Here is a 112,892-nt window from a genome sequence, read left to right as displayed (position 1 = left end):
CGTAGAGGCGGCGGGCATCGGGGAAGTCGAAGCGGAAGAGGGCGAGCAGCACGAGGCCGCACGCCGCGAGCACGCCGGCGAAGACCGCCGGCCGCGGCCAGGGGATGCGGCCGCGGGCGTTCGCCGGCACGAGACGCGGCAAGAGGTGGATCACCGCGCCGTAGTGCATGGTCTGGGCGAAGACCGCGGCGGCAAAGAGATCGACCGCACGAGATCCGCCGGCCAGCGCCGGAGCGACGTAGACGCCGAGATGGTTCTCGATGCCGCCGGCCCCGAGCGGCGACAGATCCGGTAGCCACAGGCCGAGCCGATCGGCGAGGTCGGCGGGGAGCCCCGTGACGATCAGCGCCGGAACGAACACGAAGGGCAGCGCCCAGAGCGCGAGGCGGCGGGTGCGTTCGGCCTTCGGCGTCACGTCGAGGACGAGCGCCAGCGGCGTTCCGTTGTGGGCGACGGCGAAGAGGAGGAGCGTCGTCGCCGGAGCGAGGACGGCGCCGGCGGCGAGCGCGAGGCCGATCGCGGCGACGCCCGCGCGGCGACGCCGCAACAGGCCGAGGCAGGCGAAGACCAGACCGGCGCCGCACAGCAACTCGGCACCCGCCGCGACCGGCGGCGCGAGGAGACCGGCCCAGCCGGCGATCCGGGCGAGGAGCGCGCCGGCGAGAAGCAACACCAGCGCCGGGCCGATCCGGGCGAGGCGGCCGGAGAAGCGCAGGTCGACGAAACGCAGCTCGGCGAGGACGTGCGGCAGGCCGAAGGCGGCGAGCGTCACGGTGTAGACGGCGACGGGGGCGGCGACCGAGGCGGCGAAGCTCGCGGCGATGGTCGCGACGATCGCGAAGCGGCCGAGCGGGGAGAGAGTTCCTGCGCGCATCACCCCTCCCCTCGACCGGCCGCGCCGAGGCGCGTCGCCAGCTCGGCGACGAAGGCGCGGCGGTCGAGACCGGCGGGGATCGGCTCGCCGATCACCACGCGGATGGTGCCGGGGAACTTCAGCCAGGTGTCGGGCGGCCAGCAGCGGCCGGAATCGAGCATGACCGGCACGCAGGGCACGTCGAGGAGCTCGTAGAGCGCGCCGACGCCGGGCTGGATGCGGTCGCGGCCTTCCGCCTGACGGGTGCCCGATGGAAAGATCAGCAGGCTGCGGCCGGCGGCGACGGTGCTCCGGGCCGCCTCGAAGGCGGACTTGAGGGCGGCGATGTCGCCACCGCGGTCGATCGCGATGTGGCCGGCGCGCCGGGCGACGAGGCCGCCGAGCGGCCAGGAGAAGATCTCGCTCTTGGCGAAGGCGGCGGGGTCGTCGAGGATCAGCGGCAGGAACAGCGTCTCCCAGGCCGACTCGTGGCGCGATGCGACGAGATGGGCACCCTTCGGCAGGTGCTTCGCCCCCTCGACCCGCCAGTCGATGCCGACGATCACCCGCAGGAGCCAACCGAAGAGGCGGAAGAAAGCGACGAGGAAGGGGCGCGACGGCCGTCGATCCGGGATCAGCAGCAGCGGCGCGAAGGGCAGGAAGACGATCACCGCGCCGACCGCGGCGACGTGGAAGAGAACCGAGCGGACGACGACGGCGGGAGCCATTTCCGCTTCCTTTCACGGGCATCGCCGGCCGGTCGATCGCGGCGCGCGTACGATCCCTGATCGACGACCTGTGTCCTTTGCAGAGTCGTTCGCTTGGCTTAAGACAGATTCGACGGATCTGGAACTGCCTGCGGGGTGTTGTCATGGCCGAAACCGCCGAACGGGACGAAGATCTACGGCGTCGGCTGCTCGCCATCGTCGCGGAAGAAGGCATGGTCGGCGATCGTGTCATCGACGACGACCAGCGTCTCGACGATCTCGGCATCGCCTCGGCCGACTTCGTCATGATCCTCATGGCGATCGAAGAGAAGTTCGGCGTCTACGTGCCGGTCGACGAGAAGCTGACGGAGGCGAAGACGGTGGGCGAGCTCATCGACGTCGTCACCGGCCACATCGAGGCGCATCGTCGGCAGGAGGCGTCGTGAAGCCCGTCGCGATCACCGGTCTCGGGGCCGTCTCGGCCTGCGGCATCGGCGTCGAGCCCCTGTGGACCGCCGCCCGCGACGGCCGGAGCGCCGTGGTCGACGTCGCCTTTCCGCGCATCCATCGCCAGCAGGTCAAGCGCGCCGCCCGCATCGCCGAGGCAGACTTCGCCGCGCTCGCCACCGACGCCAAGCCACGTTTCCAGGACCGCACCGCCATCCTGGCGCTGGCGGCGGCGCGCGAGGCGATCGCGCAGGCCGGCCTCGGCGCTGGCGACTTCGGCGCGCGCTGCGGCGTCGTGGTGGGCTCGGGCTTCGGCGGCGCCGAGACGCTCGAGCGCAACTACGTCCGCTTCGTCGAGGCGCCGGCCGAGCGCTCCGACCCGATGGCGATCCCCAAGATCATGACGAGTTCGCCGGCCTCGTGGATCGGCATGGAATGGAAGGCGACCGGGCCGACCTTCTGCATCTCCACCGCCTGCGCCTCGGCGACCCAGTCGATCGCGCTCGCCGCCGATCTGATCCGCGCCGGCGTGGTCGATCGCTGCATCGCCGGTGGGGCGGAATCGCTGCTGGTCGACGGCGTCTTCGCGTCCTGGGAGGCGATGCACGTCATGACGACGGGCGTCTGCCGCCCGTTCTCGCGCGAACGCACCGGCATGGTGCTGGGCGAGGGCGCCGGCATCGTCGTGCTGGAGGCGCCCGAGGCGGCGCGGGCGCGCGGTGCGACCGTGCTCGCCGAACTGGTCGGCCAGGCCAACACGTCGGACGCCGCCGATCTTCTCAGGCCGGATCCCGCGGGCGCCACCGCCTGCGTGCGCGGCGCCGTGATGTCCAGCGGGCTCGATCCCGAGCGGATCGGCTACTGCAACGCCCACGGCACCGGCACGATCGCCAACGACGTCACCGAGACCCAGGCGCTGCGCGAGGTGTTCGGGGCGGCCTTCGACGGGCTTCTGGTCTCCTCCACCAAGCCGATCCACGGCCATGCGCTGGGTGCCGGCGGGGCGCTCGAGCTGATCGTCACGGTCGAGGCGCTCCGGGCGCAGATCGCGCCGCCGACGATCGACTTCCTCGGCATCGATCCCAAGATCGGCTTCGAGCCGGTGCCGCACGTCGCCCGGGCCTTCTCGGCCGACGCGGCGATGTCCAATTCCTTCGCCTTCGGCGGCATCAACGCCGCGCTGGTGGTGGCGCTGCCCGGCCGGGCGTGAGCGGCGATCACTCTCGGTGCGTCGCGGCCTCGGCGTCCGGCCGCCCGTGTTCCTCGACGGCGACGATGCGACCGTCGGCGAAGCGCACCAGCCGATCGCACCACGGCACCCAGGCGAGGTCGTGGGTGGTGACGACCACCGTCTTGCCGCGCGCCTTCAGCTCCGGCAGCAGCTCGCGGAAGAAGAACTCGCGCTTGCCGGGGTCCTGATCGGCGACGAACTCGTCGAGCACGACGATGTCGCGGTTCTCCAGCATCACCACCGCCAGCGCCAGCCGCCGCCGCTGACCCGACGACAGTTCGAGCCGGGTGAAGGCGCCGTCGTCGTAGTCGGTGACGCCGTCGAGACCGAGGCGGCGCAGGATCTCGCGGGTGTGTTCGGGATCGACGTGGGCGAGGCCGAACAGGCGATAGAACAGGTGGAAGACGGTGAAGATCGCCGAGAAGCGGTCGCGATGGGCGGCGCGGTCGGCCTCCTCCACCGGCACGCCGTCGACCAGGATGCGGCCGCCGTCGATGTCGATCAGACCGGTCAGGACGTTGAGGAAGGTGGTCTTGCCCGAGCCGTTGTCGCCGACCACCAGGACGATCTCGCCGCGCTTCAGCTCGAAGTCGATCGGACCGAGGGCGAAGCCGGTCTCGCCGTCGGCGCCCCAGCGGGCGGTGACGCCCTCGAGCGTCAACGTGTCGAACGGCGCGGGCATCGGCCGGTCGTCGGGGACCGGCGTGGCGCAGGCGCGCAGTTCGGCGTCGAGCTCGTCGATGCGGCGGAAGGAGACCATCGCCCTGAGGAGGCCGGGGATCTGGCTGACCACCGCCTCGAAGGGGCCGAGCGAGAACAGGATCACCGTCAGCAGGCGAAAGACCACCGTGCCGTCGCCCTCACCGAGCCAGGGCACGAGGAAGACGACGCCGCCGACCAGCACGAACTTCAGCGACTGCACCACCACTTCGCCGGCGGCGTAGCGCCGTTCCATGCGGATGGTGGTGTCGCGCGCGGCGCCGACGGTGTCCTCGACCTCGCCGGCGAGGTCGGCGCGACGGGGGCGATGCAGCTTCAGCTCGCGGAAGCCGGCAATGACGTCGTTGACGCGTTCGAAATAACGGATCTCCAGAGCGCGGATGTCGCGCGCCAGCCCCGAGATCGCCCGGCGCTGGAGATAGTAGCCGAGGATGCCGCCGGCCATCACCACCACGGTGAAGACGGCGACCGGCACCGACATCAGGAAGATCTGCGGCAGCGCCACGGCGAGGAAGACCACCGCCGGGAGGAACTCGAGCAGCGTCCGGCTGATCTGGGTGACCACCTGAACGTCGGTGGTCATGATGTGGTAGAGGCTGCCGTGCTCGCGGCTCTGGACGAAGATCGGCGGCGTCTCGAGCAGGTGCCGGGTGAGCCTGAGGCGCAGCGCCGCCGCCATGCGCGCCACCATGGTCTGCGCCATCACCGGATAGACGAGGTGGAGCACCGCATAGGCGGCGAGCGTCGCCAGGAAGACCGGCAGCCAGAACGAGAAGAAGTTCGGCTTGCCGACGTCCGAGGCGGCGGCATTGGTGACGATCAGCAGCGCGTCGCGGGTGAGGCCGGTGACGACGGCGAGGCCGATCACCGGCAGGGGCATGCCCTTCGGCGCGTTCCTCCACAGGAAGGAGAACATCTTCCCCAGCATCGCCACCTCGCGGCCTGCCCCAACGCGATCCCGCACCCGCACTGCTTATCGCCTCGGACGTGCCGAGGCGAGCCCTACGCCCGTCGATCAGCCGAAGACCAGACGTTCGCGACAGAAGCCCGTCTCGCCCTCGGTCACGGCATAGACGTCGACGTGGCGGATGGTCGGAATGAAGTGTCCGCGTTCGGCCTCGACCCAGACGTAGACCGGCCGGCGCGGCTTGCCGTCGATCTCGACGAGGATGCGCGGCTTGCCGTCGGGGCCACGGTCGAGGCGGCCCTTGCGCGACGACAGCGCGGCGACGTGGACGCTCCACACCCCGGCCGTCTCCGGCGTCGCCACCAGGCCGAAGGCGAAATGCCGCTCGAAGAAACTGAGTTCGCGGCGATGGCCGGCGGTGGCGAAGCGGCGCCAGAAGGTCTCGACCGGTTCGTCCGGGTCGAGCCGGCCGTCGGGCAGGCGGCGGGCGGCATAGACGATGGCGTTTGCGTCGATCGCGTGCTGGACGAAGAACAGCATGCCCTCGTCGGTCGGCACCGCCTGCGGCCGGCCGATCGGCAGGGCGGGAAACCGCGCGAACTCGGAGCGGATGTCGGGCAGGAAGATCGACTGCGCCGCCGCGGCGCGCGGCATTGCGGCCGTCGCCAGCACCGCCGATCCGAGGCCGAGGAGGTCGCGTCGGCTCGGCTCGCGCCGCCGCGCGGCTTGCTTCGATCCGGCGGCCGGCCGATCCGACGAGAAACCCATGGCGTCCGCGTTCCCTCTCGCTCGTCCTCGAGGGCGGTCACTGTCGGACCGAACCGCGGCGGACTCAAGTCCGGACGAGCCGCAGGGCAATTTCGACGGCAAATCGACCTCTAGGCCCATTTCCCGACTTCTTTCGCGCCCGACGGGTGGTTAGCATGCCCCCTCCCGCAGGCCCGCCGGTGCCGCGGCCCGTTTCGGGCCGAGACGCGGGCGGCGCGGGCGCCGCGCGGGACGAGACGCGGCGAAGTGAGACGGCGCGCGAGGGCCGTGCCGGAACGACGAAGAAGACGCCGGTCGACCGGTTCCGCCCACGACGGGCGAACGGGCCGACGAACGATGCCGAGGCCAAACATGTCACGGAAGATCCGCACTGCGATCGTCGGTCTGGGAAACTGCGCCAGCTCGCTCGTCCAGGGTGTCGCCTATTGCCGGGCGCTCGGCGACGACGCGATCGGGGTGCCCTTCCCCGTCCTCGCCGGCCGCAGGCCCGGCGACGTCGAGATCGTCGCCGCCTTCGACGTCGATGCCCGCAAGGTCGGTCGCGACCTGTCCGAGGCGATCTTCCAGGAACCGAACTGCACCAAGATCTTCCATCGCGACGTGCCGCCGGCGGGCTTCACCGTCCAGCGCGGCCCCGATCTCGACGGCGTCTCCGCCTTCATGCGCAACCAGATGCCGTCGCGCAGCTTCGTCCTGTCGGACGCCCCGGCGCTCGACAGGGCGACGATCGTCTCCACCCTGCGCGAGCGCGGCGTCGACGTGCTGATCAACTTCCTGCCGGTCGGTTCGCAGGCGGCGGTCGAGTTCTGGGCGACCTGCGCCATCGAGGCGGGCTGCGCCATGGTCAACGGCATCCCGGTGCTGATCGCCTCCGACCCGAAGTGGTCGGCGAAGTTCCGCGCCGCCGGCCTGCCGGTGCTCGGCGACGACTTCAAGGCGCAGATGGGCGCCACCATCGTCCACCGCACGCTGTCGCATCTCTTCGACATGCGCGGCGTCAAGATGGACCGGACCTATCAGCTGAACGTCGGCGGCAACACCGACTTCCTCAACATGATGGATCACGACCGGTTGCAGACCAAGCGTATGTCGAAGACCGAGGCGGTGCAGACCGCCATGCACGAGCGGCTCGACGATCAGCAGATCCGCATCGGCCCATCCGACTACGTGCCGTGGCTGAACGACAACAAGATCGCCTATGTCCGGCTCGAAGGCCGGCTCTTCGGCGGCGTGCCGATGGAGATCGAGGCGCGCGTCTCGGTCGAGGATTCGCCCAATGCCGCGGCGATGGCGCTGATCGCCATCCGTCTCGCCGACATCGCCCGCGAGCGTGGTCTTTCCGGCGACGTCGGCACCATCGCCTCGTTCCTGTTCAAGCATCCGCCGGTGCAGGTCGACGACGAGATCGGGCTCGCCAACATGCTCGACTTCGCCGACGGGCAGGACGGCGCTTGAGCGGCGGCGGCGAAACGACGCGGCGCGGGCCGGCGGTGATCACCGGCGGCTCGAGCGGCATCGGCCTCGCGGTCGCGCTCCGCCTCGCCCGTCGCGGTCATCCGGTGGCGCTCGTCGCCCGTCGCGAGGGCCTGCTCGACGAAGCCGCCGCGACCATCCGCGCCGCCGTTCCGGACGCCGTCGTCACCACCCATCCGCTCGACGTCGCCGATGCGACCATGCTCGCCACGGCGGTCGAGGGCGTCGCCGCCGAACACGGGCCGATCGCCTGGCTCGTCGCCGCCGCCGGCATCGTCGAGCCGGGGCTCTTCGTCGATCTGCCGCTCGAGGCCCATCGCCGGCAGATGGAGACCAACCATTTCGGCACGCTCGCCGCCATTCGGGCGGTGCTGCCGTCGATGCGGGCCGCCGGGAACGGGCGGATCGTCCTCGTCTCCTCCGGCGCCGGGCTCTTCGGCATCTGGGGCTATTCGGCCTATGCGCCGTCGAAATTCGCCGTGCGCGGCCTCGCCGAGGTGCTGCGGCTGGAGCTCGGTGCGATCGGCATCTCCGTCACCCTCGCCCTGCCGCCCGACACCGACACGCCGCAGCTCGCCGCCGAGCGGGCGAGCCGGCCGGCGGCGACCGAGGCGATCGCGGCCGGCGGCGGCGTCCGTTCCGCCGACGAGGTCGCCGCGGCGATCCTCGCCGGCGCCGATCGCGGCCGTTTCCTGGTCGCGCCGGGGGTGGCGCTCGGACTGCTCGCCCGTTTCCATTCGCCGATCGCGCCCGTCCTGCGGCAGTGGCAGCGCTTCGTGGTGCGCGCCGTCGAAAGGCGGCGGCGATGACGGGCACGCATCATCTGGCGCTGGTGGTCGTCGCCTTTCTCGTCTTCGCGCTCGTCGTGCTGGCGGCGCTGTCGGTCGTGCCGGCGACGGCCAAAGCCTCGCGCGGGCTGTGGCCGGTGATGATCTCCGAGATCGTCATCGTCGCCGTCGCGCTCCTGCTCGTGGTGCCGGGCGGCGTGTCGACCTGCCTCGGTATCGCGGCTCTGGCGGCGCGCTGCGGCTTCGAGGCGGCGACGGTCACCGTCGCGGGCGACGAAGCACGACCGCGGGCGCTCGCCTTCGGCGCGGCGCTGGCGGTCGCGGCCGTCCTCGCCGGCCTCTCCGGGGTCGGCGGCGTGATCGCGGGTGTCGTGCTGGCGATCGGCGCCGGCGTCGCGACGGGACGACTCGGCAGACCGGAAGGCCTCCGCGACGGGATCGTGCTCGCCTGCTTCCCCGCCCTGCCGCTGGTGCTCTTCGCCGCCGCGGCGACCGGGCCCGACGGCGGAGCGCGGCTGCTCCTCGCCTTCCTGCTGGTCGAGACCATGGACAGTGCCGCGGTGCTCGGCGGCCGGCTCTTCGGGCGGCACCCGGCCTTCCCGCGGCTCAGCCCGCGCAAGACGGTCGAGGGGCTGGCGGCCGGGGCGCTCGGCGTGGCGATCGCGGCGCTGGTGCTCGGCGTCGGCGTGCTCGGCTGGCCGGCGACGCGGATCGTCGTGGTGGCGCTCGCGGTGGCGGCGGCGACGGTGGCGGGCGATCTCGTCGCCTCCTGGGTCAAGCGGCGTGCCGGGGTGAAGGACTATCCGGCGATCCACCCGGTGCAGGGCGGGGTGCTCGACGTGGTCGATGCCTGGATCGTCGCGACGCCGGTGCTGGCGCTGGTCTCGCGCCTCGTGTGAGCCTCAGAGCGCGCCGAGGAGGCGGGCCGCGACATCGACCACCGCGATCGAGGCGATCGCCGCGGCGAGGTCGTCGGCCATCACGCCGAGGCCGCCGCGCAGCCCGTCCTGCACGGCGCGGATCGGCTGCGGCTTGACGATGTCGAAGAAGCGGAAGGCGACGAAGCCGGCGAGCCACCACGGCGGCGACGCAGGGATCGCGACGCAGACCAGCGCCATCGCCCAGGTCTCGTCGAAGACGATGCAGCCGGGGTCCTCGACGCCGAGGGCGCGGCCGGTGACGTCGGCCGCGCGCACGCCGACGACGAAACTCGCAGCGAAGATCGCCAGAAGCACCGGCCAGGGCAGCCCGACGAGGAACAGCGCCGGCAGCAGGCCGCCGGCCGCCCCGACCGTACCCGGCCAGCCGCGGGCGAGCCCGAGGCCGCCCGACAGCGACAGGGCATGCGCCGGGTGGGACCAGACGAAACGGAGCGTCGGTGCGAAAGCGGGACGACTGTCGGCCATGGGCACGATCAGATATGATTCGCCGCCCGGACACGAGTCCCGCGCGCCGCCTCGGCGGCATGCGCCGGCCGGGACGAGATGCGAACGGGGCGGGGAGGCGGCGGTCGGATGCTGCGGACTTTCGGTCGTCATCTCGTGCGGCGCAGCCTCGGGTCCATCGCCGCCACGCTCGCGCTGGTGATGGTGGTGTTTCTCGCCGAGCGGATGACCGGCTTCGTCGAGATGCTGATCGAACGCCGCGCGCCGCTCGGCAACCTGCCGCTGGTGCTCGCCCTGACCGCGCCGGAGATCATCGTCACCGCCATGCCGATCGCCGTGCTGATCGGCGCCCATCGCGCGCTGATGGAGGCCCGCGACGGCGGCGAGACCGTGGTCATGGCCGGCGCCGGGGTCGGGCCGTTCCGGATGATTTCCAGCCTCTTCGCGCTCGGTGCCGTCGCCGTCTTCGCCGCGATCGTCGCCGCCGGCTTCCTCGATCCGATGGGGCGGGCGGCGCGCGACCGGCTGTTCCTCGAGGCGGCGCACCGCATGGCGATGGACGCGGTCGAGGTCGGCCTGCCGCCCGACCGGATCGAGACGCTGCGGGGCTACACCTTCGTTTCACCCGCCTGGGGCTCGACCGGACGACGGCCGCTGCTGGTCTTTCCGCCGCGCGATGGCGACGGCGAGCGCGTCGTCGCGGCGGCCGACTACGATCTCCGGCCGATCGAGGAGACGCGCCGCTTCGCGCTGCGCCTCGACGACGTCACGGTGCTGGATCTGAAGCTGCCGCCGGCCGGAACGACGCCGCAGGCCGGATCGATCGGCGGTTCGGGCTATCGGCTCGGCACGGTGACGCGCGAGATCGATCTCGACGAGCCGCTGCGCGATCCCGTCCTCGCAGACCAGCCGCAGTACCGCACGCTGGTCGCGCGAGCGACCGGGACGGGCGGCGGGCGGCCCGACAACGGCCTGCGCGAGGCGGAGATCGTCGCCCGCGCCTTCCTGTCGCTGGTGGCGGTGCTGACCGCGGCGATCGCCGCCTCCTTCGCCGACGGGCGGCGGCGCTTCTTCGCGCTGCCGGCGGCGGGCGCGGCGATGGTGGTGTTCGACACCGGGCTGGTGCGCGTCGTCCGAGCCTTCCAGACCGCTTCGGCCGACGACAACCTGATGATCGGCGCGGCGGCGGTCGGCGCCCTCGCAGTCGTCCTCGCCGTCGCCGCCCTCCTGCGGCAGGGGGCGCTGGTGGCGCCGCGGGGAGGGCGATCGTGAGCCAGCGCGACGGTCTCTTCGACGTGCCGGCGCGGCGACGCTTCCGCCTCGGCCTCGGTCTGCCGGGCATCATCGCGCGGCAGGACTTCGTCGGGCTCGTCGTCTTCGTCGCGACGGTGCAGACGATCCTGCTGCTCGTCGCCATCTCGATCGATCTCGCCCGCTATTTCGATCAGGTGGCGGCCAAGGCGCCGGCCGACCTCGTCGGGCGGATCGGGCTCTTCGCCTGGTATCTCGGCCTCCGGATCGTCGACATGGTGACGCGGCTCCTGCCGATCGCCGTCTTCGTCGGCGTGCTCGCCTTCGAACTGTGGTCGATCGTGACGCAGCGGCGGGCGATCCACTGGGTCTCCGGCCGCCATCCGCTGCGTGTCCTCATGCCCGCCGCCGCCGTCGGCCTCGTCTTCGGCGCGCTGCAGTACCAGCTCCACGTCGACTGGCGGCCGCACGCGGTGCTGCGGCAGGCGGCCGATCGGCTCGGCGCCTACGGCGAGCGCTACGTGCGCGACACGATCCGCAAGGATGCCTGGATCATCACCGGCGACCGGCTTGTCCATGCCCATGTCCGCTTCGGACCGCCGGCCGAACTGATCGACGTCGACCTCTTCCGCCTCGACCGCGACGCCGGGGTACGCGAGATCCTGCGGGCGGCGCGGGCCGAGCCGACGGGCCTGCGCAATCTCTGGCGCTTCGACCGGGCGACGCGCTGGACGCGCGATCCCGAACGGCCGTCGGTGATGCGGATCTCGGCCGGCCCCGACCAGGAACTGGTGCCGATCCCGCTCGATCCGCGCGCCGTCACCTATCTCGGCCTGCCGGCGAAATACATTCCCGACGACGACCTGCGCGCCATGGTCGCCTCCGGCTCGACCATGCTGATCGGCCCCGATCATCGCGTCTGGCCCGAGGTCCGGCGCGCCGATGCGCTACTGCCGCTGGCGATGGCGCTCCTGGCGGCGAGCGTGTCGCTGCTGGCGGGGGCCTCGCGGCCGAGGCTCGGCCTGCTGATCGGCTGCGTCATGTCGGGCTACGTCGTCCACGTCGCCACCCGCGTCTTCGTCGTCGCCGGCGAGATGGGCAATCTCGATCCGGTCGCCGCCGCCTGGACGCCGGTCTCGGCGACCTTCGCCGCGGTCGTCGTCATCGCCGCGATCGGCGCACGGCGGGGCTGGCACGCCTGACCGCGACGGAAGGTCGATGGACTTCGGCCGGGGCCTCGTCCACTCTCCCGCCGTCATCGCAGCAGGGACGCGCATGAGCGGCGACCTCACCGACCCCACCTCCGTGGCGAACACCCCGACGGACCACGCGACGCGCGGCCGCCTCGCCGGGCTCGCGGCGCTCTCGGTTCTCGCGGTGCCGGCGATCGTCGCCCCGGCGATCGTCTGGGCGCGGATCGCCTGGCATGCCCGCCATCCGGGCGCCGACGCGACGCTCTATCCGACCATCAGCCGGGCGATCTCCGACCCGGCGATCGGCGAGCCCTTCGCCTTCTGGGTGACGCTCGCCGCGCTCCTGCTGTGGCCGGCGACCCACGGCATCCTGTGGATGCTCGCCGCCGAGCTGCCCGATCGGGCAGCGCTCGGGCCGGCGCGCCACCGACTGGCGCGGGGGCTCTTCGTCGCCATGTCGGTGTCCATGACCGCGACCTGCGTCGGCATGGTCGGGCTCGCCCGCTGGCGTCTCGGTGCGACGGCGGAGGACCACCGCATGCACATGATCGGGTCCTATGTCTTCTTCGCCGGACAGGCGACGACGATCTTCCTCTGCGCGGTCCATCACGCACTGGTCGGGCCGGCGCGGCGGGCGATCGGCGACGCCGGCTTCTTCACGGCACGGGCGCGGGCGCGGGGCGGCTTCGCCGTCGTCGCGGCGGCGGCGTTCTACGGCGTCGTCTTCCACGTCAAGGACGGCGACTTCGGCGCGGCGACGGGCTTTGTGATCTCGGCCTACGTCGAGCTCGAGACGGCGCTGATCATCGTCTTCCTCGCCTATCTCGCCTGCTATTTCGTCGATCTCCGACGCTTCCTCGCCCGCCGCCTCGGCGGCGCCTGAGGGCGATCACGCCGGATCATCGTCCCTGCGGGCGCGGGGCCCGAGCGGGTCTTCCGCGTCGGCGCGCGCCAGCATGGCCCAGGCACGGCGGGCCCGCTGCAGCGCCGTGACGTGGGTGAGGCCGGCGTAGATCCACAGACCGGCGACCAGCGCCGCCTGCTCCTGACCGAAGGCGCGGAACAGCGTGCCGGCGAGAATGGTCAGGCCGCAGAGGAAGAAGATCCGCTCCTGCCGTTCGAAGAGATCGGGCCAGCGGTCGTTGTCGATCGGGATCTCGACCGCGGTGCGGGCCTTGGCGTAGCTCGTCAGGAACGCGCCGGAGAGCCCGAGAATCGCCGCCCACCACGCGCCGGAGACCGCGCCGAGCGCCGCCATGACGGCGAGTTCCTGATAGCGGTCGACGACGGCGTCGAGCCAGCCGCCGCGGCGCGAGCGCAGGCCGGAGAGCCGTGCCACGGCGCCGTCGAGCGCGTCGAAGGCGAAGGCGAGCAGCAGCACCAGACCGAACACGGCGAGCGAACGGTGGAGGGGCAACAGGGCGACGTCGACGACGACCAGGACGAGGCCGGCGATCGTCACCTGATTGGGGGTCCAGCCGGCGTCGGCGATCGGCCGGGCGATGCGTTCCCACAAGGGGTCGATATGGGTCTTGAACAGGCCGTCGATCATCGCCCTTCCCTCTTCCAGCCGTCGATGCCGGCCTGACGTGCCGCCGACCAGCGGACGAGCCACCGGCCGGCGGCGTCGAATTCCCGCCGGCGCAGGGCGAGCAGGCCACGTTCGCGCGGGTCGGGGCGGTATTCGACCGCCGCGGCGCGGCTCGCGGCGCGGATGGCGGCGGCCGGATCCGGGTTCCAGCCGAGCGCCGGGGCGGCGAGGGCGGCGAGGCCGCGCAGGCCGGCGAAGCGTGGTTCGGCGCAGATCACGGTGCGTCCGGTCGCATCCGCCAGCGCCTGGGCGAAGACCGGGCTCTGGCCGACGCCGCCGACCAGCGGCAGCGGCGCGTCGCGGCGCACGCCCTTCTCGCGGCCGACGACGTCGAGCGCCCAGGCGAGATTGAGCACGGTGCCGTCGATCACGGCGCGGATCAGCGTCGGCCGGTCGTGGCCGAAGCGCAGGCCGAGGAAGGTGCCGCGCAGACGGTCGTCGTCGATCGGGCAGCGCTCGCCGGCGAGCCAGGGCAGGAACAGCGGATCGTCGTCGCCGCGCGGGCCGGCCTCGGCGAGCAGGGCGCCGATGTCCTCGTCCTTCTCGGCGGTCGGGCCGCCGAGCATGTCGCTCAGCCAGTGGAACGCGCCGCCGCAGGTCTCCTGCGTGGCGATCAGCAGCGGACGGAAGCCGAGCGGCGAAGTGATCGTCGCGTAGGAATGGCGGATGCTCACCCGCCGGTCGGGGAAGAAGCCGCCGACCCAGGAACTGGTGCCGGCGCAGACGTGCAGCTCGCCCGGCTCGACCGCGCCGGCGCCGAGCGCGGTGGCGGCGACGTCGCCGCAGCCGCCGATCACGGCTAAGCCGGCGGGAAGTCCCAGTTCGGCACTCGCCCGCGGCGTCAGGCCGCCGACGACGGCGCTGCCGTCGACGATCTCGGGCAGGCGGCCGACCGGCACGCCGACCATGCGGCAGAGCGTCGGCGACCAGCCCTCGCGGCCGGGACGGGTGTCCATCAGCCAGGTGAGATTGGCGGCATCCGCCGTCGTCGCCATGCGGCCGGTGGCGCGGTGGACGAGCCAGTCGCGGACGTCGAGCAACTTGTCGGTCGCCGCCCAGACCTCGGGCTCCTCGTTCCGCAGCCACAACATCTTGGAGGGCGGGTCCATGCCGTTCTTCGACGGGCCGCCGTTGGCGATGCGGAGCCAGGTCACGGCGCGCGGGATGTTGTAGCCGAAGAGCCGCGGGAAGCCGCGCACCAGCGTGCGGGTGACGTCGACGGCGCGCTTGTCGAGCCAGATGATCGCCGGCCGCAGCGGTTTGCCGGCCCGGTCGACGGCGACGACGCCGCACATCTGCGCCGCGAAGGCGAGGGCGCCGACGCGGTCGACGGCGTCCGGGTGCAGCGTGCGCAGCGTGGCGACGGCGCGCACCAGCGCCGACCACCAGTCGGCCGGGTTCTGCTCGGCCCGCATCGGCGCAGGGCGCGAAAGCGGATAGTCCTCGACGGTGACGGCGAGGAGCGCCAGATCGCGATCGAGGATGCCGACCTTGACGCCGCCGGTGCCGAAGTCCGCCGCCAGCACGCAGCCCGACGCAGCCGTGGCCTGTCGGCGATCCGCGCTCTCCGTCGTGTCTCCGGCGTCGCTCGGTTCCATGTCGCTCCCGTGCGGTCGAGGTCGAGGGCCGTCAGCCGAGCGGAGCGGCGAGGACGGCGATGGTGCGGTCGATGTCGGTCTGCGAATGGTCGGCCGACAGGAAGAAGCGGATGCGCGGGGCATCCTGCGGCACGCCGACCTGGATCACCGGCGGGGCGTAGATGCCGTGTGCGAGCAGAGAGGCGGCCCTCGCGAGCGTGGTGGGGAAGTCGGGGAAGACGATCGGCACGATGCCGCGGCCCATGGCGGCTCCGGTCTCGAGCCCGGCGGCGCGGGCGGCGGCGAGGAAGGCCTCGCTGACGGCGGCGAGGCGGGCGACGCGCTCGGGTTCGGCGCGCAGCACCGTCAGCGCGGCATGGGCGGAGGCGGTCACCGCCGGCGACAGGCCGACCGAATAGACGAAGCCCGGCAGGGTGAAGCGCAGCCACTCGATCGCCTGCCCATGGGCGCAGACGAAGCCGCCCGAGGCGGCCAGCGTCTTCGACAGGGTGCCGACGATCAGATCGACGCGGCGAGGATCGATGCCGTAATGCTCGCAGATGCCGCGGCCGGTGGCGCCGAGGACGCCGATCGAATGGGCCTCGTCGATCATCAGCCAGACGCCGTGGCGGTCGCGCAGCTCGACGAGGCGCGGCAGGTCGACCCAGTCGCCGTCCATGCTGTAGAGGCTCTCGACGGCGATCAGGCAGTTGCGGTGTCCGCTCCGCTCGCGGGTCAGGATCTCGTCGAGGTGGTCGAGATCGTTGTGGCGGAAGGTCCTGACCGTCGAACGCGTCGCCCGCGCCGCCATCATGATCGAGTTGTGGGCATATTCGTCGACGACGAGGAGATCGTCGCCGGCGAGCAGATGCGGGATCAGCGACAGGTTGGCGAGATAGCCCGAGACCAGCGTCAGCGCCGCGTCGGTGCCGACGAAGTCGGCGAGGTCGGCCTCGAAGGCGCGGTGGAAGAGGCGCTCGCCGCCGACCAGACGCGAACCGTTGACGCCGGTGCCCGCCGTCTCGATCGCCGCGACCGCGGCGGCGCGCACGGCGGGGTGCGCCGACAGGCCGAGATAGTCGTAGTTGCCGAAGGAGACGAAGTCGCCGCCGCGCGCCGCGACCGCCGCTTCGAGCGCGTCGACCCGGGCGAACCACGGATTGGCGTCGCCGAGCCCCTCGAGAAGAGCCTGGCCGGCGAGCCGGGACCTCCGCTTGACGAAGGATTCGAAGGGCGAGAGCGACGACATGATCACCCGAGAGGCTGACGAGAGGGCGGCCCGATCGTACGACGGCTTCGATCGCGAGCGGATGCTCCTTTCGGCGATGCCGGTCCGAGCACGCGCCACCGCGCGACGTCCCGACCGGCGCGCACAGTAGCGCTTTTGCAGCCTCCGGTCATCCCCGCGGGAGGTCCCGGACCGGTCGTCCCGACTTAGCCGTCATGCGGATTGTCCCCGACTTCCCTTCACGCTGCGTCGGGAACGTGATAGGCGGCAGAGAGGGCGAGAGCACGCGATGCCCGGCCCCGGCCGGACTTCCGCGATCGAGGGGCGGCCGCCGGCGGAGACCGGCTCCGAGAGGTGTGTTCATGTCGGACAATGCTGTCGAGCCGTCCGTCGCGGAGACGGGCAAGCGGTGGCCGGAGCTCGAAGCCCGGATCATCGGCTTCATCCAGACCGAAATCCAGGACAAGACCGCCGTACTGACCCGCGCGACCCGTCGCGACGAGGTCGTCATCGACTCGATCGACATCGTCAACGTCGTCTTCGCGGTCGAGGAGGCCTTCGACGTCGAGGTCAATCTCGCGGCGGATTCGAACTTCGACACGGTCGGCGAGCTCGTCGACACCCTGATCGCCTTCATCCCGGAAGGAAAGCGCGGCGCATGACGACGGATCGCGTGCTCGACGTCACCGGTCGCGGCATCGTCTCGGCCCTCGGCCAGACGGTCGAGACCTTCACGCAAGCGATCTTCGAAGGCCGCTCGGCGATCGGACCGATCGCCGATCTCGGCTTCGGCGTGCGTTTCCCCAACGGCGCACCGATTCGCGACTTCGTGCCGAGCGACCATTTCGACGACCGCTCGCTGGCGACGCTCGACCGCTTCGCGCAGTTCGCCACCGTCGCCGCCCGCGCCGCCTGGCGCGAAGCCGGCATCGGCACCGGCGACGTCGAACCCGACCGCATCGCCGTCGTCATCGGCACCGCCAACTCCGGCATCGACGTGCTCGACGAGGGCTTCCGCCGGCTGTTCAAGGCCAACGGCCGCATTCATCCGCTGACCATTCCGCAGACCATGGGCAGCGCCCCGGCGAGCCGCATCGCCCGCGAGATCGGCGCCCGCGGGCCGGTCTTCGGCGTCACCAGCGCCTGCGCCTCGGCGGCGCATGCGATGATGGTCGGCGCCTCGCTGATCCGCGGCGGGCTCGCCGACGTCGCCGTCGTCGGCGGCACGGACTCCTGCTATTCGGAAGGCTATCTCAAGGCCTGGGACGCGCTGCGCGTCGTCTCTTCCGACACCTGCCGGCCGTTCTCGACCGGACGGCGCGGCCTGATCGTCGGCGAGGGCTCGGGCATGCTGGTGATCGAACGGGCGGGACGCGCCGCGGCGCGCGGCGCGCGGCCTATCGCCCGCTTCCTCGGCGGCGGCATCAGCTCGGACGCCGGCGACATCGTCGCCCCCGATCCGACCGGCATGGCGCTCGCCATCCGCAAGGCGATCCTCGACGCCGGCATCGCGCCGGAGACGGTCGACTACATCAACGCCCACGGCACCGGCACCGCCGCCAACGACCGCTGCGAGGCCGCCGCCGTCCTCGACGTGTTCGGGGACCGCGGCCGCCGCCTGCCGATGTCGTCGACCAAGTCGATGGTCGGCCACGCCATGGGCGCGTCGGGGGCGCTCGAGGCGATCGCGACGATCGCCGCGCTGGAACATGCGATCATTCCGCCGACGATGAACTTCCTCGGCGCCGATCCCGACATCGACGTCGATCCGGTGGCCGACGCGGCGCGGCCGGCGGCAATCGGCGTCGCGCTGTCGGATTCCTTCGCCTTCGGCGGCCTCAACGTGTCGCTCGCCTTCGCCCGCGCCGATCTCTGAATCAGGACCGGGCCGCTCGCGCCATCGCCTGCTCGTAGACCGCGACGAGGCGAGGGCCGACGGCGCCGACGTCGAACGCCTCGACATGGGCGAGGCCCCAGGCCCGCAGCGCCGCGCGGCGGGCGGGATCGGCGAGGAGATCGCCCACCTTGGCCGCCAGCGCATCCGCGTCGCCGGGCGGCACCAGCAGGCTCGCCCCCTCCCCGGTCATGACCCCGGCATAACCTGGATTGGCGGCGGCGACGACCGGCGTGCCGGCGGCCAGCGCCTCGATCAGCACCAGACCGAAACTCTCGCCGAAGGGCGCCGGGGCGACCATCAGGTCGGCCTCGGCGACGAGCCGCCGGACGGTCGCGTCGTCGGGGGTCGGCACGATCGTCACCCGGCCGGGGCCGCGCGCGGCGAGCGCTTCGACCGCCGGCGCCAGTTCGCCACCGCCGGCGACCACCAGTTCGGGCGCGGAGCCCGCCGCCGCGCCGCGCGCGACGATCGTCGGCCAGGCGGCGATCAGCGCGTCGAGCCCCTTGCGCGCCTCGAAGCGGCCGAGAAACAGCAGCCGCGGCGGCGCCGAAGGATCGCGTGGGGCGACGTTGCGGCCGGCGTCGCGCCAGGGTGCGAGATCGATGGTCGGCGGCAGGATCGCGGTCGCACGGTCCGGCCGGCCGAGGCCCGGCAGGGCGGCGGCGGTCGACGAGGCGGCGACGACCGCGTCGGCACGGGCCGCCATGGCTCGGGCGATCGGCGTCAGCACCATGCGCAGCAGATGGTCGCCGGGCGGCAGCGTCGCGTGGAAGGTCGCGACCGTCGGCCGGCGGAAGGCCCGCCAGAGGCGGAGCGGCAAGAGCGGCACGAAAGGCGTGTGGAGATGGACGACGTCGATCGCGGCGACGTCGAGCGCCGCGGCGGTCGCGGCGATCTCGCGGCCCTCGACCCAGGTCACTTCGAACCGCGTGCCCGACAGCGAGACGCCGACCGAACGGCCGATCGGCCGGATCGGCGGGTCGTCGCTCTCGACGTCGGGGCGCGGCGAGACGATCGTCACGTCGTGGCCGCTCGCGCGCAGCCAGCGCGTCAGATCGCGGACATGCGACTGGACGCCGCCGCGGCGCGACATGGCATAGGGCGTGACCTGGAGAATGCGCATGGGGCCGACCGTTCCCGCCGGCGCGGGACCGGCTCATCCTTATAGGTCTTCCGCCTCGGTCCGACCACCGGCCGGCGCTCGGACGCCGTCGACCGGACCGAGGTGGCGGTCGAGGAGCCGGCGCATGCGGGTCTGCCAGCCGAGCGGGATGGTGTTGAGGCAGAGGGTGCGCGGCGACCACAAGGGCAACAGCGCCAGGCGCAGGCGGATCCAGAAGGCCATCGCCGGGCTCTCCTCGACATGGGCGAGCGAGAGATGCACGGCGCCGAAGGTGCGCACCGTGTCGGTCGGTCGGTCGCGTTCCTCGAAACTGTTGACCAGCGTCTGCCAGAACAGGCAGCGGTCGTCGTCGCGGAAACGGGTGGCGACGGCGTGGGCGAGCTCGTCCCCCATCTCGGCCCAGACCCGCTCGCAGGTCGATCGCCGCATGACGTGGAACGAGTGTTCCGGCAGGTGCACCCGGTCGAAGCCGCGGTCGAACAGCATCAGGGCGGTGCGGGCGGCGATGCGGGTGTGGCCGCGGTGGGTGGCGCGGTCGATCCGGGCGCGCCAGCGCGCGACGTGACGGCCGCGCAGGCTCAGCCGCCCGTCGGCGACGAAATGCGCCCGTGGCGTCGGGCGCCAGAAGAAGAAGTCGTCGTTGGCGTAGACGAAGATCTCCGACAGGCCCTCGATGCGATGGACGAAGGGCTCGATCGACGGGCTGGCGAAGGTCGGCAGGATCGCCTCGGGCAGGATGGCGGGATGCTCGACCACGCGGATCGTCGGGTCGCAGAGGTCGACCGGCGGCCTCTGACCGGGCGCGACGACGATCCAGATCGTGCGGATCCACGGCGCGAAGCGGCGGGCGGAGCGGACCGACCAGGCGATCTCGCCCATCTGGGCGTAGCGGGCGTCGTCGCCGGAAAGCTCGTCGTCGATCCGCGCCGCCTCGCGGCCGAGCCACGTGCGTTTCAGCGCGTGAAAGGCGGGATCGGCGCCGTCGACCCAGAGGTAGACGAGATCGATCGGCTCGGAGGTGGGGCAAGAGGGGTCGAACGCGCTCATGGGGCACTCGCGGCGGGCGCCGAAGATCGGCCGCCCGACACTGCCCGAGGCGCGCGCGCCGGACAAGAAGGGGTTCCCCGGCGCCGTCGTCGCGGACGGCGCCGGGGGAGGTCTCAGGCGTGCGCCGGAGCAGGAACCGGCGCCGGGGCCGGGACCTTGGCGCGGTCGGCGGCGATCATCATGTAGAACGCCGGCACGACGAAGAGCGTGAACAGCGTTCCGATCGCGAGGCCGGTGGCGATGACCAGACCCATGGCGAAGCGCGACATGGCGCCGGCGCCGGTGGCGGTGATCAGCGGCACGACGCCGAGCACCATCGCCGCCGTGGTCATCAGGATCGGCCGCAGGCGGATCGTCGCGGCGGCGACGATGGCGTCGTGCTTGGAGAGGCCGTGTTCCTGCTGCTCGTTGGCGAATTCCACCATCAGGATGCCGTGCTTCGAAATCAGGCCGATCAGCGTGATCAGACCGACCTGGGTGTAGATGTTGAGGCTGGCGCCACCGATCCCGATGAAGATGAAGATCAGCGCGCCGGCGATCGACATCGGCACCGAGACGAGGATGACGATCGGATCGCGGAAGCTCTCGAACTGCGCCGCCAGCGCCAGGAAGATGATCAGGATGGCGAAGAGGAAGGTCGTGACCATCCCGTTCGATTCCTGCACGAACTGGCGCGACGGGCCGGCGAAGTCGAGCGTGTAGCCCTGCGGCAGCACGCGGGCGGCGACCTCGCGCATCGTCGCCAGCGCCTCGCCGGTGGTGACGCCGGGATAGGCGACGCCGGAGATGGTGGCGGCGTTGATCTGCTGGAAGTGGTTGAGCGACTGCGGCACCACCTCGTCGATGACGCTCGCCACCGTGCGCAGCGGCACCATCGAGCCGTCGGCCACCCGGATCTGGGTGTCGAGGATCTGGTCGGCGGTCAGCCGGTAGCGCTGCATGATCTGCGGGATCACCTTGTAGGAGCGGCCGGCGAGCGAGAACCAGTTGACGTGGCCACCGCCGACCAGCGAGCCGAGGGCACCGCCGACGTCGGAGAGCTGGAGCCCGAGCTGGGCGGTCTTGTCGCGGTCGATGTGGACGCTCGCCTGCTTCTTGTCGATCTTCAGATCGTTGTCGAGGAAGATGAAGCGGCCGGAGGCGACCGCCTCCCGCAGAAACTGGGTGGAGACCTCGCCGAGACGGTCGAAGCCGTCGGGCGTGCCGATCACCGCCTGGATCGGCAGACCGTTGGCGCCGGGCAGCGAGGGCGGGTTGAAGGCGACGACCTTGAGGCCGGCGTTGGAATCGTAGAGCGCCTGGTCGCGCGCCTGGATCACGGCGCTGCCGTCCTTGCGCTTGTCCCAGGGCTTCAGCACGTGGCCGAACAGGGTCTGGCCGGTCAGGTCGATCTCGAAGACGGTCTCGGTCTCGGGGCGCGCGAGGAGCCCGTCGACGATCGGCTTGGAGAACATCTGGCGCTGCTCGAGCGTCGCGTTGGACGAGGTCGTGGCGATGCCGAGCAGGAAGCCCTGGTCCTCTTCCGGCGCGAGCTCGCTCTTCGAACCGACGTAGAGGAAGCCGATCGAGGTCAGCACCAGCGCGGCGAAGACGGCGACGACCGGGAGGTTGTCGATCGTACCGGAGAGCATGCGGCGATAGCGTTCGGTCACCCGGGTCATCACTGCGTCGATGATGTCGACCGCCTTGCGGTCGAAGCGGCCGAGCCGGTGGTGCGGCACCAGGATCTTGGAGCCGAGCATCGGCGTCAGCGTCAGGGCGACGATCGCCGAGATGGTGACGGCGCCGACCAGGGTGAAGGCGAATTCGACGAAGAGCGCGCCGGTGAGGCCGCCCTGGAAGCCGATCGGCACGTAGACCGCGATCAGCACCACGGTCATGACGATGATCGGCGCGGCGAGTTCGCGTGCCGCCGCGAAGGCGGCATCGAGCGGCGAGACGCCCTCGGCGAGATGGCGCTCGATGTTCTCGACCACGATGATGGCGTCGTCGACCACCAGACCGATCGCCAGCACCAGCGCCAGCAGGGTCAGGAGGTTGATGGAGAAGCCGAAGATCAGCATCATCGTGAAGGTGCCGATCAGCGACAGCGGGATCGCCACCACCGGGATCAGCACCGATCGCCACGAGCCGAGGAAGAGGAAGACGACCAGCGTCACGATGCCGAGCGCCTCGATCAGCGTCGTCACCACCTCGTGGATCGAGGCGTTCACGAACTCGGTCGAGTCGTAGAGGATCTCCGCCTCGAGGCCGGTCGGCAGCTGGGCGCGGACCGAGGGAAAGACGTCGCGGACGCCGGCGATGACGTCGAGCAGGTTGGCGGTCGGGGCGACCTGGATGCCGATGGCGATCGCCTGCTTGCCGCCGAAGGCCATGGCGGTGTCGTAGTCGTCGGCACCGAGCGAGACCTCGGCGACGTCCTTCAGGCGCACCACCGCGTCGCCGGACTGTTTCACCGCCAGTTCGCGGAACTCGGCGACCGAATGCAGCGACGTCGAGGCGGTCAGGTCGACCTGGATCATCTGGCCCTTGGTCGAGCCGACGCTGGCGATGTAGTCGTTGGCGGTCAGCGCCTTGGAGACGTCCGAGGCGGTCAGACGGTGGGCGGCGAGCCGGTCGGGATCGAGCCAGGCGCGCAGCGCGAACTTCTTGCCGCCGAGGATCTCGGCGGTCTGCACGCCCTCGACCGACTGCAGGCGCGGCTGGACGACGCGCACCAGATAGTCGGTGACCTGATTGGGCGCGAGCACGTCGGAGCGGAAGCCGATGTACATGGCGTCGATGGTCTGGCCGACCTTCAGCGTCAGGATCGGCTGCTGGCTGCCGTTGGGCAGCTGGTTCAGCACCGAGTTGACCTTGGCGTTGATCTCGGTCAGCGCCTTGCCGCTGTCCCAGTTGAGACGCAGGTTGACGGTGATGGTCGAGACGCCCGACACCGAGGTCGAGGTCATCGTGTCGATGCCGTTGGCCTGGGCGATGGCGCCTTCGAGCGGCGTCGTGACGAAGCCGGCGACGACGTCCGGATCGGCGCCCGGATAGACCGTCGTCACGGTGACGACGGCGTTCTGGGTGCGCGGATACTGCAGCACCGGCAACGAGAAGACGGCGCGCAGGCCGATCACGAGGATCAGCAGGCTGACCACCGTCGCCAGGACCGGCCGACGGATGAAGATGTCGGTGAAACGCATCGCGGACGTCCCTTCCTCACTTGTCGGCCGGGGTCGGCGCGGGATCCGTGGTCGGAACGACGGAATTCTCGATCTTCACCGACACGCCCTTGCGCAGCTTGGTCTGGCCGGCGGTGACGATGGTCTTGCCGGCCTCGAGGCCGTCGAGCACGGCGACGATGTCGCCGCGGGTCTCGCCGAGCTTGACGAAGACCGGCTCGACCTTGGCGGCGTCGCCCTTGCCCTCGACCACGTAGACGCTGTCGCCGTAGGGATTGGCGACGATCGCGGCGACCGGCACGGTGACGCGGTCGACCGGCGCACCGATGTCGATCGAGACGCGGGCGAACATGCCCGGCACCAGCCGCTCTTCCGGGTTGGCCAGCGTGGCGCGGACCTGGACGTTGCGGGTGGCGGTGTCGACCTTCGGGTTGATCGCGGTGATCTCGCCGACGAAGGTCTCGCTCGGCCAGGTGTCGACGCGGGCGGCGATCTTCTGCCCGACCGCCAGCTGCGACAGCGCCTGCTGCGGCAGGGTGAAGTCGACGTGGATCGGGTCGAGCGCCTGCAGCGTGACGATCGCCGTGCCGGCGGGCAGGAACTGGCCGAGGTCGGCGTTGCGGATGCCGAGCCGGCCGGCGAAGGGCGCGACGAGCGTCTTCTTGGCGAGCGCGGCGCGCTGGGCCTCGGCCTGGGCGCGGGCGTTCTTCAGGTTGGCGGCGTCGGAATCGACGGCGGCCTGGGCGACCGCCTTGATCTTCAGCTGCTCGGTGTCGCGATCGAGGTTGATCTGCGCCAGCCGGGCGGTCGCCTCGAGCGCCTCGAGCCGCGCCGCGTCGTCTTCCGACTTGAGCCGCAGCAGGACGCGACCGGCCTCGACCTTCTCACCGGAGGTGAAGGTGACCGTGTCGACGATGCCGGAGACCTCGAGGGCGAGGTCGGAGCCGTCCTTGGCCTTGAGCGTGCCGATCGCCGTCAGGCGTTCGACCCAGGGTTCGGTGCGGGCCTCGGCGGTGGCGACCGTCTGGCGCGGGTTGGCCATCGCGGCCATGGCCTGGGCGATCATCTTGCTCTTGAAGAGATCGAAGCCGACGAGGCCGGCGGCCACCAGACCGACGGCGAGCAGCATGAGGGTCATGCGCTTCCACATCACGACATCTCCGTCGTTTCTCGGGTTCATCCGACGGCGCCGTCACGGCCGGCCGTCGTCGTGTTCGATGCCGAGCGCGGTCAGCGCCCGTCCTTGTTCTCGGCGGCCGCGGCGACCTCGGTCGTCGCCGGTTCCTCGACGCGGTTCCACCAGCCGCCGCCGAGCGCCTGCATCAGCGCCGCGGTGTCGGCATGACGCTGGGCCTGTGCCTTGACGCGGGCGATGCGGGCGTTCTGGTGCGACTGATCGGCGGCGAGGACCGACGTCCAGGTGGTGGCGCCGGCCTTGTACTGGCTGCGGGCGATCTCGAGACTGCGGCGTGCCACGGACTCGGCCTCGGTCTGGGCCGCCAGCGACTTGGCGTCGGCCTGGATGGCCCGCAGCGCGTCGGCGACGTTCTGGAACGCCTTCAGCACCGTCGAGCGATACTGCGCGGCGGCCTGATCGCGGGATGCGATGGTCGATTCGCGGGCATGGGCCAGCGCACCGCCGCGGAAGATCGGCTGCGCCACGCCGGCGGCGAGGCTCCAGGCCGCCGTCTGCGGGCCGAAGAGTTCGTTCGGCGACAGCGCCTGCGAGCCCCAGGCGGCCGACAGCGTCAGCTTCGGCAGCATGGCGGCGGTCGCGACGCCGACCTGAGCGTTGGCGCGATGCAGCGTCTCTTCCGCCGCGAGCACGTCGGGACGCTGGCGGACCAGCGACGACGGCAGGCTGAGCGGCAGGCGATCGGGCAGGCGCAACGCGTCGAGCGCGACGCTCTCGCCACGATCCTCCGACGGCAGACGCCCGAGATAGACCATCAGCAGGTTGCGGTTCTGCCCGAGCTGCTTCTCCAGCGCCGGCAGCGCGACCTTCGTCTGGGCGAGGTTCGATTCCTGCAACAGCACGTCGGTCTGGGCGACGGCGCCGAGGGCGAACTGCTGCCTGAGGAGACCGAGCTGCTCCATCTCGGAGCGGATGATGTCCTTGGTCGCGGCGATCTGGGCACGCAGCGAGGCATCGGTGATGACGGTGGCGACGACGTTGGCCGACAGCGCCAGCCGGGTCGCCTCGAGCTCGAGGCCCTGCTGGCGGGCGGTGGCCTCGAGCCCCTCGATCTTGCGACGCTCGCCGCCGAAGACGTCGAGGTCGTAGGAGACCGAGACCGAGGTCCCCGTCAGATCGAAGAGCGAACCGTGGCCGCGCTGGCCGTTCTGGGCCGGCGAGGCGCCGATACGCTGCTGGTTGCCGGAGAACGAGGCCTGCGGCAGCAGCGAGCCGGCCTCGGAGGCGACGTTCTCGCGCGCCGCCTTCAGCGCCGCCTGGCCGGCGGCGATGTCGGGGTGGTTGCGCAGCGCCTCGGCGACCAGCGCGTCGAGCGTCTTGGAGCGGTAGAGCTTCCACCACTCGCCGGGAATGTCGCGGCCGACCTCGAAGCGCTGGGCATTGCCCGCGGCACCCGGCGCACCGGTGGTGCCGGCCGGCGTCGCTTCGCGGGTGTAGCCGCCCTGCGGCGCGGGCGGCGCCTCGAAATCGGGGCCGACGGTGCAGCCGGCGAGCGAAACCGAGAGCCCGGCGACGAGGAGCGCCGAAAGGGCGGGGCCGCGGCCGGCGGAACGGAGGGAGCACCACGTCGAAAGAAGGGTCATGTGGATCTCGACAAAAATTGAACTGAGACGTACAGTTCAGTTTCGATCCCAACATGATGGGCATCGCTTCCGCCGTCAAGCCCGGATATGAGGACGGAGGGACGGAAACGAAGAATCGGGGAGAGGACGATGGACAGCGGAAACGCCACCTGCGAGGAGACGGCGGCGGCCACGCTCAGGCCGAAGGCGCGCCGCGTGCTCGAGGCGGCGTTGGAGCTGTTTCTCGAACGGGGCTACGATCAGGTCTCCACCGAGATGATCGCGCAGGCGGCGGGTGTCTCGAAGGCCACGGTCTATGCCTATTTCCCCAGCAAGGAAGAGCTCTTCTCCGAGGTCGTGCTCGGCCGTTGTTCCGAACTGACCATGCGGATCGCCATCCCCGAAACGATTCCGGAGGACTTCGAACGCTCGCTGGTCGAGGTCGGCTGCTCGCTGCTCGAGGTCTTCGCCGACGAGCTCGGCGTTCGCCTCTATCGCCTGCTGGTCGGCGAGGTGCACCGCTTCCCCAAGCTCGCGCTGTCGTTCGAGGCCGCCGGTCCCTCCGACATCGAGAGCCGCATGGCGGACTATTTCCGCCGGGCGACGGAGGCCGGCACGATCGCCACCACCGACATCGCGATGGCGACCGATCTCTATCTGTCGCTGATCCTGGGGAGCCTGCCCTTCGATCTGGCGCTCGGCCTGCCGTCGTGGGACGACGCGCGCAACCGCGCCCGCATCGAGGCGGCGGTCGCGCTGTTCCTCCGCGGCGTCGGAGCGTTGGCGCCGGCGGCACGCCCGGCGCGCTGATCGCCCTCAGCAGTCGACCACGTTGACGGCGAGGCCGCCGCGCGAGGTCTCCTTGTACTTCGACTGCATGTCGGCGCCGGTCTCGCGCATGGTGACGATCACCTCGTCGAGCGAGACGAAATGGGTGCCGTCGCCGGCGAGCGCCAGCGTCGCCGCGGCGATCGCCTTGATCGCGCCGAAGGCGTTGCGCTCGATGCAGGGGATCTGCACCAGCCCGGCGATCGGGTCGCAGGTCATGCCGAGATGATGCTCCATGGCGATCTCGGCGGCGTTCTCGACCTGCGCGTTGGTGCCGCCGAGGGCCGCGGCGAGCCCCGCCGCCGCCATCGCCGCGGCGACGCCGATCTCGCCCTGACAGCCGACCTCGGCCCCCGAGATCGAGGCGTTGCGCTTGAACAACCAGCCGATCGCCGCCGCGACATGGAGGAAGCGCCTGAGTCCGTCGGGACCCACTTCCGGGCGGAAGTCGCGGGCATAGCGCAGCACCGCCGGCACCACGCCGGCCGCGCCGTTGGTCGGCGCGGTGACGACCCGGCCGCCGGCGGCGTTCTCCTCGTTGACCGCCATCGCCCAGGCGCCGACCAGATCGAGCGCCGAATGGGGCGGCAGCGCCGTGGCCGCGGCATTGCCGAGGCGGCCGGCGAGCGCACGGGCGCGCCGCTTGACCTTCAGACCGCCGGGCAGTTCGCCCTCGGTCGCGAGGCCACGGTCGATACAGTCGAACATGGCGGCGAGCACCCGGTCGACATGGGCCTCGACCTCCGCCTCGGAGCGCTGGGCACAATCGTTTTCCCGCGACATCGTCGCGAGATCGAGCCCGGCGGCCCGCGCCCGCTCCAGCATCTCGTCGGCGTCGTCGAAGGGATGGGGCACCGCGGGACCGTCCGCCTCGCCCGCCACACCGTCGTCGCCGTGACGGCGGACGAAACCGCCGCCGGTCGACAGCCAGATCTCCTCGGCGACGACGTTGCCCACCGCGTCACGGGCGGCGAACTTCAGCGCGTTGGGGTGGCCCGGCGACGGCGTCTCGTAGTCGAAGACGATGTCGCGGTCGGGGCGGAAGGGGATGTCCCGCGCGGCGCCGAGGGCGAGAAGGCCCTCCTCTCCAGCGCGGCGGACGATCGCCTCGGCACGGTCGGGATCGACGGTCGCCGGCCATTCGCCGGCGAGGCCGAGGATCACGGCGCGGTCGGTCGCGTGTCCCTTGCCGGTGAAGGCGAGCGAGCCGTAGAGCGTCGTCGTCAGCGAGGCGACGCGGGCGATCTCGCCGCGCTCCGCAAGGGCTGCGACGAAACTCGCGGCCGCCCGCATCGGTCCCACGGTGTGGGACGACGACGGGCCGATGCCGATCTCGAAGATCTCGAAGATACCGATCATCGCGGCAGGATACGCTCGACGAGGGCGATCCACCACGACGCGCCGAGGGCGAGCGCGGCGTCGTTGAAATCGTAGAGCGGATTGTGCAGCGAGGCGCTGTGCTCGGCATCGCCGACGCCGAGGAAGCCGTAGGCGCCGGGCTTTTCCTGCAGCATGAAGCCGAAGTCCTCGGCCGCCATCGACGGCGCGCAGTCGGCGTTCACGGCCGCCTCGCCGAGCACGGCGCGGGCGGCGGCGGCGGCCTCCGCCGCTTCTGCGGGCGTGTTGATGGTCGCGGGGTAGCGGCGCTCGTAGCGCAGTTCGGCACGGGCGCCGTGAGCGGCGGCGATGCCTTCGCAGAGCTCGCGCATCGCCGTCTCGATCCGGTCCTGGACCTCGGGCGACATCGACCGCGTGGTGCCGCGCAGGATCACGCCGTCGGGCACGACGTTCCAGGTGTCGCCACCGTGGAACTGGGTGACGGAGACGACGGCACGCTCGAGCGGGCTCAGGCGACGGGCGACCACGGTCTGAAGGGCCGTGACGATCTCGGCGCCGACGACGATCGGGTCGATGCCGGTCTCCGGCATGGCGCCGTGGCAGCCCTTGCCGTGGACCTCGATCTCGAACGTGTCGAAGGCCGCCATCATCGTCGCGCCGTTGACGCCGAAGGTGCCGAGCGGCATCGCCGGCCAGTTGTGCAGACCGAAGATCCGATCACAGGGGAACTTGTCGAAGAGCCCGTCGGCGATCATGCGGCGACCGCCGCCTTCGTTTTCCTCCGCCGGCTGGAAGATCACCCGCAGCGTGCCGGCAAAGCTCCGCGTCGCCGCGAGATGGCGGGCGGCGCCGAGCAGCATGGTGGTGTGGCCGTCGTGACCGCAGGCGTGCATGCGGCCGGGATGGCGCGAGGCATGGGGAAGCCCGGTCTTCTCGGTGACGTGCAGCGCGTCCATGTCGGCGCGCAGGCCGACGGTCGGGCCGGTGCCGACCACGAGCGTGCCGACGACGCCGGTGCCGCCGAGACCGCGATGGACTTCAAAACCGTCCTCGGCGAGGCGCGCCGCGACGAAGTCCGCGGTGCGGAACTCCTCGAAGGCGGTCTCGGGATGGGCGTGGAGATCGTGCCGCCAGGACCGCATGGTGGCGAGGAGGGCGTCGTCGAGTTTCACCATGCCGGTCTTTCCCGTTCGAGAGGGCGTCTTCGGCCGTCGCGAGCAGCGGGCCGATTGCTCATCTTTCGAGCGTGCCACGAGGAAGGCATGCCCGGCATGCCCATGGATCTGTCCTTCGGTTGCATTTCGTGCAACAGTCGGCGACCTCACCACCGCGACGGGAGCGCGGCGCCGCCATGGACGACCAACGCATCGCCTATCTCTTCGAAACCGTCCGTGCCGGCAGCATCCGCGCCGCGGCGGAGCGGATGCGGGTCAACGCCTCGACGATCAGCCGACAGATCGCCCTGGTCGAGAAGGACTTCGGCACCCCGATGCTGGAGCGCCTGTCGCGCGGCATTCGGCCGACCGAGGCGGGGCGCATGCTGGTCGACTGGTGGGCGACGCAGCAGGCGGCCCGCGCCGACGTCGAGGAACGGATCCGCGAGCTGCGCACCTCCAGCCGCGGCACGGTGCGGCTGGTGATCGGCGAGGGCTTCGTCGGCGATCTGCTGTCGGGGCCGTTGCAGGACTTCTGCCGCATCCATCCCGGCATCGCCATGTCGATCGAGGTGATGGCGACGGCCGACATCGTCCGGGCGATCACCGAGGACGAGGCGCAGGTCGGGCTGGTCTTCAACCCGCCCTTCGACGAGCGGCTGCATTCGACGGCGCGGATCCGGTCGTCGATCCGCCTGCTGGTCAACCGCGCCCATCCCTTCGCCGGCTCGGATCGCCATCCGACGCTGGCCGAGCTCACCCGCGAGCGGGTCGGCTTCCTGACGCCGGCCTTCGGCGTGCAGCGGGTGATCGACGCGGCGCTGCGGCGGGCGGAGGTCGCGATCGATCCGATCATGCGGACCAATTCCTTCACCCTGCTGCGCCGCTTCGTCGCCTCCGATCTCGGCGTGGCGCTGATGCCGGCCTTCGTCGCGGTGCCGGAGATCGAGGACGGGAGCGTGGTGGCGCTGCCGATCGACGACGCGACGCTCGAGACCGCCGAGATCCACATCGTCACCCGCCACGGCCGCCAGTTGCCGGCGGCGGCGATGAAGTTCCTGTCGCATCTGCGCAGCCGGCTGCGCGCCTTCGGCGGCGCACCGGGCGAGACGCCGGTCTGATCAGCCCGCCGCCACCGCGCGGAGGTCGGCGATCAGCGCGTCGACCCGCGTCGGCTCGGCGTCCCAGGCGAACATGAAACGCGCGCCGCCGCCGATGAACGTGTAGAAGCGCCAGCCGCGTTCGCGGAGCGCATCGAGCGTCGTCTCCGGCGCCGACAGGAAGACGGCATTGGCCTCGACCGGGAAGAGCGGGCGGATGGTCTCGAGATCGGCGATGCCGTCGGCGAGACGGCGGGCGCAGGCGTTGGCGTGCGTCGCGTTGCCGAGCCAGGCGCCGGTCTCGATGATCCCGGCCCAGGGGGCGGCGAGGAAGCGCATCTTCGAGGCGAGCTGACCAGCCTGCTTGCAGCGGTAGTCGAAGTCGCGGGCGAGCGCACGATCGAAGAACAGGATCGCCTCGCCGAGCGCCAGCCCGTTCTTCGCGCCGCCGAAGCACAGGACGTCGACGCCGGCCTTCCAGGTGATGTCGGCGGGCGAACAGCCGAGGCTGGCACAGGCATTGGCGAAGCGGGCGCCGTCCATGTGCAGGCGCAGACCGAGCTCGCGGCAGACCGCCGAGATCGCCCGGATCTCTTCGACCGTATAGACGAGGCCGGTCTCGGTCGGCTGGGTGATGGTCACCGCCGCGGGCTTCGGGAAGTGGATGTCGCGGCGACTGGTGGCGAGTGCTCGCACCGCCTCGGGCGTCAGCTTGCCGCCGTCGGTCTCGACCACCAGCAGCTTCGAGCCGTTGGAGAAGAACTCCGGCGCGCCGCATTCGTCGGTCTCGACATGGGCGGTCGAGGTGCAGATGACGCTGTGGAAGGACTGGCAGAGCGCGGCGAGCGCCAGTGAATTCGCCGCCGTGCCGTTGAAGACGAAGAAGACCTCCGCCTCGGTCTCGAACAGGCCGCGCAGGGCGTCCGACGCCTTGGCCGTCCACGGGTCTTCGCCATAGGCGAAGGCGTGGCCGGTGTTGGCGGTGATCATCGCGGCGACGGCCTCGGGGCAGGCCCCGGCATAGTTGTCGCTGGCGAATTGCTGCGGTTCCCGCACCATGATGGTCGCTCCGGGTCGTTCCGTGTCGATGAAAGGGTGTTTGGCTCAGGCGTGGATCACCACGAGCAGCGCGCGGGCCGACGTGGCCCCGACCTGGGCGATGCGATGGGGGACGTCCGCCGGATAGCGGGCGATCTCGCCGGCCTCGACGCGGCGGACGTCGCCGCCGCTCGTCACCTCGAGCACGCCGTCGAAGACGGTGACGTGTTCGAAGGCGCCGCGCTGGTGCGGCGGGCTGTCGAGCTGGCCGCCGGGGTCGAAGGTCAGGTCGTACCACTCGGTCGTGCCGGCATAGTGCGGCGGCGACAGGATGCGCAGGGCGCAGAGCCCGTCGCGCGTCCGCATCTCCGGCACGCCCTCGTGCGGGATCACCTCGATACGGCTCGCCAGAGCCCCGACGCCCGCGCCGGAGGTCAGAGCGCCGATGTCGACGTCGAGCGCGCGGGTGATGCCCCAGAGCACCGCAAAGGTCGGATTGGCGAGTTCGCGCTCGATCTGCGAGAGCATCGACTTCGACACGCCCGAGGTCGCCGCCAACTGGTCGAGCGTCATGCCGCGCGCCAGCCGGGTGGTGCGGATGATCGTGCCGATGGCGGGGACTTCGCTGGACATGGGGATGCTCCGTTTCGTGGCGAGTTCAATATATCGAACTCATCCGCTTTGCAAGACACCGGAGAACCCGTAGAGCGGCGGCCTTGCGGAGACCTCTTCCGGCCATCGGCGCCGAAATCGGAGCAGATACCGCCCTGACACGAGGCCGCGCGCGATGATCATCCGCACGTTGCGGGGCCCTTCGGCCATGGAAATTCCAATATACGAAACCTCACGAGGAGGCCGTAGCCGCGCCGACCACGCGCACCGTCCGGCAGTCGCTGCCCAAGCGTTGCGCACGATGCAACATTGGGCGTTCGCGCCTCGTGTGCCGCGTTCCGCCGGGTCCGGTTAGCGTTCATGGATCGGACACAAGGGGAGCCGCACATGGCGACGATCGGCATCGTGGGTTTGGGCAACATGGGGCGCGGCATGGCGCTGACCCTGCAGCGCAAGGGCCATCGCGTCCTCGGCACCGACGCCTCGCCGGCGGCGCGCGCGGCACTCGCAGCGGAAGGCATCGAGACCCACGACGGGCTCGCGCCGCTGACCGCCGCAGCCGACGTGCTGGTCCTATCGCTGCCGACGGCGGAAATCGTCGAAGCGGTGGTCGCCGGCCCCGACGGCATCCTCGCCCATGCCCGCGCCGGGCTCACGATCGTCGACACGACGTCCTCGCATCCCGATACCTCGCGACGCATGGCCGCCCGTCTGGCGGAGGCCGGCATCGACTTCGTCGACGCGCCCGTCAGCGGCGGGCCGAAGGGCGCGATCACCGGCACCATGACCATGGTGCTGGGCGGCGACGACGTGGTGGTGGCCAGGGTCGAGCCGATCCTCGCCGACATGAGCGCCAAGCGCGTCCACATCGGCCCGGTCGGCGCCGGTCACGTCTGCAAGATCGTCAACAACCTGCTCTGCGCCGCCCATCTCCTGACCGGTGCCGAGGCGATGCGGATCGCCCGCGAGGCCGGCGTCGATCCGGCGCGGCTGCTGGAAGGCCTCAACGGCGGTTCCGGCCGTTCGGGCGTGACGCTGGTCAACTTCCCGACCTGGATCCTCAACGGCGCCTTCGATTCCGGCTTCACCATGAAGCTGATGCGCAAGGACGTCCGCCTCGCCGCCCAGCTCGTCGGCGAACTCGGGCTCGACCTGCCGATGACGGCGGAAACCGCACGGCTGTGGGCCGAGAGCGCCGAGACGATCGCCGACGGCGAGGACTTCAACCGCATCGTGGACCTGCGGCAGAGCCGCTGAATTCGGAAGGCCGATCGATGACCCTCTTCATGGACCCCCGCCTCGCCGAAGTGCTGGCACCGCTCTGGCCGAAGGACGCGCCGATCGGCTCTCTCGTCGGCGGCCGCATCATGGTCGGCACCGGGGAGCCGGTGACCGTCGCCGATCCGGCGACCGGCCGCACCCTGCTCGCCTATCCCGATGCCGGGTCGGAGGTGGTGGCCGCCGCCGCCGAGGCGGCGCGCACCGCGCAGATCGAATGGGCGAAGCTGACCGGCTTCGCCCGCGGCCGCGTTCTCCAGGCGGTCGCTCGCGCCATCCTCGCCGAGGTCGAGCCGTTGGCGCGGCTGGAATCGCTCTCGGCCGGCAAGCCGCTGCGCGACGCCCGCGTCGAGGTGACCAAGGTCGCCGAGATGTTCGAGTACTACGCCGGCTGGGCCGACAAGTTCCACGGCGACGTCATTCCGGTGCCGACCTCGCACCTCAACTACACCCGGCACGAGCCGATGGGCGTCGTCCTGCAGATCACGCCGTGGAATGCCCCGGTCTTCACCTGCGGCTGGCAGCTGGCTCCCGCTCTTTCGATGGGCAACGGCGTGCTGCTGAAGCCGTCGGAGCTGACGCCGCTCTCCTCGATCGTCGTCGGCCTCCTCGCCGAGAAGGCGGGCCTACCGAGCGGCCTCGTCAACGTGCTCGCCGGCTTCGGCCACACCACCGGCCAGGCGGCGATCGCAAACCCCGTCGTCGCCAAGGTCGTCTTCGTCGGCTCGGTGCCGACGGGGCGGCGCATCGCCGCAGCCGCGGCCGAGCGTCTTCTCCCTTGCGTGCTCGAACTGGGCGGGAAATCCGCCAACATCGTGTTCGAGGACGCCGATCTGGCGCGCGCCGCGATCGGTGCCCAGGCGGCGATCTTCTCCGGCGCCGGGCAGAGTTGCGTCGCCGGCTCGCGTCTTCTGGTGCAGCGCTCGGTATATGACCGTTTCGTCCGGATGGTGGCGGACGGCGCGGCCAAGCTGAAGGTGGGCCGCCCCGACGCGACGGACACGGAGATCGGGCCGATCAACAACGCCAAGCAGTACGACCACGTCCTTTCGATGGTGCGCGAAGGCATCGCCGCCGGCGCCCGCGTCGCCGCCGGTTCCGACGGCACGCCGGCGGACGAGGGCTATTTCGTGCGCCCGACCGTGCTCGCCGACGTCGACAACGCGATGTCGGTGGCGCGCACCGAGATCTTCGGACCGGTGGTCGTCGCCATTCCCTTCGACACGGAAGAGGAGGCGATCGCCATCGCCAACGACACCGAGTTCGGTCTCGCCGGTGCGGTGTGGACGCGCGACGTCGGTCGCGGCCACCGGGTCGCGGCGGCCGTCCGGGCCGGCACCTTCTGGGTCAACTCCTACAAGACCATCAACGTCGCCTCGCCCTTCGGCGGCTACGGCTCGAGCGGCTACGGTCGGTCGAGCGGCGTCGAGGCGCTGCACGAATACACCCGCGTGAAGAGCGTCTGGGTGGAAACCGCCGCCGAACCGGCGGTCGCCTTCGGCTATGCGCCGGGCGTCAGGGATTGAGAAGAACAGGCAATCGTCAGTCGAAGATCGGGGGATCGAACATGAGCAGCATCACCACGGCGGAGCCGGCAGAACCGGCAGGCCCGTCCCGGGCGGCACTGATGACGAAGATCTTCGTCATCGCCGCCGTCATCGTCCTCGCCGCCGAGACGATCGGCAACGTCGCCATTCCGCTCGGCGGCCCCTACAAGGTGGTGCTGATGCCGCTCCTGTGGGCGCTGCTGATCGGCCTCGCCTTCGGCATCGCCGCACAGCGCATGCCCAAGGGCTTCGCCCTCGACGCCGGCCAGCAGCACCTCGCCGCCGCCGTGCTGCAGCCGGCGCTGCTGCTCTTCATCGCCAAGCTCGGCCTGTTGGTCGGCGGTTCGCTGCCGAAGATCCTCGCCTCCGGCTGGGCGCTCGCCTTCCAGGAGTTCGGCCACTTCTTCGGCACGATGGTGTTCGGCCTGCCGATCGCGCTGCTGCTCGGCATCAAGCGCGAGGCGATCGGCGCCACCTTCTCGGTCGGCCGTGAGCCGAGCCTCGCCATCATCGGCGAGAAGTTCGGCATGGACGGACCGGAAGGCCGCGGCGTTCTCGCCGAGTACATGACCGGCACGATCTTCGGCGCGATCTTCATCGCCATCTTCGCCGGCTTCGTCACCAGTCTCGGCATCTTCGATCCGCTGGCACTGGCCATGGGCGCGGGCGTCGGCTCGGGCTCGCTGATGGCCGCCGCCTCGGGCGCCATCGCCGCGCAGCAGACGCCGGAAGTGGCCAAGGAGGTCGCCGCCTTCGCCGCCGCCTCCAACCTGATCACCACCACCATCGGCACCTATTTCACGCTGTTCCTGTCGCTGCCCTTCACGATCTGGGCCTACGGCGTGCTGGAGCCGATCCTCGGCCGCTTCTCCAAGGTCGACACCTCGAAGGCGGAGGCTCCGGCCGCGGCGTCGAGTGCTCACGTCGACACGAAGTTCTCGCCGCTGGTGCTGCTGGTGGTGTGGATGATCGCCGGCGCCATCGCGCTGATCGGCAACACCATCACCTACAAGACGGCGCTGTCCTTCGACGTGCTGATCGGCCTCTTGCTGATCCTCGCGCCGGTGGTCGTCGGCTACGCGATCTACGTCGGCACCCGCGGTCTCGTGCCCGCGGTCGTCTGGGTGTCGCTGGTCGCCATGGCCATGACCCATCCGGCGATGCCCTTCGCCGCCCAGGTCACCGCCTTCACCTCGAAGATCAACTTCGTGGCGCTGGCGACGCCGCTGCTGGCCTTCGCCGGCCTGTCGATCGCCAAGGACCTGCCGGCCTTCCGCGCGCTCGGCTGGCGCATCGTCGTGGTGTCGCTGATGGCCAATGCCGGCACCTTCATCGGCGCCGTGCTGATCGCCCAGTTCCTCATGCACAAGCCGGTCTGACGAGACCGCGCTCGGCGCGAAGACCGAACGGCCCGCAGGAGATCGTCCTGCGGGCCGTTTCGCGTTTCGGGTCGTGCGTCGGGCGCCGTCGTCGAGGGCATCGCCACGGCGACCGAGGTCTCGACCATCGGCATCGCCTACACGATCGCCGTCGCGCCGGTGATCTATCGCGACGGCCTGACCTGGCGCTCGGTGATCACCTTCGTGCCGTGGCTCTCGATCGGCTTCCCGTGAGCCGGGCCGGGATCGGCCGACGATCCGACATCGTGGTTCGACCGGGACGGCCCGGGGGCACGCCCCGGGTCCTTCGCCGTTTCGGTGCGACCGGCGCCGGCGTGCGGCGAAGACCCCGCCCCGGATCGTCGCCCGCTCGCCTCGACTTCGCGACATCTTGCCGCGCTTTTGTGATCGTACGCATACAAAACTATTATTGTATGGTTCAAGCATCGATGCGGCCGACCGCCGTGCAGGACGATGTCTGGAGATCACGATGCGCAGAGACGGCGTCGAGGAACGCGGGGGCATGCCCCTTCGCCTGGAAGAGACCAAGATCTATCCCGCGGCGGTCCGCGGGACCTTCCGGCGGTTGAAGTGGATGCTCCTGACGATCGCTCTCGCGATCTACTACCTCTTGCCTCTGTTGCGCTGGGACCGCGGGCCCGGCCGGCCCGATCAGGCCGTCCTCTTCGACTTCGCCGCCCAGCGCTTCCATGTCTTCGGCATCGAGATCTGGCCGCAGGAAGTCTATTACATCACCGGCCTGCTGATCCTGGCCGCCTTCGCGCTGTTCCTCACCACGGCGCTGGTCGGGCGTGCGTGGTGCGGATATCTGTGCCCGCAGACCATCTGGACCGACCTGTTCCGCGCCGTCGAGCGGTTCTTCCAGGGCGAACGGCGCGAGCAGATGCGCCGAGACGAAGGCCCCTGGACCTTCGATCGGCTGTGGCGCAAGGCCGCCACCCATGTCCTGTGGTTGGTGATCGGCGTCGGCACCGGTGGCGCCTTCGTGCTCTATTTCACGGATGCCCCGACGCTCCTCGCCTCGCTCTTCACCCCGGAGGCTCCGGCGCTGGCGTGGATCTGGATCGGCATCCTGACCGCGACCACCTACCTGCTGGCGGGGTTCTCGCGCGAACAGGTCTGCCTCTACATGTGCCCGTGGCCGCGGATCCAGGCGGCGCTCACCGACGAATGGGCGCTCAACGTCACCTATCGGTGGGATCGCGGCGAGCCGCGCGGCAGCCTCAAGGCGACGGAGACGGCGCGCGCCGCCGGCCGACCGGGCGGCGACTGCATCGACTGCGGCCGTTGCGTCGCGGTCTGTCCGACCGGCGTCGACATCCGCCATGGGCTGCAGATGGGCTGCATCCAGTGCGGCCTGTGCATCGACGCCTGCGACGAGGTGATGATCCGGATCGGTCGCGAACCCGGTCTCGTCGCCTACGATTCCGACATCAACGTCGAGCGCCGCAGACGGGGCGAAGCTCCCCTCTACCGGCCGATCCGGCCGCGCACGGTGATCTACGCGGCGCTCATCCTGGGCATCGGCACGGCCCTCGCATGGACCTTCGCCACGCGCCCGAACGAGATGGTGTCGGTACGGCACGATCGCAATCCGATCGCCGTCGCCAACTCGGACGGCTCGATCCGCAACGCCTACACGCTGCGGATCTCGAACATGGCGCCGCACGAACGCGTCTTCGAGGTCTCGGCGGCACCGCTGCCGGCGGGCGCGCGGCTCGAGGCGGACGGCGTCGCACGTACGTCCGTCGACGTCCTGGCCGTCGCCGTCGGTCCCGATCGAACCCGCGAGATACGCGTGCGCGTCACCGTGCCCGCCGACGAGACGGCCGCCCCGCGTCGGCCGCTGGTCTTCACTGTGCGCAGCGCCGGCGCGCGCGATCTCGTCGCCGAGGACGTCTTCGCACGGCCCTGAGGCCCGATCAGACGATCGCCGGCGCCTCGGTCGGGGGGCGGGCGATCGTCTGCGCGACGAGGCGCAGTGCTTCGCCCAGGCGCTCCCGCTCGCCCACGCCGCCGAGCGACAGGCGCACCGTATCGGGGGCGCCGCGCCCGGCGACACAGAACGCGTCGGAGGCCGCCACGCCCAGACCCTGGTTGCGCACGATGCCGGCAAGGCGATGGCGCTCCCAACCGTTCGGAAGCGGCAGCCAGAGGTGGAGGCCGCAGGGGTGCGCCGACGCACCGGGCAGAATGCGCGCGGCCAGAGACTGGCGCAGTTGCGCCTCTCGCCGCACGCCGTCGAGGATGTCGCGCGCCAGGCCGATGCCGATCCAATGGGTCGCCAGAGCGGTCATCAGGGGCGCCGGCATGCGGCACACCGCGGTGAGCGCCGTCACCACGGGGTCGACGTCGACGCCGTCCGGGGCGACGACATAGGCGGTCTGCAGGCCCGGCGTCAGGGTCTTCGACAGCGTCGCCACGTACCAGGTGCGTTCGGGAAGGCGCGCCGCCATCGGCGCCGGAGCCGATCCGAGGGCGAGGAGCGCATAGGGGTCGTCCTCGACGAGCGTGAGATCGAGCCGCCGCGCGACGGCGGCGATCGCCTCCCGTCGCCCTTCCGACATGGTCGCGGTCGTCGGGTTCTGGATGGTCGGGGTGAGACAGACGACCCGTGCTCCCGACGCCCGCGCCGCCGCCTCGAGTGCGTCGGCACGCAGGCCGTCGTCGTCGGATGCGACCGGCAGCAGCCGCAGGCGGCAATGCCGCGCCGCGGCGATCAGGCCCGGATAGGCCAGAGGCTCGCACAGCAGGACGCCGTCGGCCGGAACCAACGTCGACAGGAGCGCCACCAGCGCGGTCTGCGCGCCCGCGCTGACGACGATCCTCTCGGACTCGACACCCGGCAGGAGCGGGCGCAGCCAAGCGGCGCCGGCGGAGCGCTCGGCGCGCGAGCCGGGACCCAGATGGTAGCTCATCAGGTGATTGGAATCGGTACGCGCCAGGATCTCGTCGATGCCGGTGCGAATGGCGTCGCCGAGCCGGATGCCGAGAGGTGGCGGCGGGATGTTCATGCCGAGATCGATCGGCGGCCCCGCCGTCTCCGGCGTCTGCGAGACGAAGGACCCGCGCCCGGTGACGGCATCGAGCAGACCGCGGCGGCGGGCCTCGGTATAGGCACGGGTGATGGTGGTGAAGTCGACGCCGAGCACCTCGGCGAGCCGACGCTGCGGCGGCAGACGATCGCCCGGACGGAGCGCGCCTCGTTCGACGCTCGCCTCGATCTGCCGAACCACCTGCAGGTAGAGAGGATCACCGTTCGGATCGAGCGGATGCACCCAATCGAGCGCTTCAGTCGCCCGCGCCATTCGACAACCCTCGAAATCATACATGCATTCGACACATTGTATGTTCCGAATGATCGCCTGTCGAGGGTGCCGGATCGCCGCAGATCGGCTTCGCCGAGCCCCCCCGGGGGGGGCGTCACGGCGGGCAGGGGCTCACGACGCGGCGGGCCACCGTCGGTGGAGCGGTCGCCGCCGTTCGATCGCCGCCGCGGCGCGCAGCACCGTCGCCTCGCCGCCCACCCGGCCGATGATCTGCACGCCGACCGGCAGCCCGTCGACGAAGCCGATCGGCACCGACGCGGCCGGCTGACCCGTCATGTTCCAGGGATGGGTATAGGGACACCAGTCCCACGCCTCGGCCGGGAAGCCCTCCGGCGTATCGCGGCCGATGGCATAGGGCGGCACCGGCATCACCGGGCCGACGAGCAGGTCGAAACGCTCGAAGAACAGTTTCGACGCGGCGGCAAGCGCCATGCGGTTCTCCATGGCGCGGAAATAGTCGGGGAGCGACACCCGCCGGCCGGCTTCCGCCACGCTGCGGATCAACGGATCGACGAGATCGCGCAAGGGCTCGGGCGCGGCGTCGGCCGTCGCCATGCAGGCGGTCTCCCAGAACACCCGGAAGGGCACGAAGGGATCGACCGGCCAGACCGGATCTTCCGCCTCGACCCGCGCCCCGGCATCGGCGAGGAGCGGCCCGGCCTCGGCGACGAGCGCGTCGACGCGGGCGTCGACGAGCGGTGCGGCGCAGCCCAGACGCGGCGACACGGCGATGCGGAGATCGCCGAGATCGGGATCGCCGAGATCGCCCGGGGCCGCGAAGGCGATCGGCCAGGCGAAGGGATCGCGCGGTTCCGGTCGGCTCATCGCCTCGAGCATCAGGGCCGCGTCGGCGACGGTGCGAGTCATCGGGCCGACCACCGACATCGGCATGTCGATGTCGGGCGGAAAGGCCGGGACCCGGCCGAAGCCGGGCTTCAGTCCGAAGGTGTTGGTGGAAGAGGCCGGAATGCGGATCGAGCCGGCGCCGTCGGAGCCGACGGCGAGCGGGCCGATGCCGCAGACGAGCGCCGCCGCCGCGCCGCCCGACGAACCGCCGGGGGTGCGGCCGACGTCCCAGGGATTGGTGGTCTCGCCGGTGAGCGGGCTGCGGGTCACCACCTTGCAGCCGGATTCGGGCGTCGTCGTCTTGGCGAGGAAGACGACGCCGGCCTCGCGCAGTCGGGCGACGCAGGGGGTGTCCTCGGCGCTCGGACCGACGTCGGCGAGGGTCAGCGAGCCGCGTCGCCGCGGCCAGCCCTTCACGTGGGAGAGGTCCTTGACCGTCGCCGGCACCCCGTCGAGGGGCGACAGCGGCCGCCCCGCCCGCCACCGCACCTCCGACGCCTGGGCTCCAGCGAGCGTCGCCGCCCGATCGACGTGGGCGATCGCGTTGATGCGCGGATCGATCGCGTCGATGCGGTCGAGGAGTGTCGCGGCGACCTCCACCGGTGAGAGCGACAGCCGGCGGAAGGCCGCCGCGAGCTCGCCCGCGCCGAGGCGGGCGATCTCGTCGGAAGGGTGGCCTGCGGGAACGGAGGCGGGTTCGGACATCGCGGGCTCTCAGTAGAGGTCGAAATACTCGGCGAGCTCGGCGGCGGGGATCTCGTCGCGCAGGCGGGCGGTCTCCTGCCGCTTCATGGCGAGATAGACCTTCACGAATTCCTCGCCGAGCATGTCGCGCAGCGCCATGTCGGCCTCGAAGGCGTCGAGCGCGTCGTCGATCTCGGTCGGCAGCTTGGCGTAGCGGCTGTCGTCCTCCTTCGGACCGGAGCCCGCCGGCATCAGCTCGCGTCCCTGCATCACGCCGAGCAGACCCGAACCGATGATGCTGGCGGCGGTGAGATAGGGGTTGGACAGGGCGGCCGGCGTGCGCACCTCCATGTGAGTCGCCTGATCGTGGCTCGCCTTGATGCGGCAGCTGGCGGTGCGGTCCTGGATGCCCCAGGAGATGTTGGAGGGCGCATAGGTGTGCGGCCGAATGCGGCGATAGCAGTTCGGCGTCGGGCTCCACACTGCCATGGCGGCACGGGCATGGTCGAGCACGCCCTGGATGAAGCTCTTGAAGGTCTGCGACATGCCGTCCGGATCGGCCGGATCGAAGAAGATGTTGTCGCCGGTGTTCTGGTCGAGCAGCGAGACGTGGAAGTGCGAGCAGCTGCCCGACAGGCCCTTGTAGGGCTTGGTCATGAAGGTGGCGAGGAGACCGCGCTTGGCGAGGAACTCCTTGACGGTGTTCTTGAAGACGAAGGCGCGGTCGGCGGCGGCGATGCCGTCGAGGGCCGAGTAGTTGATCTCGACCTGTCCCGGCCCGTGCTCGACGTTCCAGGTGATGATGTCGATGCCCTGGGCATCGAGCACCTCGATCAGTTCCTCGATCGCCGGTTCCTGATGGGTGCGGGCGGTGGCGAAGATCGGCTGGCCGCCGAAGATCGGCTTCCGCGTCGCCGCGTCGACGACGTAGAACTCGTACTCGTGACCCATCTTGACGGTGTAGCCGAGCGAGGCGGCGAGCGAGAGCATCTTCTTCAGGAGGATGCGCGGCGCGGCGAGCTGCGGGCGGCCGTCGTACCACATGGTGTCGCAGATCACCCGGCCGGTCTTCTCCAGCCACGGCACCGGCGTCAGCGTGTCCTGATCGACCACCATGACGCAGTCCTGGTAGTTCATCTCCTCGTTGTAGCCGGAGTTCTTGACCGGCACCGAGCCGCTGTCGAGGGCGACGGTGCCGCCGTAGAGGTTGAGGCCGGTGCGCATGTAGCCGGCGACGTGCTCGATCGGGATGGTCTTGCCGCGGCTCATGCCGGCCATGTCGGCCATCTCGAAGCGCAGTTGATCGAACCCGGCCGCCTTCACCTTCTCGACGAAGGCGGCGGCCTCCTCGCGGCTCGAAAGCGTCAGGCGCGGGGCGTGGGCCGTCTGCGGGGTCTCTTCGATCAGGGCCTTCATGGGGATCTCCGATTGTCTGCGGGTGCGCGCGGTCTCGCGCGGGAAAGGGGAGCGACGAGGTCAGGCGGCCGGGGTCGCGAGGACCGCGGCGAGGTTGTCGTCGATGCGGCGGGCGGCCTCGCGGAAGGCCGGCAGCTTCGGCCCGACCCGGGCCTCGAGCCGCATGGCCTCCTCACGGCCGAGCGCCGCCTCGAGGCTCTCGGCATAGGCGGGGATGACCTGCCATTCGGGCACCGTCGCCGGGGTGATCTCGACGTGGTACTGGAAGCCCCAGGCGTGCCGCCCCCAACGGATCGCCTGGGTCGGACAGGCGGCGTTGGCCGCGAGCACCACGGCGCCCTCGGGCAGGCGGGTGATCTCGGCGCCGTGCCACTGGAAGGTCTCGATCGTATCGGGGAAGCCGGCGAGCAGGCGGTCGGCGAGGCCGGCCTCGGTCAGCCGCACCTCGGTGAAGCCGACTTCCGGCGCCGCCATCGGGCCGACCTTGCCGCCGAGCGCCTCGGCGAGGAGCTGATGGCCGAGGCAGATGCCGAGATAGGGCCGGCCGAGGTCGCGCACCCAGGTGGCGATCGCCCTCTTCTCGTCGACGAGCCAGGGCAGCTCCGCCTCCTGCCAGACGTCCATCGGCCCGCCCATGACGACCATCAGATCGAAGTCGGCGAGGTCGGGGATCGGCTCGCCGGCGTCGAGTTCGACCGGAACCCAGTCGTGTCCCTTCTCGGCCCAGAACTCGCGGAAGATCCCGGGGTGTTCGACGGGGACGTGTTGGAAGACGAGAATGCGCATCGGACTGTCTCCGTGATTGTCTTCGCCTTCAGGCGAGGCGGCGGCCGTCGACCGTGTCGAAGGCGAGGAAGGGGGCGCCGGTCGGGGTGAGGCCGACGGCCTCGCCGAGGTGCAGGGCGCGGGCGACGCCGGCCGCGACGACGATGCGCAGATCGGCCTCGGCGTTGCGCACCGTCAGAGTGGACTCGAGCCCGAGCGGCTCGACGTCGACCACTTCGCCGCGGATCGGCGCCATCGCCGGATCGCCGAGCACCAGATGCTCCGGGCGGATCCCCGCCTCGAAGGCGCCGGTGCCCTCGGGCAGGGAGGTCGCGAAGGTGCCGGCCATCGGCAGTACCGCCCCGGCGAGGCGCACGCCGCCGTCGACCGTCTCGGCGGCGACCAGATTGATCTCCGGCGCGCCGACGAAGCGGGCGACCTCGCGATCGACCGGATCGTCGTAGAGCACCTGCGGTGCGGCGATCTGGACGACGCGGCCGGCGCGCAGCATCACCACGGTGTCGGCCACCGCCATCGCCTCGGCGAAGTCGGGCGTGGTCATCAGGAAGGTGCGCCCGAGCTCGCGTTGCAGCCGCTTCAGCTCGGCGCGCAGCTCGATGCGCAGCATGGCGTCGAGGCTGGAGAGCGGTTCGTCGAGCAGGAAGATCGCCGGATCGCGCACCAGCGCACGACCCAGGGCGACGCGCTGACGCTCGCCGCCCGACATGGTCTTGGGGAGACGCCCCATGACATGGGCGATGCGCAGCGTCGCGGCGATCGCCTCGACCCGTTCGCGGATCGTCTCCGCACCGAGCCGGCGGATCTTCAGCGGACTGGCGATGTTGTCGAAGCCGGTCTTGTCGGGATAGAGCGCCAGATTGTCGAAGATCATGGCGACGTCGCGGTCGCAGGGCTCGAGCGCGCCGACGTCGCGGTCGCGGATGGCGACGAGGCCGGCGTCGGGCCGATCGAGACCGGCGACGAGCCGCAGCGTCGTCGTCTTGCCGGCACCCGCCGGGCCGAGGATCACGGTGAGCGAGCCCTCGGGCACGACGAAGCCGACGTCGTCGAGGGCGCGGGTCTGGCGGAAGGTCTTGCCGAGCCCTTCGATGCGCAGGGCCGGCGGCGGCGGGGTGGATCCTGACGTGACGGACGTGTGGGTCATCTTCGTTCCTAGATCCGTCAGGCGGTGAGCCGGCGACTGGTCTCGCCGCTGAACAGGACGAGAGCGGTGGGATCGATCACGAGACCGACCTCGGCGTTCTCCGGCGGGCATCCCAGCGTCGGCACCAGCGCCTTAAGCCGCACGCCGAAGACCTCGACGGTGACGACCGCCTGCGGCCCGCGCGGCTCGACCAGAACCGCCCGGCCGGCCAGCGCCGACGACGCGCCCGACACGAGCCGGATCGCCTCCGGCCGTACGCCGAGAACCACTTCCGAGGCGACGTCGCGGCCGTGGGCGCCGGGCACGTCGCCGATCGGCAGCCGGAAGCCGCCGCGGGCGAAGATCGGCGCCTCGTCCGGCCCCTCGATGCGGCCGCGCAGCAGGTTCATCGGCGGCGAGCCGAGGAAGCCGGCGACGAAGACGTGGTCGGGGCGATCGTAGATCTCGGCGGTCGGGGCGACCTGCCGGATCTTGCCGGCGCTCATCACCGCGATGTGGTCGGCGAGCGACAGCGCCTCGATCTGGTCGTGGGTGACGTAGACGATGGTGAGGCCGATCTCCTTCTGCAGCCGGCGCAACTCGCGTCGCATCGCCTGCCGGGCGGCGGCCTCGAGGTTGGAGAGCGGCTCGTCGAGCAGCAACAGCGCCGGCCGCGTCACCAGCGTGCGGCCGATGGCGACGCGTTGCAGCTCCGAGCCGCCGAGATCGCGCGCCTTGGCCTTCAACCGGTCGCCCATGCCGAGCATCTCGGCGACCTCGCCGACGGCGCGGTCGATCTCGGCCCGGTCGCGGCCGCGCACCTTCAGGCCGAAGGCGAGATTCTCGCCGACGGTCATGTGGGTGAAGACGGCGTAGTCCTGGAAGACGAGGCCGATGTTGCGCTTGCCCGGCGGCACGCCGACGACCGAGCGGCCGTCGATCAGGATGTCGCCGTCGGTCGGCTCCTCGAGCCCGACGATCATGTTGAGCGTCGTCGACTTGCCGCAGCCCGAGGGGCCGAGCAGCGCCACCGTCTCGCCGGCCGCGACGCGGAGATCGACGCCGTCGACCGCCGCCACCGAGCCGTCGGAGAATTCCTTCTTGAGGCCGACCAGTTCGAGTTTGGGTCTCGTCATCTCTTCACCGCTCCGAAGGTCATGCCGCGGGCGAGGTGGCCCTGGATGAGGAAGCCGGCGACCACCAGCGGCAGCATGGCGAGGACCGCGAGCGCCGCCTGGACGCCGTAGAGCGTGCCCGCCGTCGCCGTCACGTATTTGGCGAGCTGGACCGGGATGGTGATGACGTCGGTGTAGGAGAGCACCAGCGCGAACATGAATTCCGACCAGTTGAGGATGAAGATGAACATCGTCGTGGCGAAGAGACCGCCGCGGATGAGCGGGATCGTCACGGTCAGATGGGCCATCAGCCGCGAGCGGCCGTCGATCATCGCAGCCTCCTCGATCTCGCGCGGCAGTTCGTCGACGAAGCTCTTCAGCATCCAGGTCGAGAACGGCAGCGTCACCGCGACGTAGATGGCGATGAGCCCGCCGTAGGTGTCGATCGTGCCGACCGAGGAGAAGATGATGACGAAGGGCACCGCGATCGCCGCCGGCGGGAACATGCGGCCGGAGAGGATGATCAGCGCCGTCGACTGACCGCCGCCGCCGTAGCGCGAGATGCCGATCGCCGAGAGGAGGCCGATCGCCACGGAGAGCACGGTCGCGATCACCGAGGCGAGGATCGAGCCGCCGACCGCCGCGGTCGCCGCCTGGCTGACGCCGCCGACGCCGTAGACGCGCAGCGCTTCCGGATCGAACAGGGTCTGGAAGTTCACCAGGGTCGGATGGCTGGAGAACCAGATCGCCGGCGCGGCGTTCCAGTCGGTCGGGGGCTTCAGGGCCGTCGAGACGATCCAGAACACCGGGAAGAGCGTCACCACCAGCGATGCGACGAGCACCAGCGCGAGCGGCCAGCCGAGCGGACGGGCGTTCATCGGCGGGTCTCCAGCAGTTGGTCGCGCACCGGCATCAGCAGCAGGTGGATGAGCAGGAGCGTGCCGACCAGCACGAGGAAGGCCGCCGCGGCGCCGTAGGCGAGCTGGAAGTCGGCGAAGGCGAGCTTGTAGATGTAGAGGCTGATGGTCTCGGTCGCCGTGCCCGGCCCGCCGCGCGTCAGCATGAAGACCTCGTCGAAGAGCTTGATGATCTCCATCGAGCGGATGACGAAGGCGACGATGATCACCGGCTTCAGCATCGGCAGGACGACGCGCCAGAAGATCTGCCGCGGGCTCGCCCCGAGGATCATCGCGGCACGCACCGGGTTTTCCGGGACGGCGTTGAGGCCGGAGAGCAGGATCAGGAAGAACAGCGGCGTCCAGTGCCACACCTCGGTGACGATCACCGCGATGGTGGCGAGCGGCGCCGAGCGGAACCATTCGAGCATCGCCGCCTCGCCGAAGAGCAGCGCGATGATCTGGTTCACCGGCCCGTTCGACTGGAACAGCATCCAGAACGTGTAGCCGACCACCACGGGCAGGATCATCATCGGCGTCAGGAAGGCCGAGAACAGCACCGCCTTGCCGCGGAACTCGCGCATGAACAGCACCGCCAGCGCCAGGCCGAAGGTGAATTCCAGCGACAGGCAGACGACCGAGATCAGCAGCGTGCGTACCACCGCCTCGAGGAAGCGGGTGTCCCACACCAGGAGCTCGGCGTAATTGTCGAAGCCGACGAAATTCGCCTGGACGAGCGAGCCGCGCGTCGGCGACCAGTCGGTGAAGCTCATGTAGAAGGCGACGAGCAGCGGCACCACCAGCACCAGGAGCGAGATCACCTGCCCCGGCAGCGCGAGGATGCGGGCGACCGAGTTCGGGCGGGCGGCCGTCTTCGCGGTGGCGACGGCGGCGGTCGCGGCGGCCGGATCGGGTTCCCGGGCGGGCCCGGGATCGGGATTGAGGCTCATGTCGGCTCCTGCGGATGGCGGATCTGCCGCATCACCGCACCGGCGGAGAGGTCCGGCGCGGCAATGCGGGAATGCGAGGGGGAGCGCCGGCCGTCGGCCGGCGCCCTCGGGCCTCGGGGGATCAACCCCACTTGTCGGCGCCGCTCGCCTTGCGGATCGGGTCGGCGAGGTTCTTGGTCAGCGCCAGCCAGGACTTCTTGACCTTGTCCTTGCCGATGCGACGGGTGATCCGGTCGAAGGCGCGCGAGGCGTCGTCGAGCGCCTGCTTCGGCTTCTTCTCGCCGGTCATGCAGGCATGGATCTCCTTGTCGAGGGCGTCCTGGTATTCGAAGCCGCCCGGCAGGCAGAAGTCCGGCACCGTGTTGACCATGTTGTCGTAGAGCGTCTGCAGATACTCCTTGGAGTAGGTGTCGATCAGACGCTGGGTCGGCGCCAACATGTGGTTGGTGCGATAGGGGTCCGAATAGCCGCCGAGATAGGGGATGGCGTCGGCCGAGATGGTCGGCGAGGTCATCCACTGGGCATAGGCGTAGGCGAGTTCCGGATTGGCCGAATACTTGGACACGGCATAGCCGTAGCCCCAGCAGAACAGGCCGGCGTGGAGCAGCGTGCCGTCCTTCAGCTTGTCGGCCGGCATCACCGTCGCGGCGATCTTGCCGGAGGTGGCGGGACCGGTCGACGGCGCCTTGGAATACTTGTAGCCCGACGGCCAGACGATGTTCATGAAGCCTTCGCCGCGGCCGAAGGCGTTGTAGTTCGACGACCACGTGAAGCTGAACGCATCCGGGTGGAGATACTTGTTGATCTTCAGCATGTCGTCGAGGACGGCGAGACCCTCGTCGGAGTTGAAGGTCGGGTTCAGCTCCTGGTCGAAATAGAGGCGGCCCTTGGAGATCAGGCGCTGCATGAACATCCACTTGACGTAGTAGCGCGAGCGATACTCCAGAGCGCCGAAGAACTTGTTCGCCGGGTCGTGCATGAACTCGGCGAGATCGTAGTACTCGCTCCAGGTCTTCGGCACGGCGAGCGCCCGGCCGTACTTGTCGGCGAAGGCCTTGGCCTTGGCCGGGTCCTTGATGTGGTCGTCGCGGCACAGGAGCGTGATCTGGTCGCCGTCGCACAGCAGACCGGCGACGCGGCCGTTGTAGAGCTGGGCGTGGTGGCTGGCCGGGAAGGTGACGCCCCATTCCTTGTCGAAGAGCTCGGGGTCGTACTTCTGGGTCCAGTCGGTCAGATCGTAGATGACGCCGGAGTCGATCCAGTCGGGATAGGACATGGCGGTCGGCATCATGATGTCGTAGCGGCCGGTCTTGGCGACGGCCTCCTGCATGCCCTTGGTGTGAACCACCTCGTCGGGCTCCTCGATGAACTCGAGGGTGATGCCCAGCTCGTTCTTCCACTTCTCGACATAGGGCGTCATGTTGCCGATCGAACCGGTCGGGATCAGCAGCGTCAGCGTCTTCTTGGTCGCCTTGGCGGCGGCCTGTTTGGCGAGCGCCCAGGCGCGCTCCTCCGGTCCGGTGATCGCCGCATAGGCCTTGGTCGCGCCCAGCGGTGATTCCACGATCGTCGTCGCCACCACGGCGGAGACGCCGAACAGCGACATCGACCGCAGGAAGTTTCGGCGGTTGAGCTCACCGGATTCGAACCGGCCGCAAAGATCAAGGATCTCGGTCTTGTTCCGTCTCATGGCATCCCTCTGGATGGCCCGGAGGCCTCTAGTGTCGCGTCGGCGCAAGTCGGCCAGATGTTCTGACCAACAACGAAGGGTGTCGAGACAGTAATGCCTCGAGTATGGAATGAATTTCTTTTGACGATGGATCGTTGCATTGCCGAGTTCGTCAATGCTATCGTCGATAGGATGCTACGAATGGATTGGCGAGGACGTCAGGTCCATTTTGTTTTTTTCGAGGGTACCAATTTCGGCACCGCAGCGACTTGGGAAATCTGGCATATCAGAGGTTGAAGTGATGTCGCGTACATCGATCACCAGTGCTCTGATCTCGCTCGAGATCGACAAGGGCGGCTCGACACCGATCCATCGCCAGATCGCCGACCGCCTGCGCGAGGCGATCGGCGCCGGGCGCATCCCCCAGGGCATCCGCCTGCCCTCGACGCGGGTCTTCGCCGAAGAGCTCGGCGTCTCCCGCAACACCGTGCTCCAGGTGTTCGAGGCGCTGTCGCAGGAAGGCGTGCTGCAGAGCCGGGTGGGGGCCGGGACCTTCGTGGCGGGCAGCTTCGCCGACGCGACGGCGGCGCCGGAAGTGGTGCCGGATGCGCGCGGCCGTGTCGCCGGCGGCTATCCCTTCCGCTCGCTGTCGCGCCGCGGCCGCAACCTCGTCCAGTCGTCGACCGGCGAGTTCTCCGAGCGCCCGACCACCTTCATGCCGGACCTGCCGGACCTTCGCGAATTCCCCATCCGCACCTGGCTGCGTCTGCTCAACGAGACCTCGGGCCGCCTCACCGGCGAGATCCTGGCCGACTCCTCGAGCGCCGGCTACGAGCCGCTGCGCCGCGCCATCGCCCAGTATCTGGCGACCTCGCGCGGCATGACCTGCGACTACCGTCAGGTCATCATCACCACCGGCTCGCAGCAGAGCCTCGACCTCGTCTGTCGCCTGCTGCTCGATCCCGGCGATCTCGTCTGGCTGGAGGAGCCGGGCTACGTCGGCGCCCGTGCGGTGATCGCCGCCAACGGCGCCGTCTGCCGCGCCGTGCCGGTCGACGACGACGGCATCCGCATCGACGAGGCGATCGCCCGCCTGCCGGTGCCGCGGCTGATCTTCACCTCGCCGTCGCGCCACTATCCGCTCGGTGCGACACTGTCGATGGAGCGGCGCGAGGCGATGGTCGGGGTGGCGCGCAACGGCGGCTCTTGGATCGTCGAAGACGACTACGACCACGAGTTCCGCTACGCCGGCAACGCGCTGCCCTCGCTCTTCGCCCTCGACGGCGAGCATCGCACCATCCACATGGGCACCTTCTCGAAGATCCTGCTGCCGTCCTTCCGCCTCGGCTACGTCGTGGTTCCGGCAGACTTCGCCGAGGCCTTCGCCCGCGCCCGCGCGGTGGTCGACCGCCACGCCTCGCTGATCGAACAGATGGTCCTGTCGGAATTCATGCACCGCGGTCTGCTCGCCGCGCACATCCGCCGCATGCGCGGGCTCTATCGCAGCCGTCAGACGCAGCTGGTCGAAGGGTTGCGGACGATCTTCGGCCCCGAGGTCCACTTCGCGGCCACCGACACCGGCACCCACGTCCTGCTGCCCTTCGCCGACGGCGCCGACGATCGCCGCGCGGCACGGCAACTGGCGTTGGGGGGTGTCGTGGTGCGGCCACTGTCGCCCTATTACGCCGGCCAGCGACGGCGACAGGGCCTGCTCTTCGGCTTCTCCGCCTTCACCGGCCACGAGATCGCCGAGGGACTGACCCGGCTGGCGCGGCTGGCGCCGGAGATCGCGCCGGACATCGTCTGCACGCGGGTGCCGTCATGAGCCGGCCCGATGCCGATCGTGCGGCGGCAAAGCAGCAGTTCGAGCCCCGTCGCCGCCCCTCCTCGGACGGCGACGGGGCGTCTCGTCGTGCCGGCTCAGGCGACGAAGGCGCGTTCGATCGCGTAGTCGCCGGGGGCCGAGGCGGTCCCCTCGCGGAAGCCGAGCGCCTCCACCGTCGCCCGCGTCGAGGCGAGGAAGGCCGGCGATCCGCAGATCATCACGCGATCCTCCGCCGGCGAGAGGGCGGGGAGACCCAGCCAAGCCGCCAGCCGACCGTCCTCGATCAGGGTCGGAACGCGGCCCTGCAGCGCATGCGGTTCGCGCGTCACGGACGGCACGAAGCGGAAGGCCGCGCGGGCGATCTCGCCGATCAGCGGATCGTCGACGAGCGCGTCGGCGAGGTTCTGCGCGAAGGCGAGCTCGGCGACATGCCGGCAGCCCTGCACCATGATCACCTCGTCGAAACGCTCGTAGACCTCCGGGTCACGCACCAGGCTGGCGAAGGGCGCCGCGCCGGTACCGGTCGACAGGAGATAGAGCCGCTTCGCCGGCGTCAGGGCGTGTGCCACCAGCGTTCCCGTCGGCTTGCGGCCGAGCAGGACGCGGTCGCCGGGCTCGATCTTCTGCAGACGCGAGGTCAGCGGCCCGTCGGGCACCTTGATCGAGTAGAACTCGAGCGTGTCGGCCCAGGCGGGGCTGGCGACCGAATAGGCGCGCATCAGCGGGCCGGTCTCGAGCTCCAGGCCGATCATCACGAACTCGCCCGAGGCGAAGCGGAAGCCCGGCGGCCGGGTGACGACGAAGGAGAACAGCGCGTCGGTGTAGTGGGTCACCGACAGAACGGTCTCCACCGTCGCCGCCGCGGCGACGCGGCGGGACGACTTGTCCACCATGTTCATGGGGAAACTCCTCGGTCAGCCGATCTTGAAGGCGAGGACGTCCTCCGGCATCTCGACGCCGGGCAGGTTGCGCGGGTCGGCGACCGGCGCGTCGATGCGGAAGCCGACCGGAACGATACCGGCCCAGGCGGGGAAGGCGTAGTCGGCCTCGTCGTCCTCGGGCTGGCCGGTGCGCACCTTGGCCGAGGCCTCGGTGATCGGCAGCGACATCACCGTCGTGGCCTTCAGCTCCTGCTCGGTGACGGGGCGCAGACGATCCCACTGGCCGGGCACGAAGCCGTTGACCATGCGCGCGAGCTGGTGACGCTTCTCCTCCGGGTCGGTGATCATGGTGGCGGTGCCGAAGATCATCACCGAACGGTGGTTGATGTTGTAGTTGTAGGCCGAACGCGCCAGCACCAGACCGTCGATGATCGACACGGTGACGCAGACTTCGTGTTCCTTGGTGGCGCGGATCATCCGGCTGGCCGAGGAGCCGTGCCAGAAGATGCGGTCGCCGTCGCGCCACTGCAGCGTCGGGGTGACGATCGGCTTGCCTTCGTGGATGTAGCCGACGTTGCACAGCGGCATGGCGTCGAGGATGCCGTGGACGGTCTCGGCATCGTATTTCGCCAGCCAATGGTAACGCTTGACGCGGGTGCGGTCGCTCGGGGCCTGGGTCATGGTCGACGTCTCCTGGGATGTCGGGTCTCGATGCCCCTCGATGCCGTGGAAGCCGCCGACGGCATAGGTCCGCCACGTGGCCTTCGGATGGGACCACCCGGCGGAGATCTTTCGGGGAGGGTGCGGCCATGATGCCCATCCCGCTCGACCGCGCGGCCGACGTGTCGCTCCAGGAGCAGATCTACCGCTACATCCGCGACCGGGTGATCGACGGCACGCTGGCCACCGGTACGAAGGTGCCGTCGACGCGCGAACTGGCGATCGATCTCGGCGTGTCGCGCAACACCACCGTGCTCGCCTACGACTGGCTGGCGGCGGAGGGCTACATCGAGACGCGCTCGGGCGCCGGCACCTTCGTCGCCCGCGTGGTGCCGGACCACATGGCCGCGCCGGTGCCGCCGCCGCCCGTTCCCGCCGCCGTGCCGGACGAGGCCACGGCCGGGCCCGTCGTCGCCCCGTCGCTCAGCACCGCCGAGGCCGCCCGCCCGATCTTCGACTTCTGGTACGGCCGCCCCGATCCGCGGCTGTTCCCGGCCAACGTCTGGCGCTCGCTCGCGGTGGAGGTGCTCGGCGCCTGCGCCAGGGGGCTCACCGACTACGGCCCGATCGGCGGCGATCCCCGCCTGCAGAAGGCGATCGCCGACCACCTCGCCGGCGCCCGCGGCATCACCGCGGCGCCGGAGCAGGTGATCGTCACCACCGGCGCGCAGGAGGCGCTCAATCTGGTGGCGCGGCTGTTCCTCGGCGACGACAGTGCCGTGGTGGTGGAGGAGCCGGGCTATGCCGCCGCCGCCCAGGTCTTCGAGGCGCACGGCGCCTGCGTCCATTCCGGCACGCTCGATCGCGACGGGCTCGACCCGACCGGCCTGCGCGGCATCCGCCCGCGCCTCGTCTACGTCACGCCGTCGCATCAGTTCCCCACCGGCGCCGTGATGAGCCTCGCCCGCCGGCGGGCGCTGGTCGATCACTGCAACCGGCACGGCGGCCTCGTCGTCGAGGACGACTACGACGGCGAGATCGTCTTCGACCGGCCGCCGATCGCCGCCCTCGCGGCGCTCGACCGGCTGGAGCGGACGATCTACATCGGCTCCTTCTCCAAGACGCTCGGCAGCGGCCTGCGACTCGGCTACGTCGTGGTGCCGCGCCGCTTCGTCGCCGCCGCCCAGGCGACCAAGAGCCTGATGAGCTACGGTCAGTCCTGGCTCGATCAGCAGATCCTCGCCGAGTTCCTGGCGAGCGGGCGCTATCGCCGCCATCTGCGCCGTCTGCGCGTCGCCTATCGCGCCCGACGCGATGCGGCCGTCGCAGGGCTGCGCAGCGTCTTCGGCGCCGATCTCCGCATCTCGGGCGGCGAGGGGGGCCTGCATCTCTTCTGCACCCTGCCCCGCCCCGGTCCGGACGCCGCGACCCTGGCGGCGGCGGCGCGCAGCGTCGGCGTCGGGCTGCATCCGGCGTCGATGTGCGGCGTGCGCTCGTCCGACGCCGATCTGCCGCGCTCGCTGGTGGTCGGTTACGCCACGCTGACACCGGAGGAGATCGGCGAGGCCTTCGCCCGCGTCGGCCGGGTGCTGCGCGGGCTGACGAGCGCCTGAGGGCAGTGGTCCCATCCGGATCGGCGGAGCGGACCCATGGCGGACGGGTTGTGGGCCTTACAACCCGCGCTCACCGCCTCTCGCGGCACCACGTCGGCACGCAGTGCGAGAGGCCAGACCCGGGAGCCCCGCATGACCCTCGCCCGCCCGATCACGCCCGCGCCGCGCGTCGACTTCGCCGTCGGTGCCCGTCCGCTCGGCGAAGCCGATGCCGCCGTCCTCGCCGCCATCGAGGCCGAACGCACCCGCCAGTGCGACGCGATCGAACTGATCGCCTCGGAGAACTTCGTCAGCCGCGCCGTGCTCGAGGCCCAGGGCTCGGTCATGACCAACAAATACGCCGAGGGCTATCCGGGCCGGCGCTACTACGGCGGCTGCGCCAACGTCGACGTGGTCGAACGCCTGGCGATCGAACGGGCGAAGGCGTTGTTCGGCTGCGCCCATGCCAACGTCCAGCCCCATTCCGGCAGTCAGGCCAATCAGGCGGTCTATCTCGCCCTGCTCTCGCCCGGCGACTGCATCCTCGGGCTGGATCTCAAGGCCGGCGGCCATCTGACCCACGGCGCCGCCGTCAACATCTCCGGCCGCTGGTTCGACATCGCCGCCTACGGCGTCGATCCGCAGACCCATCGGATCGACATGGACGAGGTCGCGGCGGTCGCCCGGGCGCGGCGGCCGAAACTGATCGTCGCCGGCGGCTCGGCCTATTCGCGTGTGCCCGACTTCGCCGCCTTCCGCCGCATCGCCGACGAGGTCGGGGCACGGCTGATGGTCGACATGGCGCATTTCGCCGGTCTGGTCGCCGGCGGCGCCCATCCCTCGCCCTTCCCGCACGCCGACGTCGTCACCTCGACGACCCACAAGACGCTGCGCGGCCCGCGCGGCGGCCTCATCCTCACCGACGACGCGGCGCTCGCCCGCAAGATCGATTCGGCGATCTTCCCCGGCCTCCAGGGCGGGCCGCTGATGCATGTGATCGCCGCCAAGGCGGTGGCCTTCGGCGAGGCGCTCGAGCCGTCCTTCGCCGACTACGCCCGCGCCGTCGTCGCCAACGCGCGTGCGCTGAGCGACCGGCTGGTCGAAGGCGGTCTTGAGATCGTCTCCGGCGGCACCGACAACCATCTCGCCGTCGTCGACCTGCGCCCGTGGGGTCTGACCGGCAACGTCGCGGAGAAGGCGCTGGAGAGCGTCGGCATCACGCTCAACAAGAACACCGTGCCGAACGATCCCGAGAAGCCGACGGTGACCTCGGGCATCCGCGTCGGCTCCGCCGCGGGCACCTCGCGCGGCTTCGGCGTGGCGGAATTCCGCGAGATCGGCGGTCTGGTGCTCGAGGTTCTGGAGGCGACACGCTCGGGAGGCTCGACGGCCGATCCGATCGAGCGGGTCCGCGACCTGAGCCGGCGCTTCCCCCTGCCCTACTGACGCGACACGGGAGGCCGAACCGCCCCGGTCTCCCGTTCGCACGGCACGCCGACGCACCCGTGCGACGGGGACGTGTCGGGACCATTCGGCATGGGAGAGAGAAACTCGGAAAGCCCATCCTCGTCGAGGGCTTCTGGCGGTGAGAGAGGGATTCGAACCCTCGATACGCTTTCACGTATACACGCGTTCCAGGCGTGCGCCTTCAACCACTCGGCCACCTCACCGCATTCCCAAGAGGGAAGCGGGGCCTTCATATGCGATCGAAGGCCGGCTGGCAAGACGCTCCGAAGTGCCGCCGAAACCGACGCGACGACCGGTGCGATCAGCGCGCGGCGCCGGCGCGGACCGCGGTCGTCGCCGTCTGGACGGAGGCTTCGGCGGCGAGCAGGGCCGGGACCTCGCTCTCGCGGACGGCGCGACCGAACAGCCAGCCCTGGAACTGGTCGCAGCCCTCGCGACGCAGGCGCTCGCACTGCAGGACCGTCTCGACGCCCTCGGCGACGGTGGTGATGCCGAGCGACGAACACAGGCTGGTGACGGCGCGCACGATCGCGGTCGAATCGGCGCTGTCGCCGATGTCCTGCACGAAGGACTTGTCGATCTTGACCTTGTCGAAGGCGAAACGCCGCAGGTAGCCGAGGCTCGAATAGCCGGTGCCGAAGTCGTCCATGGCGATGCGGACGCCGATCTCGCGCAACTGGGCGAGGGTGGCGAGGGTGGCGTCGGTGTCGGCGAGGAGCACGCCCTCGGTGATCTCGAGTTCGAGCCGATCGGACCGGAGCCCCGACCGGCCGAGCGCGCCGAGCACGTCGAGCGTCAGCGCGCGGCGGCGGAACTGGATCGGCGAGATGTTGACCGCGACCCGGAGCCGCGACGGCCAGGTCGCCGCCACCCGCGTCGCCTCGCGCAGGGCCCAGGCACCGATCTCGCCGATCTGGCCGGTCTCCTCGGCGAGTTCGACGAAGTCGAGCGGCGAGATCAGGCCGCGCTCGGGGTGCTGCCAGCGCAGCAGGGCCTCGAAACCCTCGATGCGGCCACTCACGGCACCGACCAGCGGCTGGTAGTGGAGCTCGAACTCGCCCCGCTCGATCGCCGAGGCGAGATCGCTCTCCAGCGCCCGGCGTTCGCGCATGCAGGCATCCATGCCGGATTCGTAGAAGCAGGGCGCGCCGCGGCCCTCGCTCTTGGCGCGACCGAGTGCCAGATCGGCGTGGGACAGCAGCGCGTCGACCTCGGCGCCGTCCTCGGGCGCGACCGCGATGCCGATGTTGGCGCGCAGGACGATGCGGTTGCCGTCGATCTCGTAGGGGCGGGCGATCGCCTCGTCGATCCGGCGGGCGAGGTCGCCGACCTCGCGGGGATCGGAGAGACCGGTCCGCAACACCGCGAATTCGTCGCCGCCCAGCCGGCCGACGATCACGTCCTCGGCGACGCAGTCGACGATCCGTTCGGCCACCAGCACCAGCAGGCGGTCGCCGACGTCGTGGCCGTAGGCGTCGTTGACGGTCTTGAAGTGGTCGATGTCGATGTGCAGCAGCGCGACGCGGCGGTCGGGACTGCGCTCGATCAGCGCGGTGGCGAGGCGGGCGGAGAACTCGGTGCGGTTGGGCAGGCCGGTGGTGGCGTCGAAGCGCGAGAGGTGCTCGATCTCCTCCTCCGCCCGCCGACGCGCGGTGATGTCCTCGTGGGTCACCGCGGCGCCGCCGTCGGCGGTCGGCGAGGCGGTGATCACGACGATCCGGCCGTCGACGTATTCGTAGACCTCCTGGCGCGACCGGCCCTCGGCGACGGCGACGCGATAGAGCGGTTCCTCCATCTCGCGGGCGCAGGCGCCCATCGCCCGGCAACGCTGCATCAGCGGCTGCAGCGGCGCGCCGACCACGAGCTCGCCGGGACGGAAGCCGTACATCGACATGAAGGCGTCGTTCCACACCACCAGGCGCTCGTCGGCATCGACGAGATAGAAGCCCTGCGGCATGGTGGCGATCGCCGTCTGCAGCCGGTCGTACTGGCGCGAGATCTGGGTCCGGCTGTCCTCCTCGAGGCGCCGGCGGGCCGAGCCGAGCTCGGAGGCCAGCCGCGCGAAGGCCCGCGCCAACACGCCGAACTCGTCGTCGCGATGCAGCAGGCCGCCCGGAAGGGGGCGCTCGAGGTCGTCGTGGCCGTGGACCTGAGCGACGTGGCGGGTGACGCGATCGAGCGGCACGGCGATGCGCCGTCCCATGTCGCCGGCCACCCCGAGTACCAGGAGGAAGAGCACCAGTGACGTACCGGCGACCACCGTATAGGCCTCGCCGGTGCTGGTCACCACGTCCTGTCGGGCGGTCTCGTCGAGCCTGCGGGCCGTCGATTCGAGCGCTCGCACCGCCCGGAAATAGTCGTCGTCGATGGTGCCGAGCTCGTGGCGCAACGACATCTGGTCGTCGCGCAGGGCGATGCGGGCGCGCTGGAGCGCGATCATGCCGCGAGGGCCGACGACCAGGTCCTCGATGTCGTCCTGGACGGCGGCGAGTTCGGTGTTGTCCGACCCCAGGCCGATCTCGTTCATAACCGGTGCGAGATCGCGGATGTCGGCGTCGAGACGGGTGAGCCTGTCGCGTCGGCGACGTTCGAAGTCGTCGAGGGCGATGCGCGTGGACAGGGCGCCGACGTAGTCGCTCCACGTGCCGAAGCCGCTGAATTCGGCGAGATCGCCGCGCAGGCGCGACAGGGCGGCGAAGCCCGGCAGCAGGCGAAGCGCCCCTTTCGGATCGATGGCGCGGCCTTCGCCGTCGCGCAGCGCACCGGTCGCCCGGGTCTCGAGTGCCGCGACCAACTCGTTCGCCCGCGTCAGGTCGACGACGACGCCGTCGCCGGCGATGTCGACCTGATTCTGCAGGGCCGAATCGCGGCGGCAGGCGGCGAGGACCGAAGAGGCGATCCGATTGAAGCGCTGTTCGGCGGCGGCGATGCGTTCCAGGTCGCGCGCAGCGCCGACCATCGCCGCGCGATCGGTCAGCGAACGGGTGATCCGCTCGGCGGCGGCCTCGAAGGTCCGCAACTCGCCCTCGGCGGCGTCGACCCCCAGGCACTGCTCGGCGGCGGTCCGCACCGAAGCGCGGACCCGGCGGCCGGCATGGGTGATCTCGAGCACGTCGGAGAGCAGCGGCGCGGTGACTTCGGATGTGCGATGCAGCGTCGTCGCGATGATGTCGACGTAGCGCAGGCCGAGGCCGCCGCTGGCCAGCAGCATCACACCCATGAAGGCCATCGCGAAGGTCAGGCGGGTACCGAGCCGGTGCCGGAAGGGCACGCCCTCGGCCGCCCCGCGTCCACTCGCCCTCACCATCTCGCGATACTCGCGCATCACTCGTCACCAGACCGTCATACGAGGAGCGCGACGCTCGCCGGGAGCGAGCGCCGAAAGTCCCCCGATCGTCGGACCGGCCCATGCCGATCGACGACCCTTCGTCGGCCGCTAACATGCTTGTAATCGTATTAACAAGTGATTGCTGACCAATGCTGTGAGGGCACTTCAGAATGACGCCCCGTCATCAGGAGAATTGGACAGAGTCTACTTGTGGCGTCCTGTCGCACCCCCGGCATAATCAGACGAAAGCCGTAGAGGCCGGGTGGCGGCGGATGCCGCGCGACCGAAGCGGTCGGCCGGGAATACCCTCTTGAAAGACGCCGCCGCTTCGCCGATATCGACGATCGACGGGCGCGTCGCCCTTTTCCATCGAAGACACGACGAAGACGAACGGTATCAAGATGACCGAGACCAGCGTTCACCCGACGGAATCTCATGCCTTCAAGGCCGAAGTCTCGCGACTCCTGCATCTGATGGTGCATTCGGTCTATTCCAACCGTGACATTTTTCTGCGCGAGCTGATCTCCAACGCGGCCGATGCCTGCGAAAAGCTGCGTTATCTCGCCATCGAGACGCCGGCGCTTCTCGCCGAGGACGGCGAGCTGGCGATTTCGCTCGCCGTCGACCCGGAGGCCGGCACGCTGACGGTCGCCGACAACGGCATCGGCATGGGCCGCGACGAACTGGCGGAGAACCTCGGCACCATAGCCAAGTCCGGCACCCGCGCCTTCCTCGAGGCGGCCGGCGAGGCGGGCTCGAAGTCGTCCAACCTGATCGGCCAGTTCGGCGTCGGCTTCTATTCGGCCTTCATGGTGGCCGGCCGCGTCGTCGTCACCTCGCGTCGTGCCGGCTCGTCCGAGGCCTGGACCTGGACGTCGAATGGCATCGACGGCTTCGAGCTGACGCCCGCCGACGAGGCCGACGCCCCGGCGCGCGGCACGGTGATCCGGCTCGAACTGTCCGACGAAGGCCGTCCCTACGCCGACCGTGCGACGATCGAACGCATCGTCGAGACCTATTCGGCGCATGTTCCGGTGCCGATCCGCTTCCTCGAGCCGGGCAAGGACGCGGCGGCGCTGTCGGACGGCTCGGCGCTGTGGGCGAAGCCGAAGTCGGAGATCACGCCCGAGGCCTACAGGGAGTTCTACGGCAACGTCTCCGGCCAGTGGGACGAGCCGGCGCTGACGCTGCACTATCGCGCCGAGGGTCGGCACGAATATTCGGTGCTGATGTTCGTGCCGTCGATGAAGCCGTTCGATCTGTTCGACCCGGCGCGCAAGGGCCACGTCAAGCTCTACGTCCGCCGCGTCTTCATCGCCGACGACGTCGATCTGTTGCCGCACTGGCTGCGCTTCGCCCGCGGCGTGGTCGACAGCGAGGATCTGCCGCTCAACCTGTCGCGCGAGATGCTGCAGCACAATCCGGTGCTGGAGGCGATCCGCAAGAACGTCACGACGCGGCTGCTCTCCGAACTCGCCAAGACGGCGGAGAACGACGCCGACACCTTCGCCAAGATCTGGGACGCCTTCGGCGCGGTGATGAAGGAAGGTCTCTACGAGGACGCCGACCGGCGCGACGAGCTGTTCAAGATCGCCCGCTTCAAGACCACGACCTCGGGCGAGGGTACGCGGACACTCGCCGACTATGTCGCGAGCCTCAAGGAGAACCAGACCAAGATCTTCTACGTGCTGGCCGACGACGCGGCGCGCGCCGAGGCGAGCCCGCATCTGGAAGGCTTCCGCGCCCGCGGCATCGAGGTGCTGCTCCTGACCGATCCGGTCGACGCCTTCTGGGTGCGCACCGCGCTCGGCTTCGACGGCAAGCCGTTCCAGTCGATCACGCAAGGCTCGGCCGATCTCGACGCCATCCCGCTGGCGGAAGAGGCCGAGAAGCCGACCGAGGCGGAAGCCGACGGCGTCGCGGCGCTGGTGGTGCGGCTGAAGGAGGTTCTCGCCGAGGCGGTCTCCGACGTCCGCACCTCGACCCGCCTCGCCTCGAGCCCGGTCTGCCTCGTCGCCTCCGAGCACGGGCCGGATCGCCAGTTCGAGAAGATCATGGCGCGCCATCAGGGCGCCTCGCCCTTCGACAAGCCGGTGCTCGAGGTCAATCCGCACCACGCCCTGGTCGCGGCGATCGCCGCCAAGGTCGGCTCCGACGACGCGCTGGTCGAAGATGCCGCCCATCTGCTCTTCGGTCAGGCGCGCATCGCCGACGGCGACGTGCCGGCCGATCCGGCCGACTGGGGCCGTCGTCTGGCGCGCGTGATGGAGAAGGCGCTCGGCGCCTGAGGTGGTCGATGCGGCGGGGCCTCGCGTCCCGCCGTCCGGCCGGTCGTCGTCAGGCGCCCGGCGCGCGGTGGCCGTCGATGGCGCCGAAGGCTTCGCCGATGCGGCCGACCTGCGGGGCGAGGCCCTTCAGCCGGTCGGCGACGCGGTCCTTCAGCAGGACGGCGATCTCGGGATAGTTCTCGAGCATGCGGCGGAACAGCGCCCGGCGGATCGACAGCAGCCGCGTCGGCCCGACGGCGAAGCCGGAGAGCACGCGGCGGGTCTCGACGATCATCGCCATCTCGCCGATCAGGCTGCCGGCGCCGACGCGCTCGACCATGCGCGGCGGGCGGACGCTCTCGTCGATCAGGTCGACACGCCCCTCGAGCACCAGGATGCCGCCCTCGGCCGGATCGCCGGCGGAGAACACCCGGTCGCGGTCGATGTGCTCGCGCGGTTCGGCGGAGAAGGCGAGAAGCTTCATGGCTTCCGGCCCGATGCCCTGGAAGAAGGGCACCGAGGCGAGCAGGCGAATGTCGCGGTCGAGAGCCATGGCTTTGTCGACGACCTCCCGGTCGGTCAGGGTACGAGCTTGTAGCCGCCGGCTTCGGTGACGAGCAGCTCGGCGTTGGAGGGATCGCGCTCGATCTTCTGGCGCAGGCGGTAGATGTGGGTCTCGAGCGTGTGGGTGGTGACACCCGAATTGTAGCCCCAGACCTCGTGCAGCAGCACGTCGCGCGAGATCGCCTTGTCGCCGGCGCGATAGAGGAACTTGAGGATCGCCGTCTCCTTCTCGGTCAGGCGCACCTTGGAGCCGCGCTCGTCGACGAGAAGTTTGGAGGCGGGACGGAAGGTGTAGCGGTCGATGGTGAAGACCGCGTCCTCGGTCTGCTCGTGCTGCCTGAGATGCGCGCGGATGCGGGCGAGCAGCACGGCGAACTTGAAGGGCTTGGTGACGTAGTCGTTGGCGCCCGCCTCGAGGCCGAGGATGGTGTCGCTCTCGCCGTCGTGGCCGGTCAGCATGATGATCGGCGCCTTGAAGCCGCCCTTGCGCAGGAGCTTCACCGCCTCGCGGCCGTCCATCTCGGGCAGGCCGACGTCCATGATCAGCAGATCGACCGAATCGTTGCGCGCCGCCTGGATCGCCCGCGTGGCGCCTTCGACGGAGGTGGTCTCGAATTCCTCGTAGAGCGAAAGCTGTTCGACGAGCGCTTCGCGCAGGTCGGTGTCGTCGTCGCAGATCAGGATCCTTCGGGCCGTCATGGTCGGTCTTCTCTCGATCGCGCGCGTCGGCGCGCGACGCAGGTTTGAGCAGGAGATCACCCTTCGCGAAAGGGCGCAAGTCGGGCGCGGGCCGGGAGATCCGGGCTCAGAGGACGAGACGCGCGCGGCGGATCTCGTAGAGCATGACCGCCGTCGCCACAGCCAGATTGAGGCTGTCGGCGCGACCGGCCATCGGGATCTTGACGATGCCGTCGCAAGTCCCGACGTGGGCCTCCGGCAATCCCGACTGCTCGTTGCCCATCATGAGCACGCAGGTCTCCGGCCAATCGACCGAGCGGTAGTCCACCGCTCCCTCGAGATGGGTACCATAGGTCGGAATGTCCACCCCGCGCTTCCAGACGGCGAACTCTTCCAGGCTCGCGGCATAGAGCGGCACGTGGAAGAGCGAGCCCATGGTGGCGCGGACCGCCTCGAGCGCGAAGGGATCGGTCGTATCGCCCAGAAGGATCACGCCCTTCGCCCCGACCGAATCGACGGTGCGGATGATCGTGCCGAGATTGCCCGGGTCCTTGATGCCCTCGAGCGCCACCAGGACGCCCTCCGGCTTCGCCAGGTCCTCGAGCCGGCCGATCTTCTGGACGAAGGCGGCGACGACCATCTGCGGGTTGTCGCGGCGGCAGATCTTGGTCAGCACCTCGTCGGAGGTCTCGAGCACCAGCGCGCCGGCGGCCTTGGCGGCGGCGACGGCCTTCGCGACCAGCGGCTGGGACTTCACCCGGCTCGCATGGACCAGCGTGCGAATCGGCCAGCCCTCTTCCAGCGCATCGGTGACGAGCTTCAACCCTTCCGCGAGGAAGAGGCCGCTCTCGGCGCGCTCCTTCTTCATGTGGAGAGCGCGCAGCTCCTTCACCACCGGATTGGTCAGGCTGGTCACCTCCTTGACCGCGCCGGCGGAGGCGGCGGGCGCCTCCGGCGGGCGGGCGGGGCGGTTGTGGCCGGGGCGGCGATAGAGATCGCGCGAGGCATCGCGCGGCGGGTCGCGGCGGGTCATTCGGGGGCCTCCGGCGTCCAGCGCACGAAGAGCGAGGTGGCGAGCCGGCGGCGAACCGCGTTGCCCGGCGCTTCCGCCTCACGGATGAAGAGTTCGCCCGAGGCGAGGTGACCGCCACGGCCGGCGAAGGCCTCCGCCGCCAGTTCGTGGAACGAGGCGTAGGACGAGCGCATGGCATAGACGGTGAGGACGAGCGCCAGCGCGTCGTCGGAGAGGAGCCGGCGGCAGGAGCGCAGCATCTCCGGCAGGTGCTCGAACAGCTGCCAGACCTCGCCGTCGGGACCGCGGCCGTATTTCGGCGGGTCGAGCAGGATCACGTCGTAGCGGGCGCCGCGGCGGACGTCGCGGGCGACGAACTTGCCGGCGTCGTCGCAGATCCAGCGGATCGGCAGATGGTCGAGGCCGCTCTCGCCCTGGTTTTCACGCGCCCAGGCGATCGACTTCTTCGAGGCATCGACATGGGTCACCTCGGCGCCGGCGGAGGCCGCCACGAGGCTGGCGAGGCCGGTGTAGCCGAAGAGGTTCAGCACCTTGGGCTTGCGCCCCTGCGCCACGGCGCGGGCAATCGCGTCGCGCATCCAACCCCAGTGCGCCACCTGTTCGGGGAAGACGCCGGTGTGGCGGAAGGAGGTGAAGCGGCAGGAGAACTTCGCCGCCTCGAAGCGCATCGGCCAGGTCTCGGGCATGCGGCGAGCGAAACGCCAGCGGCCGGGGCCCTCTTCCTCGACGTCGCCGGTGAATTGGGCGTCGGCCGCCTCCCAGGTCGCCTCGGGCAGGCGCGGCGACCAGATCGCCTGTTCCTCGGGCCGCACGATGGTGACGTGGCCGTAGCGCTCGAGCTTGCGGCCGAAGCCGCTGTCGAGGAGGCGATAGTCGTCCCAGCCGTCGGTCTCGAGCATGCGGGCGGCGAGCGCGTCGCCGGTCGGGCGGCGGGTGGTGAAGATCTCGGGATCGACCGGCGGACGCGGCGCAGCCACGGGCTCGGCGCGCTCGCGCGCGGCGTCGGGGCGCGCGGCCTTCTCGGGGCGCTCGGGGCGGCGATCGGCCTTGGATCGGTCGATCGGCGGGCGATCCGCCGACGGGCGGGGGCCGCCATCTTTCGGGGGCTTGCGGGAACGGTCCATCTGCGATGTGTTGTCCGAAGCCTCGGCCCCGGTCAACCGCCGGGGTGGAGAAAATCGACCAGAACCGGGGTTCGCGCGTGCATCCGCCGCGCAACCGCCGCAATCCGACACGATCAACCGTCCCATGATCTCGCTGCCCGCCTCCATCCCGCCCGCGCTGCGCGCCCGTCTCGAGCGCATCCTCAAGTTCGCGATGACCGGCGGCATCGGCTTCGTCGTCGACGTCGGCGTGCTGACGATCCTCAACGCCGGGCTCGGCGTCGACCCCTACGTGGCGCGCGTCTTCGCCATCGCCGTCGCCATGATCACCACCTGGCTGATCAACCGGCGCTACACGTTCGAGGTCCACGACAAGGCGACCACCGCCCGCGAGCTCGCCGCCGAAGGCGGTCGCTACGGACTGGTCGCCGTCGGCGCGGCGCTCTTCAACTACGCGACCTATGCCGCGACGCTGTGGACGCTGACGACGCTCGGCCTCGGGCCGGAGCACATCCTGCCGCCGATCGCCGCCGTGGTCGGCTCGGGCCTGGCGATGTTCGTGTCGTGGTTCGGCTACTCCCGCTTCGCCTTCCGCCACGCCGACCCGCTGCCGCCGATCCGCGAAGGGTGAGAGCCGCGCCCTCCCCCGCTTGACGCCGCACCCGCCCCCCTCGAGGATGATCGCCGAATCGGGGATGGGCGAATGAAGGTCGCGGCACTCTTCGCCGGCATCGGAGGGCTCGAGAGCGGCCTTGCGGCGGCCGGCCACGAAGCGCAGGTCTTCTGCGAGGTCTGGCGTCCCGCCGCCCTCGTGCTGGCCGACCGTTTCCCCGACCGCGACGTGCTGCCCGACGTCCGCTCGGTCGAGAGCCTGCCGGCCCATGAACTCCTCACCGCCGGCTTTCCCTGTCAGGACCTGTCGCAGGCCGGCCGCACGCTGGGCCTCGCGGGCGCCAAGTCGAGCCTCGTCGATCACGTCTTCCGCCTGATGGACGTGGCGCGGCCCGAACACGTGCTGCTCGAGAACGTCTCCTTCATGCTGCGGCTCGACGGCGGCTCGGCGATGACGCGCCTCGTCGAGGCCTTCGAGGCGCGCGGCTGGCGCTGGGCCTATCGCACCGTCGACACGCTCGCCTTCCTGCCGCAGCGCCGCCGCCGCGTCTTCATGCTGGCGAGCCGGACGCTCGATCCGGCCGAGGTGCTCTTCGCCGACGAGGCCGCGCCGGTCGAGGTGGAGACGCGGATCGACACCCATGCCCACGGCTTCTACTGGACCGAAGGCATCCGCGGCCTCGGCTGGGGGCCGGACTGCGTGCCGACGCTGAAGAACGGCTCGTCGGTCGGCATCCCCTCGCCACCGGCGATCCTGATGCCCGACGGCGGCGTCGTCACGCCGGACATCCGCGACGCAGAACGGCTGCAGGGCTTTCCGGAAGGATGGACGCGGGCGGCGGAAGCGGCCGGTCTGTCGCGCTTCCGCTGGTCGCTGGTCGGCAATGCCGTGTCGGTGCCGGTGGCGCGCTGGATCGGCGAACGCCTCGCCGCGCCCGGAAGCCACGATACGGCCCGCGACCACGATCTTTCCGACGGCGCGCGCTGGCCGGATGCCGCGCGCTTCGACGGCACGCGGCGCCACGGCGTGGCGATCGGAGCGCATCCGGTCGCCGGCCGGCACGAGGGGCTCACCGCCTTCCTCCGCCACCCCGGCAAGCCCTTGTCGATCCGCGCGACCGCGGGCTTCCTCGACCGGCTGGGGCGGACGAAGCTGCGCCTGCCGCAGGGTTTCCGCGAATGCATCGCCGATCACCTCGCCCGCCTGACGGCGGTGGCGCCGCGGGCGGCGGAGTGAGGGCCATGACGGAGGTGTCGGCGAAGCCGGGACGTCCCCTCCCCCAGTCGCCGGAGCGCGCGCGCCTGCTCGCGCGCGTGAAACAGAAGAAGACGAAGCCGGAGGAGGCGATCGCGCGTGATTTGCGCGATCTCGGCATCGCCTATCGCCGCAACGTGAAGGGGCTCCCCGGTTCGCCCGACTTCGCCAACCGGCGGCGCGGCTTCGCGATCTTCGTCAACGGCTGCTTCTGGCACGCCCACACCGGCTGTCGGCGCGCCACCACGCCGAAGAACAACCGCGCCTTCTGGGTCGCCAAGTTCGCCGCCAACCGGGCGCGCGACGCTGCGGCGATCCGGGCGCTCCGACGGGCGGGGCTGCGGGTCGTGGTGATCTGGGAATGCGAGGTCGCGGAGGCGCGCGCCCGGCTCGCCCGGATCTTCGCCTGCGAGGGCGTCGACGGCGAGATCGCGCAGGAAGCGCAGGAAACCGCCATTGCGTGATTTCGTTGGCTTTCCGTCCCCGTTTCGTGCATAAGACCCGCGCAACCGACCCTGCTGGACGACATCCCGGCGGGGCCATGTCTGTTACTCGTCACCCGAAAGGATGATCACCCGATGTCGATCACGGCAGAACGCAAGCTCGAAGTCGTCAAGCAGTACGCGACCCACGAAGGCGACACCGGTTCGCCGGAAGTCCAGGTCGCGGTGCTCTCCGAGCGCATCGCCAACCTGACCGAGCACTTCAAGACCCACGCCAAGGACAACCATTCCCGTCGTGGCCTCCTGAAGATGGTCTCCTCGCGCCGCTCGCTCCTGGACTATCTCAAGGCCAAGGACGTCGCGCGCTACAAGTCCCTCATCGAGCGTCTCGGCCTGCGCCGCTGACGCCGGCGCGGGGGACGGCCCGGCCGACCCTCGCGATCGAGCGACGAATTTCCGGAGCGGCGCTCGCGCCGCTCGGTGGAAGATCTTCGGAGCGGCGTCAACGCCGCTCCGATCATTCCGGCGGATTTCCGCCGAGGTGTCTCCGGCCGCCCGAGTACGGGTTGGCGGCCCGAGGCTCGCGGACCATGGCAGGATCGCCGGGGGCTCGTCCCGCAATCGCCCGAGCCCCCCGCCGTCTTGCTCATGGTCCAAACGGACGAGGCCTCGCCCCGTCCGCCCCGAAACAGCCGACGCCCTTGCCCCCTCGTGGCGAGCACGGAGCGTCGCGACGCGGCATCGCGATACGCGCGAGGCCGCAAGGACCGAAGAGACATGTTCAACGTTCATCGCGAAGTCATCGATTGGGCCGGCCGCATGCTGGTGCTGGAGACCGGCAAGGTGGCGCGTCAGGCCGACGCCGCCGTCTTCGCCTCCTACGGCGAGACCACCGTGCTGGCGACCGTCGTCGCCGCCAAGGAGCCGAAGCCCGGTCAGGACTTCTTCCCGCTCACCGTCAACTACCAGGAAAAGGCCTTCGCGGCCGGCAAGATCCCGGGTGGCTACTTCAAACGCGAAGGCCGTCCGTCGGAGGCCGAGACGCTGACCTCGCGCCTGATCGACCGCCCGATCCGCCCGCTCTTCGTCGACGGCTTCAAGTGCGACACCCAGGTGATCGTCACCGTTCTCAGCCATGACCTCGAGAACGCCCCGGACGTCCTGGCGATGGTCGCGGCCTCGGCCGCTCTGACCCTCTCCGGCGTGCCCTTCATGGGCCCGATCGCCGCCGCCCGCGTCGGCTACATCGACGGCGAGTACGTGCTGAACCCGCAGATCGACGAGGAAGTCGAGAACAAGCTCGACCTCGTCGTCGCCGGCACCAACGACGCCGTGATGATGGTCGAATCGGAAGCCAAGGAGCTCTCCGAAGAGGTCATGCTCGGCGCCGTCATGTTCGGCCACGCCGGCTTCCAGCCGGTGATCGACGCGATCATCCGCCTCGCCGAGAAGGCCGCCAAGGAGCCGCGCGACTTCACGCCTCCGGATCTCTCCGAGATCGAGAAGGCCGTGCTCGAGATCGCCGAGGCCGACCTGCGCGAAGCCTACAAGATCACCGTCAAGCAGGAGCGCTACAAGGCCGTCGACGCCGCCAAGGCGAAGGTCATGGCCGCGCTGTTCCCGGCGGACGGTGAAGCCAAGTTCGACAAGGAGAAGGTCGCCGCGACCTTCAAGGAAGTCCAGGCCAAGATCGTGCGCTGGAACATCCTCGACACCGGCACCCGCATCGACGGCCGCGACCTGTCGACCGTCCGTCCGATCGTGGCGGAAGTCGGCGTCCTGCCGCGCACCCACGGCTCGGCGATCTTCACCCGCGGCGAGACCCAGGCGCTGGTCGTCGCCACGCTCGGCACCGGCGAGGACGAGCAGTTCGTCGACGCCCTGACCGGGACCTACAAGGAGAATTTCCTTCTCCACTACAACTTCCCCCCCTACTCGGTCGGCGAGACCGGCCGCATGGGTTCGCCCGGCCGTCGCGAGATCGGCCACGGCAAGCTCGCCTGGCGCGCCATCCATCCGGTCCTGCCGGTGAAGCACGACTTCCCCTACACGATCCGCGTCGTGTCGGAGATCACCGAGTCGAACGGCTCGTCGTCGATGGCCACCGTCTGCGGTTCGTCGCTCGCCCTGATGGACGCCGGCGTGCCGCTGAAGCAGCCGACCGCCGGTATCGCCATGGGTCTGATCAAGGAAGGCGAGCGCTTCGCCGTCCTGTCGGACATCCTCGGTGACGAGGATCACCTCGGCGACATGGACTTCAAGGTGGCCGGTACCGCCGACGGCGTGACCTCGCTGCAGATGGACATCAAGATCGCCGGCATCACCGAGGAGATCATGAAGGTCGCCCTCGCCCAGGCCAAGGACGGTCGCATCCACATCCTCAACGAGATGTCGAAGGCGATCACCGCGGCCCGTCCGGAGCTCGGCGAGCATGCCCCGCGCATCGAGACGCTGAAGATCCCCACCGACAAGATCCGTGAAGTGATCGGTTCGGGCGGCAAGGTCATCCGCGAGATCGTCGAGAAGACCGGCGCCAAGGTCGACATCCAGGACGACGGCACCGTCAAGGTCTCGTCCGCCGACCAGAAGAAGATCAAGGCCGCCATCAACTGGATCAAGTCCATCGCCGCCGAGCCGGAGGTGAACGCGATCTACGAAGGCACGGTCGTGAAGTGCATGGAATTCGGCGCCTTCGTGAACTTCTTCGGTTCGCGCGACGGCCTGGTGCACATCTCGCAGCTCGCGCCGCAGAAGGTCGCCAAGGTCACCGACGTGGTCAAGGAAGGCCAGAAGGTGTGGGTCAAGCTCCTCGGCTTCGACGAGCGCGGCAAGGTCCGTCTGTCGATGAAGATCGTCGACCAGGCGACCGGCCAGGAGATCAAGAAGGAAGAGGGCGAGAAGGCCGAAGGCTGATCGCTCCCCCTCCCTCGACGTTTCGAAGGGCGCCCCTCGGGGCGCCCTTCTTCGTTTCGGCAGCCCGAACGCGCCTTACGGCAAGCTGAAGAGCCCGGTCTGGTCGAAATCGGGCGCTCGAGGCACAAGGACGGGACCCCGAAACGAGGACCCCGACATGACTCCCCTGCGCTACGATCCCCTCACCCAGGCCCTGCATTGGATCATCGCCGTCGCCGTGGTGACGGCCTATGCCATCGGTCTCGTCCGCGAAGATCTGCCCAAGGGCGACTTCCGCAACTGGCTGCTCACCCTGCACATGTCGATCGGCCTCCTGGTCGCCGGCCTGTCGGTCGTGCGGATCGGCTGGCGTGCCGGCCGCGCCGCGCCGGCGCCGATCGCCGGATCGCCGCTCCTGCAGCTCGCCGCGCGCGCCGGCCATCTGGCACTCTATGTCGCGCTGCTCGCGGTTCCCGTGGTCGGCCTCCTCGCCGCCTGGATCAAGGGCCGAACGGTCGGCTTCTTCGGTCTGCCGCTGCCGTCGCCCTTCGCCGTCGACAAGCCCTTCGCCGAACAGCTCGAGCATCTGCACGGCTTCGTCGCCCATGCCATGCTGCTGCTCGCCGGCGCCCACGCGGCGATCGCGATCGTCCACCAGTTCCTGCTCAAGGACGGCACGCTCGCCCGCATGCTGCCCTTCCTCGATCCGGCGCCGAAGAACCAGCCGGCGAAGTGACGAGACGGGGGTCGGCGACCGGAAACGATCGCCGACCCCTCGACCGAATCCATTGCCGACCGGCCGCGTTTCCGCGATGGTCGGGACATGATCGAAACCGACACCCTCCCCCCGTTCCGCCTTCTCGTCCTCGGCTGGGGCTATTCCGCCCGCCACGGCGTCGCCTGCCTCGGCCACGACGTCGCATCGCTCGTCACCACCGCCCGCGAAGCCGAGAAGGTCGCGCGGCTGCGTGCCGAGGGCCTCGAGGTGATCGATCTCGCAGCATCCGACGCCGATGCCCGACTCGCGGAGGCCGCGGCGAGCGCCACCCACGTGCTCGCCTCGGCCGGGCCGAGCGAGGCGGGCGACCCGTTCCTGGCGCGCGTCGCCGACGGGCTCGCCGCAGGCGCGGCGGCGGGGACGCTCCGCTGGATCGGCTATCTCTCGACCGTCGGCGTCTACGGCAACACCGACGGCGGCTTCGTCGACGAGGCGACGGTGCCGGTACCGGCCTCCGAACGCACGCGCTGGCGCGTGGCGACGGAGAGCGCCTGGGCCGATCTCGGGCACCGGCTCGGCGTGGCGGTCGGCATCCTGCGGCTCGCCGGCATCTACGGGCCGGGGCGCAACGCCTTCGTCAATCTCGAGCGCGGCACGGCACGGCGAATCATCAAGCCGGGGCAGATGTTCAACCGCATCCATGTCGAGGACATCGGCCGGGCGATCGCCGCGGCGGCGCGGACGCGGCTCGACGGCGTCCTCAACGTCTCCGACGACGAACCGGCGCCGCCGCAGCTGCCGATCGAATTCGCCGCCCGGCTGATGGGCATCGAACCGCCGCCGGAAATCCCCTTCGAGACCGCCGAGTTCACGCCGATGGCGCGGACCTTCTGGGGCGAGAGCAAGCGGGTCGGCAACGCGCGCCTGCGCGGCCTCCTCGGCGATCTCGCGCATCCGACATACCGCGAGGGCCTCGCGTCGCTGTGGACCTCGGGCACGTGGCGCGGCAGTGCCCTCGACCAGGAAGACGCCAGCCCGCGCTTCCGCCGCTGAACCGGCTCAGCCCGCCGACCGATGGGCGGCGGCGCGACGGTGCGCCACCACGCGGCGGCGCCACCAGCCGGCGAGGCGGCCCTTGAGGGTGAAGGCGACGAAGAGATCGGCGAGCGGCCGATCCTCGGGCGCGAAGCCCGCCTTGTAGGCCTCGTCGCCGACGGTGAAGTCGAAGAGCGTCACGCCGTCGGCGCGCGCCGCGGCGATCAGATCCTCGATCATCACGAGACCGGGCGACCAGTTCTTCCACGCCGGATCGAAGGCGGTGGCGAGCAGTTGGAAGCTCTCGGCCGTGCGGGTGCCGAAGCCGGCGGCCAGCAACTGCCCGTCGAGGCGCAGCGTGGCGAGGCGGGCGATCGGGCTCGACGCGACGAGATGCCGCCAGAAGGTCTCGACCTCGGCGGGATCGCGGTCGCGGTTGGCCTCGGCGAAACGGGTGCGGCGCAGAGCGAGGAGCGCCTCGAACCCTGCGAGATCCTCCGCGGCGGCGGTGCAGCGGAAGACCAGTTCGCCCTTGTTCGCGAGCTTGCGACGCTTGCGCGCCAGCGAGCGACCGAGCGTGCCGTCGATCGTCCAGTCGGGCGCGAGCCGCACGACGTGGCCGGCGTTGAGCGAGGGGGTGACGATACCGATGCCGTGGCGGGGGTCGGCGAAGCCACCGAGGTCGCGCGGCAGCTTGTCGAAGACGACGAGATCGCAGGGCGGCAGCACCGCGACGACGCGGCGCCAGATCGCCGCGAGTGCCACCGGGTCGGCGGCGACGTCGGGCGCGAGAACGGCCGCGTTGTAGTCGGAGGCGCCGCGATCCCAGAAGCGCAGGATGCGGACGGAGGAGAAGACCTCGAGCGACAAGGGCAGGCGCGCCACGACCCGTCCGTCGCGACCGTCGCGCACTCCGACCCCGAAGAGCCGGGCATCGGGCGCCGCACCGAAGGTCGCCGCCCAGGCGGCGAGCCATTCGGGATGCTGGAAGGGGGTCGCCGCGACCGCCTCGGGGGCGTGGTCGAGCAGGGCGAGCGCCGCCGTGGCCCCTTCCACGATCGTCGCCTGCCAGTCGCCGTCGCTTCGATCGCCGTCCATCATCGCCTCGTCGCGCCGCCGGCATCGGCCGGAACCCCTCTTGGATGCACCGGAATGCCGTGAAGTCAATCAAGGATTAACCTCGTTTCTGTTTCATGGACACCGATCGCGACGCCGTCGCGACCGGTCGACGCGTGCCGCCTCGCCGAGGACGGCTCGACCCCGACCACCGACGGCGCCCACCCGCAAAGGCGAGACCATGGCTTCTCCGACCGCCGGCCCCATTCCCGCGACCACGGAGCCCGCCGGGGCCCGGACGTCTTCGACGTCGGCCGCCGCGCTGGGCTCGCACGTCCTGTCGCGGCTGAAGACGATCGTGAAGATCGCCGCCGTGGTCTTCCTCGTCGCCATCGCCGGTTGGGCGATCTGGCCGGCCAAGTACAAGGCGACGGCGCTCGTCGCCATCGACCCGCAGTCGCCGCGGATCTCGGGCGAGAAGGATCCGTCCTCGTCCAACGCCAACGAGGCGACCGTCGTCTCCTTCGCGGAAGTGGCGACCTCCGACAGCTTCCTGATCCCGCTCGCCCAGAAGCAGAACCTGATCGACGATCCGGAATATGCCGATGCTTCCGATCGCGGTCCGGCGGCGGTGGCGGCGGAGCTGCGTCGGAACCTCAAGGTGACGCGACGCGGCCTCTCCTACCTGATCGACATCTCCTTCTCCTCGAAGGACGCCGACAAGGCGGCGCGGATCGCCAACGCCATCGCCGCCGAGATCGTCGAGCGCCAGCAGTCGCTCCGGCGCGGCGCCAACTCCGGCATCTCCGACGCGCTGCGCTCGCGCCTCGCCGACCTGCGCGCCACCGTGCTCGCCTCCGAGAAGGCGGTCGCCGACTATCGTCAGGCGAACAACCTGCTCGACGTCTCGCCGGACGGCCGCGTCGGGCTGAAGCGGCTCAACTCGCTGACCGAGCAGGTCGGCCCGATCCGCGCCCGGCTCGAGGACGCCCGTGCCCGCTACGACAAGCTGCGCAAGGTCAAGGCGACGGAGGACATCGATCCGCAGATCTTCCGCTCCGACCGGCTGACCGAGCTGCAGACGCGGCTGGCCGAGGAGAAGCGGCTGTCGGCCGCCGCCGCCCTGACCTACGGCCCGCGCCACCCCAGCCTCGAGGCGGCCCAGGCGCGCATCGCCTCGATCGAGACGGCGATCAAGGCCGAACGCAACCGCATCGTCGAGCAGGCCAAGGCCGAGGTTGACGTGCTGACCGAGCAGAACGCCGCCTACGAGGCGGAGATCGCCAAGCGCACCCGCGAACAGCTGACGACCGACCAGAAGGAGGTCGTGCTGCAGGACCTGATGCGACAGGCCCAGGCCGATCGCCAGCTCTACGAACAGTTCCTCGGCCGCCAGAAGACCGCCCAGGAACAGGGCGACATCGGCCAGGCCGAAGCGGCCGTCGTCTCGACCGCCGCACCGCCGAGCACCACCAGTCGCCCGCCGCTGCCGATCATGGCGATCGCCGGCCTCGTCGGCGGTCTCGGCGCCGGCGTGCTGTGGGTGCTGTTCGGCGAACGCGCCCCGGCCACCCGCCGCGTGGAACCGGAGGCACCGCCGCCCGCCCCGGCCATCGAGACCGTCGAGACGCCGTCGCCCCCGCCGCCGGCTCCCGCCGCGCCCGCACCGGTCGTCGCGGTCGAAGCGGCGCCGATACCGCCCGTGCGCCCCGTCGAGGCTGTCGTTGCGCCGGTCGTCGAGACCGTGGCCGCGCCCGTCGCGCCGAAGCCCGTGCCGGTCGCCCCGGTGACCGAGCCGACGGTCGAGACGCGACCCGCCGTCGAGATGCCGGTCGCCGTCGCGACGCCCGTCGCACCCGAACCCGAACCCACGACACCCGTCGCCGTCGCTGCCGTCTCCCCGGCCCCCGCCGCAGAGGCCCCCGCGACCGCGGAACGCCGGTCGGCGCGGCGGGCCAGTGCCGTCGCGGGCGAGGCGGCCGATGCCGCGGCCCCCTCGGCGCGGCGCCACGATCCGACGCAGCGGCGTCGGCGCATGCTGCGTCTGCTTGAGGCGCGTGACGTGCCGCTCGTCGCCGACGTCCGGCGCGAGGATCTGGCGAGCGACGGCGAAGGCCTCGCCGCCTTCGCCACGACGCTCGCCGGCCATCTCGCCCGTTCGCCCGGCCTCGTGGTGTCGGTCGCCGGCACCGGCGACGCCGCACTCTGCGGCGATCTCGCCGACGCGCTCGCCGACGCGGTCGAGGCCGAGGGTCACACCGTGGCGGTGATCGAGGGCGAAGCCGCGCTCGCCGAACCGAGCGACGACGATCTGGTGATCGAGATCCTCGACGGCGATCACGACCCGCAGGAGGGCGAACATCCCTTCGTGCTGGTCGCGGTGGAGGCGACGCGGGCGGGCGAGGAGCGGCTCGAGCCGTTGCTGGCACTATGGAACGCCGACGCCGAGCGCGTCGTCGTCGCCGCCTTCGTCGGCGATCGTGCCTGAACGATCGACGAAGGCGCAATCCGTCAGGGGCTGGGGCGCGGCCGACCGGGGGTCGGGGCGCGGCAGGTCTGCGGGTTCGCCGGTCCGGTCAGCGCGGCGATCAACCAGTCGTTCCAGCGGCCGGTGACCTCGTCCATCAGGGCGAAGTCGTTGGTGAGCTGCCAGTAGCTCCACGAGAAGCCGCGCGCCTCGGCGGCGCGGGCCACGCGATACGTCCAGCAGAAGCGCGAACGGGCGTCGCCGCGCTCGTAGGCGCCGAATTCGCCGATCAGCACCGGCCGCTTCTCCACCTTGGCCCAGGCGCGGATGGTGTCGAAGTCGCGCTCCAGCCGGGCGATCTCGTCCGCGGTGCCCCATTCGACGCCGGTCGCGTCCTTCAGGTTCGTCCAGGGCGCGCCCTGGTGGGTGAAGGCGAAGGGCTCGTAATAGTGAACGCCGACGATCAGGTTGCGATCGTCGGGCGGCAACGACAGCTTGTCGAGCGCGGTGAAGTGGTTGGAGGACGACGGCCCGATCACCACCCGCCGCGTCGGGTTCTTCGCCCGGACGATCCTGAGCGCCATGTCGGCGAGCCGGTTCCAGGTGACGGCATCGACGGCGCCGTCGGGCTCGTTGAGGATCTCGAAGACGACGCGGTCGTCGTAGTCGGCGAGCCGCGCGCCGAGCGTCGTCCAGGTCGCCGCCAGTCGCCGCTCGCACAGCAGGCTGTCCTTGGCGCAGGCGAAGGATTCGTGGACGTCGACGATCACCTGCAGCCGGGCGGCGAGCGCCGTGTCGATCAGGCTCCGCAGCACGCCGATCCAGCGGTCGGTCGGGTGCCCGTTCGCGTCGAGATCGGCGAAGGGGCGGGTGGCGAAGCGGACGTGATCGAAACCCAGCGCCTTCAGCCGCGGAAAGGTCGCGAGGTCGAAGCGGGTGCCGTCGCCGGCGGTGAAGATGCCGTCGGACTGGAACAGGTTGACGCCGCGCCCGAGATCCTCGGCGGCGGCGGCCGGCGTGACGGCGAGGAGGATGAAGAGGGCGGCACGGCGCCCGATCGCGGCAAGGGTCTCGGCACGCGGCATGGCGGCGGCTCCGTCGGATCGATCCCGCGATCCGACACGTTCAGCCGCTGCGCGTCAACAGCAGTCTGACCGCGGTGAAGTTGGTGTCGAGATAGCGCAGGCCGAGACGGCGCGGCTCGAGCATCGCCCGCCAGGCCCATTCCAGGCCGACCTTCTGCAGGAAGAGCGGCGCCCGCGAGCGCTTGCCGGCGAGGAAGTCGAACAGGCCGCCGGCGGTCTTGATCACGCCGACCGAGGTCAGCCGGTCGAGATTGCGCAGCACGAAGTGCTGTTCGCGTGGCACGCCCATGCCGACCCACAGGATGTCCGGGGCGGCGGCATTGATCGCCTCGACCACCGCGGTCTCCTCGGCCTCGGAGAAATAGCCGTCGCGGCCGGAGATCTCCGGTACGTCGGGATAGAGCCGACGCAGATTGGCGACCGCGGTCGCGTTGACCTCGGCGGTGGCGCCGAGCAGGAAGGAGCGGATGCCGGCCTGCGGCGCGATCGTCATGACGTCGTGGATGAGATCGGTCGTCGCGACGCGCTCGGGCAGCGGCGTGGCGCAGAACAGGCGCGAGGCGAAGACCATCGGCATGCCGTCGGCATGGATGACGTCGGCGGCGAGGAACAGCGCGCGGACGTCAGGCTCGCGATCGCACAGCGCCAGCACCTGGCCGTTGGCGGAGGTGACGAAGGGCGGGCGGCCGCCACGGCCGCGGCGCGCGAGGGCGAGATCGCAGAGGCGTCGCGCGGCGGTCGCGCGATCGGTGACGGCGATCGGCAACCCGCCGATCGTCGCGATCGCACGTGCCTGGTCGACGACCGGTGTTCCGTTGGCAGACGACGACAAATGGTGCTCCCGTGAACGCTGCCGCGCAGTCGGCGAACGTTCTATCTACGACCGTGTCCTATAGTCGCATTTCGTTTCGATTTCGTCTCGCCGCGCAATGATCGAGCAACTTTTCGATCGATACGATTTGTTGGTTTTTTTCATCGCATGCTTCCGTGCGCTCGTCGACATCGCGTTGAACGGGTTGCGATCTTGCGTTATCGATCGGGATGCGCGAAGGCGAAGGGACGAGTCGGTCGGACGACGTGTCGGACGACGGGGCCGTCGCTCGGGGGAGCGGAATCGGCGTGCGCGTACTCTTCGTCCAGACACAGGTGGAGAACGCCGGCGCCCAGGAGATCTCACGTCTCGTCGGGGCGGGCCTGGCCGCGCGCGGCCATGTCGTCCACCACCTCTTCTTCTACAGCCGCACCAGCGGGCCGGGCGACCTCGACAGTGTCGAGACCTGCGCGCCGGCGCGGCCCGACGGGCTCGTCGCCACGCTGCGGCTGATCTGCGCGGCACGTCGGCGGATCGCCCGCTTCGCCCCGGACGTGATCCTGACCTTCCAGCACTGGGGCAATGCGCTCGGCGCACCGATCGCCCGGACGGTGACGCGCGCGCCGATCATCGCCAATCAGGTGTCGCCGCCGGAGCTCGTCGGCTTCGCGGCGCGTGAACTCGACCGGCTGTGGGGGCTCTTCGGCCTCTACCGGACGATCACCACCAATTCGGAAGCGACGCAGACCTATTTCCAGCACTATGCCGAGGCCTATCGCAGGCGTCTTGTTCCGGTTCCCTACGGCTGCGAGAGCAAGTCGAGCGATCTCGACCGGGCGGGCGCGCGGGCGGCACTGGGGCTTCCCGGCGACGCGCCGATCCTCGGCTGCGCGGCACGACTGCATCCCTCCAAGCGGCTCGACGCGGCGATCGCGGCCCTGCCGCATCTGCCGGGGCACCATCTCGCGATCGCCGGTCAGGGCGCGGCGGAGGGCATGCTGCGCGCGATCGCGGCCGGTCTCGGCGTCGCCGACCGCGTGCATTTCCTCGGCGAGCTGAAGCCGAGCGACATCGGCACCTTCCTCGCCGCGCTCGATGTCTTCGTCTTCCCCTCGGCGGTGGAGACCTTCGGACTGGCGGTGCTCGAGGCGGCGGTCGCCGGTGTGCCGGTGGTCGCCTCGCAGCTGCCGGTGCTGCGCGAGGTGCTGGTCCACGACGGCGAGGCCGCCGCGCTCTTCGTCGACGTCGAGAACCCCAAGGTCTTCGCCGAGGCGATCACCCGCGTGCTGACCGACGGGGCGCTCGCCGCCAAGCTCGCCGCGGCGGGCACCGCGCTCCGGCGGCGCCACTCGCTCTCCGGCATGATCGACGCCTATGCGGCGTTGATCGAGGACACGACCCGAGAGGGAGCGCCGCGATGAACGTCCTGCTGGTCGTCGAGACCGGGCGGACGCGGCGCTGGATGGCCGATCTGGCGGCCGATCTCGCCGCGTGCGGCCTCACCGTCCGCGCCCGCGTCACTGATACCCCGCCGGCGGCGACGATCGTCGCGCTGGCGCTCGAACTCGACCGGCTGGTGTCGCCGCGGCCGCGCCGCCGTGGCTACGAGACCATCGTCGCCGCCGAAATCGCTCCGCCGCCCGATGACGGCTTTTCTCCCGATGCGGTCGTCGACTTCTCGGCCGCGCCGCGGCCGGTCGCGGGGGTCGCGACCCTCGCCGTCGCCTGGGGCTGCGCCTGCGGCGAGGACGCGCTGGTCGGCGCGGTGACCGCCGGGCCGCTCGAGGCGACGATCTTCGACGTCGCGACCGGCGCCGTGCTGGAGCGGGTGTTCCCGTCGTTCGAGACCATCACGGGCCTGACCGACGCCGTCGGCGTCTGCGGCGCGCGCGCCGCCACGGCGATCGCCGCCCGTCTCGCCGCCCGAGCACGCGGGCGCGACCGCGGCAGGCCCGACGGCGCGCGGATCGATCTCGCACCCGCTCGGCGGCCCGACCTCGTTCCGACGGCGAAGGCGACCGCGCTGCGGCTGGTGCGCTTCGTCTATCACCTCGCCTGCCGAGCGCCGCACTGGCGGGTCGGCTGGCGGATGATCGACGGCCCCGGCCTCCTCGACGGCGCGGGCTTTTCCGGTCCCGCCTTCCGGCCGATCGCCGATCCGGGAACGCATTTCTATGCCGATCCCTTCGCGGTCGAGGTCGACGGGCGGACCTGGGTGCTGGTCGAGGATCTCGACCACGCCACCGACCGTGGGCGGATCGCGGCCATCCCCTTCGACGACGACGGCCCCTGCGGCCCGGCGGTGCCGGTGCTCGAGGAGCCGTGGCACCTCTCCTATCCGTTCCCGATCACCATCGACGGCGTGTTGCACATCATGCCGGAGAGCTCGACGGCGGGCGATCTCGGCCTCTATCGCTGCATCGCCTTTCCCGACCGCTGGGAACGGGTGGCGACGCTGGTCGAGGAGCCGATCGCCGACGCCACGGTGGTCGAACACGCCGGCCGCTGGTGGATGTTCTCGACCCTCGACGACGGCCGCGGCGGCTGGTCCGATCTCGGTGTCGTCCACCATGCCCCATCGCCGATGGGGCCGTGGCGGCGACTCGACGGCATGCCGATGCCGATCGACGCCCGCATCGCACGACCCGCCGGCCATGCCTTCGTGCGCGACGGCCGGCTCTTCCGCCCGGTGCAGGACTGCAGCCGCACCTACGGCGGCGCCGTCCACGTCGTCGAGACGACGCGGCTCGACGAGACGGCACTGGAACAGACGATCCGCTTCACCCTGGCGCCCGGACCGCACTGGCCGGGCGGGCGGCTCCACACCGTCGGGCGGCTCGGCCGGCTCGAGGTCGTCGACGGCGCCGTGGTGCGGCCGAAATGGGACGCGATCGACCGACTGGTCGCCCGGCGCTTCGAACCGCGGAGCCCGGCATGATCGCGCGGCTCCTCGACCGCTTCCGCGGTCACACCATCCTCGGCGCGCTCTTCGCGCTCGGCATGAAGGCGGGCGGATCGATCGCCGCGCTGGTGATGTTCGCCCTGTCGTCCTGGACCATGGGGATCTCGGACTTCGGTGAACTCGCCGTCGTCTTCGCCATCGTGTCGCTGGCTGCGGTGATCTCGGTGCTCGGACAGGACATCCTCATCCAGCGCGCCTGGGGCGAATATGTCGAGCATCGGCCCGATCTCGCCGCCGGTGCGCTGCGTTTCGGCCTCGCCGTCACCTCCGTCGGCGCGCTCGTGTCGAGCAGTCTCTTCGTGGTCGGCGCGCACTGGGTCGACGGGCGGCTGACCGCGCCCGAAATCCTGGCCGCCGGCGCCTTCCTGCTGTCGCAGACCGGGCTGCACTTCACCTCGAACGTCGCGCGCGTGGTGTGCGGCACGCGCGTCTCGGAAGCGCCGCGCGAACTGTTCTGGCGCCTGCCGCTGGTCGTCGCCGCCGGCGCCGCGGCTGTCTCCGACGGCCACATGTCGATCGCGCTCTTCTTCACCACGGCGGCCGCGGCGCAGATCCTGTCGATCGCCCATCTGGCGCTGCGGATCGTGGCGTCGCTGCCGCCGGACGTGCGGGCCGCACGGCCGACCCGTCTCGTCGGCGTCTGGGCCCGGCGCAGCCTGTCGATGTGGCTCGCCGCGCTGGCGGAGGCCGGGCACCAGTATGCCGACCTCATCCTGATCGGCCACTTCCTCGGGTCGAGCGCGGCGGCGGGCTATTTCGTCATCATGCGGATCGCGGCGATCTTCTCGATGCTGGCCGGCGGCATCCACAACTACGCCACGGCGAAGATCTCGACGCTCTATTTCGCCGGCCGCCTCGCCGACCTGCGGCGGCTGATCGCCCATATCTCGATGCTGACGCTCGGCGCCACCACCGTCGCCTTCCTGCCGATCCTGTTCGCCGGACCGCTGCTGCTGTCGGTGTTCGGCCCGGAATACCGCGGGCTGCAGGTCGAGCTGATCCTGATGTGCGTGATCCTGGCGGTGCAGGGCCTCGCCTGGCCGGGGCCGACGCTGATGCTCTTCATGGGGGCGGACCTGCTCTACATGAAGCTGGTCGGCGGCGCGCTGGTCGTGCGCATCGCGGCGCTGGTCATCCTGGCGCCGGCCTTCGAGATCCGGGGCGCGATCGGCGCGGTCGCCCTGTCGCTGATCCCGATGGTGATTGCTGTCTCGGCGATCTGCATCCGCCGCTTCGGCATCGACCCGACCGTCGCCTCGATCGTCACGGCACCGCTGCTTTCCGGCCGCGACGCCGAGCGGCAGGCCGAGATCGCCCGGCGGCGAGGCTCCGTCCAGAGTGGACGATCCGACGAAAACAACCTCGATTTTACAGAAAAATAAGCAATGAATGTTCGACTCTGAATCGCCTCAGAGGAAACCGAATGGCGCGAATCCCCAAAATTCTGCACTATTGCTTCGGCCTGGCCGAAGACTTCGGCGGAAAGCCGTGGAGCTTGTCGGCGCACGTCTGCGTCGCGAGTGCGGTGGCGCACATTCGACCGGACGCCGTGTTCTTCCACTACGAATACGAACCTCAGGGCCCGTGGTGGGAGCTGACGCGCAAGCTCGTGACGCCGGTGAAGATCACCGCACCGCGCGAGATCTTCGGCAATCCGGTCGATCATCCGGCCCACCGCGCCGACGTCGTGCGTCTCGAACGGCTGATCGAGCAGGGCGGCATCTATCTCGACGCGGACGTGGTGGTTCACCGCAGCTTCGACGATCTGCTCGACCATTCCGCCGTGCTCGGCACCGAGGCGATGGGACGAACGACCTTCGGAACCGCCAATGCCGTGATCCTCGCCGAGCCGAACGCGCCCTTCCTGACGCGCTGGTACCGCCACTACGACACGTTCCGCGGGCGACGCGACAGATATTGGAGCGAGCACTCCGTCCAGCTGCCGAACGCATTGGCGGTGCGGCACCCGGACGAGATCACCGTGCTCGGCCCGCACGCCTTCTTCCACCCGATCTGGCTGCTCGACCAGCTGGAGCTGATCTTCAACTCGACGCAGCCGATCGTCTTCCCCGACACTTGGGCGACGCATCTGTGGGACGGGCGCTCGTCGCGCTACACCCGCGGCCTGACGCCCGGCGACGTTCGGCGGCACGACACCAACTTCCATCGCTGGGCGCGGCCCCATCTCGAAGGCCTCGCCGACGACTACGGCGCCACGGGCGATCCGATCCCCTTCGAGAGCCGTCTGGCCGGCCGGGGCGAGTTGATCGCCGAGAAGCTCAGGCAGAAGCTGCTCTACGAGCCCAAATACCGCCTCGCCAACCGGACGAAGACACGCTTCGACTGAACGGCCGACCGGGACGACGTCGGATGACCATGCAGGATTCGTCCATCGCTCTCCACGACCCGGCCGCGTTGCGGGCGGAAGCGGCGCGTCGGGTGGCGATCGCCGCCTATTTCCTGATCGTGATCGTCGGCATCGGTCCCTTCGCGCCGGGGCTGGTGGGCGCCGACCGCTCCGAGATGATGCAGCAGCTCGTGATCGAGGCGATGTGGGTGACGATCGTCGCCGTGTCGCTGCCGCATCTGCGGCTCGGGCGCATCCGCTGGGATCGCCGCATCGGCCTTCTCGCGGGACTGATCGCCTATGCCGTGCTGTCGTCGCTGTGGGCGATCCCGGCGGTCGGCCTCGCGGCACCGACCAAGGGCGCGGTGCTGGCCTTCAACGCCTTCGCGACCTGGGTGCTGTTCTCGACACGGCGTTGGGACGAGATCGTCGAGACGACGATCGCCGCCCTTGCGGTGCTCGACTTCGCCTCGCTCGTCGTCGTGGTGTTCCTGCCCGACGTCGGCGTGCTCTCGACGTGGATGCATGCGGGCCTGTGGGCGGGCGTCTACGATCACAAGCAGACGCTGGGCATCACCTCGGCGATCCTGCTCTATCTCTCGGCGACGCGGTTCCAGGCGCACGATCGCCCATGGCCGCGGGCCTGGCACGCTCTGGTGTCGGCCACGGCGATCGTCTGCATGATCGGCGCCGGCTCGCGCGGCGGCCTCGTGCTGGGCGTCGGCGCCGTGGTGCTCGGCATCGGCGCCGGCCGCAGTCGGGCGATCGGCGCCCTGGCGAGCTTCGTACCGCTGGCGACGATCGGCGTCGCCGCGGCGCTGATGGGCACGCTGTGGATCACCGATCTCGCCTGGTTCCAGATCGGCCCCTTCGAGATCGACTTCACCGAACGCACCGTGATCTGGAAGCACGCTCTCGACTATCTCGACGGCGGCAGCGCCGTGATCGGCTCGGGGCTCAACGGCTTCTGGGGCCGCAAGGAGGTCGTCGACGCCTTCATCGGCAAGAACGTCTGGTTCCTCGACAATTTCCACGACGGCTTTCTGGCGATCTTCGTCGAATGCGGCCTGATCGGCCTGACGATCTTCACCGCGATGACCGTGGCCTTCGTCTCGAAACGGCCGGAACCGGCGGCGTCGCGGGCCGAGCGGGAGCGCAAGATCTTCGTCTTCGGCTTCATGACGCTGTATTACGTCATCAACCTGACCGAAACCTACTTCCTGCGCTCGACCAACGCGGTGTCGTCGGTCTTCCTCTACTTCCTCTTCGTGCTCTTCTCCTCGGTCGGCGAGGGCGAAGACCCGATCTGAGCCGTCACGACCGACCGACGACGCCCTTGTCGACGAGACCGGAGATCTCGTCCGTCGAGAGCCCGAGCGCGCCCAGCACCGCGTCGGTGTCGGCGCCGAGCCGCGGCGAGGGACGATCCTGCACCAGCGGCGTGCCGGAGAGGCGGATCGGGTTGCGGATGCCCGGGACGGTGCCGCCCTCGGCCCCCGGCGCGGGAAGATCGAGCCGCATGCCGCGGGCGACGACTTGGCTGTCGGCAAAGACCTGAGCCACGGTGTTGATCGGCCCGGCCGGCACGTGCGCCGCCTCGAGCTTCGCGAGAAGATCGTCGCGGGCGAAGTGCTTCGTCTTCGCCTCGATCATCGGCACCAGTTCGGCGCGGGCGGCGACGCGGCCGGCGTTGTGGACGTAACGCGGATCGAAGGCGAGGTCCTCGAGATCGAGGATGGCGCAGGTGTCGCGCCACTGGCGATCGTTGCCGGTCGCTATGACGATGTGACCGTCGGCGACCGCGAAGACCTGATAGGGCACGATGTTGGGGTGGGCATTGCCCATGCGGGTCGGCGATTTGCCCGAGACCAGATAGTTCATGCCCTGGTTGGCGAGCATCGCCACCATCGTGTCGAGCAGGCTCATGTCGACGAGCTGGCCGCGACCGGTCTTGGCGCGCGCGGCGAGCGCCGCCTGGATGCCGATCACCGCGTGGAGCCCGGTGAAGAGATCGGCGACCGCGACGCCGACCTTGGTCGGCTCGCCGTCGGGCTGGCCGGTCAGCTCCATGTAGCCGCCGAGGCCCTGGATCATGAAGTCGTAGCCGGCGCGCGCCGCGTAGGGCCCGTCCTGACCGAAGCCGGTGACGGCGCACCACACGAGGCGTGGGTTCGCCGCCATCAGGGTCTCGTGGTCGAGACCGTATTTCTTCAGGCCGCCGACCTTGAAGTTCTCGATGACGACGTCGGCCTCCGCCACGAGGCGGCGGATCAGATCCGCCCCCTCGGGCTTCTCGAAGTCGACGGCGATCGAGCGCTTGCCGCGGTTGCAGGCGTGGAAATAGGCGGCGCCGAGATCGCCGCCGTCGGCGGCCTTCACGAAGGGAGGCCCCCAGTGGCGGGTGTCGTCGCCGGCGACCGGACGCTCCACCTTGATCACGTCGGCACCGAGATCGGCCAGCGTCTGGCCGATCCAGGGCCCTGCGAGAATCCGGGCGAGCTCGACCACCTTGAGGCCGGAGAGCGGAGCGTCGGTCATCGCATCTTCCTCAGAAGAACGCCTGGATGCCGGTCTGGGCGCGGCCGAGGATCAGGGCGTGGACGTCGTGGGCGCCCTCGTAGGTGTTGACCGTCTCGAGGTTCGCGGCATGGCGCATCACGGCGTATTCGATCTGGATGCCGTTGCCGCCGTGCATGTCGCGGGCCATCCGGGCGATGTCGAGCGCCTTGCCGCAGTTGTTGCGCTTGATGATCGAGATCATCTCCGGCGCCATCTTGCCCTCGTCGAAGAGCCGGCCGACCCGGAGCGCCGCCTGGAGGCCGAGGGTGATCTCGGTCTGCATGTCGGCGAGCTTCTTCTGGAAGAGCTGGGTGGCGGCGAGCGGCCGGCCGAACTGCTTGCGGTCGAGGCCGTACTGGCGGGCCCGCATCCAGCAGTCCTCCGCCGCGCCCATGACGCCCCAGGCGATGCCGTAGCGCGCCCGGTTGAGGCAGCCGAACGGGCCCTTGAGGCCGGAGACGTCGGGCAGCAGCGCGCTCTCGGGCACCTCGACGCCGTCCATGACGATCTCGCCGGTGATCGAGGCGCGAAGGCTGAGCTTGCCGCCGATCTTCGGGGCGGAGAGGCCCTTCATGCCCTTCTCCAGCACGAAGCCGCGGATCTCGCCGCCGTGGGCGACCGACTTCGCCCAGACGACGAAGACGTCGGCGATCGGCGAGTTGGAGATCCACATCTTCGAGCCGATCAGGCGATAGCCGCCGTCGATCTTCTCGGCGCGGGTCTTCATGCCCGCCGGGTCGGAGCCGGCGTCGGGCTCGGTCAGGCCGAAGCAGCCGACCCACTCGCCGGTGGCGAGCTTCGGCAGGTACTTCAGCTTCTGCTCTTCCGAGCCGTAGGCCTCGATCGGGTACATGACGAGCGACGACTGCACCGACATCATCGAGCGATAGCCCGAATCGACCCGCTCGACCTCGCGGGCGACCAGCCCGTAGGAGACGTAGCCGGCGCCGGCACCGCCGTACTTCTCGTCGACGGTGACGCCGAGGAGGCCCAGGGCGCCCATCTCCTCGAAGATGGCGCGATCGGTCTTCTCCTCGAGATAGGCGTCGACCACGCGCGTCGCCAGACGGTCCTGGGCATAGGCCCGGGCGGTCTCGGAGATCATGCGCTCGTCTTCGGTCAGCTGCTCGTCGAGGAGGAAGGGATCCTCCCACTTGAAGGGGGCACCCTTGGGGCTGGCCATTGTCGTTTCCTCGTTTCTTGTCCGATGGGGGGAGACGCGGGGACCGCGTCTCAGGTTTCGACGTCGAACTTGACGCCCTGCGCCAGCGGCAGGGTCAGTCCGTAGTTGATGGTGTTGGTGGCGCGGCGCATGTAGGCCTTCCAGGCGTCGGAGCCGGCCTCGCGGCCGCCGCCCGTCTCCTTCTCGCCGCCGAAGGCGCCGCCGATCTCGGCGCCCGAGGGGCCGATGTTGACGTTGGCGATGCCGCAGTCGGAGCCGAGCGCCGAGGTGAAGAGTTCGGCTTCGCGCAGGTCGTTGGTGAAGATCGACGACGACAGGCCCTGCGGCACGGCGTTGTTGAGCTTCAGCGCGGTCTCGAACTTGGTGTAGCGCATGACGTAGAGGATCGGCGCGAAGGTCTCCTCGACCACCGGGCCGCCCTGCGACGGCATCTCCACCAGCGCCGGGGTGACGTAGACGCCGCCCTCGCGACCGGGGACATTGACCCGCGTACCGCCGGTGACGGTGCCGCCGACCTCGCGGGCGGCGTCGAGCGCCTTCTTCATGCGCTCCCAGGCGGGCGCGTCGATCAGCGGGCCGACCAGCGTGGCGCTGCTCGACGGATCGCCGACGGCGACCGATCCGTAGGCGCGGCGCAGGCGGGTGACCAGCGTGTCATAGATCGAATCGTGGACGAAGAGGCGGCGCAGCGAGGTGCAGCGCTGGCCGGCGGTGCCGATCGCCGAGAAGGCGATGGCGCGCAGCGACAGATCGAGGTCGGCCGAGGGCGCGACGATGGCGGCATTGTTGCCGCCGAGCTCGAGGATGGCGCGGCCGAAGCGCTTGGCGATGCGCGGGCCGACGGCGCGGCCCATGGCGGTCGAGCCGGTCGCCGAGATCACCGGCACGCGCGGATCGTCGACCAGGATCTCGCCGATCGGACGGCCGCCGAGCAGCATTTCGAGCAGGCCGTCGGGGGCCTCGTTGCCGGCCTCGCGGTAGCGCTTGACGGCACGCTCGAACAGCGCGGCGACGGCGAGCGCGGTCAGCGGCGTCTTCTCCGACGGCTTCCAGACCACCGAATCACCGCAGACGAAGGCGAGCGCGGCGTTCCACGACCACACCGCGACGGGGAAATTGAAGGCCGAGATGACGCCGACGACGCCGACCGGGTGCCAGGTCTCCATCATCCGGTGCGACGGACGCTCGGTGGCGATGGTGAGGCCGTAGAGCTGGCGCGACAGACCGACCGCGAAGTCGCAGATGTCGATCATCTCCTGCACTTCGCCGAGGCCTTCCGACACGATCTTGCCGGCCTCGATGGTGACGAGGCGGCCGAGTTCGACCTTGTGGGCGCGCAGTTCCTCGCCGAGCAGGCGGACGAGCTCGCCGCGCTTGGGGGCGGGCACCGAGCGCCAGACGCGGAAGGCGGCGTCGGCGCGGCCGATGGCGGCCTCGGCCTCCTCCGCCTCGTGCTCGATGACGCGGCCGATCTCGGAACCGTCGATCGGCGAGGTCACCGGCAGCGTGCCGCCGCCGAACAGGGCGCGATCGACGCCGAGGGCGACGAGCAGATCGTGGGTCTCCGCGGCGAGCGGGGTCGAAAAGGTCATGGGGCGAGCTCCGGATACTCGGCAGACAAAGGGGCTGGCCGGGCGACGCGTCCGTCGGCCGGTGTCGGGTCATGACAATCATGCTCGACAGGCCGCGAGAAAAGCGAGAAATTCTCACCAGGTCATGACAGCAAGGAATGATCCCCGTGTTTCGCCGCGGCTTCCTGCCCCCGATCGGTTCGCTGGTCGCCTTCGAATGCGCCGCCCGGCACGAGAGTTTCTCGCGTGCCGCAGAGGAACTGCACCTGACGCAGGGAGCGATCAGCCGCCAGATCCGGGCCCTCGAGGACCTCGTCGGCATCGCGCTGTTCGACCGGGTGCGCCAGCGGGTGGTGCTGTCGGAGGCGGGGCGGGCCTATCTCGCCGACGTGCGCCGCACGCTCGGCGATCTCGGCGAGGCGACGCATCGGGTGATGGGCTTCTCGGGCACGCGCGGCGTGCTCGATCTCGCGGTGCTGCCGACCTTCGGCGCGCGCTGGCTGGTCCGGCGGCTGCCGCGGTTCCTGGCGGCGCATCCGGACGTCACCATCAACATGGCGGCGCGGATCGCGCCCTTCGACTTCGCCAGCGACCCGTTCGACGCGGCGATCCACGTCGGCCAGCCGGTGTGGGCCGGCGGGGTGCTGTCGCATCTGATGGACGAGGAGGTGGTGCCTGTCGCAGCACCCGGCTTCGCCGCGCGCCACGGCCTCGCCGCGCCGCGCGATCTCGAGGCGGCGCCGCTGATCCACCAGTCGACGCGGCCGACCGCCTGGGCCGACTGGTTCGCGGCGATCGATCTGACGACCGACGCGGTGTGGCGCGGGCCGCGGTTCGACCAGTTCTCGATGGTGTCGGAGGCCGCCGCCGCCGGCATGGGCGCGGCGCTGGTGCCGCGCTTCCTGATCGAGGAGGAACTCGACGGCGGGCGGCTGGAGATCCTCTTCCCGCTGCCGCTTGCCACCCGCTCCGCCTATTATCTGGTTCGACCAGAGGCCGAAGGGCGCTCGGCGCTGGTCGCCGCCTTCGAGGCCTGGCTCGTCGCCGAGGCGCGGGGCGAGGGCGCGCGCGATGAGTGAGCCCGATCGCGGATCACCACGGTTCGACCGTCAGCTCCGGCCACAGCGCCGCCATCCGCGCCGCCTTGGCGGCATGGGTCGCGGCATTGTCGAGCACGCGGTTGGGTCGGATGTGGAGCGCGAAGACGTCGTCGAGGCCGAAGGGGGCGTAGACGTCGATGCGGCCGTCGGCCGCCATCCGCAACCCGACCGCATGGCAGACCGAGGCATAGCGGCCGAGCGCCTCGGCGCTCGACGACAGCGGGGCGTAGGGCGCACCGAAGCGCCGTTCGAACCAACAATGGACGCGGGCCTGATTGCGCGCCTCGACCGGGACCGGCCAATCGGCGAAGATCGTCCCGACGCGGGCGATGACCCGGTCTTCCGCCTCGAAGGAGAGATCGACGGGATCGAACCAGACGAGGTCGATGTCCTTCAACCCGTGACCGGAGGGGCGGCCGGTCAGCCGGTTCCAGACAGTCTGATAGACGGCGCCGGAGACGACGAGCCAATCGGGCAGGGCGAGATCGCGCGCCCGGACCAGTGTCGCGGCGATCAACGGGTCGCTCGCGACGATCTCGACCAGGTCCGCGCGGCGGGGTGCATCGTCGACGAGCGGAGCGATCACGGCAATCTCCCGATGGAAGGGACCATGAAACAACGCGACTGCGATGTCGAAACGATGAAGCACCGATCGCGGCCGGGGACGACGCGATGAGGCTCGTGCGCATCGCGGCGATCGTCCTCGCCCTCGCCGCGCTGTGGCCGGCGGCAGGGCTCGTCGCCCATTCGATCGGCCATCCACCGACACCCTTGATGCTGTGGCGCGGCCTCTCGGGCGCGACGGTGACGCGGCAATGGATGCCGCTCTCGCACATCGACCGCGACGTCGTCGTCACCGCCATCGCCTCGGAGGACAACGGCTTCTGTGGTCACGGCGGGGTCGACTGGGACGAGTTGCTCGACGTCGTCGACGAGGAGGGCGGCCCGAGCCGTGGCGGCTCGACCATCACCATGCAGCTGACCAAGAATCTCTTCCTGTGGAACGGCCGCAGCGTGGTGCGCAAGGCGATCGAGATCCCGCTGTCGATGCTGGTCGATCTGGTCTGGTCGAAGGAGAAGATCCTCGAGACCTGGCTCAACATCGCCGAATGGGGGCCGCACGGCGAGTTCGGCATCGAGGCCGGCGCCCGGCGTGCCTTCGGCAAGGGGGCGGAGCGGCTCTCGCCCCGCGAGGCGGCGCTGCTCGTCGCCATGCTGCCCAACCCGCACACGCGCGACGCCCACGCACCGAATGCGCGGGTCGCCAGGGTGGCAGGGATCATCGCGCGACGGGCGGCCAAGTCGCCGGAACTCGCCGACTGCATCCGCCCGCCGAAGCTCTGATCACGCCTCGTCGAGCATGAACACGCGGCGCGGCATCAGTTCGCCGCGGGCGACCTCGCCAATCGCCACCAGTTCGCCGCCGCAGGTCGCATAGACCGCGTCCTCGTCGGCGATGGCGTCGCGGCCGCGCAGGATCACCGACTGACCGCGACGCAGACGGGCCGCGGCATCGCGGTTGACCGCCACTTCGGTCACTTCCTGCAGGCCTGCCTCGACCGGCGAGAGGAGCGCGCGGACGGCTTCCGAACCGCCGGCCTCGAACGCCGCCTCGAGCTCGGAGAGCGGGATCATGTCCTCTTCCTCGAAGGGGCCGACGACGATGCGGCGCAGGCCGACGACGTGGCCGACGGTGCCGAGCCGCTTGCCCATGTCGCGGGCGAGCGCCCGGACATAGGTGCCCTTGCCGCATTCGCATTCGAAGACGGTGGTGTCGGCGTCGGGCATCTCGACCAGATCGAGGCCGAGGATCTCGATCGGACGGGCCTCGAGTACCACCTCCTCGCCGTCACGGGCGAGGTCGTAGGCGCGTTCGCCGTCGATCTTGATGGCCGAGAACTTCGGCGGCACCTGCATGATCTCGCCGATGAACTCCGGCAGGATCGCCTCGATCGCGGCGCGGGTCGGGCGCACGTCGGAACGGGCGATGACCTCGCCCTCGCGGTCGTCGGTCGAGGTCTGGATGCCCCAGCGCACGGTGAAGCGATAGATCTTGGTGCCGTCCATGACGAAGGAGACGGTCTTGGTCGCCTCGCCGAGGGCGATCGGCAGCATGCCGGTCGCCAGCGGATCGAGCGTGCCGGCGTGGCCGCACTTGTTGGCGTGGGCGAGCTTCTTCAGCCGCGCGACCGCCTGCGTCGAGGTCACCTCGAGCGGCTTGTCGAGCACGACCCAGCCGTGAACGTCGTCGAACTTCTTCCTGCGGGCCATGGATGGGCTGCCTTCCGTCGAATTCCGAATCTGGTCGATCGGGCGCATCGCACCCCGAGGTCGCTGTCGCGCCTCACTTCGCCTCGTCGTCGCCGAGGTCGCGAGCGACCTCGGGACGATGGAGCACGGTCGTCACCGCGTCGTCGTCGTCGTAGCGGGTGTCGAGGATGAAGCGGATGTCGGGGGCGAACTTGAGGTCGATCCGGCGGGCGATCTGACCGCGGAACCACTTCCGCGACCGCTCGAGCGCCGCCATGACCTTCTTGATGTCGCGACCGCCGAGCGGCATCACCAGCGCGGTGGCGTTCTTGAGGTCGGGCGACATGCGCACCTCCGGCACCGTCAGGATGATGCCGTCGAGGTCGGGATCGGCCATCTGGCCGCGGGTCAGCACGTCGGCGAGGGCGTGGCGGATGATTTCGCCGACGCGAAGCTGACGCTGGGACGGGCCGGAGCCCTGTTCGTCGAAGCGGGACATGGGGTTCTTCTCTCGATGGGCCGAACGGCGGCGGCGATCGTGGACCGGCCCGGGGATGAGCGGATCGACGCGATCTGCCGGGCGGTCGATGGTTCAGAGGTTCTCGCGGGGCGTTCCCTCGGCGACGCGGGCCGCCACGGTCTCACGGACCGCGGCGAAGGCGGCCTCGTCGGCGAAGGCGGCGCGCGGGATCGGCAGACCCTCGCGACCACCGGTCGCCAGGATCAGATGGGTCGGCGTCTCGACCACGCGGCTCACGGCGGCCCAGGGGAAGCGCCAGTCGAAGGGACCGCCCTCGGTCTCCTTGACGCGGATCTCCTCGGCGCCGAGCTCGACGGCGAGTTCCTTGTCGGCCAGCGGCATGCGGCGGAAACCGGCGGCGGCGTTGAAGGCGACCAGCTTGTGACGATAGAGCGTGCCGGCGATCAACAGCGCCATCGTGGCATAGAAGGGGTACCAGTCGGCACCGCCGCGCAGGGCATCGTGGAGCATCGACGCAGCGGTCGGGTCGGTCGAACGCAGCATCGACAGGACGATGCCGACGATCGACAGCAGTACGGCGGTGACGGCGAGCCGGAACAGCAACGGCCGGAGCGCGACGGCCGAAGACAGCGCGACCCAGTCGGCGCGCGCCATGCGGAAACGGAAGGTCTCGGACATGTTCGTTCCTCGGTCGGGGGTCGGACCCGACGGGGATGGACGGGGACGGGCGGCGCCGGAGAGGCGCCGCCCGAATTTCGGTCACCCGATCAGAGCGAGCGGGCGATCTCCTCGACGCGGTAGCACTCGATGACGTCGCCGGCGCGCATGTCCTGATAGGCCTCGAAGGACATGCCGCACTCCTGGCCCGACATGACTTCCTTGGCGTCGTCCTTGAAGCGCTTGAGCTGCGAGAGCTTGCCTTCGTGGATGACGACGTTGTCGCGGATGAGACGGACCGAGGCGCCGCGCTCGACGGTGCCGTCGGTGACGAGACAGCCTGCCACCTTGCCGACCTTGGAGACCGCGAAGATCTCGAGGATCTTGGCGTTGCCCAGCATGGTTTCGCGGATTTCCGGCGTGAGCATGCCGCTCATCGCCTTCTTCACGTCGTCGACCAGGTCGTAGATGATGTTGTAGTAGCGGATCTCGACGCCCTCGCGCTCCGCCGCCTCGCGCGCTTCCTTCGACGCGCGGACGTTGAAGCCGATGATCGCGGCACCCGAGGCCGAGGCCAGCGTCACGTCGGATTCGGTGATGCCACCGACGCCGCCGTGGATGACGCGGGCACGGACCTCGTCGTTGCCGAGCTTCTCCAGCGCGCCGACGATCGCTTCGAGCGAGCCCTGCACGTCGCCCTTGACGACGAGCGTGAACTCCTTGCGACCGGCGGTCTTGAGCTGGTTCATCATCTCGGTCAGCGAACCACGCGCCGACGAACCGCGGGCCTGAGCCTTCTCGCGCTTGAGGCGCATGCGGTAGTCGGCGACTTCGCGGGCGCGGGCTTCGTTCTCGACCACGGCGAAGCGGTCGCCCGCCTCCGGGGTCTCCTGGAAGCCGAGCACCTCGACCGGCATCGACGGAGCGGCTTCGCGCACCGCCTCGCCCTGGTCGTTGAGCAGCGCGCGGACGCGGCCCCAGGCGTGACCGGCGACGAGGATGTCGCCGACCTTCAGCGTGCCGCGCTGGACGAGAACCGTCGCCACCGCGCCGCGGCCCTTGTCGAGCTTGGCTTCGATGACGGTGCCTTCGGCGGCGCGTTCGGCGTTGGCCTTGAGTTCGAGCACTTCCGACTGCAGCAGGATGGTCTCGAGCAGCTTGTCGAGATTGATGCGCTGCTTGGCCGAAACCTCGACCTCGAGCACGTCGCCGCCGAGCGATTCCACCACGATCTCGTGCTGGAGCAGGGCATTGCGCACGCGCTGGACGTCGGCCTGCGGCTTGTCGATCTTGTTGATCGCCACGATGATCGGCACGCCCGCGGCGCGGGTGTGGTTGATCGCCTCGACCGTCGTCGGCATGACGCCGTCGTCGGCCGCCACCACCAGGATGACGATGTCGGTGGCCTTGGCGCCGCGCGAACGCATCGCCGTGAAGGCCTCGTGGCCGGGGGTGTCGATGAAGGTGATCTTCTGGCCGTGGAGTTCGACCTGATAGGCACCGATGTGCTGGGTGATGCCGCCGGCTTCGCCCGCCGCCACCTTGGTGGAGCGGATGGCGTCGAGCAGCGAGGTCTTGCCGTGGTCGACGTGACCCATGATGGTCACGACCGGCGGACGGCTCTGCATGGCGACGACCTCGTCGGGGGCGGCGAACAGGCCCTCCTCGACGTCGGATTCGGCGACGCGCTTGACCGTGTGGCCCATCTCGACGGCGATCAGTTCCGCCATGTCGGCGTCGATCACGTCGTTGATCTTCATCATCTGGCCCTGCTTCATCAGCAGCTTGATGACGTCGACGGCGCGTTCGGCCATGCGGTTGGAGAGTTCCTGGATGGTGATCGTCTCGGGCAGGATCACCTCGCGCGAGATCTTCTCGCGCGGCTCGAAGGACTGCATGCGGCGCTGCTGGCGCTGGACGCGGCGCTTGAAGGCGGCGACCGAACGACCGCGGCCGGCCTCCTCGTCGTCGCCCGACTGGGCGGTGACGACGGTGAGCTTGCCGCGCTGCTTGTCGTCGCCCTTGGTGCGGGTCGGCTTGGGCGGCGGCGGCGCGATCATGCGGCGCTGGGCACCGGCCGGCGGACGCGAGACGGGACGACGCTCGTCCTCTTCCTCGACGGCACGACCCGGACGCGCCGGGGCAGCCGGAGCGGCGGCGGGACGGGCGGCCTCGGCCGGCTTGGCCGCGACCGGAGCCTCGACGACCTCCGGCTCGGGTTCGGGCGCGGGCTCGCCGCCGGCGGCGATGCGCTCGGCCTCGGCGATGCGGGCGGCCTCGACCTCGGCGGCACGACGGGCGGCCTCGATCTCGCGCTCCTTGCGCAGGCGCTCTTCCTCGATGGCGCGCAGACGCTCTTCCTCGACGCGACGGACGCGATCCTGTTCGTCACGGACGCGGGCCTCGGCGAGGGCTCGCTCGCGGGCGGCACGCTCGCCGGCCGACAGGGTCTGCAGCACGACGCCGGAACGCGGCGGGGCCGGACGGGCTGGCGCGGCCGGGGCGGCCGGCGCCGGAGCGACCGGCGCCCGAACGGGGGTCGGAGCCGGAGCGGCGGCAACCACCGGCCGCGGCGCGGGCGCCTCGACCGGCTTGGGCGCGACATGAACCGGGGCGTGGCCGTGTTCGACCTCGCCCGGCTTCAGGATGCGCTTCTTCTTCGTCTCGACGACGACCGTCTTGGAGCGGCCATGACTGAAGCTCTGCTGGACCGTCGCATCGGTCTTCAGCTTCAACGTCAGCTTTTTCTTGACGTCGACGTGCAGGGTCTTCTCGCCGGAGCTGTTCGTGTCGTTCATTTGCCCGTCATTCCTGCGGCTCGGTGCCGCTCGTCTGAGCGTTATCGTCGTTCGACGGTACCCGCGTGATCGCCTCGCCGCGGTACCGGCCGAGCGCCGAAGCGCGCTCGAGGAAGATTTCGGCCGCTCGTCCGTGAAGCAGCGCAGCATGTATCACATTCGACCGCCCCAATGCCAAATCCAATTGGGGCCCGGCGAAGATTCGGACGACCGGACAGCCGCCTTCTCCTCCGAAGCGGCGCTTCAGCGCCGCCGTCAACTTGTTGATGCCGTCCGCGCCCGCTTCCGCGGCATGGACGACACAGACGAGACGCTCGCGCGCCACCGCCGCTTCCACCTTGGCGAAACCGGTCACCACCAGCCCCGCCTTGCGCGCGAGACCGAATGTCCCGAGCGCATGATCGTTCATCAGACGGTCGATCAGGGCGGGAAGCCCGGGATCGACCGTGACCTGCGCCCTGAGGCCGCGGGCGAAGAGGCGCTTGGCGACGGCCTTCTCGACCGCCGTCCGCGTCGCCTCCACCCACACCCCGCGACCGGGCAGATCCCGCTTCAGATCCGGCACCACCGAACCATCGGGGGCCAGGACGAAGCGGATCAGATCCGCGATCGGCATCACCTCGCGCGAGACGATGCAGGTGCGCGAGACGTCCCCCTTCTTCGGCGGACGCTCGTCGTATTCGGCCGGACCGTCGAGCGGTCCGTCTTCGTGCGCGGCCGTGCCGTCGAGCGGCGCGGCGTCGGCCTCAGTCGTCGGCACTCTCCGCCTCGTCTTCCTCGGCGTCGGCGACCGGCGCCTCGATCCAGCCGGCGGCGACGCGCGCGGCCATGATGATGGCCTCGGCCTCGGCGCGGCTCAGTTCGAAGCCGTCCAGCGTACCGCCGTGCTTCTCCACTTCGCCGTTCTTGCGCTCGGTCCAGCCGACGAGATCGTCGGTGGCGCAGCCGGCGAGATCATCGACCGTCTTGATGCCTTCCTTGCCGAGGGCGACCATCATCGCCGTCGTCACGCCGGGCACCTCGCGCAGGGCGTCCTCGACGCCGAGTTCACGGCGTTCGACGTCTTGGGCGGCCTCGAGCGCCTCGAGATGCGAGTTGGCGCGGGCCTGGATCTCTTCCGCCGTCTCCTCGTCGAAGCCCTCGATGCGGGCGATCTCGTCGACGCCGACATAGGCGATCTCTTCGACCGTCGAGAAGCCTTCGGTGGCCAGCAGCTGGGCGACGACCTCGTCGACGTCCAGCGCCTCCGTGAAGAGGGCGGTGCGTTCGGCGAATTCCTTCTGACGGCGCTCCGATTCCTCGGCCTCCGTCATGATGTCGATGTCCCAGCCGGTCAGCTGCGAGGCGAGACGGACGTTCTGACCGCGGCGGCCGATGGCGAGCGACAGCTGGTCGTCCGGCACCACCACTTCGATGCGGCCGGCGTCCTCGTCGAGCACGACCTTGGAGACTTCGGCCGGCTGCAGAGCGTTGACGATGAAGGTCGCCGGGTCGTTCGACCACGGGATGATGTCGATCTTCTCGCCCTGGAGCTCCTGCACCACCGCCTGGACGCGGCTGCCGCGCATGCCGACGCAGGCGCCGACCGGGTCGATCGAGCCGTCGCGCGAGACGACGGCGATCTTGGCGCGCGAGCCCGGATCGCGGGCGACCGACTTCACCTCGATGATGCCGTCGTAGATCTCCGGCACTTCCTGGGCGAAGAGCTTGGCCATGAACTGGGGATGGGTGCGCGACAGGAAGATCTGCGGCCCGCGCTGCTCGCGGCGGACGTCGTAGACATAGGCGCGGACGCGGTCGGCGTTGCGGAAGGCCTCGCGCGGGATCAGCTCGTCGCGGCGGATGATCGCCTCGCCACGGCCGAGATCGACGATCACGTTGCCGTATTCGATGCGCTTCACGGTGCCGTTGACGATCTCGCCGATGCGGTCCTTGAACTCGTCGAACTGGCGATCGCGCTCGGCCTCGCGCACCTTCTGGACGATGACCTGCTTGGCCGACTGGGCGGCGATGCGGCCGAAGTCCATCGGCGGCAGCGGCTCGCCGATCCAGTCGCCGGGCTGGGCGTCGGGATTGCGCATGCGGGCATCGACCAGCGGAATCTCGGTCGAGGGGTTCTGGAAGTCTTCGACCACCTGGAGCAGGCGCTGCAGACGGATCTCGCCGGTCTTCGGGTTGATCTCGGCGCGGACCTCCGTCTCGGAGCCGTAACGCGAGCGCGCGGCCTTCTGGATGGCGTCCTCCATGGCGGCGAGAACGATCTTGCGATCGATGACCTTCTCGCGAGCGACCGCATCGGCGATCTGGAGGAGTTCCAGTCTGTTGGCGCTGACTGCCATCGTCTTCTCCCTCGAGGTCCCCGGGTCGCGGCACCCGCCGGACCGTCCTCGTGACGTCTCAACTCAGTGGACGGAAGGCCCGTCCGTTTCGTCTTCCCCGGCCTCGGCCACGTCTTCCGCGGCCAGGGCATGCTTGGCCGCCCGGAAGGAGGCGGCGATGAGATCGTCGGTCATCACCAGCCGCGCCTCGGAGAGAAGCGCGAAAGGGAGCCAGACGGTGTCGGGCTGGTCTTCGGCGACGTCGTCGAGACGGAGGCCGAAGGTGTCGTCGCGCATGCCCACGATCACGCCGCGGAAGCGCCGGCGGCCGTCGTGGCCCTCGGACAGCTCGATCTTGGCGACGTGGCCGGACCAGCGCTCGAAGTCGGTGCGACGCACCAGCGGCCGGTCGATGCCGGGCGACGACACTTCGAGGTGATAGGCGCGGTCGACCGGATCGTCGGCGTCGATGGCGGGGGCGAGGTTGCGGCTGATCTGCTCGCAGTCGTCGACACCGATGGTGCCGTCGGGCCGTTCGGCCATGACCTGGACGGTGAAACCGTTGCGGCCGGAGCACTTCACCCGCACGAGGCGATAGCCGAGATCTTCGATCACCGGTTCGGCGATCGCCGCGATGCGGGCATCGAGCCCGGTTTCACGGATCAGTCGGGGTTCGTGGCGGGTCGTCAGTGGCGTGGCTCCGTGTTCGATGGGGAGGTCTCGGAGTCGGCTTCGTCGGCAAAGCGGTCGTGCGGCCAACACCGAAAGAGCGGGTCCCGGCGGGGGCCCACTCTCGTTTCGTCCGGAAGACGATCCAAGAATTTCTTGCTTGAGGCGCAACATAGTCGAATCGACACGGATTGCAAGCGGATCGCGCGTCGCACGCCGATTCTCGTCCGATCACACTCTGCGGAAGATCAGATAGGCCGGGGTGCGGCCCTCGCGGATCGCCTTTTCCTCGTAGCGCGTGCCCGGCCAGCCGGCCCAGGGCGTCTTCCAGTCGTCGGCGATCTCGGCCGTCCAGCGGAAGGCGGGATGGGCGAGGACCTCGGCCAGCGCCCAGTCGACATAAGGAGCCCAGTCGGAGGCGAAGCGGAACTCGCCGCCGGGGCGCAGCACGCGGGCGATGCGGTCGAGATTGTCCTTCTGGACGAAGCGGCGCTTCCAGTGGCGCTTCTTCGGCCAGGGGTCGGGATAGAGCAGGTAGAAGCGGCCGATCGAAGCATCGGCGAGCGCATCGAGCAGGAAGACCGAATCGGCGTGGTGCAGACGGATGCGGTCCTCGAGGTCTTCCTCGTGAATCGAGACCAGCGCCTTGGCCATGCCGTTGACGAAGGGCTCGGCGCCGACGAAGCCGATGGACGGGTTCAGCTTGGCCGTCTCGACCAGATGCTCGCCGCCGCCGAAGCCGCTCTCCACCCAGACGTCGTCGACGGTGCCGGAAAAGAGCGTGCCGGGATCGAGACCGGGGGTCGAGACGTCGACCGCGAGTCGAGGCAGCAGCTCCTCGATCGCGGCGGCCTGGCCGAGGCGCAGCGCCTTGCCCTTGCGGCGGCCGTAGAAGGCGCGCGAACGGGCCTCCTCGGCGTCGTGCGGCTCGGCGGAGGGTTCCGCGGCGGGGTCGATGGTCGGGTCGATCAGAGTCGGGTCGATCACGGCGGGCCTCGATGCAGGAAGCGCACGCGGGGTGTCGGTCCCGGCGTGCGCTTCGAAGTGTCGCGACGATGTCGTCAGGCGCCGACGGCGGCCTTCAGGGCATCGACGAGGTCGGTCTTCTCCCAGGAGAAGCCGCCGTCTTCGCTCGGCGTGCGACCGAAGTGGCCGTAGGCGGAGGTGCGGGCGTAGATCGGCTTGTTGAGGCCGAGGTGCTCGCGGATGCCGCGCGGGGAGAGGCTCATCACCTCGCGCGCCGCCTTCTCGATCGCCGCGGCGTCGACCTTGCCGGTGTCGTGCAGGTCGACGTAGACGGCGAGCGGCTGCGACACGCCGATGGCGTAGGCGAGCTGGATGGTGGCGCGATCGGCGAGACCGGCGGCGACCACGTTCTTGGCGAGGTAGCGCGCGGCATAGGCGGCCGAACGGTCGACCTTGGTCGGGTCCTTGCCGGAGAAGGCGCCGCCGCCGTGCGGCGCGGCACCGCCGTAGGTGTCGACGATGATCTTGCGGCCGGTCAGGCCGCAGTCGCCGTCGGGACCGCCGATGACGAACTTGCCGGTCGGGTTGACGTGCCAGACGGTGTCGTCGTCGACCCAGCCGGTCGGCAGCGTCTCGACGATGTAGGGCTCGACGATCTTGCGGATGTCGGCGGAGGAGAGCGTCTCGTCGAGATGCTGCGTCGACAGCACGATCTGGGCGGCGCGCACCGGCTTGCCGTTCTCGTAGGCGACGGTGACCTGGCTCTTGGCGTCCGGGCCGAGCATCTTCAGCGGGCCGGCCTTGCGGGCGATCGCCAAGTCCTCGAGGATCTTGTGGGCGTAGTAGATCGGCGCCGGCATGAGATCCGGCGTCTCGCGGCAGGCGTAGCCGAACATGATGCCCTGGTCGCCCGCGCCCTCGTCCTTGTTGCCGGCCGCGTCGACGCCGACGGCGATGTCGGCGGACTGGGCGTGCAGGTGGACGGCAATGTCGGCGTGCTCCCAGTGGAAGCCGTCCTGCTCGTAGCCGATGTCGCGGATGGCGAGACGGGCGAGGTGACGCAGCAGGTCGTGGGTGATGCCGGCAGGCCCTCGGGTCTCACCGGCGATCACCACGCGGTTGGTCGTGGCCAGCGTCTCGGCGGCGACGCGCAGGTGCGCCGGATCCCAGCCGAGCTGCGGGCCGAGACGGAAGAAGGCGTCGACGATCTCGTCGGAGATGCGATCGCAGACCTTGTCGGGATGGCCCTCGGACACGGATTCCGAAGTGAAGAGATAGCTGGCGCGAGACACGTCTTCGGATCTTTCGGATCAGGCCCGGCACGGTCGCGAGAACGCACGTGCGGGCTCGTGGGATGGCTCGGTTGCGACCTCTCGGTCCGACCGCAGGAAGCGCCGGCAGGGAGCCGGCGAAAATGCGCTTCCCGTTTAGCAACGGCGCGCCGCGGTAGCAAGCGAGCGCTTCCGCCGCGGTACGAACGTGGGAAACGTTTTTTGCCCGAAATGCCCTCCCGCGAAAACGCGCGGGACTTCCAGAAACGCACGGGGCGCGCGAACTCGCGTCCGCGCGCCCCGATCGAACGAACGGCGGGGACGATCACTCGTCCTCTTCGCCGGCCATCGCCTTGACGAGTTCGACCACCTTGCGGCGCTGCTTGGGGTCCTTGATGCGGATGAAGGCCTTGTTGAGCGACAGACCCTCGGACGACGACAGGAAGTCGACGACGTAGGAGGTGGTCTGCGGCTCGTCGAAGCCCTGATCGCCGGCGACCGGGGCCTGACCGGGGGCGTCCTCGAAGAAGAAGGCGACCGGAACCGAGAGCACGCGGGCGATCGCCTGCAACCGGCTGGCGCCGATGCGGTTCGTGCCCTTCTCGTACTTCTGGATCTGCTGGAAGGTGATGCCGAGATGCTCGCCGAGCTTTTCCTGGCTCATACCGAGCATCATGCGGCGCAGCCGGACGCGGGAACCGACATGGATGTCGATCGGGTTCGGGGACTTCTTGCTGGCCATGATGTTGCCTTCGCTTCTTTTGTCGTTTTCTATCGAACGGCGCCGACGACTTCGCAGGGGAACGAACGAACCGGCGTCGCAGCGGCTCGTCGGTGCGCATCCGCATGGCCGGTCTCCGAGACCGGGTGCGATCCGACCATGACCAACGGGCTCTCGAGCGAAATCCCGGCAGTTCCAGTTCGCCATCTGCTGGTCGAACATTGAGTGCGCACGCACTCGAAGTCAACCAAATACAACCGAATTCAAGAATCCGCTAACCGCCACGGTGAACGCGTCGGTAACCAGCCCATAAAAATACAAACAATACGAGCACCGCCGAAGGGATCATACCGAAACGTGAGAATACCGTGGATTCCGTAGACTTCGGCAGATCCGCGTCGACCACGCCGACACGACCCAACGTCAAGTCGGCGACGATTCGTCCCATCGGGTCGATCATTGCCGAGATGCCGTTGTTGGCGGCTCTTACAACCGGAAGGCCTTCCTCTACGGCACGTAGGCGGGCCTGGTGGAGGTGCTGCCAGGGACCGGGCGTCATGCCGTACCAGGCGTCGTTGGTGACGTTGAGCATCCACTCGGGACGGTGCCCCGCCTCGACCACCTCGCCGGGGAAGACGATCTCGTAACAGACCAGCGGCGCGAAGGGCGGCAGGCCGGGCAGCGTCAGGGTGCGCAGGCCGGGGCCGGCCGAATAACCGCCGCGCAGCTTGGTCAGCTGGCGCAGACCGATGCTCTCGAGCACGTCCTGGAACGGGAGGTATTCGCCGAAGGGCACGAGGTGGGCCTTGTCGTAGGCGGCGAGGATCTCGGCGTCGCGGCCGATGGCGTAGATCGAGTTGTACCAGCGGTGGCGGACGTCGCCGGCCGCCGGTGCCTCGCCGCGCACCGCGCCGGTGAAGAGCACTGTGCGGTCGCCGATCAGCTGGGCGATGGTCGACAACGCCCAGGGTTCGTTGGCGAGCACGAAGGGAAAGGCGGATTCCGGCCAGACCAGATGGGTGATGCCGGGAATGCCTCCGGTGCCGCCGGTGCCCGACCGGAGATCGGTCGGCAACGGCTTGCCGTCGGCGCCGAGCGCCGGGCGGCGGGAGAGTTCGACGTAGCGCTCCATGGTCTCGGTCTTGTAGTCGGCCGAGAACTTCTTCACCTGCTCGATCGCCGGCTGGACGATGCGGAAGCGGATGTCGGGAACGAAGGCGGTCGGGGCGAAGTGCAGCCGCGCGGCACCCCAGCCGACCACCGCGACGAAGACGATGGTGATCGCCGCGAGGAAGCGCAGGTCGGCCTTCCGGCGGCTCGCCAGCACCGCCGGAGCGGCGAAGACCAGCACCGCCAGCGGCGTCAGACCGTAGCCGCCGAGGACGGAATCGATCTGCATCATCGGCTCGTTGGCGGCGAAGCCGTAGCCGATCAGGTTCCAGGGAAAGCCGGTCAGCACGTGGCCGCGCAGCCAGTCGGCGACGAAGAAGCCGACGGCGAGCGCCGCGATCCGCGCCGGCCCCTCCGACCACAGCAGGCGGGCGAGGGCGGCGGCGAGGCCGTGGAACAGGCCGAGGCCGATCGACAGGGTGGCGATGGCGATCGGCAGCAGCCAGCCGAACTCCTCGGCATCGACCAGGAAGGCGGCGCCGATCCACCACAGGCCGGCGAGGAACCAGCCGAAACCGAAGGCCCAACCGACGAAGAAGGCCGGGCCGAGCCGGGCGAGGCGATGGCCCTCCTTCATGTCGGCGGCGCCGTCGAGCGCCCAGACCAGCACGGGGAAGGAGATCCAGAGCACCGGGAAGGCGTGGAACGGCGCCAGCGACAGGGCGCCGAGGGCACCGGCGAGCGCGACCAGACCGGCCCGTCGCCAACCCCAGGACAGGGTGACGGCATGGGCGATGGGTTCGAGCATCGAGGACGTCTCCTGAGCGAATCACGGCACGGCGCGGCGTCGCTCCACCTCGTCGGGGGAGGACGACGACGTCAAGACGCTCGCGGTGCGCTCAGCCGGCGTCGACCGGACGACGCTGGAGCCGCAGGCGCTTGAGACGGCGGTTGTCGGCGTCGAGAATCTCGACGGCGAGCCCCGGCATGCGGTCGGAGACGAAGATCTCGCCCACCGCCGGCACGCGGCCGGCGAGCGCGACGATCAGGCCGCCGACGGATTCGACCTCGTCGTCGAGGCCGATGCCGGAGAAGTCGAAGCCGATCGTCTCGGCGGCGTCCTCGAGCGCGGTGCGGGCGTCGACCAGCCACAGGTCGGGGCCGGAGGCGACGATGTCGGCATCCTCCTCCTCGTCGTGCTCGTCCTCGATGTCGCCGACCACGGTCTCGACGATGTCCTCCATCGAGACGAGACCGTCGACGCCGCCGTATTCGTCGATGACCAGCGCCATCTGGATGCGCTCGGCCTGCATCCGCGTCAGCAGATCGTCGGCGCGCATCGAACCGGGCACGAAGAGCACCGGCCGGACGAGGCCGGTCGCGCCGAGCTTCTGGCCGAGGTCGGCGCGGGCGAGATCGAGCCGGGCGGTCGCCGGATCGTCGCCGATCTGGGCGGCGCGGGTGACGTGGGTGACGAGATCGCGGATGTGGATCATGCCCACAGCCTCGTCGAGGCTCTCGCGATAGACCGGCATGCGCGAATGGCCGGAGATCATGAAGGCGAGGAGGGCGCGTTCGAGCGAGGTGTCCTCGTCGATGCCCTCGATGTCGGCGCGGGCGACCATGACGTCGTCGACGCGGGTCTCGCCGAGACGGAGGATGGCGCGGATCATTTCGCGCTCTTCGGTCGAGAACCCCTCCTCGCCGGCCTCGTCGAGGGCGCTCTCGAGGTTTTCGCGCAGCTCGGCGGCGGACGGTTTCCAGCCCACCGCGGCGCGCAATCGATCGAGCCAACTCTCGCCCGATCGGGAAGACTGTTCGCCACGGGCGTCGGCCGTCTCGGCCCTGCCCGCGGCGCCGGTACTCTGCCCCGAACCGGGGGAATTCGCGTCGCTCATCTCGCGTCGGTCTCTTTCGCCATTCGAACACCGATGGTGCGGTGCGCGGGCGGTTCGTGTCAATTCGCTCCTTCGCCGCTCTCGTCGGCGTAAGGGTCGGCGATGCCGAGACCGCCCAGGATCTCGCGTTCCAGCGCCTCCATCTCCTCGGCCTCCTCGTCGGTCTCGTGGTCGAAGCCGAAGAGGTGGAGAAGGCCGTGGACGAGGAGATGGGCGACGTGGTCGTCGAGGGTCTTGCCCTCGTCTTCCGCCTCGCGCGCCGTGGTCTCGCGGGCGATCACCACGTCGCCGAGCAGCGGCCCCGGATCGTCGTCGTCCGGATCGGCGGCGGGGAAGGACAGCACGTTGGTCGGCTTGTCCTTGTCGCGCCAGTCGCGGTTCAGCTCGCGGATGCGGGCGTCGTCGGTCAGGACCAGCGACAGCTCGGCATCTTCCGGCACGATCAGCTCGTCGCGCAGCGCGACCGCCGCGGCGACGCGTTCGACCAGCGGGCGCCAGGCCTCTTCGGCCCCCCAGGCCTCGGCCTCGACGGCGATGTCGACGGCGATCGACGGCGTCCCGCTCACGTCCGCTCTCCGCGGTCGGGGCGGGTGATGCCGTATTTGTCGCGCAGCAGCGTGTCGTCGGTGGCGAATTCGGCGCGGGCGGCGAAACGGGCCTCCTCGCGCGCCTTCTCGGCGGCGAGGCGTTCGCGCGAGGCGTCGTCGTAGGCCTTGACGATGCGGCGGACGAGTTCGTGGCGCACCACGTCCTTCTCGGTGAAGTTCACCCGGATCATGCCCGGCATGCCGGTCAGGATCTCCAGCGCGTCGACGAGACCCGAGCGGGTGCCGGACGGCAGGTCGACCTGGGTCGGGTCGCCGGTGACGATCATCTTGGAGTTCTCGCCGAGACGCGTCAGGAACATCTTCATCTGCATCGCGGTGCAGTTCTGCGCCTCGTCGAGCAGGACCACCGCGTTCGACAGGGTGCGGCCGCGCATGAAGGCGAGCGGCGCCACCTCGATCATGCCGGACTGCAGGCCGCGTTCGACCTTCTCCGCCGGCATCATGTCGTAGAGCGCGTCGTAGAGCGGGCGGAGATAGGGGTCGACCTTCTCCTTCATGTCGCCGGGCAGGAAGCCGAGGCGCTCGCCCGCCTCGACCGCCGGGCGCGACAGGATCAGCCGGTCGACGTCGCCGCGCTCGATCAGGGCGGCGGCATAGGCGACGGCGAGATAGGTCTTGCCGGTGCCGGCCGGGCCGATGCCGAAGACGAGGTCGGCGCGGTCCATGGCGCGGACATAGGCGTCCTGCGCCGGGGTACGGGCCGAGACGGTCTTGCGGCGGGTGGAGATCTGCGCCGGGGCGAAGCGGGTCTTGGGCTCGAGGGTCGGCAGCGGCAGCTGCTCGGCCTCGCTCTCGGCCATGCGGATGGCGCCGTCGACGTCGCCGGGATGAACCTCGCGGCCGGCCTGGAGCCGTTCCCACAGGGTCTCGAGCACGGTGCGGGCGGTCTCGCAGCGCTCGTGCGGACCCTTGATCGTCACCTGGTTGCCGTGGGCGACCACCGTGACCTGCAGGCGGCGCTCGATCTCGGCGAGGTTCTGGTCGAACTGACCGAAGAGATCGGAGACGAGGCGGTTGTCGTCGAAGGCGAGGACGACATGGGTCATGTCGGAGGCGTGGCCCGTCACCGGGAAGTCGTTGGAAGACGGGCTCTTCGCATCGTTCACCGGGCACCTCCCTCGATGGCCGAATCGGACCTTCCGTCCGATGCTACACCGATCAGGCTCGCCGTCAGTGAATTCGGTGCGACGGCATCCACACGTACGCGCACGATCTTGCCGAGGAGATCCTCCGAGGCCGCGAGGTGCACCGCCTGGAGCCAGGGCGAACGGCCGGCCATCTGGCCGGGGCGGCGGCCCGGCTTCTCCAGCAGGACGTCCATCTCCATGCCGAGGCGCGAGGCGTTGAAGGCGCGGGTCGCCGCGTCGATCTCGGCCTGGAGGCGGGCGAGGCGCTCGATCTTCACGCTTTCCGCGATCTGGTCGGCCTCGCCGGCGGCGGGCGTGCCGGGGCGGGCGGAATATTTGAACGAGAAGGCGGAGGCGTAGCCGACCTCGGCGACGATCGACAGCGTGTCGGCGAACTCCGCTTCGGTCTCGCCGGGGAAGCCGACGATGAAGTCGCCCGACATGGCGATGTCGGGACGGGCGGCGCGGATGCGGTCGATCAGGCGCAGATACTCGTCGCGGGTGTGGCGACGGTTCATCGCCGCGAGGATCCGGTCGTTGCCCGACTGCACCGGCAGATGCAGCCAGGGCATCAGCTGCGGCAGGTCGCGATGGGCGGCGAGAAGGTCGTCGCTCATGTCGCGGGGATGGCTGGTCGTGTAGCGGATGCGGTCGAGGCCGGGGATCTCGGCGAGCGCGCGGCAGAGCCGGCCGAGGCGCCAGATCTCGCCGTCCGGTCCCTCGCCGTGGAAGCCGTTGACGTTCTGCCCGAGCAGCGTCACCTCGCGCACGCCGGCGTCGGCCAGACGGCGGGCCTCGGCGAGGATGCGGTCGACGGGCCGCGAGGTCTCGGCGCCGCGGGTATAGGGCACGACACAGAAGGTGCAGAACTTGTCGCAGCCCTCCTGCACCGTCAGGAAGGCAGTGAGGCCGCGGGCGATGGTCTTCTCGCGCGTCGCCGGGGCGAGATGGTCGAACTTGTCCTCGACCGGGAACTCGGTCTCGACGACGCGGGCGCCGTTCGAGGTGCGGGCGAGGATGTCGGGCAGGTGGTGGTAGCTCTGCGGGCCGAAGACCATGTCGACGACCGGCGCGCGCCGCGCGATCTCGCGGCCCTCGGCCTGGGCGACGCAGCCGGCGACGCCGACCAGCAGCTTCTCGCCGCGTTCCGCCTTCTCCGCCTTCAGCACGCGCATGCGGCCGAGTTCGGAATAGACCTTCTCGGAGGCCTTCTCGCGGATGTGGCAGGTGTTGAGGATGACCAGATCGGCCTCGTCGGCGCTCGCCGCCTCGACCCAGCCGTTCGGCGCCAGCGTGTCGGTCATCCGCTCGCTGTCGTAGACGTTCATCTGGCAGCCGTAGGTCTTGATGAAGACCTTCTTCGTCTCGCTCATGGAACCCGTCCGTGAAGGCTGTCCTGCAAGGCGGGGGCCTCGGGCCGCCCGCACCATCGTTCGGCGCTCTCTATCGCAGAAAAGCCGGCGGCGAAACCGCCCTGTCCGCGCAATCCGGCCTCACGCGGCGTCGCCCGCCTCCGCCTCGGCGGGCTCGGGCACTTCGACGGCGATCGGCTGCACCGGATGGAGACAGGCGGAGAGGCCGGCGCGCACCCCGGCCTCGAGTTCGGCGGTGAGGCTCTTGCGGTCGGTCCCGGCGCCGAAGGGGCGGGCCTCGCCCCAGACGATCTCGACGTCGATGCCGCCGGCGGTCGCGATGCCCCAGAGATGCGGCATCAGCTCGTCGTCGCCGACCCAGGCGACGCGGTGACGCTCGGCACGGCCGACCGGCAGGCCGGCGATGCGGGTATAGGCGACGGTCATCGGTTGGACGAAGACCTCGGTGTGGCCGCCGACGTCGATCGCCGCCCGAGCCGCGCCGAGCAGCGCCGAGCGGAAGGGCAGGACGCGGTCGCCCCACGACGAGGTACCCTCGGGGAAGAGTACCATGCAGTCGCCCGACGACAGGCGGTCGGCGAGTTCGCTCGCGGCCTTGCCCGTCGCGGTGCGGCGGGTGCGGTCGACGAAGACCGAGCGCTGGAGCTTCGCGAAGAGGCCGAAGATCGGCCAGGTCGCCACTTCCGCCTTGGCGACGAAGGAGACCGGCATCAGCGAGCCGATCACCGAGATGTCGAGCCAGGAGGCGTGGTTGGGGGTCACCAGCAGCGGCCGGGCGGTGACCGGGGCGCCGGAGACGCGGATGCGCACGTCGAGCGCCTCGAGGGCGCGGCGATGCCACCAGCCGGGAAGGGTGCGGGCGAGCGGCCAGGAGAACCTGACCGCCAGCCACTGCAGGGGCAGGGCGACGACGGTGATCGCCGTCAGGTGGGCGAGCGCGACGCCGGCGCGGAAGGTCCTCATGCGCCGCTCCGATGTCTCACGGCGTCTCCGGCTCGTCGAGCGGCACGCCGTAGAGTTCGAGCCGGTGATCGACGAGGCGAAAGCCGAGTTCGCGGGCGATGAACTGCTGCAGCTTCTCGATGTCGGCGTTGCGGAACTCGACGACGCGGCCGGAGCGCAGATCGATCAGGTGATCGTGGTGCTCGTCCGACACGGTCTCGTAGCGCGAGCGGCCGTCGCGGAAGTCGTGGCGTTCGATGATGCCGGTGTCCTCGAAGAGCTTCACCGTGCGGTAGACGGTGGAGATCGAGATGCGCTTGTCGATGGCGGAGGCGCGGCGATGCAGCTCCTCGACGTCGGGATGGTCGACGGCGCCCTCGATCACCCGGGCGATGACGCGACGCTGATCGGTCATGCGCATGCCGGCGGCGACGCAGCGATCCTCGAGCGGACCTTCTGGGTTGGCGGATCTGTTCGTCGGATGGTTCACGGGCGATCTCCCCCCGGCCGGATCGAAGTCCATCATGGCGATTAACGAAGATCGGCCCGCATGACAAGCGCCGTGGCGCCCGGCACGCTGCCGTGGGCGTAGTAGCCCTTGCGCTCGCCGACCTTCTCGAAGCGCAAGCGGCGATATAGGGCGAGCGCCGCACCGTTTCCCGCATCGACCTCGAGAAAGAGCGAGGCGATGCGATCACGGTAGAGCCGGCGCATCGCCTCCTCCATCAGCGCGCGACCGACGCCGCGGCGGCGATGGGAGGGGGCGACCGCGACGGTCAGCACTTCCGATTCGTCGGCGACGGTGCGCAGCAGCACGAATCCGACCGCCGAACGCGTGCCGAAGGCATTGGCGCGGCGGGCGACGACACCGGTCACCGTCTCCTCGCGCAGCAGGGCGGCGAGATCGGCGGCGCTCCAGGCCGCACCGGGAAAGCCGGCGGCATGGATCTCGGCGAGCTTCTCGGTATCTTCCGCCCAGGCCTCCTCGAAGGAGAACATCGGCGTCTTGGCCCAGGGGCTCCACGGCGCCACCCACCAGGCGACACCCCACATGTCGTCCCACAGGCTCATGGCGCGCCCTCCTCCGACCCGGCGGGGCCGAGCAGCGCGGCGGGCGTCAGGCGGGCGAGACGGTGGCCGTCCTGCGGCTTGGCGTCGGCGGGGCGGACGTAGAGCGGCGACGGCTTCTCGCAGACCCCGCCGCAGGCATCCAGCCTGGCGAGCGCGAGGCGGGCGACGGTCTCGATGCCCGGGATCGCCGGGACGTCGAGGCGGGTAAGATCCGGCGCCTGGGCGCCGACCAGCGCCGCGCCGGTGCCGACGAGCACGGCGTCCTCGGCGACCGCGCGGGCGGCGACGAGGGCGGGCGCGATCACCTCGGCACGGCCGAGGGCGCAGCCGTCGGCGGCGAAGCCCTGGGCATAGACCTCGTCCTTGCGGGCATCGAGCACGGCGAAGATCGCCCTGCCGGGCACCTGCGTCCGCGCCTCGGCGGCGAGCGCCTCGAGGGTCGGCACGCCGACGGCGGGACGGCCGGCGGCGAGCGCGAAGCCGCGCACGGCGGCAACCCCGATGCGGATGCCGGTGAAGGAGCCGGGGCCGGTCGTGACCGCGAAGGCGTCGATCGCCGTGATCGCCGTCTCGGTGCGGGCGAGAAGCGCGTCGATCGCGCCCATCAACTTCTCGGCATGACCGCGGCCGATGATCTCGCTCGACGCCGTGACGTCGACGCGGTCGCCCTCCCGCACCAGCAGGGCGACGGCGAGCGCATCGAGCGCAGTATCGACGGCGAGGAGTTTCATGGAACGATCAATATCGCGAAAACGCGCGCGCCATCAGCGCGACGAAGGTCGAGCGGACGGCGCGGGCGATCGTGGCCTCAGGAGGCCGCGCGCACTTCGCGGATTTCCGGAACGAAGTGCTTGAGGAGGTTCTGCACGCCGTTGCGCAGCGTCGCCGTCGACGACGGGCAGCCGGAACAGGCACCGCGCATGGTCAGATAGACGATGCCGTCCTCGTAGGAATGGAAGGTGATGTCGCCGCCGTCGCCGGCGACCGCCGGGCGGACGCGCTCGTCGAGCAGTTGCTTCACCGTCGCCACGACGCGGGCGTCGTCATCCGAATAGGCGCGGGCGGCGCCCTCTTCGGCGGCTTCGACCAGGAGCGGCGCGCCGGACATGAAGAATTCCATGATGGCGCCGAGGATGGCCGGCTTGAGATGCTGCCATTCCGGGCCGTCCTTGGTCACCGAGACGAAGTCGGCGCCGAAGAAGACGGCGGTGACGCCCGGCACCGCGAAGAGGCGCTGGGCGAGCGGCGAGGCGGCGGCCTCGGCGGCGGAACGGAACTCGCGGGCGCCCTCGCCCATGACCTTGCGGCCGGGCACGAACTTCAGCGTCGCGGGATTGGGGGTGACTTCGGTCTCGATGAACATCGTTTCTCCTCTCTCGGTTTCAAGGGCCGAGCCGGATTTCGAGACGTTCCAGATAGGGCCTTCCGTGCGCCTCGTCCAGCGAGGAGAATCACGCGATGGCGGCGATGTCGCCGTCGCGGAGGTGGCCGGGGACGATGGTGATCGGCACGGGGAAGGAGCCGGAGGCCCGTCCGATCGCCGTGACCAGCGGGCCGGGGCCCTCCGATCCGGTACCGGCGGCGAGCACCAGCACGGCGATGTCCTCGTCGGCATCGATCAGGGCATGGACCTCGGCGGCCCGGCCGCCGAAGCGGACGACCTGTTCGGCCTCGAGCCCCGACATCGTGCGGACGCGGGCGGCGACCCTCTCGAGCACCGCCTTCGCCTCGGCTTCGGCCTCGGCGCGCATCACCTGTTCGACGCCGAGGAAGCCGCGGAAGTCGGCATCCTCGACGACATGGAGCAGAACCACCGCGCCGCCGGTATGGGCGGCGCGCAGGGCGGCGAAGACGACCGCGCGGTCGCATTCCTCCGTGTCGTCGACGACGACCAGGAACTTGCGCCGGTGACCGGCTTCGTGCGAGCGGCGAGCGAGGACCATGGCGCGAGGCTGCCACGACGCGGGGCGCGGTGGCAAGGGCGAGCGATCTCGGCAGATCGTCGCCCTCGCCTTTTCTCAGCGCAGGAGGCCGACGATGTCCTTGACCGCGTCCATCACCGGGCGGGCGATGGCGGAGGCGCGCTCGCCGCCTTCCTTCAGGACGGCGTCGATGTAGGCCGGGTCGGCGACCAGACGCTTCATCTCACCGCCGACCGGGCCGAGCTTGTCGACCGCGAGGTCGGTCAGCGCCGCCTTGAAGGCCGAGAACTGCGATCCGCCGTACTGGGCCAGCACGTCGGCCGCCGTGGTGCCGGCGAGCGCGGCGTAGATGCCGACGAGATTGTCGGCCTCGGGGCGTTCCTTCAGGCCCTCGATCTCGCTCGGCAGCGGCTCGGGATCGGTCTTGGCCTTGCGCAGCTTCTGGGCGATGGCGTCGCGGTCGTCGGTCAGGTTGATGCGGCTGAGGTCGGAGGGGTCCGACTTCGACATCTTCTTGGTGCCGTCGCGCAAGGACATCACGCGGGTCGCCGGGCCCTGGATGATCGGCTCGGGCAGGGGGAAGAACTTCGGACCCAGACCGAGCTCGGCGATGCGGTCGGCATAGTCGTTGTCGAACTTCTGGGCGATGTCGCGGGTGAGCTCGAGATGCTGCTTCTGATCCTCGCCGACCGGAACGTGGGTGGCGCGGTAGAGCAGGATGTCGGCGGCCATCAGCGAGGGATAGGCGAGCAGACCGAGCGAGGCGTTCTCGCGATCCTTGCCGGCCTTGTCCTTGAACTGCGTCATGCGGTTCATCCAGCCGATGCGCGCGATGCAGTTGAAGACCCAGGCGAGCTCGGCGTGCTGATGGACGCGGCTCTGGTTGAAGACGATCTGCGTCTTCGGGTCGATACCGGCGGCGAGGAAGGCGGCGGTCACTTCGCGAATCTGGCGCTGGAGACCCTCCGGATCCTGCCAGACGGTGATCGCGTGCATGTCGACGACGCAGAAGACGCAAGGGAGGGTCTTCTGCAGCGCGACGAACTTCACGATCGCACCGAGATAGTTGCCGAGATGGAGATTGCCGGTCGGCTGGACGCCGGAGAACACGCGCGGTTCGAAGGCGGCGGGAATCGCTTCGGTCATTTTGGATCCTCAGAGGCTCGGACCCGAACCCCTGTGGACGGGGAGGCGGCCTCGGGCCGCGTTATGCGCGATCCACCGGCGCCTCGCAAGTCGCCGATCCGTCGGGCAGAGGCTCGGAAGACGCCGGCGAACGGCGGATGACGACGCGCGGATCGACCGCCCCGGTCGCCCACAGGAGGCCGCCGTGGACGGCGATGCCGGCGAGGATCGCGGCCGCGACCGCCATGAGCCGCAGCGTCGTTCCGCCGCTGGCGAAGGCCGGATCGACGACGAAGAGGCGGGCGAGCCCGACCACCGCGGCCATGCCCAGCGCCGCAGCGAGGATGCGCGGCAGGCGACGGCGGGCGGCGGCGTCGAGGCGCCAGTGGTCGCGACGAAAGAGCGCGGCGGCGAGCAGCCCGGCGTTGAGCCAGGCCGAGGCCGCCGTGCTCCATGCGACCGCCACCCAGCCGATCAGCGGCAGGAGGGCGAGCGACAGCGCGACGTTGAGGCCGACCGCGACGACGCCGTGGATCATCGGCGTGCGGGTGTCGCCGCGGCCCCAGTGGGCGGCCGAGAACAGGCGGATCGCCACGAAGGCCGGCAGTCCGAGCGCGAAGGCGGCGAGTGCGCGGGCGGCCTCGCGGGCGTCGTTCGCCGAGAAGGCGCCGCGCTCGAACAGCACCGAGACGATCGGATGGGCGAGCAGCACCAGACCGAAGGCGGCCGGCAGCGCCAGCGCCAGGGCGAACTCGAAGGCGCGGCTCTGCACCACGTGGACGCCGTCGCCGGGACGGGCAGCCTCCTCGGCGATCTCGGGCAACAGCACCTGCCCGACGGCGATGCCGACGAGGCCGAGCGGCAGCTGGTAG

At 70.2% G+C, this 112,892-nt stretch carries 98 protein-coding genes and 1 tRNA gene (2 of these 99 running past the window's edge); 35 read left to right on the top strand and 64 right to left on the bottom strand.

Annotated elements, in window-relative coordinates; translation table 11 throughout:
• Together ACT53U_RS15735 and ACT53U_RS15730 are read right to left on the bottom strand one after the other, a co-directional pair.
• On the bottom strand, positions 1-874 hold the 5' portion of the coding sequence (locus ACT53U_RS15735; protein WP_476156656.1) for a hypothetical protein. Its footprint begins 143 nt before the window's first position; the window shows 874 of its 1,017 coding nt (coding positions 1-874); the start codon lies at positions 872-874; its stop codon lies beyond the left edge, outside the window.
• A complete protein-coding gene (locus ACT53U_RS15730; protein WP_476156654.1) occupies positions 874-1,581 on the bottom strand; it encodes a lysophospholipid acyltransferase family protein in 708 nt (235 codons plus the stop codon). The genes ACT53U_RS15735 and ACT53U_RS15730 overlap by 1 nt, the downstream gene beginning before the upstream one ends.
• A gap of 143 nt (positions 1,582-1,724) precedes the next feature.
• Between ACT53U_RS15730 and ACT53U_RS15725 the strand changes: the two genes are divergently transcribed.
• Positions 1,725-2,006, top strand: coding sequence for an acyl carrier protein (locus ACT53U_RS15725; protein WP_476156652.1), 282 nt, complete (start codon positions 1,725-1,727; stop codon positions 2,004-2,006).
• Positions 2,003-3,217 (top strand): beta-ketoacyl-[acyl-carrier-protein] synthase family protein, encoded by a 1,215-nt coding sequence (locus ACT53U_RS15720; RefSeq protein WP_476156650.1) that lies wholly within the window; start codon positions 2,003-2,005, stop codon positions 3,215-3,217. Before ACT53U_RS15725 ends, ACT53U_RS15720 begins: the two co-directional genes overlap by 4 nt.
• Before the next feature lie 7 nt (positions 3,218-3,224).
• Here the strand turns inward: ACT53U_RS15720 and ACT53U_RS15715 are convergent, their stop codons facing one another.
• Both ACT53U_RS15715 and ACT53U_RS15710 read right to left on the bottom strand, forming a co-directional pair.
• Positions 3,225-4,886: an ATP-binding cassette domain-containing protein gene (locus ACT53U_RS15715; RefSeq protein WP_476156648.1), complete on the bottom strand. Its 1,662-nt coding sequence runs from the start codon at positions 4,884-4,886 to the stop codon at positions 3,225-3,227.
• Positions 4,887-4,973: 87 nt separating this feature from the next.
• A complete protein-coding gene (locus tag ACT53U_RS15710) occupies positions 4,974-5,633 on the bottom strand; it encodes a DUF4833 domain-containing protein (RefSeq protein WP_476156646.1) in 660 nt (219 codons plus the stop codon).
• Positions 5,634-5,984: 351 nt separating this feature from the next.
• On the opposite strand from ACT53U_RS15710, the gene ACT53U_RS15705 reads away from it, so the two are divergent.
• The 3 genes from ACT53U_RS15705 to ACT53U_RS15695 are packed head-to-tail and all read left to right on the top strand — an operon-like array spanning position 5,985 to position 8,793.
• Positions 5,985-7,088 (top strand): inositol-3-phosphate synthase, encoded by a 1,104-nt coding sequence (locus tag ACT53U_RS15705; RefSeq protein ID WP_476156644.1) that lies wholly within the window; start codon positions 5,985-5,987, stop codon positions 7,086-7,088.
• On the top strand, positions 7,085-7,915 hold the full coding sequence (locus ACT53U_RS15700) for an SDR family oxidoreductase (RefSeq protein WP_476156642.1): 831 nt from the start codon (positions 7,085-7,087) through the stop codon (positions 7,913-7,915). The genes ACT53U_RS15705 and ACT53U_RS15700 overlap by 4 nt, the downstream gene beginning before the upstream one ends.
• Entirely contained in the window at positions 7,912-8,793 is an 882-nt protein-coding gene (locus tag ACT53U_RS15695; RefSeq protein ID WP_476156640.1) for a phosphatidate cytidylyltransferase, read from the top strand. The genes ACT53U_RS15700 and ACT53U_RS15695 overlap by 4 nt, the downstream gene beginning before the upstream one ends.
• Positions 8,794-8,796: 3 nt before the next feature.
• On the opposite strand, the gene ACT53U_RS15690 is transcribed toward ACT53U_RS15695, so the two are convergent.
• Complete coding sequence (locus tag ACT53U_RS15690; RefSeq protein ID WP_476156639.1) at positions 8,797-9,300, bottom strand: phosphatidylglycerophosphatase A family protein; 504 nt, start codon at positions 9,298-9,300, stop codon at positions 8,797-8,799.
• 108 nt (positions 9,301-9,408) lie between these two features.
• Between ACT53U_RS15690 and ACT53U_RS15685 the strand changes: the two genes are divergently transcribed.
• The 3 genes from ACT53U_RS15685 to ACT53U_RS15675 all read left to right on the top strand — a co-directional run bounded on the left by ACT53U_RS15685 (position 9,409) and on the right by ACT53U_RS15675 (position 12,606).
• Positions 9,409-10,551: an LptF/LptG family permease gene (locus ACT53U_RS15685; protein WP_476156637.1), complete on the top strand. Its 1,143-nt coding sequence runs from the start codon at positions 9,409-9,411 to the stop codon at positions 10,549-10,551.
• Positions 10,548-11,732 carry an LptF/LptG family permease gene (locus ACT53U_RS15680; RefSeq protein ID WP_476156635.1) on the top strand — a complete coding sequence of 395 codons (1,185 nt, stop codon included), beginning with the start codon at positions 10,548-10,550 and terminating at the stop codon, positions 11,730-11,732. The genes ACT53U_RS15685 and ACT53U_RS15680 overlap by 4 nt, the downstream gene beginning before the upstream one ends.
• Before the next feature lie 73 nt (positions 11,733-11,805).
• Positions 11,806-12,606, top strand: a complete 801-nt coding sequence (locus ACT53U_RS15675) for a hypothetical protein (protein ID WP_476156633.1) — start codon at positions 11,806-11,808, stop codon at positions 12,604-12,606.
• A 6-nt stretch (positions 12,607-12,612) separates the two neighbouring features.
• On the opposite strand, the gene ACT53U_RS15670 is transcribed toward ACT53U_RS15675, so the two are convergent.
• Genes ACT53U_RS15670 through ACT53U_RS15660 form a run of 3 tightly spaced genes read right to left on the bottom strand, consistent with a single transcriptional unit; the run spans position 12,613 to position 16,140 of the window.
• Positions 12,613-13,275, bottom strand: coding sequence for a CDP-alcohol phosphatidyltransferase family protein (locus ACT53U_RS15670; protein ID WP_476156631.1), 663 nt, complete (start codon positions 13,273-13,275; stop codon positions 12,613-12,615).
• Entirely contained in the window at positions 13,272-14,912 is a 1,641-nt protein-coding gene (locus ACT53U_RS15665; protein WP_476156628.1) for a xylulokinase, read from the bottom strand. The genes ACT53U_RS15670 and ACT53U_RS15665 overlap by 4 nt, the downstream gene beginning before the upstream one ends.
• Before the next feature lie 31 nt (positions 14,913-14,943).
• Complete coding sequence (locus ACT53U_RS15660) at positions 14,944-16,140, bottom strand: aminotransferase class I/II-fold pyridoxal phosphate-dependent enzyme (RefSeq protein ID WP_476156625.1); 1,197 nt, start codon at positions 16,138-16,140, stop codon at positions 14,944-14,946.
• Positions 16,141-16,481: 341 nt separating this feature from the next.
• On the opposite strand from ACT53U_RS15660, the gene ACT53U_RS15655 reads away from it, so the two are divergent.
• Positions 16,482-16,781, top strand: coding sequence for an acyl carrier protein (locus tag ACT53U_RS15655; RefSeq protein WP_476156623.1), 300 nt, complete (start codon positions 16,482-16,484; stop codon positions 16,779-16,781).
• Positions 16,778-17,995, top strand: coding sequence for a beta-ketoacyl-[acyl-carrier-protein] synthase family protein (locus ACT53U_RS15650; protein WP_476156620.1), 1,218 nt, complete (start codon positions 16,778-16,780; stop codon positions 17,993-17,995). The genes ACT53U_RS15655 and ACT53U_RS15650 overlap by 4 nt, the downstream gene beginning before the upstream one ends.
• A 1-nt stretch (position 17,996) precedes the next feature.
• On the opposite strand, the gene ACT53U_RS15645 is transcribed toward ACT53U_RS15650, so the two are convergent.
• The 5 genes from ACT53U_RS15645 to ACT53U_RS15625 form a co-directional block, all read right to left on the bottom strand.
• A complete protein-coding gene (locus tag ACT53U_RS15645) occupies positions 17,997-19,139 on the bottom strand; it encodes a glycosyltransferase family 4 protein (RefSeq protein WP_476156618.1) in 1,143 nt (380 codons plus the stop codon).
• A gap of 39 nt (positions 19,140-19,178) precedes the next feature.
• A complete protein-coding gene (locus ACT53U_RS15640; RefSeq protein WP_476156616.1) occupies positions 19,179-20,186 on the bottom strand; it encodes a Stealth CR1 domain-containing protein in 1,008 nt (335 codons plus the stop codon).
• Between the two features lie 113 nt (positions 20,187-20,299).
• The gene (locus ACT53U_RS15635) at positions 20,300-23,374 is read right to left on the bottom strand and encodes an efflux RND transporter permease subunit (protein WP_476156614.1); all 3,075 of its coding nucleotides are present in this window, start codon (positions 23,372-23,374) and stop codon (positions 20,300-20,302) included.
• 16 nt (positions 23,375-23,390) lie between these two features.
• On the bottom strand, positions 23,391-24,503 hold the full coding sequence (locus tag ACT53U_RS15630) for an efflux RND transporter periplasmic adaptor subunit (protein WP_476156613.1): 1,113 nt from the start codon (positions 24,501-24,503) through the stop codon (positions 23,391-23,393).
• 80 nt (positions 24,504-24,583) lie between these two features.
• On the bottom strand, positions 24,584-26,131 hold the full coding sequence (locus ACT53U_RS15625) for an efflux transporter outer membrane subunit (RefSeq protein ID WP_476156611.1): 1,548 nt from the start codon (positions 26,129-26,131) through the stop codon (positions 24,584-24,586).
• A gap of 129 nt (positions 26,132-26,260) precedes the next feature.
• Between ACT53U_RS15625 and ACT53U_RS15620 the strand changes: the two genes are divergently transcribed.
• Positions 26,261-26,920: a TetR/AcrR family transcriptional regulator gene (locus tag ACT53U_RS15620; protein WP_476156609.1), complete on the top strand. Its 660-nt coding sequence runs from the start codon at positions 26,261-26,263 to the stop codon at positions 26,918-26,920.
• A 6-nt stretch (positions 26,921-26,926) separates the two neighbouring features.
• Here the strand turns inward: ACT53U_RS15620 and ACT53U_RS15615 are convergent, their stop codons facing one another.
• The gene (locus ACT53U_RS15615) at positions 26,927-28,297 is read right to left on the bottom strand and encodes an L-serine ammonia-lyase (protein ID WP_476156607.1); all 1,371 of its coding nucleotides are present in this window, start codon (positions 28,295-28,297) and stop codon (positions 26,927-26,929) included.
• Positions 28,294-29,451 (bottom strand): M20 aminoacylase family protein, encoded by a 1,158-nt coding sequence (locus ACT53U_RS15610; protein WP_476156605.1) that lies wholly within the window; start codon positions 29,449-29,451, stop codon positions 28,294-28,296. Before ACT53U_RS15610 ends, ACT53U_RS15615 begins: the two co-directional genes overlap by 4 nt.
• 176 nt (positions 29,452-29,627) lie before the next feature.
• Here ACT53U_RS15610 and ACT53U_RS15605 point away from each other — a divergent pair, with 176 nt between their 5' ends.
• Positions 29,628-30,551: a LysR family transcriptional regulator gene (locus ACT53U_RS15605; RefSeq protein WP_476156603.1), complete on the top strand. Its 924-nt coding sequence runs from the start codon at positions 29,628-29,630 to the stop codon at positions 30,549-30,551.
• Here ACT53U_RS15605 and ACT53U_RS15600 read toward each other — a convergent pair whose 3' ends face one another.
• Both ACT53U_RS15600 and ACT53U_RS15595 read right to left on the bottom strand, forming a co-directional pair.
• Positions 30,552-31,589, bottom strand: a complete 1,038-nt coding sequence (locus ACT53U_RS15600) for a threonine aldolase family protein (RefSeq protein ID WP_476156601.1) — start codon at positions 31,587-31,589, stop codon at positions 30,552-30,554.
• 45 nt (positions 31,590-31,634) lie between these two features.
• Positions 31,635-32,201: a helix-turn-helix domain-containing protein gene (locus tag ACT53U_RS15595; protein ID WP_476156599.1), complete on the bottom strand. Its 567-nt coding sequence runs from the start codon at positions 32,199-32,201 to the stop codon at positions 31,635-31,637.
• Positions 32,202-32,540: 339 nt separating this feature from the next.
• Between ACT53U_RS15595 and ACT53U_RS15590 the strand changes: the two genes are divergently transcribed.
• From ACT53U_RS15590 to ccoG, 4 genes are all read left to right on the top strand, one after another.
• Positions 32,541-33,437 carry an NAD(P)-dependent oxidoreductase gene (locus ACT53U_RS15590; protein WP_476156598.1) on the top strand — a complete coding sequence of 299 codons (897 nt, stop codon included), beginning with the start codon at positions 32,541-32,543 and terminating at the stop codon, positions 33,435-33,437.
• A 17-nt stretch (positions 33,438-33,454) separates the two neighbouring features.
• The gene (locus ACT53U_RS15585) at positions 33,455-34,984 is read left to right on the top strand and encodes an aldehyde dehydrogenase family protein (protein WP_476156596.1); all 1,530 of its coding nucleotides are present in this window, start codon (positions 33,455-33,457) and stop codon (positions 34,982-34,984) included.
• A 41-nt stretch (positions 34,985-35,025) separates the two neighbouring features.
• The gene (locus tag ACT53U_RS15580; RefSeq protein ID WP_476156594.1) at positions 35,026-36,384 is read left to right on the top strand and encodes a DUF3100 domain-containing protein; all 1,359 of its coding nucleotides are present in this window, start codon (positions 35,026-35,028) and stop codon (positions 36,382-36,384) included.
• A gap of 523 nt (positions 36,385-36,907) precedes the next feature.
• A complete protein-coding gene (gene ccoG, locus ACT53U_RS15575; RefSeq protein ID WP_476156592.1) occupies positions 36,908-38,320 on the top strand; it encodes a cytochrome c oxidase accessory protein CcoG in 1,413 nt (470 codons plus the stop codon).
• A 7-nt stretch (positions 38,321-38,327) separates the two neighbouring features.
• Here the strand turns inward: ccoG and ACT53U_RS15570 are convergent, their stop codons facing one another.
• The 9 genes from ACT53U_RS15570 to ACT53U_RS15530 all read right to left on the bottom strand — a co-directional run bounded on the left by ACT53U_RS15570 (position 38,328) and on the right by ACT53U_RS15530 (position 49,156).
• Positions 38,328-39,713: an aminotransferase-like domain-containing protein gene (locus ACT53U_RS15570; RefSeq protein ID WP_476156590.1), complete on the bottom strand. Its 1,386-nt coding sequence runs from the start codon at positions 39,711-39,713 to the stop codon at positions 38,328-38,330.
• A gap of 132 nt (positions 39,714-39,845) precedes the next feature.
• The gene (locus ACT53U_RS15565; RefSeq protein WP_476156588.1) at positions 39,846-41,285 is read right to left on the bottom strand and encodes an amidase family protein; all 1,440 of its coding nucleotides are present in this window, start codon (positions 41,283-41,285) and stop codon (positions 39,846-39,848) included.
• Between the two features lie 9 nt (positions 41,286-41,294).
• Positions 41,295-42,680 carry a glutamine synthetase family protein gene (locus tag ACT53U_RS15560; RefSeq protein WP_476156586.1) on the bottom strand — a complete coding sequence of 462 codons (1,386 nt, stop codon included), beginning with the start codon at positions 42,678-42,680 and terminating at the stop codon, positions 41,295-41,297.
• Between the two features lie 60 nt (positions 42,681-42,740).
• Entirely contained in the window at positions 42,741-43,466 is a 726-nt protein-coding gene (locus tag ACT53U_RS15555) for a type 1 glutamine amidotransferase (protein ID WP_476156582.1), read from the bottom strand.
• 28 nt (positions 43,467-43,494) lie between these two features.
• On the bottom strand, positions 43,495-44,610 hold the full coding sequence (locus ACT53U_RS15550; RefSeq protein WP_476156581.1) for an ABC transporter ATP-binding protein: 1,116 nt from the start codon (positions 44,608-44,610) through the stop codon (positions 43,495-43,497).
• 17 nt (positions 44,611-44,627) lie between these two features.
• Positions 44,628-45,725 (bottom strand): ABC transporter ATP-binding protein, encoded by a 1,098-nt coding sequence (locus ACT53U_RS15545; protein ID WP_476156579.1) that lies wholly within the window; start codon positions 45,723-45,725, stop codon positions 44,628-44,630.
• On the bottom strand, positions 45,722-46,582 hold the full coding sequence (locus ACT53U_RS15540) for a carbohydrate ABC transporter permease (RefSeq protein WP_476156575.1): 861 nt from the start codon (positions 46,580-46,582) through the stop codon (positions 45,722-45,724). Before ACT53U_RS15540 ends, ACT53U_RS15545 begins: the two co-directional genes overlap by 4 nt.
• Positions 46,579-47,550, bottom strand: a complete 972-nt coding sequence (locus ACT53U_RS15535) for a carbohydrate ABC transporter permease (protein ID WP_476156573.1) — start codon at positions 47,548-47,550, stop codon at positions 46,579-46,581. Before ACT53U_RS15535 ends, ACT53U_RS15540 begins: the two co-directional genes overlap by 4 nt.
• Positions 47,551-47,671: 121 nt before the next feature.
• Entirely contained in the window at positions 47,672-49,156 is a 1,485-nt protein-coding gene (locus ACT53U_RS15530; protein ID WP_476156570.1) for an ABC transporter substrate-binding protein, read from the bottom strand.
• 364 nt (positions 49,157-49,520) lie between these two features.
• Between ACT53U_RS15530 and pdxR (ACT53U_RS15525) the strand changes: the two genes are divergently transcribed.
• Complete coding sequence (pdxR, locus tag ACT53U_RS15525; RefSeq protein WP_476156568.1) at positions 49,521-51,044, top strand: MocR-like pyridoxine biosynthesis transcription factor PdxR; 1,524 nt, start codon at positions 49,521-49,523, stop codon at positions 51,042-51,044.
• A gap of 95 nt (positions 51,045-51,139) precedes the next feature.
• Here the strand turns inward: pdxR (ACT53U_RS15525) and ACT53U_RS15520 are convergent, their stop codons facing one another.
• Positions 51,140-51,943, bottom strand: a complete 804-nt coding sequence (locus ACT53U_RS15520) for a ferredoxin--NADP reductase (RefSeq protein WP_476156566.1) — start codon at positions 51,941-51,943, stop codon at positions 51,140-51,142.
• A gap of 15 nt (positions 51,944-51,958) precedes the next feature.
• Entirely contained in the window at positions 51,959-52,606 is a 648-nt protein-coding gene (locus tag ACT53U_RS15515; RefSeq protein WP_476156564.1) for a pyridoxamine 5'-phosphate oxidase family protein, read from the bottom strand.
• Between the two features lie 128 nt (positions 52,607-52,734).
• Between ACT53U_RS15515 and pdxR (ACT53U_RS15510) the strand changes: the two genes are divergently transcribed.
• Both pdxR (ACT53U_RS15510) and glyA read left to right on the top strand, forming a co-directional pair.
• On the top strand, positions 52,735-54,198 hold the full coding sequence (pdxR, locus tag ACT53U_RS15510) for a MocR-like pyridoxine biosynthesis transcription factor PdxR (protein ID WP_476156562.1): 1,464 nt from the start codon (positions 52,735-52,737) through the stop codon (positions 54,196-54,198).
• Between the two features lie 132 nt (positions 54,199-54,330).
• Positions 54,331-55,623, top strand: coding sequence for a serine hydroxymethyltransferase (glyA, locus tag ACT53U_RS15505; protein ID WP_476156560.1), 1,293 nt, complete (start codon positions 54,331-54,333; stop codon positions 55,621-55,623).
• 134 nt (positions 55,624-55,757) lie between these two features.
• On the opposite strand, the gene ACT53U_RS15500 is transcribed toward glyA, so the two are convergent.
• Together ACT53U_RS15500 and ACT53U_RS15495 are read right to left on the bottom strand one after the other, a co-directional pair.
• Positions 55,758-55,847, bottom strand: a tRNA-Ser gene (locus tag ACT53U_RS15500).
• A 98-nt stretch (positions 55,848-55,945) separates the two neighbouring features.
• The gene (locus tag ACT53U_RS15495; protein ID WP_476156557.1) at positions 55,946-58,969 is read right to left on the bottom strand and encodes a putative bifunctional diguanylate cyclase/phosphodiesterase; all 3,024 of its coding nucleotides are present in this window, start codon (positions 58,967-58,969) and stop codon (positions 55,946-55,948) included.
• Between the two features lie 404 nt (positions 58,970-59,373).
• On the opposite strand from ACT53U_RS15495, the gene htpG reads away from it, so the two are divergent.
• On the top strand, positions 59,374-61,260 hold the full coding sequence (gene htpG / locus ACT53U_RS15490) for a molecular chaperone HtpG (protein WP_476156554.1): 1,887 nt from the start codon (positions 59,374-59,376) through the stop codon (positions 61,258-61,260).
• A 49-nt stretch (positions 61,261-61,309) separates the two neighbouring features.
• Here htpG and ACT53U_RS15485 read toward each other — a convergent pair whose 3' ends face one another.
• From ACT53U_RS15485 to ACT53U_RS15470, 4 genes are all read right to left on the bottom strand, one after another.
• Complete coding sequence (locus ACT53U_RS15485) at positions 61,310-61,792, bottom strand: cyclic nucleotide-binding domain-containing protein (RefSeq protein WP_476156552.1); 483 nt, start codon at positions 61,790-61,792, stop codon at positions 61,310-61,312.
• Positions 61,793-61,818: 26 nt separating this feature from the next.
• Positions 61,819-62,502, bottom strand: a complete 684-nt coding sequence (locus ACT53U_RS15480) for a response regulator transcription factor (protein ID WP_476156548.1) — start codon at positions 62,500-62,502, stop codon at positions 61,819-61,821.
• Positions 62,503-62,608: 106 nt separating this feature from the next.
• A complete protein-coding gene (locus ACT53U_RS15475; RefSeq protein ID WP_476156546.1) occupies positions 62,609-63,514 on the bottom strand; it encodes a TrmH family RNA methyltransferase in 906 nt (301 codons plus the stop codon).
• Positions 63,511-64,638 carry a class I SAM-dependent methyltransferase gene (locus tag ACT53U_RS15470; protein ID WP_476156544.1) on the bottom strand — a complete coding sequence of 376 codons (1,128 nt, stop codon included), beginning with the start codon at positions 64,636-64,638 and terminating at the stop codon, positions 63,511-63,513. The genes ACT53U_RS15475 and ACT53U_RS15470 overlap by 4 nt, the downstream gene beginning before the upstream one ends.
• 124 nt (positions 64,639-64,762) lie before the next feature.
• Between ACT53U_RS15470 and ACT53U_RS15465 the strand changes: the two genes are divergently transcribed.
• From ACT53U_RS15465 to ACT53U_RS15435, 7 genes are all read left to right on the top strand, one after another.
• Positions 64,763-65,248: a GtrA family protein gene (locus ACT53U_RS15465; RefSeq protein WP_476156542.1), complete on the top strand. Its 486-nt coding sequence runs from the start codon at positions 64,763-64,765 to the stop codon at positions 65,246-65,248.
• Between the two features lie 72 nt (positions 65,249-65,320).
• Entirely contained in the window at positions 65,321-66,466 is a 1,146-nt protein-coding gene (locus tag ACT53U_RS15460; protein WP_476156540.1) for a DNA cytosine methyltransferase, read from the top strand.
• Positions 66,467-66,471: 5 nt separating this feature from the next.
• The gene (locus tag ACT53U_RS15455; RefSeq protein ID WP_476156537.1) at positions 66,472-66,948 is read left to right on the top strand and encodes a very short patch repair endonuclease; all 477 of its coding nucleotides are present in this window, start codon (positions 66,472-66,474) and stop codon (positions 66,946-66,948) included.
• Positions 66,949-67,062: 114 nt separating this feature from the next.
• Entirely contained in the window at positions 67,063-67,332 is a 270-nt protein-coding gene (rpsO, locus tag ACT53U_RS15450) for a 30S ribosomal protein S15 (RefSeq protein WP_476133974.1), read from the top strand.
• Positions 67,333-67,704: 372 nt separating this feature from the next.
• Complete coding sequence (gene pnp / locus ACT53U_RS15445) at positions 67,705-69,840, top strand: polyribonucleotide nucleotidyltransferase (RefSeq protein ID WP_476156535.1); 2,136 nt, start codon at positions 67,705-67,707, stop codon at positions 69,838-69,840.
• 157 nt (positions 69,841-69,997) lie between these two features.
• Positions 69,998-70,555: a cytochrome b gene (locus ACT53U_RS15440; protein WP_476156533.1), complete on the top strand. Its 558-nt coding sequence runs from the start codon at positions 69,998-70,000 to the stop codon at positions 70,553-70,555.
• 87 nt (positions 70,556-70,642) lie between these two features.
• Positions 70,643-71,590: a Rossmann-fold NAD(P)-binding domain-containing protein gene (locus ACT53U_RS15435; RefSeq protein ID WP_476156530.1), complete on the top strand. Its 948-nt coding sequence runs from the start codon at positions 70,643-70,645 to the stop codon at positions 71,588-71,590.
• A 6-nt stretch (positions 71,591-71,596) separates the two neighbouring features.
• Here ACT53U_RS15435 and ACT53U_RS15430 read toward each other — a convergent pair whose 3' ends face one another.
• Positions 71,597-72,670 carry a GNAT family N-acetyltransferase gene (locus ACT53U_RS15430; protein ID WP_476156528.1) on the bottom strand — a complete coding sequence of 358 codons (1,074 nt, stop codon included), beginning with the start codon at positions 72,668-72,670 and terminating at the stop codon, positions 71,597-71,599.
• A gap of 199 nt (positions 72,671-72,869) precedes the next feature.
• On the opposite strand from ACT53U_RS15430, the gene ACT53U_RS15425 reads away from it, so the two are divergent.
• Positions 72,870-75,116: a GumC family protein gene (locus tag ACT53U_RS15425; protein WP_476156526.1), complete on the top strand. Its 2,247-nt coding sequence runs from the start codon at positions 72,870-72,872 to the stop codon at positions 75,114-75,116.
• Positions 75,117-75,139: 23 nt separating this feature from the next.
• On the opposite strand, the gene ACT53U_RS15420 is transcribed toward ACT53U_RS15425, so the two are convergent.
• On the bottom strand, positions 75,140-76,180 hold the full coding sequence (locus tag ACT53U_RS15420; protein WP_476156524.1) for a glycoside hydrolase family 5 protein: 1,041 nt from the start codon (positions 76,178-76,180) through the stop codon (positions 75,140-75,142).
• A gap of 40 nt (positions 76,181-76,220) precedes the next feature.
• Positions 76,221-77,012 carry a WecB/TagA/CpsF family glycosyltransferase gene (locus ACT53U_RS15415; RefSeq protein ID WP_476156522.1) on the bottom strand — a complete coding sequence of 264 codons (792 nt, stop codon included), beginning with the start codon at positions 77,010-77,012 and terminating at the stop codon, positions 76,221-76,223.
• Between the two features lie 287 nt (positions 77,013-77,299).
• Here ACT53U_RS15415 and ACT53U_RS15410 point away from each other — a divergent pair, with 287 nt between their 5' ends.
• Genes ACT53U_RS15410 through ACT53U_RS15390 form a run of 5 tightly spaced genes read left to right on the top strand, consistent with a single transcriptional unit; the run spans position 77,300 to position 83,610 of the window.
• Positions 77,300-78,412, top strand: a complete 1,113-nt coding sequence (locus ACT53U_RS15410) for a glycosyltransferase family 4 protein (protein ID WP_476156520.1) — start codon at positions 77,300-77,302, stop codon at positions 78,410-78,412.
• Positions 78,409-79,929: a glucosamine inositolphosphorylceramide transferase family protein gene (locus tag ACT53U_RS15405; RefSeq protein WP_476156517.1), complete on the top strand. Its 1,521-nt coding sequence runs from the start codon at positions 78,409-78,411 to the stop codon at positions 79,927-79,929. Before ACT53U_RS15410 ends, ACT53U_RS15405 begins: the two co-directional genes overlap by 4 nt.
• Positions 79,926-81,335 carry a lipopolysaccharide biosynthesis protein gene (locus tag ACT53U_RS15400; protein WP_476156515.1) on the top strand — a complete coding sequence of 470 codons (1,410 nt, stop codon included), beginning with the start codon at positions 79,926-79,928 and terminating at the stop codon, positions 81,333-81,335. The genes ACT53U_RS15405 and ACT53U_RS15400 overlap by 4 nt, the downstream gene beginning before the upstream one ends.
• Positions 81,336-81,376: 41 nt before the next feature.
• Positions 81,377-82,300, top strand: coding sequence for a glycosyltransferase (locus ACT53U_RS15395; RefSeq protein ID WP_476156514.1), 924 nt, complete (start codon positions 81,377-81,379; stop codon positions 82,298-82,300).
• Positions 82,301-82,323: 23 nt separating this feature from the next.
• Complete coding sequence (locus tag ACT53U_RS15390) at positions 82,324-83,610, top strand: O-antigen ligase family protein (RefSeq protein ID WP_476156512.1); 1,287 nt, start codon at positions 82,324-82,326, stop codon at positions 83,608-83,610.
• Positions 83,611-83,614: 4 nt separating this feature from the next.
• Here ACT53U_RS15390 and ACT53U_RS15385 read toward each other — a convergent pair whose 3' ends face one another.
• From ACT53U_RS15385 to amaB, 3 genes are read right to left on the bottom strand one after another with little or no spacing between them, the layout of a single operon-like run.
• The gene (locus tag ACT53U_RS15385) at positions 83,615-84,838 is read right to left on the bottom strand and encodes a CaiB/BaiF CoA transferase family protein (RefSeq protein WP_476156510.1); all 1,224 of its coding nucleotides are present in this window, start codon (positions 84,836-84,838) and stop codon (positions 83,615-83,617) included.
• Between the two features lie 10 nt (positions 84,839-84,848).
• Entirely contained in the window at positions 84,849-86,042 is a 1,194-nt protein-coding gene (locus ACT53U_RS15380; protein ID WP_476156508.1) for an acyl-CoA dehydrogenase, read from the bottom strand.
• 50 nt (positions 86,043-86,092) lie between these two features.
• Positions 86,093-87,634: an L-piperidine-6-carboxylate dehydrogenase gene (gene amaB, locus ACT53U_RS15375; RefSeq protein WP_476156506.1), complete on the bottom strand. Its 1,542-nt coding sequence runs from the start codon at positions 87,632-87,634 to the stop codon at positions 86,093-86,095.
• Between the two features lie 137 nt (positions 87,635-87,771).
• On the opposite strand from amaB, the gene ACT53U_RS15370 reads away from it, so the two are divergent.
• On the top strand, positions 87,772-88,692 hold the full coding sequence (locus tag ACT53U_RS15370) for a LysR substrate-binding domain-containing protein (RefSeq protein ID WP_476156503.1): 921 nt from the start codon (positions 87,772-87,774) through the stop codon (positions 88,690-88,692).
• A gap of 13 nt (positions 88,693-88,705) precedes the next feature.
• Here the strand turns inward: ACT53U_RS15370 and ACT53U_RS15365 are convergent, their stop codons facing one another.
• Positions 88,706-89,299 carry a nucleotidyltransferase family protein gene (locus tag ACT53U_RS15365; RefSeq protein WP_476156501.1) on the bottom strand — a complete coding sequence of 198 codons (594 nt, stop codon included), beginning with the start codon at positions 89,297-89,299 and terminating at the stop codon, positions 88,706-88,708.
• 86 nt (positions 89,300-89,385) lie between these two features.
• Between ACT53U_RS15365 and ACT53U_RS15360 the strand changes: the two genes are divergently transcribed.
• Positions 89,386-90,057, top strand: a complete 672-nt coding sequence (locus ACT53U_RS15360) for a transglycosylase domain-containing protein (RefSeq protein WP_476156499.1) — start codon at positions 89,386-89,388, stop codon at positions 90,055-90,057.
• Here the strand turns inward: ACT53U_RS15360 and truB are convergent, their stop codons facing one another.
• From truB to murJ, 23 genes are all read right to left on the bottom strand, one after another.
• Positions 90,058-91,032 carry a tRNA pseudouridine(55) synthase TruB gene (gene truB, locus ACT53U_RS15355; RefSeq protein ID WP_476156497.1) on the bottom strand — a complete coding sequence of 325 codons (975 nt, stop codon included), beginning with the start codon at positions 91,030-91,032 and terminating at the stop codon, positions 90,058-90,060. It abuts the gene before it with no gap.
• Between the two features lie 25 nt (positions 91,033-91,057).
• Positions 91,058-91,462: a 30S ribosome-binding factor RbfA gene (gene rbfA, locus ACT53U_RS15350; protein WP_476156495.1), complete on the bottom strand. Its 405-nt coding sequence runs from the start codon at positions 91,460-91,462 to the stop codon at positions 91,058-91,060.
• A gap of 93 nt (positions 91,463-91,555) precedes the next feature.
• Positions 91,556-92,122, bottom strand: coding sequence for a YcxB family protein (locus ACT53U_RS15345; protein ID WP_476156493.1), 567 nt, complete (start codon positions 92,120-92,122; stop codon positions 91,556-91,558).
• An 89-nt stretch (positions 92,123-92,211) separates the two neighbouring features.
• Positions 92,212-94,899, bottom strand: coding sequence for a translation initiation factor IF-2 (gene infB / locus ACT53U_RS15340; RefSeq protein ID WP_476156491.1), 2,688 nt, complete (start codon positions 94,897-94,899; stop codon positions 92,212-92,214).
• A 7-nt stretch (positions 94,900-94,906) separates the two neighbouring features.
• Positions 94,907-95,659, bottom strand: coding sequence for an RNA-binding protein (locus ACT53U_RS15335; RefSeq protein ID WP_476156489.1), 753 nt, complete (start codon positions 95,657-95,659; stop codon positions 94,907-94,909).
• On the bottom strand, positions 95,646-97,238 hold the full coding sequence (nusA, locus tag ACT53U_RS15330) for a transcription termination factor NusA (RefSeq protein WP_476156488.1): 1,593 nt from the start codon (positions 97,236-97,238) through the stop codon (positions 95,646-95,648). Before nusA ends, ACT53U_RS15335 begins: the two co-directional genes overlap by 14 nt.
• 63 nt (positions 97,239-97,301) lie before the next feature.
• On the bottom strand, positions 97,302-97,928 hold the full coding sequence (gene rimP, locus ACT53U_RS15325; RefSeq protein WP_476156790.1) for a ribosome maturation factor RimP: 627 nt from the start codon (positions 97,926-97,928) through the stop codon (positions 97,302-97,304).
• Between the two features lie 189 nt (positions 97,929-98,117).
• On the bottom strand, positions 98,118-98,843 hold the full coding sequence (gene trmB, locus ACT53U_RS15320; RefSeq protein WP_476156788.1) for a tRNA (guanine(46)-N(7))-methyltransferase TrmB: 726 nt from the start codon (positions 98,841-98,843) through the stop codon (positions 98,118-98,120).
• Positions 98,844-98,947: 104 nt separating this feature from the next.
• Positions 98,948-100,144: a methionine adenosyltransferase gene (gene metK, locus ACT53U_RS15315; RefSeq protein WP_476156486.1), complete on the bottom strand. Its 1,197-nt coding sequence runs from the start codon at positions 100,142-100,144 to the stop codon at positions 98,948-98,950.
• A gap of 304 nt (positions 100,145-100,448) precedes the next feature.
• Entirely contained in the window at positions 100,449-100,865 is a 417-nt protein-coding gene (locus tag ACT53U_RS15310; RefSeq protein ID WP_476156484.1) for a helix-turn-helix domain-containing protein, read from the bottom strand.
• Between the two features lie 253 nt (positions 100,866-101,118).
• Complete coding sequence (gene lnt, locus ACT53U_RS15305) at positions 101,119-102,762, bottom strand: apolipoprotein N-acyltransferase (RefSeq protein ID WP_476156482.1); 1,644 nt, start codon at positions 102,760-102,762, stop codon at positions 101,119-101,121.
• Between the two features lie 91 nt (positions 102,763-102,853).
• Positions 102,854-103,735 carry a CBS domain-containing protein gene (locus tag ACT53U_RS15300; protein WP_476156480.1) on the bottom strand — a complete coding sequence of 294 codons (882 nt, stop codon included), beginning with the start codon at positions 103,733-103,735 and terminating at the stop codon, positions 102,854-102,856.
• 176 nt (positions 103,736-103,911) lie between these two features.
• Positions 103,912-104,418 carry an rRNA maturation RNase YbeY gene (ybeY, locus tag ACT53U_RS15295; RefSeq protein WP_476156478.1) on the bottom strand — a complete coding sequence of 169 codons (507 nt, stop codon included), beginning with the start codon at positions 104,416-104,418 and terminating at the stop codon, positions 103,912-103,914.
• The gene (locus ACT53U_RS15290) at positions 104,415-105,506 is read right to left on the bottom strand and encodes a PhoH family protein (protein WP_476156786.1); all 1,092 of its coding nucleotides are present in this window, start codon (positions 105,504-105,506) and stop codon (positions 104,415-104,417) included. Before ACT53U_RS15290 ends, ybeY begins: the two co-directional genes overlap by 4 nt.
• Positions 105,507-105,562: 56 nt before the next feature.
• On the bottom strand, positions 105,563-106,960 hold the full coding sequence (gene miaB / locus ACT53U_RS15285) for a tRNA (N6-isopentenyl adenosine(37)-C2)-methylthiotransferase MiaB (RefSeq protein ID WP_476156476.1): 1,398 nt from the start codon (positions 106,958-106,960) through the stop codon (positions 105,563-105,565).
• A 120-nt stretch (positions 106,961-107,080) separates the two neighbouring features.
• Positions 107,081-107,923, bottom strand: a complete 843-nt coding sequence (gene olsA / locus ACT53U_RS15280; protein ID WP_476156475.1) for a lyso-ornithine lipid O-acyltransferase — start codon at positions 107,921-107,923, stop codon at positions 107,081-107,083.
• 16 nt (positions 107,924-107,939) lie between these two features.
• Complete coding sequence (locus ACT53U_RS15275; RefSeq protein WP_476156784.1) at positions 107,940-108,323, bottom strand: Fur family transcriptional regulator; 384 nt, start codon at positions 108,321-108,323, stop codon at positions 107,940-107,942.
• A 110-nt stretch (positions 108,324-108,433) separates the two neighbouring features.
• The gene (locus ACT53U_RS15270) at positions 108,434-108,973 is read right to left on the bottom strand and encodes a GNAT family N-acetyltransferase (protein ID WP_476156473.1); all 540 of its coding nucleotides are present in this window, start codon (positions 108,971-108,973) and stop codon (positions 108,434-108,436) included.
• The gene (tsaB, locus tag ACT53U_RS15265) at positions 108,970-109,704 is read right to left on the bottom strand and encodes a tRNA (adenosine(37)-N6)-threonylcarbamoyltransferase complex dimerization subunit type 1 TsaB (protein ID WP_476156471.1); all 735 of its coding nucleotides are present in this window, start codon (positions 109,702-109,704) and stop codon (positions 108,970-108,972) included. Before tsaB ends, ACT53U_RS15270 begins: the two co-directional genes overlap by 4 nt.
• A 77-nt stretch (positions 109,705-109,781) precedes the next feature.
• Entirely contained in the window at positions 109,782-110,336 is a 555-nt protein-coding gene (locus tag ACT53U_RS15260) for a NifU family protein (RefSeq protein WP_476156469.1), read from the bottom strand.
• 88 nt (positions 110,337-110,424) lie between these two features.
• On the bottom strand, positions 110,425-110,916 hold the full coding sequence (locus ACT53U_RS15255; protein ID WP_476156467.1) for a universal stress protein: 492 nt from the start codon (positions 110,914-110,916) through the stop codon (positions 110,425-110,427).
• A gap of 75 nt (positions 110,917-110,991) precedes the next feature.
• A complete protein-coding gene (trpS, locus tag ACT53U_RS15250; protein WP_476156465.1) occupies positions 110,992-112,041 on the bottom strand; it encodes a tryptophan--tRNA ligase in 1,050 nt (349 codons plus the stop codon).
• A gap of 61 nt (positions 112,042-112,102) precedes the next feature.
• Positions 112,103-112,892, bottom strand: the 3' end of a protein-coding gene (murJ, locus tag ACT53U_RS15245) for a murein biosynthesis integral membrane protein MurJ (protein ID WP_476156464.1). 821 nt of this gene lie beyond the right edge of the window; 790 of the gene's 1,611 nt are visible here — the last part of the coding sequence; its start codon lies beyond the right edge, outside the window — the gene reads right to left on this strand; the stop codon is at positions 112,103-112,105.

This window comes from Pinisolibacter sp. DMC19 (genome assembly GCF_056313985.1).
Note: the sequence above shows the minus strand (reverse complement) of the source record. Positions and strands in the feature narration are given on the sequence as shown.

What these genes read in the sequence shown, in the direction of transcription:
- ACT53U_RS15730 (WP_476156654.1), bottom strand. Translation starts at nt 1,581, where the DNA reads ATGGCTCCCGCCGTCGTCGTCCGCTCGGTTCTCTTCCACGTCGCCGCG.
- ACT53U_RS15725 (WP_476156652.1), top strand. Translation starts at nt 1,725, where the DNA reads ATGGCCGAAACCGCCGAACGGGACGAAGATCTACGGCGTCGGCTGCTC.
- ACT53U_RS15715 (WP_476156648.1), bottom strand. Translation starts at nt 4,886, where the DNA reads ATGCTGGGGAAGATGTTCTCCTTCCTGTGGAGGAACGCGCCGAAGGGC.
- ACT53U_RS15710 (WP_476156646.1), bottom strand. Translation starts at nt 5,633, where the DNA reads ATGGGTTTCTCGTCGGATCGGCCGGCCGCCGGATCGAAGCAAGCCGCG.
- ACT53U_RS15705 (WP_476156644.1), top strand. Translation starts at nt 5,985, where the DNA reads ATGTCACGGAAGATCCGCACTGCGATCGTCGGTCTGGGAAACTGCGCC.
- ACT53U_RS15695 (WP_476156640.1), top strand. Translation starts at nt 7,912, where the DNA reads ATGACGGGCACGCATCATCTGGCGCTGGTGGTCGTCGCCTTTCTCGTC.
- ACT53U_RS15690 (WP_476156639.1), bottom strand. Translation starts at nt 9,300, where the DNA reads ATGGCCGACAGTCGTCCCGCTTTCGCACCGACGCTCCGTTTCGTCTGG.
- ACT53U_RS15685 (WP_476156637.1), top strand. Translation starts at nt 9,409, where the DNA reads ATGCTGCGGACTTTCGGTCGTCATCTCGTGCGGCGCAGCCTCGGGTCC.
- ACT53U_RS15675 (WP_476156633.1), top strand. Translation starts at nt 11,806, where the DNA reads ATGAGCGGCGACCTCACCGACCCCACCTCCGTGGCGAACACCCCGACG.
- ACT53U_RS15670 (WP_476156631.1), bottom strand. Translation starts at nt 13,275, where the DNA reads ATGATCGACGGCCTGTTCAAGACCCATATCGACCCCTTGTGGGAACGC.
- ACT53U_RS15665 (WP_476156628.1), bottom strand. Translation starts at nt 14,912, where the DNA reads ATGGAACCGAGCGACGCCGGAGACACGACGGAGAGCGCGGATCGCCGA.
- ACT53U_RS15660 (WP_476156625.1), bottom strand. Translation starts at nt 16,140, where the DNA reads ATGTCGTCGCTCTCGCCCTTCGAATCCTTCGTCAAGCGGAGGTCCCGG.
- ACT53U_RS15655 (WP_476156623.1), top strand. Translation starts at nt 16,482, where the DNA reads ATGTCGGACAATGCTGTCGAGCCGTCCGTCGCGGAGACGGGCAAGCGG.
- ACT53U_RS15650 (WP_476156620.1), top strand. Translation starts at nt 16,778, where the DNA reads ATGACGACGGATCGCGTGCTCGACGTCACCGGTCGCGGCATCGTCTCG.
- ACT53U_RS15645 (WP_476156618.1), bottom strand. Translation starts at nt 19,139, where the DNA reads ATGCGCATTCTCCAGGTCACGCCCTATGCCATGTCGCGCCGCGGCGGC.
- ACT53U_RS15640 (WP_476156616.1), bottom strand. Translation starts at nt 20,186, where the DNA reads ATGAGCGCGTTCGACCCCTCTTGCCCCACCTCCGAGCCGATCGATCTC.
- ACT53U_RS15635 (WP_476156614.1), bottom strand. Translation starts at nt 23,374, where the DNA reads ATGCGTTTCACCGACATCTTCATCCGTCGGCCGGTCCTGGCGACGGTG.
- ACT53U_RS15630 (WP_476156613.1), bottom strand. Translation starts at nt 24,503, where the DNA reads ATGTGGAAGCGCATGACCCTCATGCTGCTCGCCGTCGGTCTGGTGGCC.
- ACT53U_RS15625 (WP_476156611.1), bottom strand. Translation starts at nt 26,131, where the DNA reads ATGACCCTTCTTTCGACGTGGTGCTCCCTCCGTTCCGCCGGCCGCGGC.
- ACT53U_RS15620 (WP_476156609.1), top strand. Translation starts at nt 26,261, where the DNA reads ATGGACAGCGGAAACGCCACCTGCGAGGAGACGGCGGCGGCCACGCTC.
- ACT53U_RS15615 (WP_476156607.1), bottom strand. Translation starts at nt 28,297, where the DNA reads ATGATCGGTATCTTCGAGATCTTCGAGATCGGCATCGGCCCGTCGTCG.
- ACT53U_RS15610 (WP_476156605.1), bottom strand. Translation starts at nt 29,451, where the DNA reads ATGGTGAAACTCGACGACGCCCTCCTCGCCACCATGCGGTCCTGGCGG.
- ACT53U_RS15605 (WP_476156603.1), top strand. Translation starts at nt 29,628, where the DNA reads ATGGACGACCAACGCATCGCCTATCTCTTCGAAACCGTCCGTGCCGGC.
- ACT53U_RS15600 (WP_476156601.1), bottom strand. Translation starts at nt 31,589, where the DNA reads ATGGTGCGGGAACCGCAGCAATTCGCCAGCGACAACTATGCCGGGGCC.
- ACT53U_RS15595 (WP_476156599.1), bottom strand. Translation starts at nt 32,201, where the DNA reads ATGTCCAGCGAAGTCCCCGCCATCGGCACGATCATCCGCACCACCCGG.
- ACT53U_RS15590 (WP_476156598.1), top strand. Translation starts at nt 32,541, where the DNA reads ATGGATCGGACACAAGGGGAGCCGCACATGGCGACGATCGGCATCGTG.
- ACT53U_RS15585 (WP_476156596.1), top strand. Translation starts at nt 33,455, where the DNA reads ATGACCCTCTTCATGGACCCCCGCCTCGCCGAAGTGCTGGCACCGCTC.
- ACT53U_RS15580 (WP_476156594.1), top strand. Translation starts at nt 35,026, where the DNA reads ATGAGCAGCATCACCACGGCGGAGCCGGCAGAACCGGCAGGCCCGTCC.
- ccoG (WP_476156592.1), top strand. Translation starts at nt 36,908, where the DNA reads ATGCCCCTTCGCCTGGAAGAGACCAAGATCTATCCCGCGGCGGTCCGC.
- ACT53U_RS15570 (WP_476156590.1), bottom strand. Translation starts at nt 39,713, where the DNA reads ATGGCGCGGGCGACTGAAGCGCTCGATTGGGTGCATCCGCTCGATCCG.
- ACT53U_RS15565 (WP_476156588.1), bottom strand. Translation starts at nt 41,285, where the DNA reads ATGTCCGAACCCGCCTCCGTTCCCGCAGGCCACCCTTCCGACGAGATC.
- ACT53U_RS15560 (WP_476156586.1), bottom strand. Translation starts at nt 42,680, where the DNA reads ATGAAGGCCCTGATCGAAGAGACCCCGCAGACGGCCCACGCCCCGCGC.
- ACT53U_RS15555 (WP_476156582.1), bottom strand. Translation starts at nt 43,466, where the DNA reads ATGCGCATTCTCGTCTTCCAACACGTCCCCGTCGAACACCCCGGGATC.
- ACT53U_RS15550 (WP_476156581.1), bottom strand. Translation starts at nt 44,610, where the DNA reads ATGACCCACACGTCCGTCACGTCAGGATCCACCCCGCCGCCGCCGGCC.
- ACT53U_RS15545 (WP_476156579.1), bottom strand. Translation starts at nt 45,725, where the DNA reads ATGACGAGACCCAAACTCGAACTGGTCGGCCTCAAGAAGGAATTCTCC.
- ACT53U_RS15540 (WP_476156575.1), bottom strand. Translation starts at nt 46,582, where the DNA reads ATGAACGCCCGTCCGCTCGGCTGGCCGCTCGCGCTGGTGCTCGTCGCA.
- ACT53U_RS15535 (WP_476156573.1), bottom strand. Translation starts at nt 47,550, where the DNA reads ATGAGCCTCAATCCCGATCCCGGGCCCGCCCGGGAACCCGATCCGGCC.
- ACT53U_RS15530 (WP_476156570.1), bottom strand. Translation starts at nt 49,156, where the DNA reads ATGTCGCTGTTCGGCGTCTCCGCCGTGGTGGCGACGACGATCGTGGAA.
- pdxR (WP_476156568.1), top strand. Translation starts at nt 49,521, where the DNA reads ATGTCGCGTACATCGATCACCAGTGCTCTGATCTCGCTCGAGATCGAC.
- ACT53U_RS15520 (WP_476156566.1), bottom strand. Translation starts at nt 51,943, where the DNA reads ATGAACATGGTGGACAAGTCGTCCCGCCGCGTCGCCGCGGCGGCGACG.
- ACT53U_RS15515 (WP_476156564.1), bottom strand. Translation starts at nt 52,606, where the DNA reads ATGACCCAGGCCCCGAGCGACCGCACCCGCGTCAAGCGTTACCATTGG.
- pdxR (WP_476156562.1), top strand. Translation starts at nt 52,735, where the DNA reads ATGATGCCCATCCCGCTCGACCGCGCGGCCGACGTGTCGCTCCAGGAG.
- glyA (WP_476156560.1), top strand. Translation starts at nt 54,331, where the DNA reads ATGACCCTCGCCCGCCCGATCACGCCCGCGCCGCGCGTCGACTTCGCC.
- ACT53U_RS15495 (WP_476156557.1), bottom strand. Translation starts at nt 58,969, where the DNA reads ATGCGCGAGTATCGCGAGATGGTGAGGGCGAGTGGACGCGGGGCGGCC.
- htpG (WP_476156554.1), top strand. Translation starts at nt 59,374, where the DNA reads ATGACCGAGACCAGCGTTCACCCGACGGAATCTCATGCCTTCAAGGCC.
- ACT53U_RS15485 (WP_476156552.1), bottom strand. Translation starts at nt 61,792, where the DNA reads ATGGCTCTCGACCGCGACATTCGCCTGCTCGCCTCGGTGCCCTTCTTC.
- ACT53U_RS15480 (WP_476156548.1), bottom strand. Translation starts at nt 62,502, where the DNA reads ATGACGGCCCGAAGGATCCTGATCTGCGACGACGACACCGACCTGCGC.
- ACT53U_RS15475 (WP_476156546.1), bottom strand. Translation starts at nt 63,514, where the DNA reads ATGACCCGCCGCGACCCGCCGCGCGATGCCTCGCGCGATCTCTATCGC.
- ACT53U_RS15470 (WP_476156544.1), bottom strand. Translation starts at nt 64,638, where the DNA reads ATGGACCGTTCCCGCAAGCCCCCGAAAGATGGCGGCCCCCGCCCGTCG.
- ACT53U_RS15465 (WP_476156542.1), top strand. Translation starts at nt 64,763, where the DNA reads ATGATCTCGCTGCCCGCCTCCATCCCGCCCGCGCTGCGCGCCCGTCTC.
- ACT53U_RS15460 (WP_476156540.1), top strand. Translation starts at nt 65,321, where the DNA reads ATGAAGGTCGCGGCACTCTTCGCCGGCATCGGAGGGCTCGAGAGCGGC.
- ACT53U_RS15455 (WP_476156537.1), top strand. Translation starts at nt 66,472, where the DNA reads ATGACGGAGGTGTCGGCGAAGCCGGGACGTCCCCTCCCCCAGTCGCCG.
- rpsO (WP_476133974.1), top strand. Translation starts at nt 67,063, where the DNA reads ATGTCGATCACGGCAGAACGCAAGCTCGAAGTCGTCAAGCAGTACGCG.
- pnp (WP_476156535.1), top strand. Translation starts at nt 67,705, where the DNA reads ATGTTCAACGTTCATCGCGAAGTCATCGATTGGGCCGGCCGCATGCTG.
- ACT53U_RS15440 (WP_476156533.1), top strand. Translation starts at nt 69,998, where the DNA reads ATGACTCCCCTGCGCTACGATCCCCTCACCCAGGCCCTGCATTGGATC.
- ACT53U_RS15435 (WP_476156530.1), top strand. Translation starts at nt 70,643, where the DNA reads ATGATCGAAACCGACACCCTCCCCCCGTTCCGCCTTCTCGTCCTCGGC.
- ACT53U_RS15430 (WP_476156528.1), bottom strand. Translation starts at nt 72,670, where the DNA reads ATGGACGGCGATCGAAGCGACGGCGACTGGCAGGCGACGATCGTGGAA.
- ACT53U_RS15425 (WP_476156526.1), top strand. Translation starts at nt 72,870, where the DNA reads ATGGCTTCTCCGACCGCCGGCCCCATTCCCGCGACCACGGAGCCCGCC.
- ACT53U_RS15420 (WP_476156524.1), bottom strand. Translation starts at nt 76,180, where the DNA reads ATGCCGCGTGCCGAGACCCTTGCCGCGATCGGGCGCCGTGCCGCCCTC.
- ACT53U_RS15405 (WP_476156517.1), top strand. Translation starts at nt 78,409, where the DNA reads ATGAACGTCCTGCTGGTCGTCGAGACCGGGCGGACGCGGCGCTGGATG.
- ACT53U_RS15400 (WP_476156515.1), top strand. Translation starts at nt 79,926, where the DNA reads ATGATCGCGCGGCTCCTCGACCGCTTCCGCGGTCACACCATCCTCGGC.
- ACT53U_RS15395 (WP_476156514.1), top strand. Translation starts at nt 81,377, where the DNA reads ATGGCGCGAATCCCCAAAATTCTGCACTATTGCTTCGGCCTGGCCGAA.
- ACT53U_RS15390 (WP_476156512.1), top strand. Translation starts at nt 82,324, where the DNA reads ATGACCATGCAGGATTCGTCCATCGCTCTCCACGACCCGGCCGCGTTG.
- ACT53U_RS15385 (WP_476156510.1), bottom strand. Translation starts at nt 84,838, where the DNA reads ATGACCGACGCTCCGCTCTCCGGCCTCAAGGTGGTCGAGCTCGCCCGG.
- ACT53U_RS15380 (WP_476156508.1), bottom strand. Translation starts at nt 86,042, where the DNA reads ATGGCCAGCCCCAAGGGTGCCCCCTTCAAGTGGGAGGATCCCTTCCTC.
- amaB (WP_476156506.1), bottom strand. Translation starts at nt 87,634, where the DNA reads ATGACCTTTTCGACCCCGCTCGCCGCGGAGACCCACGATCTGCTCGTC.
- ACT53U_RS15370 (WP_476156503.1), top strand. Translation starts at nt 87,772, where the DNA reads ATGATCCCCGTGTTTCGCCGCGGCTTCCTGCCCCCGATCGGTTCGCTG.
- ACT53U_RS15360 (WP_476156499.1), top strand. Translation starts at nt 89,386, where the DNA reads ATGAGGCTCGTGCGCATCGCGGCGATCGTCCTCGCCCTCGCCGCGCTG.
- truB (WP_476156497.1), bottom strand. Translation starts at nt 91,032, where the DNA reads ATGCGCCCGATCGACCAGATTCGGAATTCGACGGAAGGCAGCCCATCC.
- rbfA (WP_476156495.1), bottom strand. Translation starts at nt 91,462, where the DNA reads ATGTCCCGCTTCGACGAACAGGGCTCCGGCCCGTCCCAGCGTCAGCTT.
- ACT53U_RS15345 (WP_476156493.1), bottom strand. Translation starts at nt 92,122, where the DNA reads ATGTCCGAGACCTTCCGTTTCCGCATGGCGCGCGCCGACTGGGTCGCG.
- infB (WP_476156491.1), bottom strand. Translation starts at nt 94,899, where the DNA reads ATGAACGACACGAACAGCTCCGGCGAGAAGACCCTGCACGTCGACGTC.
- nusA (WP_476156488.1), bottom strand. Translation starts at nt 97,238, where the DNA reads ATGGCAGTCAGCGCCAACAGACTGGAACTCCTCCAGATCGCCGATGCG.
- ACT53U_RS15310 (WP_476156484.1), bottom strand. Translation starts at nt 100,865, where the DNA reads ATGGCCAGCAAGAAGTCCCCGAACCCGATCGACATCCATGTCGGTTCC.
- lnt (WP_476156482.1), bottom strand. Translation starts at nt 102,762, where the DNA reads ATGCTCGAACCCATCGCCCATGCCGTCACCCTGTCCTGGGGTTGGCGA.
- ACT53U_RS15290 (WP_476156786.1), bottom strand. Translation starts at nt 105,506, where the DNA reads ATGACCCATGTCGTCCTCGCCTTCGACGACAACCGCCTCGTCTCCGAT.
- miaB (WP_476156476.1), bottom strand. Translation starts at nt 106,960, where the DNA reads ATGAGCGAGACGAAGAAGGTCTTCATCAAGACCTACGGCTGCCAGATG.
- olsA (WP_476156475.1), bottom strand. Translation starts at nt 107,923, where the DNA reads ATGAGGACCTTCCGCGCCGGCGTCGCGCTCGCCCACCTGACGGCGATC.
- ACT53U_RS15275 (WP_476156784.1), bottom strand. Translation starts at nt 108,323, where the DNA reads ATGCGCATGACCGATCAGCGTCGCGTCATCGCCCGGGTGATCGAGGGC.
- ACT53U_RS15270 (WP_476156473.1), bottom strand. Translation starts at nt 108,973, where the DNA reads ATGAGCCTGTGGGACGACATGTGGGGTGTCGCCTGGTGGGTGGCGCCG.
- tsaB (WP_476156471.1), bottom strand. Translation starts at nt 109,704, where the DNA reads ATGAAACTCCTCGCCGTCGATACTGCGCTCGATGCGCTCGCCGTCGCC.
- ACT53U_RS15260 (WP_476156469.1), bottom strand. Translation starts at nt 110,336, where the DNA reads ATGTTCATCGAGACCGAAGTCACCCCCAATCCCGCGACGCTGAAGTTC.
- ACT53U_RS15255 (WP_476156467.1), bottom strand. Translation starts at nt 110,916, where the DNA reads ATGGTCCTCGCTCGCCGCTCGCACGAAGCCGGTCACCGGCGCAAGTTC.
- trpS (WP_476156465.1), bottom strand. Translation starts at nt 112,041, where the DNA reads ATGACCGAAGCGATTCCCGCCGCCTTCGAACCGCGCGTGTTCTCCGGC.